94 protein-coding genes and 3 pseudogenes (1 of these 97 running past the window's edge) are annotated in these 115343 nt (G+C 63.2%); 62 read left to right on the forward strand and 35 right to left on the reverse strand.

Annotation, left to right across the window (positions count from 1 at the left end):
* From IPM84_15280 to IPM84_15325, 10 genes and pseudogenes are all read left to right on the forward strand, one after another.
* Window positions 1-145 (forward strand): ferrous iron transport protein A (locus IPM84_15280; GenBank protein ID MBK9094102.1); only part of this gene is annotated, 145 nt, incomplete at its 5' end.
* Window positions 145-2376, forward strand: a complete 2232-nt coding sequence (gene feoB / locus IPM84_15285; protein MBK9094103.1) for a ferrous iron transport protein B — start codon at window positions 145-147, stop codon at window positions 2374-2376. The genes IPM84_15280 and feoB, both read left to right, overlap by 1 nt.
* A complete protein-coding gene (locus IPM84_15290) occupies window positions 2376-2642 on the forward strand; it encodes a helix-turn-helix domain-containing protein (GenBank protein MBK9094104.1) in 267 nt (88 codons plus the stop codon). Before feoB ends, IPM84_15290 begins: the two co-directional genes overlap by 1 nt.
* Window positions 2643-2747: 105 nt before the next feature.
* On the forward strand, window positions 2748-3035 hold the full coding sequence (locus IPM84_15295; GenBank protein MBK9094105.1) for a BrnT family toxin: 288 nt from the start codon (window positions 2748-2750) through the stop codon (window positions 3033-3035).
* Window positions 3022-3288 (forward strand): hypothetical protein, encoded by a 267-nt coding sequence (locus IPM84_15300; protein MBK9094106.1) that lies wholly within the window; start codon window positions 3022-3024, stop codon window positions 3286-3288. Before IPM84_15295 ends, IPM84_15300 begins: the two co-directional genes overlap by 14 nt.
* A gap of 38 nt (window positions 3289-3326) precedes the next feature.
* Window positions 3327-3410, forward strand: a pseudogene (locus IPM84_15305) (type II toxin-antitoxin system RelE/ParE family toxin).
* A gap of 69 nt (window positions 3411-3479) precedes the next feature.
* Window positions 3480-3815: pseudogene (locus IPM84_15310) on the forward strand (DNA-binding protein).
* A gap of 202 nt (window positions 3816-4017) precedes the next feature.
* Window positions 4018-4425 (forward strand): hypothetical protein, encoded by a 408-nt coding sequence (locus IPM84_15315; GenBank protein MBK9094107.1) that lies wholly within the window; start codon window positions 4018-4020, stop codon window positions 4423-4425.
* A gap of 220 nt (window positions 4426-4645) precedes the next feature.
* On the forward strand, window positions 4646-5929 hold the full coding sequence (locus IPM84_15320) for an AAA family ATPase (GenBank protein MBK9094108.1): 1284 nt from the start codon (window positions 4646-4648) through the stop codon (window positions 5927-5929).
* A complete protein-coding gene (locus IPM84_15325; GenBank protein MBK9094109.1) occupies window positions 5916-6608 on the forward strand; it encodes an RloB domain-containing protein in 693 nt (230 codons plus the stop codon). Before IPM84_15320 ends, IPM84_15325 begins: the two co-directional genes overlap by 14 nt.
* A gap of 129 nt (window positions 6609-6737) precedes the next feature.
* Here the strand turns inward: IPM84_15325 and IPM84_15330 are convergent, their stop codons facing one another.
* From IPM84_15330 to IPM84_15360, 7 genes are all read right to left on the reverse strand, one after another.
* On the reverse strand, window positions 6738-7859 hold the full coding sequence (locus IPM84_15330) for a hypothetical protein (protein MBK9094110.1): 1122 nt from the start codon (window positions 7857-7859) through the stop codon (window positions 6738-6740).
* Between the two features lie 63 nt (window positions 7860-7922).
* Window positions 7923-8465: a DUF3090 domain-containing protein gene (locus IPM84_15335; GenBank protein MBK9094111.1), complete on the reverse strand. Its 543-nt coding sequence runs from the start codon at window positions 8463-8465 to the stop codon at window positions 7923-7925.
* A gap of 40 nt (window positions 8466-8505) precedes the next feature.
* Window positions 8506-9138, reverse strand: a complete 633-nt coding sequence (locus tag IPM84_15340) for an MSMEG_4193 family putative phosphomutase (protein MBK9094112.1) — start codon at window positions 9136-9138, stop codon at window positions 8506-8508.
* A 71-nt stretch (window positions 9139-9209) separates the two neighbouring features.
* The gene (locus tag IPM84_15345) at window positions 9210-10298 is read right to left on the reverse strand and encodes a 2-oxoacid:ferredoxin oxidoreductase subunit beta (protein ID MBK9094113.1); all 1089 of its coding nucleotides are present in this window, start codon (window positions 10296-10298) and stop codon (window positions 9210-9212) included.
* Window positions 10299-10302: 4 nt separating this feature from the next.
* A complete protein-coding gene (locus tag IPM84_15350; GenBank protein ID MBK9094114.1) occupies window positions 10303-12138 on the reverse strand; it encodes a 2-oxoacid:acceptor oxidoreductase subunit alpha in 1836 nt (611 codons plus the stop codon).
* Window positions 12139-12342: 204 nt separating this feature from the next.
* Window positions 12343-12849, reverse strand: a complete 507-nt coding sequence (locus tag IPM84_15355) for a hypothetical protein (GenBank protein ID MBK9094115.1) — start codon at window positions 12847-12849, stop codon at window positions 12343-12345.
* Window positions 12850-12883: 34 nt separating this feature from the next.
* Window positions 12884-14611, reverse strand: a complete 1728-nt coding sequence (locus tag IPM84_15360; GenBank protein ID MBK9094116.1) for a nodulation protein — start codon at window positions 14609-14611, stop codon at window positions 12884-12886.
* A 274-nt stretch (window positions 14612-14885) separates the two neighbouring features.
* Here IPM84_15360 and IPM84_15365 point away from each other — a divergent pair, with 274 nt between their 5' ends.
* The 23 genes from IPM84_15365 (at window position 14886) to IPM84_15475 (ending at window position 40296) form a co-directional block, all read left to right on the forward strand.
* A complete protein-coding gene (locus IPM84_15365; GenBank protein MBK9094117.1) occupies window positions 14886-15071 on the forward strand; it encodes a hypothetical protein in 186 nt (61 codons plus the stop codon).
* Between the two features lie 189 nt (window positions 15072-15260).
* On the forward strand, window positions 15261-16559 hold the full coding sequence (locus IPM84_15370; GenBank protein MBK9094118.1) for a hypothetical protein: 1299 nt from the start codon (window positions 15261-15263) through the stop codon (window positions 16557-16559).
* Entirely contained in the window at window positions 16556-17863 is a 1308-nt protein-coding gene (locus tag IPM84_15375; GenBank protein ID MBK9094119.1) for a glycosyltransferase family 4 protein, read from the forward strand. Before IPM84_15370 ends, IPM84_15375 begins: the two co-directional genes overlap by 4 nt.
* The gene (locus IPM84_15380; GenBank protein MBK9094120.1) at window positions 17860-19293 is read left to right on the forward strand and encodes an O-antigen ligase family protein; all 1434 of its coding nucleotides are present in this window, start codon (window positions 17860-17862) and stop codon (window positions 19291-19293) included. Before IPM84_15375 ends, IPM84_15380 begins: the two co-directional genes overlap by 4 nt.
* Window positions 19259-20449 carry a glycosyltransferase family 4 protein gene (locus IPM84_15385; GenBank protein ID MBK9094121.1) on the forward strand — a complete coding sequence of 397 codons (1191 nt, stop codon included), beginning with the start codon at window positions 19259-19261 and terminating at the stop codon, window positions 20447-20449. The genes IPM84_15380 and IPM84_15385 overlap by 35 nt, the downstream gene beginning before the upstream one ends.
* Window positions 20446-21606, forward strand: coding sequence for a glycosyltransferase family 4 protein (locus IPM84_15390; protein ID MBK9094122.1), 1161 nt, complete (start codon window positions 20446-20448; stop codon window positions 21604-21606). The genes IPM84_15385 and IPM84_15390 overlap by 4 nt, the downstream gene beginning before the upstream one ends.
* Window positions 21607-21615: 9 nt before the next feature.
* Window positions 21616-22554, forward strand: a complete 939-nt coding sequence (locus tag IPM84_15395; protein MBK9094123.1) for a glycosyltransferase — start codon at window positions 21616-21618, stop codon at window positions 22552-22554.
* The gene (locus IPM84_15400) at window positions 22551-23060 is read left to right on the forward strand and encodes a hypothetical protein (GenBank protein MBK9094124.1); all 510 of its coding nucleotides are present in this window, start codon (window positions 22551-22553) and stop codon (window positions 23058-23060) included. The genes IPM84_15395 and IPM84_15400 overlap by 4 nt, the downstream gene beginning before the upstream one ends.
* Window positions 23057-23596 (forward strand): hypothetical protein, encoded by a 540-nt coding sequence (locus IPM84_15405; GenBank protein MBK9094125.1) that lies wholly within the window; start codon window positions 23057-23059, stop codon window positions 23594-23596. The genes IPM84_15400 and IPM84_15405 overlap by 4 nt, the downstream gene beginning before the upstream one ends.
* A 194-nt stretch (window positions 23597-23790) precedes the next feature.
* On the forward strand, window positions 23791-24957 hold the full coding sequence (locus IPM84_15410) for a hypothetical protein (protein ID MBK9094126.1): 1167 nt from the start codon (window positions 23791-23793) through the stop codon (window positions 24955-24957).
* On the forward strand, window positions 24958-26295 hold the full coding sequence (locus IPM84_15415; protein ID MBK9094127.1) for a polysaccharide deacetylase family protein: 1338 nt from the start codon (window positions 24958-24960) through the stop codon (window positions 26293-26295).
* Between the two features lie 46 nt (window positions 26296-26341).
* Window positions 26342-27361, forward strand: coding sequence for a GNAT family N-acetyltransferase (locus IPM84_15420; GenBank protein ID MBK9094128.1), 1020 nt, complete (start codon window positions 26342-26344; stop codon window positions 27359-27361).
* Window positions 27358-27978 carry an N-acetyltransferase gene (locus IPM84_15425; protein MBK9094129.1) on the forward strand — a complete coding sequence of 207 codons (621 nt, stop codon included), beginning with the start codon at window positions 27358-27360 and terminating at the stop codon, window positions 27976-27978. Before IPM84_15420 ends, IPM84_15425 begins: the two co-directional genes overlap by 4 nt.
* The gene (locus tag IPM84_15430; GenBank protein ID MBK9094130.1) at window positions 27972-28970 is read left to right on the forward strand and encodes a Gfo/Idh/MocA family oxidoreductase; all 999 of its coding nucleotides are present in this window, start codon (window positions 27972-27974) and stop codon (window positions 28968-28970) included. Before IPM84_15425 ends, IPM84_15430 begins: the two co-directional genes overlap by 7 nt.
* 291 nt (window positions 28971-29261) lie before the next feature.
* On the forward strand, window positions 29262-29675 hold the full coding sequence (locus tag IPM84_15435) for a hypothetical protein (GenBank protein MBK9094131.1): 414 nt from the start codon (window positions 29262-29264) through the stop codon (window positions 29673-29675).
* On the forward strand, window positions 29573-29992 hold the full coding sequence (locus IPM84_15440; protein ID MBK9094132.1) for a hypothetical protein: 420 nt from the start codon (window positions 29573-29575) through the stop codon (window positions 29990-29992). The genes IPM84_15435 and IPM84_15440 overlap by 103 nt, the downstream gene beginning before the upstream one ends.
* A gap of 119 nt (window positions 29993-30111) precedes the next feature.
* Window positions 30112-32889 (forward strand): hypothetical protein, encoded by a 2778-nt coding sequence (locus tag IPM84_15445; protein ID MBK9094133.1) that lies wholly within the window; start codon window positions 30112-30114, stop codon window positions 32887-32889.
* Between the two features lie 2 nt (window positions 32890-32891).
* A complete protein-coding gene (locus IPM84_15450; GenBank protein MBK9094134.1) occupies window positions 32892-34190 on the forward strand; it encodes a DNRLRE domain-containing protein in 1299 nt (432 codons plus the stop codon).
* A gap of 25 nt (window positions 34191-34215) precedes the next feature.
* The gene (locus IPM84_15455) at window positions 34216-34980 is read left to right on the forward strand and encodes a sugar transferase (GenBank protein ID MBK9094135.1); all 765 of its coding nucleotides are present in this window, start codon (window positions 34216-34218) and stop codon (window positions 34978-34980) included.
* 106 nt (window positions 34981-35086) lie between these two features.
* The gene (locus IPM84_15460; protein ID MBK9094136.1) at window positions 35087-36055 is read left to right on the forward strand and encodes an NAD-dependent epimerase/dehydratase family protein; all 969 of its coding nucleotides are present in this window, start codon (window positions 35087-35089) and stop codon (window positions 36053-36055) included.
* A gap of 12 nt (window positions 36056-36067) precedes the next feature.
* Entirely contained in the window at window positions 36068-36895 is an 828-nt protein-coding gene (locus tag IPM84_15465; GenBank protein ID MBK9094137.1) for an MBL fold metallo-hydrolase, read from the forward strand.
* Window positions 36896-37013: 118 nt separating this feature from the next.
* Window positions 37014-39392 (forward strand): single-stranded-DNA-specific exonuclease RecJ, encoded by a 2379-nt coding sequence (recJ, locus tag IPM84_15470; GenBank protein MBK9094138.1) that lies wholly within the window; start codon window positions 37014-37016, stop codon window positions 39390-39392.
* 358 nt (window positions 39393-39750) lie between these two features.
* Window positions 39751-40296: a CDP-alcohol phosphatidyltransferase family protein gene (locus IPM84_15475; GenBank protein ID MBK9094139.1), complete on the forward strand. Its 546-nt coding sequence runs from the start codon at window positions 39751-39753 to the stop codon at window positions 40294-40296.
* A gap of 12 nt (window positions 40297-40308) precedes the next feature.
* Here IPM84_15475 and IPM84_15480 read toward each other — a convergent pair whose 3' ends face one another.
* The 8 genes from IPM84_15480 to IPM84_15515 form a co-directional block, all read right to left on the reverse strand.
* Window positions 40309-41349, reverse strand: coding sequence for an LLM class F420-dependent oxidoreductase (locus IPM84_15480; GenBank protein MBK9094140.1), 1041 nt, complete (start codon window positions 41347-41349; stop codon window positions 40309-40311).
* Window positions 41350-41439: 90 nt separating this feature from the next.
* Entirely contained in the window at window positions 41440-43512 is a 2073-nt protein-coding gene (uvrB, locus tag IPM84_15485; GenBank protein ID MBK9094141.1) for an excinuclease ABC subunit UvrB, read from the reverse strand.
* A 489-nt stretch (window positions 43513-44001) separates the two neighbouring features.
* A complete protein-coding gene (locus tag IPM84_15490) occupies window positions 44002-44850 on the reverse strand; it encodes a carbohydrate ABC transporter permease (protein ID MBK9094142.1) in 849 nt (282 codons plus the stop codon).
* A complete protein-coding gene (locus IPM84_15495) occupies window positions 44843-47053 on the reverse strand; it encodes an ABC transporter permease subunit (protein MBK9094143.1) in 2211 nt (736 codons plus the stop codon). The genes IPM84_15490 and IPM84_15495 overlap by 8 nt, the downstream gene beginning before the upstream one ends.
* A 1092-nt stretch (window positions 47054-48145) precedes the next feature.
* Window positions 48146-51934, reverse strand: coding sequence for a hypothetical protein (locus IPM84_15500; protein MBK9094144.1), 3789 nt, complete (start codon window positions 51932-51934; stop codon window positions 48146-48148).
* Between the two features lie 38 nt (window positions 51935-51972).
* Entirely contained in the window at window positions 51973-52890 is a 918-nt protein-coding gene (locus tag IPM84_15505; protein ID MBK9094145.1) for an endonuclease/exonuclease/phosphatase family protein, read from the reverse strand.
* Window positions 52891-53053: 163 nt separating this feature from the next.
* The gene (locus IPM84_15510; protein MBK9094146.1) at window positions 53054-53146 is read right to left on the reverse strand and encodes a type II toxin-antitoxin system HicA family toxin; all 93 of its coding nucleotides are present in this window, start codon (window positions 53144-53146) and stop codon (window positions 53054-53056) included.
* Window positions 53118-53324, reverse strand: coding sequence for a DUF1902 domain-containing protein (locus IPM84_15515; GenBank protein MBK9094147.1), 207 nt, complete (start codon window positions 53322-53324; stop codon window positions 53118-53120). Before IPM84_15515 ends, IPM84_15510 begins: the two co-directional genes overlap by 29 nt.
* Before the next feature lie 194 nt (window positions 53325-53518).
* Between IPM84_15515 and IPM84_15520 the strand changes: the two genes are divergently transcribed.
* The 15 genes from IPM84_15520 (at window position 53519) to IPM84_15590 (ending at window position 72694) form a co-directional block, all read left to right on the forward strand.
* Entirely contained in the window at window positions 53519-54151 is a 633-nt protein-coding gene (locus tag IPM84_15520) for a hypothetical protein (protein ID MBK9094148.1), read from the forward strand.
* Window positions 54152-54153: 2 nt separating this feature from the next.
* A complete protein-coding gene (locus IPM84_15525; GenBank protein ID MBK9094149.1) occupies window positions 54154-55437 on the forward strand; it encodes a caspase family protein in 1284 nt (427 codons plus the stop codon).
* Between the two features lie 116 nt (window positions 55438-55553).
* The gene (locus IPM84_15530) at window positions 55554-56765 is read left to right on the forward strand and encodes an ATP-binding protein (GenBank protein MBK9094150.1); all 1212 of its coding nucleotides are present in this window, start codon (window positions 55554-55556) and stop codon (window positions 56763-56765) included.
* 68 nt (window positions 56766-56833) lie between these two features.
* Window positions 56834-58165 (forward strand): hypothetical protein, encoded by a 1332-nt coding sequence (locus IPM84_15535; protein ID MBK9094151.1) that lies wholly within the window; start codon window positions 56834-56836, stop codon window positions 58163-58165.
* A complete protein-coding gene (locus IPM84_15540; GenBank protein MBK9094152.1) occupies window positions 58162-59862 on the forward strand; it encodes a hypothetical protein in 1701 nt (566 codons plus the stop codon). Before IPM84_15535 ends, IPM84_15540 begins: the two co-directional genes overlap by 4 nt.
* Before the next feature lie 32 nt (window positions 59863-59894).
* Window positions 59895-61535: a tetratricopeptide repeat protein gene (locus tag IPM84_15545; GenBank protein MBK9094153.1), complete on the forward strand. Its 1641-nt coding sequence runs from the start codon at window positions 59895-59897 to the stop codon at window positions 61533-61535.
* A 225-nt stretch (window positions 61536-61760) separates the two neighbouring features.
* On the forward strand, window positions 61761-62087 hold the full coding sequence (locus IPM84_15550; GenBank protein MBK9094154.1) for a hypothetical protein: 327 nt from the start codon (window positions 61761-61763) through the stop codon (window positions 62085-62087).
* Window positions 62088-62106: 19 nt separating this feature from the next.
* Window positions 62107-62994: a macro domain-containing protein gene (locus IPM84_15555; protein ID MBK9094155.1), complete on the forward strand. Its 888-nt coding sequence runs from the start codon at window positions 62107-62109 to the stop codon at window positions 62992-62994.
* A 25-nt stretch (window positions 62995-63019) separates the two neighbouring features.
* Window positions 63020-64165 carry a hypothetical protein gene (locus IPM84_15560; protein MBK9094156.1) on the forward strand — a complete coding sequence of 382 codons (1146 nt, stop codon included), beginning with the start codon at window positions 63020-63022 and terminating at the stop codon, window positions 64163-64165.
* A gap of 40 nt (window positions 64166-64205) precedes the next feature.
* Complete coding sequence (locus IPM84_15565; GenBank protein ID MBK9094157.1) at window positions 64206-65939, forward strand: tetratricopeptide repeat protein; 1734 nt, start codon at window positions 64206-64208, stop codon at window positions 65937-65939.
* A 9-nt stretch (window positions 65940-65948) separates the two neighbouring features.
* Window positions 65949-66914, forward strand: a complete 966-nt coding sequence (locus IPM84_15570) for a tetratricopeptide repeat protein (protein MBK9094158.1) — start codon at window positions 65949-65951, stop codon at window positions 66912-66914.
* A gap of 214 nt (window positions 66915-67128) precedes the next feature.
* Window positions 67129-67686, forward strand: coding sequence for a hypothetical protein (locus IPM84_15575; GenBank protein MBK9094159.1), 558 nt, complete (start codon window positions 67129-67131; stop codon window positions 67684-67686).
* A gap of 139 nt (window positions 67687-67825) precedes the next feature.
* Window positions 67826-68665 (forward strand): DUF4062 domain-containing protein, encoded by an 840-nt coding sequence (locus tag IPM84_15580; protein ID MBK9094160.1) that lies wholly within the window; start codon window positions 67826-67828, stop codon window positions 68663-68665.
* A gap of 15 nt (window positions 68666-68680) precedes the next feature.
* Complete coding sequence (locus tag IPM84_15585) at window positions 68681-72031, forward strand: HEAT repeat domain-containing protein (GenBank protein MBK9094161.1); 3351 nt, start codon at window positions 68681-68683, stop codon at window positions 72029-72031.
* Window positions 72032-72256: 225 nt separating this feature from the next.
* Window positions 72257-72694, forward strand: a complete 438-nt coding sequence (locus tag IPM84_15590) for a hypothetical protein (protein MBK9094162.1) — start codon at window positions 72257-72259, stop codon at window positions 72692-72694.
* Between the two features lie 359 nt (window positions 72695-73053).
* Here the strand turns inward: IPM84_15590 and IPM84_15595 are convergent, their stop codons facing one another.
* On the reverse strand, window positions 73054-73521 hold the full coding sequence (locus tag IPM84_15595) for a hypothetical protein (protein MBK9094163.1): 468 nt from the start codon (window positions 73519-73521) through the stop codon (window positions 73054-73056).
* 416 nt (window positions 73522-73937) lie between these two features.
* On the opposite strand from IPM84_15595, the gene IPM84_15600 reads away from it, so the two are divergent.
* Window positions 73938-75293, forward strand: a complete 1356-nt coding sequence (locus IPM84_15600) for a hypothetical protein (GenBank protein ID MBK9094164.1) — start codon at window positions 73938-73940, stop codon at window positions 75291-75293.
* Between the two features lie 266 nt (window positions 75294-75559).
* Here the strand turns inward: IPM84_15600 and IPM84_15605 are convergent, their stop codons facing one another.
* From IPM84_15605 to IPM84_15655, 11 genes are all read right to left on the reverse strand, one after another.
* On the reverse strand, window positions 75560-78205 hold the full coding sequence (locus IPM84_15605; protein MBK9094165.1) for a 5'-nucleotidase C-terminal domain-containing protein: 2646 nt from the start codon (window positions 78203-78205) through the stop codon (window positions 75560-75562).
* A 107-nt stretch (window positions 78206-78312) separates the two neighbouring features.
* Window positions 78313-78711, reverse strand: coding sequence for an alkaline phosphatase family protein (locus IPM84_15610; protein MBK9094166.1), 399 nt, complete (start codon window positions 78709-78711; stop codon window positions 78313-78315).
* 152 nt (window positions 78712-78863) lie between these two features.
* Window positions 78864-81800, reverse strand: a complete 2937-nt coding sequence (locus IPM84_15615; GenBank protein MBK9094167.1) for a TIGR02921 family PEP-CTERM protein — start codon at window positions 81798-81800, stop codon at window positions 78864-78866.
* A gap of 109 nt (window positions 81801-81909) precedes the next feature.
* Window positions 81910-83412, reverse strand: coding sequence for an exosortase O (gene xrtO, locus IPM84_15620; GenBank protein MBK9094168.1), 1503 nt, complete (start codon window positions 83410-83412; stop codon window positions 81910-81912).
* Between the two features lie 508 nt (window positions 83413-83920).
* On the reverse strand, window positions 83921-84550 hold the full coding sequence (locus tag IPM84_15625) for a response regulator transcription factor (protein MBK9094169.1): 630 nt from the start codon (window positions 84548-84550) through the stop codon (window positions 83921-83923).
* 59 nt (window positions 84551-84609) lie between these two features.
* Window positions 84610-85515: a hypothetical protein gene (locus IPM84_15630; GenBank protein MBK9094170.1), complete on the reverse strand. Its 906-nt coding sequence runs from the start codon at window positions 85513-85515 to the stop codon at window positions 84610-84612.
* Entirely contained in the window at window positions 85470-86084 is a 615-nt protein-coding gene (locus IPM84_15635; GenBank protein ID MBK9094171.1) for a hypothetical protein, read from the reverse strand. Before IPM84_15635 ends, IPM84_15630 begins: the two co-directional genes overlap by 46 nt.
* A complete protein-coding gene (locus tag IPM84_15640) occupies window positions 86081-87202 on the reverse strand; it encodes a hypothetical protein (protein MBK9094172.1) in 1122 nt (373 codons plus the stop codon). The genes IPM84_15635 and IPM84_15640 overlap by 4 nt, the downstream gene beginning before the upstream one ends.
* Complete coding sequence (locus tag IPM84_15645; GenBank protein MBK9094173.1) at window positions 87203-87712, reverse strand: hypothetical protein; 510 nt, start codon at window positions 87710-87712, stop codon at window positions 87203-87205. It lies immediately after the preceding gene.
* A 58-nt stretch (window positions 87713-87770) separates the two neighbouring features.
* Window positions 87771-88073, reverse strand: a complete 303-nt coding sequence (locus IPM84_15650) for a hypothetical protein (GenBank protein MBK9094174.1) — start codon at window positions 88071-88073, stop codon at window positions 87771-87773.
* Window positions 88074-88266: 193 nt separating this feature from the next.
* Window positions 88267-89283 (reverse strand): Gfo/Idh/MocA family oxidoreductase, encoded by a 1017-nt coding sequence (locus tag IPM84_15655; GenBank protein ID MBK9094175.1) that lies wholly within the window; start codon window positions 89281-89283, stop codon window positions 88267-88269.
* 485 nt (window positions 89284-89768) lie between these two features.
* Here IPM84_15655 and IPM84_15660 point away from each other — a divergent pair, with 485 nt between their 5' ends.
* The 10 genes and pseudogenes from IPM84_15660 to IPM84_15705 all read left to right on the forward strand — a co-directional run bounded on the left by IPM84_15660 (window position 89769) and on the right by IPM84_15705 (window position 102232).
* Window positions 89769-90788: a LacI family DNA-binding transcriptional regulator gene (locus tag IPM84_15660; protein ID MBK9094176.1), complete on the forward strand. Its 1020-nt coding sequence runs from the start codon at window positions 89769-89771 to the stop codon at window positions 90786-90788.
* A 321-nt stretch (window positions 90789-91109) separates the two neighbouring features.
* Window positions 91110-93746: an extracellular solute-binding protein gene (locus tag IPM84_15665; protein MBK9094177.1), complete on the forward strand. Its 2637-nt coding sequence runs from the start codon at window positions 91110-91112 to the stop codon at window positions 93744-93746.
* Between the two features lie 124 nt (window positions 93747-93870).
* Window positions 93871-95271, forward strand: a complete 1401-nt coding sequence (locus tag IPM84_15670; protein MBK9094178.1) for a sugar ABC transporter permease — start codon at window positions 93871-93873, stop codon at window positions 95269-95271.
* Between the two features lie 47 nt (window positions 95272-95318).
* Window positions 95319-96158 carry a carbohydrate ABC transporter permease gene (locus IPM84_15675; GenBank protein ID MBK9094179.1) on the forward strand — a complete coding sequence of 280 codons (840 nt, stop codon included), beginning with the start codon at window positions 95319-95321 and terminating at the stop codon, window positions 96156-96158.
* A gap of 18 nt (window positions 96159-96176) precedes the next feature.
* Window positions 96177-97271: an ABC transporter ATP-binding protein gene (locus IPM84_15680; protein MBK9094180.1), complete on the forward strand. Its 1095-nt coding sequence runs from the start codon at window positions 96177-96179 to the stop codon at window positions 97269-97271.
* 58 nt (window positions 97272-97329) lie between these two features.
* On the forward strand, window positions 97330-98607 hold the full coding sequence (locus IPM84_15685) for a glycosyltransferase family 4 protein (protein MBK9094181.1): 1278 nt from the start codon (window positions 97330-97332) through the stop codon (window positions 98605-98607).
* 43 nt (window positions 98608-98650) lie between these two features.
* Window positions 98651-100537 carry a sugar phosphorylase gene (locus IPM84_15690; GenBank protein ID MBK9094182.1) on the forward strand — a complete coding sequence of 629 codons (1887 nt, stop codon included), beginning with the start codon at window positions 98651-98653 and terminating at the stop codon, window positions 100535-100537.
* A gap of 152 nt (window positions 100538-100689) precedes the next feature.
* The gene (locus IPM84_15695; GenBank protein ID MBK9094183.1) at window positions 100690-101568 is read left to right on the forward strand and encodes an AAA family ATPase; all 879 of its coding nucleotides are present in this window, start codon (window positions 100690-100692) and stop codon (window positions 101566-101568) included.
* Entirely contained in the window at window positions 101540-101740 is a 201-nt protein-coding gene (locus tag IPM84_15700) for a DUF3696 domain-containing protein (GenBank protein ID MBK9094184.1), read from the forward strand. The genes IPM84_15695 and IPM84_15700 overlap by 29 nt, the downstream gene beginning before the upstream one ends.
* Window positions 101737-102232, forward strand: a pseudogene (locus IPM84_15705) (hypothetical protein). The gene IPM84_15700 and the pseudogene IPM84_15705 overlap by 4 nt, the downstream one beginning before the upstream one ends.
* Before the next feature lie 49 nt (window positions 102233-102281).
* On the opposite strand, the gene IPM84_15710 reads toward IPM84_15705, so the two are convergent.
* A complete protein-coding gene (locus IPM84_15710) occupies window positions 102282-104831 on the reverse strand; it encodes an SMC family ATPase (protein ID MBK9094185.1) in 2550 nt (849 codons plus the stop codon).
* Window positions 104832-104902: 71 nt separating this feature from the next.
* On the opposite strand from IPM84_15710, the gene IPM84_15715 reads away from it, so the two are divergent.
* Window positions 104903-105802, forward strand: coding sequence for a quinate 5-dehydrogenase (locus IPM84_15715; protein MBK9094186.1), 900 nt, complete (start codon window positions 104903-104905; stop codon window positions 105800-105802).
* Here IPM84_15715 and IPM84_15720 read toward each other — a convergent pair.
* Entirely contained in the window at window positions 105799-108810 is a 3012-nt protein-coding gene (locus IPM84_15720) for a glycine--tRNA ligase subunit beta (GenBank protein ID MBK9094187.1), read from the reverse strand. The two genes, IPM84_15715 and IPM84_15720, sit on opposite strands and share 4 nt — an antisense overlap.
* Before the next feature lie 359 nt (window positions 108811-109169).
* Here IPM84_15720 and IPM84_15725 point away from each other — a divergent pair, with 359 nt between their 5' ends.
* Entirely contained in the window at window positions 109170-109658 is a 489-nt protein-coding gene (locus IPM84_15725) for a ferritin (GenBank protein MBK9094188.1), read from the forward strand.
* A gap of 307 nt (window positions 109659-109965) precedes the next feature.
* Window positions 109966-110394 (forward strand): rhodanese-like domain-containing protein, encoded by a 429-nt coding sequence (locus tag IPM84_15730; protein MBK9094189.1) that lies wholly within the window; start codon window positions 109966-109968, stop codon window positions 110392-110394.
* A 185-nt stretch (window positions 110395-110579) separates the two neighbouring features.
* On the opposite strand, the gene IPM84_15735 is transcribed toward IPM84_15730, so the two are convergent.
* From IPM84_15735 to IPM84_15760, 6 genes are all read right to left on the reverse strand, one after another.
* Complete coding sequence (locus tag IPM84_15735; GenBank protein ID MBK9094190.1) at window positions 110580-110915, reverse strand: hypothetical protein; 336 nt, start codon at window positions 110913-110915, stop codon at window positions 110580-110582.
* 32 nt (window positions 110916-110947) lie between these two features.
* Complete coding sequence (locus IPM84_15740) at window positions 110948-111958, reverse strand: c-type cytochrome (GenBank protein MBK9094191.1); 1011 nt, start codon at window positions 111956-111958, stop codon at window positions 110948-110950.
* A 37-nt stretch (window positions 111959-111995) separates the two neighbouring features.
* Window positions 111996-113357: a 4Fe-4S binding protein gene (locus IPM84_15745; protein MBK9094192.1), complete on the reverse strand. Its 1362-nt coding sequence runs from the start codon at window positions 113355-113357 to the stop codon at window positions 111996-111998.
* Entirely contained in the window at window positions 113357-113842 is a 486-nt protein-coding gene (locus tag IPM84_15750; GenBank protein ID MBK9094193.1) for a cupredoxin domain-containing protein, read from the reverse strand. Before IPM84_15750 ends, IPM84_15745 begins: the two co-directional genes overlap by 1 nt.
* Before the next feature lie 11 nt (window positions 113843-113853).
* A complete protein-coding gene (locus IPM84_15755) occupies window positions 113854-114288 on the reverse strand; it encodes a hypothetical protein (GenBank protein ID MBK9094194.1) in 435 nt (144 codons plus the stop codon).
* A 448-nt stretch (window positions 114289-114736) separates the two neighbouring features.
* Window positions 114737-115343, reverse strand: partial view of a metal transporter gene (locus IPM84_15760; protein MBK9094195.1) — the 3' portion only. Its footprint extends 638 nt past the window's final position; 607 of the gene's 1245 nt are visible here — the last part of the coding sequence; the start codon falls outside the window, past its right edge; its stop codon occupies window positions 114737-114739.

Here is a 115343-nt window from a genome sequence, read left to right on the forward strand (position 1 = left end):
CGACATGGGCCTGCTGCCCGGCGAGGAAATCGCAGTTATTCGCCTGGCGCCGTTGGGCAGCCCGACAGAATACCGCATCAAGAACTATCACCTGGCGCTGCGGCCGCACGACGCCAGCTTTGTGGACGTGGAGATGCTGTCTTGATGGACATGGCAAGACCGCAAATCACGGTGGCGCTGGCGGGCAATCCCAACACCGGGAAGAGCACGGTGTTCAACGCGCTGACCGGATTGCAGCAGCATGTGGCAAACTGGCCGGGGAAAACCGTTGAGAAGAAAGAAGGAATCTGCACACGCGTCAGCGGCGCGCAGATGACGGTCGTTGACCTGCCGGGCACCTACAGCCTGTCTGCCTATTCGCCCGAAGAAGTCATTGCGCGTGACTACATCCTGCAGGAGCGTCCGCAGGTGGTCATCAACGTGGTGGATGCGTTCAACCTGGAACGCAACCTTTACCTGACCGTGCAACTGCTCGAACTGGGCGCGAACCTGGTCCTGGCGGTCAACATGGTGGATATGGCCGATGCCGCCGGCCTGCAGCTCGACTGTGCGCGGCTGTCTGCGCTGCTTGGGGGCATTGCGGTCGTGCCCATGGTCGCCCGGCGCGGCAGCGGCCTGGATGAGCTGCTGAGCAGCGTGCAGGCGGCCGCGCAGGCGCCGGAGGATTCGCGCCCTGCGTTTCGCCTCGATTATGGCCGTGAGATCGAGGCTGAAATTGCCCGCGTCGGCGCAGCCTATGCTCGCAGTCTGCCGGCGCCGGCGGCTGGTGTGGACGACCAGGCATCGCCGCTCACGCGCTGGGTCGCGCTCAAGCTGTTGGAGGGCGAGGGCGAGCTGCCGCTGGCGCTGATGCAGCCCGCCGCGGCGCTCGCCGCACCTGCGCCTGTGCTGCCGGCCGTGCAGGCCAGTCAACAGCGCCTGCGCCAGTTCTACGGCGATGAGGTGGACATCGCCATCACCGATCAGCGCTACGGCTTTGTGCGCGGCCTGGCGCGTCAGGTCATCCGCCAGGCCCGTCCGGCCCGCCTGGACCTGACCGACCGCATTGACGGCGTGGTCACGCACCGCTGGCTCGGCATCCCCTTCTTCCTGGGCATGATGTACCTGATCTTTCACGTGGTGCAAAATGTCTCCACCCCCTATCTCGATTGGGTGGATGGGGTCATCAACGGGCCGATTGCGCGTTGGCTCAGCGCGCTTTTGAGCCTGCTGCAGGCGCCGGCCTGGCTGCAATCGCTGCTGGTGGATGGCGTGGTGGCCGGCGTGGGCAGCGTGCTAGCCTTCGTGCCGGGCCTGCTGGTGCTCTATTTCTTCCTGTCACTGCTCGAGGACAGCGGCTACATGGCGCGCGCGGCCTTTGTGATGGACCGGGCTATGAGCTGGATGGGACTGCACGGCAAGTCGTTCGTGCCGATGATCCTGGGCTTCGGCTGCGCGGTGCCTGCCATTTACGCCACGCGCACCCTGGAAAACCGCCGCGACCGCGTGCTCACCGCGCTGCTGGTGCCGCTGATGTCCTGCTCGGCACGGCTGCCGGTCTACGTGGTGTTTGGGCTGGCCTTCTTTCGTGAGCAGTCCGGCACCCTGATCTGGGCGCTGTATGCCACCGGAATTGTGGTGGCCGCGCTGGCCGGTCTCCTTCTCAGCAACACGGTGCTGCGCCAGCAGGCGGACAGCGCGTTTGTGCTGGAGCTTCCGCCCTATCGTCTGCCCACCTGGCACAGCCTGCGCGTCCACATGTGGGCCAACGTCAGCGATTTTGTGCGCAAGGCTGGCAGCCTCATCCTGGTGGCCTCCCTGGTTATCTGGCTGCTGCTCAACCTGCCCTGGGGCGTACAGGATCAGCGGCACAGCCTTTTCGGCCAGATCAGCCAGGCAGTGGCGCCGCTGCTGGTCCCGGCCGGCTTCGGTCATTGGGACGCGGCCGGCGCGCTGGTCACCGGGCTGGCGGCCAAAGAGGTGGTGGTCAGCACCCTGGCGCAGATCTACGCGCCGCAGGCGCCCGCCGCGCCGGCGCTGTCCAACGCCAACGTGGGCGCGGAGCTGCTGGGCATCGTCACCGGTTTGGGCAAGGCGACCCTGCAGGCCGGCCGCACCCTGTTGAGCCTGCTGCCCGGATTGGGCAGGATCGCGCCGGCCGCGCCGGCCACCGACACGGCCCTGAGCAGCGCGCTGCGTCAGCATTTCACGCCGCTCAGCGGGCTTTCCTACCTGGTGTTCGTCCTGCTCTATGTGCCGTGCGCAGCCACCCTGGGCGCGATCAAGGCCGAGTTTGGGTGGCGCTGGGCCGCATTTTCAGCCGGCTATCAGACCGGCATGGCCTATCTGGCAGCGGTACTCGTCTTTCAGGTGGGTCGCCTGGCGGGGTTCGCCTGATGCTGCACGAGATTCTGGACGCCCTGGGGCAAAGCACGGGCGCGCTGTGCCTGGATGACCTGGCGCAGCGCCTGGACATCAACCAGGCGGCGCTCGCAGGCATGCTGCAAACGCTGGTGCAGCGGGGATACCTGGTGGAAGTCGCGGACGCGGCGTCGCCGTGCAGCGCGTGCGCGTGGCGCGGCGGCTGCGTCATCATGACGACGGCCCGGCGCCGTTACGCGCCGGCGCGCAGCGGGGGGACCGGTCACGATCGAGCTGTTTGACAACTCATGAGGATGGTTGTAGACTCAGGGTCGTGGAAGAACCGCGATCGGTTGCGCGCCCGCGACGAAACCGTGACTTTCAGGGCGAGATAGAGGTTGTGGAATATGCAGATTGTAGCCATCTTGTGTCCTGAACACATAGAAGAGAAACTTGAGGCCAAGCATGGCGTCACCGATCGTGAAGCCCGTCAGGTATTACTTGGTAGGTCCCGGATTCGCTTTGCGGAGAAGGGCCATACCGACGGAGAAAATGTGTATGTGAGTTTCGGACATACGATGGGAGGCCGCTATCTGGCTGTATTCTTCATCTATAAGCCAACTAGCCAGACGGCCGTTATTATCAGTGCGCGTGAGATGAGCGAGAGAGAGCGTAGAACCTATGGACGCAAGTAAATTTAGCAGCATTTCACAGGTAGATACCGATGAAGGCGTGGGTGAGTTCTGGGATACCCACGATTTCACCGAATTCGACAATCCTGGCCTGCCCGATGTGGAGTTTACTATGGCGTGTGCTGTGCCAATCGAGATTGAGTTGTTCATGGCGCTTGAAAAGCAGGCTCACCGACGCGGCGTGCAGGTCGAGACGTTAGCGAATTTATGGCTGCAACAGAAGCTTGTCGAGCACATGCAGTATGCGGTTGCCTGAACCAGATCATCGTGCCCAAGATTCGACAAGCTGCTGATATCCGCATCAATGACCAGTGGCGCATCTGCTTCCGTTGGCAGGAGGGTGACGCCTACGATGTCGAAGTGACGGACTATCATTGAGCGTGAGAGGCTGAGGACCATGACTACTAAGTTTGCACCGGTACATCCAGGAGAGATTCTAGTGGAACGATGAACACGGTCGTGCTTGAAGTTCGATCACTATCCGAGACGCTGGCTGACGCAGCGCACACCATGAATGCCGGTCGTGCAGAACACGAGGCGCACATCGGTTTCGCCACCCCCGAGTTGTTATGGCAGGTGCTTACCAGCAGACGATGGCAACTGCTCAAAGTCATGTGTGGCGCGGGACCCATTTCAATTCGCGAGGCGGCTCGCCGTGTCGGGCGTGACGTGAAGGCTGTTCACGGTGATATGACGGCTTTGCTCAATGCGGGTCTGATTGATCGCACGGTGGATGGTCGCGTTGAATTTCCCTTTGAAACCGTCAAAGTAGAGTTTATGCTGCACGTGGCGCCAATTGTGAGTGCTGCACCGCCGAGCAGGCCGATGCAATTGGCAGTCGGTGGTCATCGCTGAACTCCCGGCGGCGACTGAAGCGATGGCCGTTGGAGCGTTTAGCAACAGGCCCTGTCACGACTGCCTGACGAGCTGCGCCCTGCCTACAAGGCTGCGTACTATGACGATGGCTTCTGGGGGACGACACACGATGAATACGGGGCGATGGTGGAGAGCGCGGCGGGTCTGGTTTGTGGAGAAAGACCGCCAGGGCTGCTCGCATCTGTACCCGCTGCTGGACCATTACCGGATGGGATATATGAGCACAAAGGCGAACACAACGCTATCCGAATCAGAAATTGATCAGATTGTCATTGCACAGGCCGATGATGATGCGGCTTGGGAACCTCCGATTCAGGTCGAACGCAGCACACCTGCATTGTTGTCACTACCCGGCGATTTGGTGATGCGGGCGACGTTCCTGGCGCAATTGCATCGCACGAAAAGCGTTGAGGAATGGCTCACACGCGTCGTTCAGGAACGTATCGAACTCGAAGAATCGCTCTTTATTGGAATCAAACAACGCCTGAGTTACACCCACCTGATGTCAGCGCCTTGAGATAAGAATTGACACCACAGCAACCACAACCCGTACACACCGCGTTAGTGATTGACGCGATTCGACAGATTGTTGACAAAGAACTCTGAACACCAGAATACAATCTTAGAACACAAGAACACCTCAATTCTATTGACAAATTTGCGTATTTCTCGTATAATTAGGCACAGAATTGCATAATGTTTGCGAACTTGTTCTTTGTGCCTTAAGAAGGTGTTCTATGTTGATCGAGCTCAAAATCAAGAACTATCGCTCTTTTCGTGAAGAAACCACTCTCTCCCTGGTGTCCAGCGCCGATAAGACCCTTTCGGAAAACACCATGCCCGTTCCTGAGTTCGGCGGACGTAGTTTGCTGCGTAGTGCAGTGGTCTATGGCCCCAATGCCGCCGGGAAGTCGAATCTGATCGCAGCCGCTCATTTTGTTGACGACTTCGTCAATTCTTCGATGGATCGAAAACTGAACAGCCCCATTGCGGCGACACCATTCCTGTTGGTCGCGGAACCGAATACCGATCCCTCTGAGTTCGAGATCACGTTCATTGATGATCAGGATGTGCGCTACCAGTACGGCTTTCATGTGACAGCAAAGCAGGTGGTACGCGAGTGGTTGGTGGCCTACCCCAAGGGCCTGCCGCAAACCTGGTTCGAGCGGGAGCAGGCTGGGGGCAGTGCGCCGTCGTGGAACTTCGGGCGCAACCTGAAAGGTAAGAACAGCCAGGTGGCTGAGTTGACCCGGCCAGATGTCCTTTTTCTCTCGAATGCCGCGAAGCTGAATCATCACCAGTTGGGGCGCGTGTTCGAGTGGTTCCAGACAAGCCTGCGGGTCATTGGCGCAGATCAACTAAGCCCCTATCTGTACACCTATTCGGCCGCCCGCGCCAGAGAAGACCGTCAGACGCACGAGCGTCTCCGCCGCCTGATGATCGCGGCCGATTTTGGCATTTCGGATTTCGAAGTGCATGAGGAGACCTACACGGAAAAAGATCTGCCTGAAGAAATGCCTGTGGCGCTGCGTAACCAGTTGATCAACCAAAAACATCTGGATGTTTACATGCGCCATCCTGTCGGGGCCGAGGCTGAGGTAGTCATGCCGTTGCAAGAGGAATCGAACGGTACGCAGCGCCTGTTTGCCCTGGGCGGGCCGCTCGTAGAAGTGTTGGAAAAGGGTTGGACGCTGTTTGTGGATGAACTGGATGCCAGCCTGCACCCGCTGCTAGTGCGTTACCTGGTTGAAATGTTCCACAACCCGCAGATCAATCCTAAAGGCGCACAGTTGATCTTCAACACCCACGACACCACGCTGATGGACTGCAACCTCTTTCGGCGCGACCAGGTCTGGTTTGTGGAGAAAGACCGCCAGGGCTGCTCGCATCTGTACCCGCTGCTGGACTACAGCCCGCGCAGGGACGAAGCCCTGACCAAAGGCTATTTGCTTGGCCGCTATGGCGCGATCCCGTTCCTGGGCGAGCCACTGTGGGAAGAGGCGCAGCATGCCCAAGCGTAAACCGGATGACCGCAAACTGCGTCGTTACGAGCGGGCGATGAGTTCCTACGATCGCCGGCCAGGAAACCGTTCTCCTGGCCAGTGCATCCTGATCGTTTGCGAAGGTGAGAAAACCGAACCGAACTACTTCGCCAGCCTGCGGGATCATCTCAAGCTGTCCACCGTCAGCGTAAAGATAACGGAGCGCGCGGGCGCTCCAATTAGTTTAGTTAATGAGGCCTTGTCTCAACGCATGAAACGACAACAGGATATCCGGAGCGGGCGCATAAACCTGCCCAACTTCGAAGAAATTTGGTGCGTATTCGATGTTGAGAACCCACGTGACAATCAAACGTTTGGCCGAGCCGTACAGGTTGCCGATAAAAACGAATTTCAGTTGGCCGTCTCCAACCCGGCTTTTGAGTTTTGGTATATTTTGCACTTCGAACATACCACCCGCCCGTTTGCTGATGGCGATGAGATCAAAGAATACTTGCGACGCTACATTCCAGGTTATCACGCCGCCATGCCCGTCTTTGATAAGCTGCCACCGACTCGAACGGCGCTGCAGCATGCCAAGAAAATCCTGGAAAACCATCCTCAAGGTGAACAACGTTTCCCGAACCCATCTACGCTGGTGCATTTACTGGCAGAAAAAATGATTGAGATGAGCCCAAGCGGGCGTCAGCATGTGAAGTGACGCTGATCCATCGAAATGGACGACAATTCGCAGACAGTGCGCAGTGACTTGTGACAAAGGCAGGCTGCAGAGCAGATCTGCAAAACAAAGAAACCGGACTTTGCAAAGTCCGGTTTCTTTATCTGTCTTTCAAGCGGCCAGCGCCGCGGCCGGGACGTTGAGCATGGCCTGCGGTTGGGTGAAGAGGAAGTGATCGTGATAATAGTGCATCCAAAGGAAGGAGAGCACGGAGATGTAGTAGGCGCGATCAAAGGAGGCGCTAACGCTCATGGCGGCGCCGAAGCGCAGCACCACGAAGATGAGCGCGCCAACGGCCACGGTGCCCACGGTGAAGCCGACCATCAGGAGATAGTAGGAACGCGCCGCGCCCGCCTGCGAAACGCGCTTGACGATGGACAGGGCATGCATCTCCCCTTTCTCGATGCGAATGCGGTTGATGTACCACGTCAAGGCCAGGTACTGGAACGAATGCCAGGTGTTCATCCCCTGAAAGGCCGTGTCCAGGTTGCCCAGCGATGGCACGATGAACGACGTGATGGTGGTCACCAGGATGAAGACAGCTTTGGGCACATGCAGGCTGCCCTCGCGGTATTCCTTGATCGTCTTGGCGATGAAGAGGACGAAGGCCAGGCCAAACGTGGCGGCTGCCAGGTAGAAGAACAGGGGCTGCTTGAGGAACTCAGGGATGGACTTGCCCAGGTCATTGGTGCCGATCAACAGATCACGACTGATGGTCAGACGGTAGGCGGCGATGGGGTAGAGGCTGGTCAACACCACCGCGTAGTCAATGACCCGGCTGGGCAATGACAAGGTGTCCCGCCGCTTCTTGTCATACACGCCGATGATGAAAACGATCTGATGCAGCACGTGCAGTGATGCCCAGAAGAAAAAGACGGTCAGCAGCAGTTCCAGGTTGAAGAGGGCGAGGGTAATGACAATCAGCGGGATGGCGATGGTCGAGCGGGCGAACGCCGGGCGTTTTTCGATAAAGTCGCGATCCAACATGGTACGCGTGAAGGTGCAGTACATGTGCGGCCCGCCAACGGCCAGCGCGACCAGGCCATTGATGACGTTGCGGGTCAGGTCCGTGTTGAAGCCAAACGTGTTGAGCGCCAACCAGGCCAGGTAGGGAAAGGGGACCAGAATAACGCTGAGGGTAATGAAGGTCAAGTCCCAGCGCTGGCTGCGCAGCCAGAGGCCGGCCTCGGTCGGAAAAGCCAGCCGGCTCATTCTCATTGCAGATGCTGCCATAAATCCTCCTCTGCTAAACAAAATCAAGGTTTCGGCGTGACGAAAATGATGAGCAAGTCACACCTACTGGATCAACGAAGTGCTGTGTCCATTGCTGGGAGGGCAAAAATGCCCGCGTGGGTCAATGGGCTGACCGCATAGCGGGCAGGTGGGGCGCCCCGCCGCCACCAGGGCCAGGGCATGTTCGCTGAAGTCGCGCATCATCTCACGCCCGGCCACAAAGCGAGCCAGGGCCGCCTGACTGCTGCCTTCGGCATCCTCAACCACCAACTCCTGCGCAATGATGATCACCAGGGCGCGTGCCTCATCGTAGCCCAAGCCAATCTGCCCGATCATAAAGGCCGGATAGACCGGCTCCTCCAGGGTCATGCGCGGGTTGTTGACGTTGACCAAATCGGTGCGCAGTTGGGGGAGCACATCCCCAACCTGTTCGAGCAACTGGGAGATGCCGATCGCCAGCGCCTGTACCTGCTGTTTTTCAATTTTCAACGTCACCACGCGCAGGCCGCTACGCGCCTGCAAGTAGAAGTCGCGTTGGCCCGGCCGGCCAATGGCGCCAACGGTGATGCGAGATACCGGATCAAAATCGTAATCAAACTGCGGCATATCTGTTTCCTTTTTTACACAACTATTGGCGCAACGTCGTTTACGGAATTTTCTGCTGTTCTTCCACAAAACTGGGCAGCACGCCTGTGTCATTGAAATGTTCCAGGCGAGCGTGGCCAGGCGCTGCAAAACGCAGCACAGTGACGGACGCCGGGCTAATCACGAGTCGCTGAAACAGATCCAGATGCAGGCCGAGGTAATGGGCCACGGCCGCCTTGAGAATGTCAGCGTGCGACACGACCAGAATAGTATCATCTGGATGCGTTCTGCGCAAGCGTTCCAGCGCACCAATGACGCGCGTTTGCGCCTCCAGCAGACTCTCGCCATCAGGAAAGCGCGCCAGGCTGGGCGCGATCATCAGCAGCGGCCAGAGATCGGTCTCGCGCATCGCCTTGAGTGGCATGCCTGTCCATTGCCCATAGTACACTTCGCCCAGGTCAGGATCCTGTTCCACAGGCAAGCGCAGGCGGTCAGCCAGGGGCGCCGCGGTTTCCAGGGCGCGCTCCAGCGGGCTGCTGTAAATCGCTTTGATCGGAATGTGCGCCAGGCGCTCTGCTAACTCATGCGCCTGCTGCTGACCAGCCGCGTTGAGATGGACACCAGGTGTCCATCCGGCCAGGCGCTCACCAACCCAATCGTTGGTGGCATGTCGTACAAGAAGAAGAGTGGTCAAGCGCTTGCTCACTGCGTGTAGAAAAACGCACCTGCGGGCTTACGGCTCGCAGGTGCGTTTTGATGGACAGATTACGCCAATCCGCGCATCAGCGCGGCAAGTTGCGCACGCGAGGGGCGCAGCTTTTCGTTAGCCATCATCGCCAGCGGCTCCTGATCGGCGATATTCACCAGATCAGGCATCGTGGGCTGGTTCGGGTTGATGTGAATCAGGCCGGTGATGATCTGCCGCGTGGTCTCGGCCTCGCGTAGAACCTGCACCGCCTGCATCCAGTCGGTCGGGTCGTAGGCGGTGTCCAGTTTCTTCAGCCGGACGTGCGATCCGTCGTGCATTTCGACATCCACGGCCGTGCCCGGCTCGTAATCCACCGTGATTTCCTGATAGGCGGGAATGTACGTCACCTCGTGCAGCGGTTCTTCGTGCGTGCGACCATACGAGTAGCTCTTGGTTGACTCGTCATGATCGTTGAAGGTGACGCAAGGGCTGATGATGTCAATCACGGCCGTGCCGCGGTGGCTGAGTGCAGCCTTGAGCAGCTCGCGCACCTGCTTGGCATCACCGGCGAAGGAGCGCGCGACGAAGCCGCAGCCCACAATGAGCGCTTCCATGCACAGGTCAATCGGCCGGAATTCGTTGGTGCCCGCATATTTGAGCACCTGCCCGATGTCGGCCGTCGGCGAGAACTGGCCTTTGGTCAGGCCGTAGACGCCGTTATTTTCGATGATGTACACCATGGGCACGTTGCGGCGCACCAGGTGCTTGAACTGACCGATGCCGATGCTGCCGGTGTCGCCGTCGCCGCTGACGGCGATGGCGCGCAGGGTGTGGTTGGCCAGGCAGGCGCCGGTGGCAATCGAGGGCATACGGCCATGCAATGAGTTGAAGCCGTGCGACCGGTTCAAGAAATAGGCCGGCGATTTGCTGGAGCAGCCAATGCCGCTCAGCTTGATGACCTCGTGCGGCTTCAGCGCCATCTCATAGGCCACGCGCACGATCTGATTGGAAATTGAGTTGTGGCCGCAGCCGACACACAGGGTGGAAGGCGAACCGTCGTAATCCTTCAGTTCAAGCCCGACCAGGTTCAGCTTGAGATTGCCGTTCGTCCTGGTCTTGCCGTCCGAACCGGCGATGGTCGTGGTGGTTGGAAGTGGAGTTGCCATGATGTTATCGCTCCTGCTCCATGATGGACTCGGTGAGAAAACGCGCGGTCAGCGGCAGGCCGTCGCACTTGGTGAGCCTGCGCAGTTTGGGTGCATACTCGGGCAGTTCCATGCATAAAATCTCGGCCATCTGCCCTTCGAAGTTGAGTTCGATCACGTAGATGCGGTCATGCCGCGCCACGAACTCGCGTAGCGTCTCCTCGATGGGCAGCGCACGCACGCGCAGGTAGTTGGTTTCGATCCCCTGCTTGCGCAACCGGTCACGCGCCTCCAGCACAGCCGGGTCGGCCGAGCCATACGAGATGATGCCGATCTTAGTAGCCGCCGCGTCATCCACCACCGGTTTGGGAACCAGGGTGCGCGCGGTATCGTGCTTCTTGTACAGGCGGGCCAGGTTTTGCTCCCAGTCGTCTGGCCGCTCGCTGTACACCGCCTTGGCATTATGTCCGGTGCCGCGGGTGAAGTAGGCGGCGCGGTAATCTTTGGTGCCGGGCAGCGTGCGGTAGCCGATACCGTCGCCATCCACATCCTCGAAGCGCGCCCAACTGCCCAGGCGCTGGATGTCTTCCGCGGTCAACACCTTGCCACGATCGAGCGGTTTCTCAGGATAGTTGAAAGGGTCGCTCATCCACAGATTCATGCCAATGTCCAGGTCACTCAGCACGAAAACCGGCGTCTGCAGGCGCTCGGCCAGATCGAAGGCCTGGATACCAAAATCGAAACATTCGCTCACCGAACTGGGCAAGAGTACCACATGGCGGGTGTCGCCGTGACCCATCGTATAGGCCATCAGCACATCGCCCTGCGCCACGCGCGTCGGCAGGCCGGTGCTGGGGCCCATGCGCTGCACATCCCAGATGACCACCGGCACTTCGGCAAAGAAGCCCATGCCCGCGTATTCGGTCATCAGCGAGAGGCCAGGGCCGGAGGTGGAGGTCATGCTGCGCGCGCCGGCCCAACCGGCGCCAATCGCCGTGCCGATCGCGGCAATCTCATCTTCCGACTGCAGGACCGCAAAGGTGGGCTTGCCGTTTTCGTCCATGCGCAACTGCGGCAAATACTCGTTCAGCGCCTCGGCTACACTGGTGGCCGGGGTGATCGGGTACCAGGCCACCACCTGCACGCCACCAAAAACGGAGCCTAAGGCGGCCGCGATGTTGCCTTCGATCATGATCTTGCCCTGCGTCTTGTCCATAGGCTCGACGCGGAAGGGATCGGTCTTCGTCAGGTTGGCGCCCGACCAGTCGTAGGCCATCTTGACCACAGTCAAGTTCAGGTTGATCGGTTTGGTTTTGCCGCCGAACTGGGTGTGCAGGGCGCCCTTGACATCTTCCAGGTCAATGCCCAGGAGATAGGCCAGGGCGCCTACGTAGACCATGTTGGCGATGTAATTCTTGATCTTGTCTTCGGCGCCTGATGCCTTGACAAATTCTTTGACCGGAACCCCGTAGTAGGTCACATCGGTGCGACTGCGGGCAAATTTCCATTCGAGGGGATGGATGCAGATGCCGCCCGCCGGTAGGCTGGCCAGGTCCTGCTCCGCCGTCTTCTCATTGAAGGCGACGAGAATCTCAGTCCCTTCGCGGCGGGCAATGTAGCCGTCCTTGCTGATCCGAATGGTGTACCAGGTGGGCAGGCCCTGAATGTTGGATGGAAAGAGGTTCTTGCCGTTGACAGGAATGCCCATGCGAAAAATAGAGCGAATAATCGAAATGTTGGCCGTCTGGCTCCCGGAGCCATTGGGGGTCGCTACAACAATCGAGAAATCGTTGACGACGTCCGGCCTGGCCGGAGCCGCCGCGGGCGCCGGGTGATCTAGCACAGCCGTTGTGCTTGACATTGAGAGTCTCCTCCTGAAATAACCTTTGTGCCGATGAGATTGGGCAGGGCGTAAGACGCAATCGCCTTCTGGCCTGATTCACGTCGTACGTCGCGTCCGTTTCCATTTCAAGACAATTCTAAGGCGGTAGGCAATGGGCCGCTATGAAATGGATCATGAAATGGATCATTATTGTATCACAAAGTAGATGTGATTGCACGAAAATCAGAGGGCCTGCAACTCAACCAGCAGTTGCCCCCGTTCCACCACCTGACCGGCGGCACAGCGCACCGCGCGCACCTGGCCGGCAAAGGGAGCCACCATGCGCAGCTCCATCTTCATCGCTTCGAGCAGCAGCAGCGTCTGCCCACGCTCCACCGTGTCGCCCACATGCACCAGCACATCGAGCACCTGGCCTGGCATGGCCGCTTCCAGGCCACCGTCGGCTGCGCCCGGCGCGCGGCGCCGTTGTTTGGTGCGCGGGTCCGGTCGCCGCAAAATGTAGGTACGCGCGCCCGTCAGCGCCACATGCCGCTGCAGACCATCGTGCGCCACCCATGCGCGCGTCCGCCGGCCGTTCATGTTGAGCACGATGACCCCATGTTGCGGCCGCTGCGCCTCGACCGCATACGCCCGGCCGTCCACCGTCACCCGGTAGCGATCGCCATCCTGCTCGATCTTGACGACGCGCACCCCATCTTCATCACCGGTCGCATGATACCGAAATTCCATTATGCCCTTTATGCCCTTTATGCCCTTTATGCCCCTACTTTTCCAGCCAGAAATCGCCGATTGCCAGGCCGTCCAGGCCGCTGCCGTAGAAGGTGCGCACCGCGTCCTGCGGCGTGTTGACAATCGGCTCGCCCTTGACGTTGAAACTGGTGTTGAGAATCATCGGCACGCCGGTCAGCTTTTCGAACTCGTCAATCACCCGGTACCAGCGCGGCAGGTCCTCGGCGCGCACGGTCTGCGGACGCACGGTGTTGTCCACATGCACCACCGCGGCAATCTGATCGGCCACTTCCGGGCGCACGTCGAAGGTCAGGATCATGAACGGCGCCTCGATGGGATTCAGCACAAAATCGCCGATGCGCTCCGCCTTGATCGAGGGGGCGAACGGTCGCCACGGTTCGCGGTATTTGACCGCTTCGTTGATCCTGTCCTTGACCGCCGCGCCAATGGGCGAGGCGATGATGGAACGGCTGCCCAGCGCGCGCGGCCCGGCCTCCATGCGCCCCTGGAACCAGCCCACGATGCCGCCCTGCGCGATGCGCGCCGCGGCGCGGCGCTCCAGGCGGCCGTTGGGCAGATACTCGTACCTTAGCTTGTGTCCATCGAGCACCGCCTTGATCTCGGCGTTGCTGTAGTCTGGCCCGTAATGCACCAGGCGCTGCTCGAAGCGCGGGTCGTCGCCCATCTCCGCGGCCACCAACTGCGCCGCGCCCAGGGCCGAACCGGCATCGTTGCTCACCGGCTGGATGAAGAGCCGATCCACCGCGCCGCTGTCCAGGATGACGCGGTTCATCTTGCAGTTCAAGGCCACGCCGCCGGCCAGGCACAGCGTGCGGCAGCCGGTCCGCGCCACGGCACGGCGCGCCAGTCCTACCGCGATCTGCTCCAGGCGATCCTGCACCGCCCAGGCGATGTTCTGCTGACGCGGCGTGATGTCATCCCCGTACTTGAACGGCAGACCCAGCTCATGCACCAGCTTGTCGGTGTAGCGGTCGCCGTACGTGTGCGCGCCGAAGAAGAAGTAGCTCGGATCAATCCGATAGCTACCGTCCGGGGAGATGGGCGCAATGCGCTCGAAGAGTGCGGCGATCTCAGGATCGTACGCGCCGTAGCAGGCCAGCCCCATCACGCTGCCCTCGTCCGAGTAGGGCCGAAAACCCAGGAACTCGGTCAGGCCCGCGTACATCCAGCCCGTGGAATCAGGAATGTCGAAGCTCTCGACCTGCGTGATTTCCATGCCCTTGCCGTGCCAGATCACCGTACACTGCTCCTCGCCGCTGGCGTCAATCGTCAGGATGGTCGCCTCATCGAAGCCGGACGACCAGAAGGCCGCGGCCGCGTGGGTCTTGTGATGCCCCACATAGCGAACGGGCCGCATCTGGCCGCGGTCCGCACCCTTGATGAGACTGGCGGTGATGCGATGCTGCACGTAGTCCGGCTGGAAGCGCTGTAAAATCTGTTTTTCGCTGATGTAGGTCAGCCAACCTTTGTCGCCGTAGCGGCGCTCGACATCGTCATAGAAGCGAGGCATGAAATCGGTGTACTTGGCAACATCCCACGATACCGCAATCGCATCAATGTCACTCAGCTTCAGCCCACCGGCCTTCAGACAGTATTGGCTGGCGCGGCTGGGCAGCAGGCCCGGCGCCTGCTTGATGCGCACGAAACGCTCTTCTTCGGCCATCGCGATCAGCTTGCCGTCTATCAGTAAACAGGCCCCGGTTGACTGTGGGCCTTCGGTGCAAATTCCCAGGATATTCATGATACTCCGCGTGTAAATATAAATTATTGGTCATTCGTAGCCAGGCTCCATGATAGCACAGGGCCAAAAGTGCGTCAAAAGGCGTTGTGACCTCACCTCGACCGGGGAAGGGGAGAAGGGGAGAAGGGGAAGGGGAGAAGGGGAGATGGGGGGAAGGGCGACATTTGCACATCGGGGTCATGATTGGCGAGAAACCGTTTTTGCGGTAGAATTGAATCCCGAACCAGAAAGCCGAAGAATTCGAGTGAACAGAGGAGTGGACGAGAGAATACTCATGAATGACACCACGATCAATGCCTGCATCAACTGCGGCCGCGATGAAAACCAGGTGCCGGTGGCGGCCTGGCGCATGGCGGGCCGCACGTTCCATATCTGCCCCGACTGCCTGCCGATGCTCATCCATCACCGCGCCGAGGTGATGCCCAAGTGGGGACTGGGTGCGCAAAATCCTGGTCAGTAACACATGCCCCATGCTGCGCGGCCGGTCGAATGACAGCAAATCCAAATGTACCCGGAATCGAGGCTTCAGCCGGTCTGCCACAGGGTTCTCAAGTGCCCAATAACCGGCTAAAGCCTCCATTCCAGATGTCTTCAGCGACCACATTTGGAATTCCTGGTCGAATGACGAGCTGAGCATGGCGGAGTCGAGATGAATAACGAGTTCTTGAACAGCATCCATGTGGTGCGGCGCTGGGCCTGGCTGATTGGCCTGCTGATGCTCGTCACCGTCGCCACGATCTTGTACCTGGGCTACACCGCGCCCGCCAGTTATCAGGCCCGCGTGCGTCTGCGCGTGCTGGCCGTGGAAACCGAAGCGGTCAGCCTGTTCGCGCCATCCTCTGCGCTGCCCGGGCGCGAGCAGATCATCAACACGCGCGAGGAGTTCTTTTCGTTCTTGCGCGGCCGCAACATCGCCTGGCAAACCATCGGCGACCTGGGGCTGGCGCTGGACGCGGACACCCTGCAGCAGCGCATGATCTTCGAGGAGCAGGACGATTTCGTCAGTGTGGTCGCCACCGCAGAACGCCCCGACCTGGCCGAAAAAATCGCCACGACCTATGTCAACTTTGCGCTGCAGGCCTACCGGGAGTTTCGTCTCTCCCCGGTCAACCAGAGTGTGCAGTTCATCGAAGCGCAACTGGCCGCTGAGCGCCAGAAGCTGACCGCTGCGCAGGATGCCTTTCTCAAGTTCAGACTTGCCAACGGCATCGAATCGCTGCCCGCGGAAATCGCGACCCTGCAAACTGAGCTGCGGCGTCTGCGTCTGGATCGCGACCAGGCGGTGATCGAAGAGCAGCAGGCGCAGGCGACGCTTGATCTGTACCAGGCGGCCGCGGACCAGGCGCAGGCGCAGGTCATTGCCCTGCTGGCCCCCGTGCCGACGCCAAACCCGCGCACGCCGCGCCCCACACCCACGACGCCGGCGCCGGGCGCGACGGTGACGCCTGACTTCGGCGCTTCGTTGAGCGCCGATGCGCGCCAGCAGTGGGCGCGCACCTATCAGGACGAGACGCTGCGCTATCAAAACCTGGTCACCGAGCAGCGTGTGCGCAGTCAACAGGCGCGCGCCGCGCAGGCCCGCTATGACCAGATGATTGCCCAGCGCGCCACAGAGATGTCATCCCTCATCGGTCTGCACACCGAATATGACAACCTGGAGGCCGCGGTCGCACGGGCCAACGACGCGTTTACCTTCCTGGCCGACAAAGCGACCGAAGCTCGTCTCAAAGAAAACCAGGGCCTGGATTCCGGCTTCCTGCAGATCATCGAGCCGGCGCGCATCCCCACCGACCCCACCCCTTCGCAAACCACCCGCCTGGCTTTGGTCGGGGCCCTGTTGGCCCTACTGGCCGGCATCGTGCTGGCGTTCGTGCTCGAATTTGCGAAAAACCTGCGCCAGGACAGCGCCGCCAGCCGGCCGGCCCCCCGGCATGTACACACACCGTGAACGACCGTCCGCACACCATCGCCTTTGTTGACCTGGCCCCGCGCCCCGGCGGCTCGATCGTCAGCCTGCTGCTGCTGGCGCAGGGGCTGGCTGAACGTCGCCGCCTGGGAGATGACCCCGCGCCGCTCTACCGGCTGGCCGTGGTTCTCAACGCAGCCAACCCGGCCGTCGCCCGCTTTCGCGACAGCGGCTTCTTCGCTGGCGGCGTGCTCACCATCGGCTCGCGGCAGGGGCTGGGCGATGATTACCCCGCCCTGGTCGAGCGGGCGCGCAGCAGCGGCCCCCTGGCACGTCTGCGCCGGCTGCCGGCCTTCCTCGCGGCCTGGCAAGGCGCGGGCGCGCTGCGTCGCCTGCTGGCTGACACCTTGCCGCAGGCGCGGCGCCTGCGCAATCTGCTGGCCCCCGTGCAGCCTGACCTGGTGCATCTCAATGACATCGTGCCGGTCAGCCGGGCCGGTATCCTGGCCGCTTCCTGGCTGCAGCGCCCCATCGTCTGCCATGTGCGCGCCCTCGACCCGCTGACCTGGACCGACCGCTGGCTGACCCGGCGCGTAGACGGGTTCATCTACATCTCGCAGGCCGTGGCTGAGCAACAGCGCCAGGCAGGCGCGCAGGTGCGTCGCGGCCAGGTGGCGCCCAACGCCGTCAACCCCGACGATTTCCCGCCAACTTTACGCTCCGGCGCGGCGCGCCAGGAACTGGGCATTGCGCATGATGCCTTTGTGGTGGGCAGCCTGGGACGCCTGGTCACCTGGAAGGGCCATCACGTCGCCCTGACCGCGTTCGCCGCCTTCGCCCGCCAGTGCCCCACCGCGCACCTGCTCATCGTGGGCGCGCCGGACGTGGCCGAACCTGACCTGGAACAGAGCCTGCGCCGCCTGGCTGTGGAACTGGGCATCGCCGATCGCGTCACCTTCGCCGGGCAACGTGACGATGTGCCGCAGGTCATGGCGACGCTCGATGTCCTTTGCCACTGCGCCATCGAGCCGGAACCGTTCGGCCGCGTCGTCATCGAAGGCATGGCCAGCCGGCGCCCCGTCATCGCCAGTGCGGCCGGCGGCGTGCTGGAGATCATCGAGTCGGGTGTCAACGGGCTGCTGGTTCCCCCCGGCGATAGCGCCGCCCTGGCCGCGGCCTTGACCGACCTCTGGCAGCATCCCCTCGAAGCCGCTCGCCTGGCCGCGGCCGGCCGTGAGCGGGTCGAAACGCACTACACGCTCGCCCAACATGTGGCCGGCGTCGAAGCCATGTACGACGACATCTGGCGCGAGACTGGCCGCGCCTGGCCAGGTGGGACGCCATGAACGCACCTGCCCGCCCATTTTCACCCTGGTGGCCGTGGCTGCAACGGACGGCCCTGGCTGCCGGCATCGTGACCCTGGGCCTGGCGCTTGGCCTCACCCTGTGGGATGCGCAACGTCTGCCGTTGACGGTGGCGCTGGTGGCGGTGGCCTTTGCCCTCTTGCTCGTCACGCTTGACCCGCTGCTCGGCCTGGCCGCCTGGATCGCCATCTCACCGTTCGCACCCTTCTGGAATCTCGACATTCACCTGGGCGCGGGCATCCCCGACCTGGCGTTGGCACGGCTGGCCGCCGGCTGGGCGGTGATCCTGCTCTTGGCGCAGGCCGCGCGGCGGCGCCGGCGTCTGGCGCTCCCCAACCTGCTCGATGTGACGCTGCTGCTCTTTGGCGCCGCCATCGTGCTTAGCGGCCTGTCCTCGGTCTACGGCGCCAGCGCCGGGGTACAGGCCGCGTTCGATGCCTACCTGCTGCCGTTTCTGGCCTACGTGTTGGCGCGCAACCTGGTGCAGACGCCGGCCGCGGCCCGCCTCGTTCTGCTGACCCTGGTCATCATCGGCGCCTACCTCGCTTTTCTTGTGCTGCAAGAACAGGCGACCGGCCGCGTCCTCTTTGCCCTGGACACGGTGCAGTTCACCTACGGCACCGGCCTGCGCCGCGTGGTCAGCCTGCTCGGCAACCCGGTCTTCTTCGGCATCCCGCTCGCCTTCAGCGTGGTGGCCTGCCTGCTGCTCCTGACGACCGAGAAGCGACGCCTGGCGCAGGGCCTGATCGTCCTGCTCATGCTGGCCTTTGTCGTCGCCGCTTTCTACACCTACAACCGCGCCAGTTGGGCCGGCGTGGCCCTGGCCGTGGTGGTACTTTCCGCCTTTTTTGGCCGTCTGCGCCGCACCTTGCTGCCGGCGCTGGTCATGCTGACGCTGGTGGGCGTCTTGAGTTGGCCAATCCTCAGTCAGCAGCCGATCATCGAAGAACGCCTGGCCGACGAGGCCTCAGTCGAGGATCGTCTCAACAACGTGACGGTGTCGCTGGCCCTCTGGCGACAGGCCCCGCTCTTCGGCATCGGCTATGCCAGCTTCGGCCTGGCCGCGCTCGACCAGGGCCTGCTGCCGCGCATCGCCAAGTACGTCCCCGCGCCGCACAACTCCTACCTCTTCGTCCTGACCTCCGGCGGCCTGCTGGCGCTGACCCCCTATCTCTTGAGCTTTGCCGTCATCGCGTTCGATCTCTGGCGCTTCGGTCGCCGCGCCCCGCCTGGCGCAGCCGCCCCGCGCGTCCTGCACAGCATGATCGCCGGGGGCTGGGCCGTCCTGCTCATCATGCTCGGCACCTCGCTGACCTACGATGTCGCGACCGGCACCCTGACCAGCCTGATGTTCTACTTTTTCATGGGAGCCGTCTATGGCATGGCTGAACATGCCGCCGCCCGCGCCTGACGCCGCGCCCTGCCGCGTCGCCATGCTGGGCCAGTACCCGGCCGATCCCACGCGCATCGTCGGCGGCGTCGAAGCCGTCGTCGTCACCCTGGCGCGGGAACTGGCCAGCCTGCCGGGCATGGAAATCCATGTGCTGAGCGGCAGCCCGGCCGTCAGCCAGATCACGCAGGAGCAGCACGGCCGGGTCACGGTTCATCGCGTCCCGGAAATGCGCCTGGGCCGCCTGTTCCTGCTGCGCACCGATTGGTGGTGGCTGCGCAGGGCCATCCGCAGCGTCGCGCCCGACGTGGTTCATGCGCACAGCGCCGGCGCCAACGTGGACGCCGCGCTCTCCAGCGGCCTGCCCGCCGTCGTCACCATTCATGGCGTCGTGGCGCAGGAGGCGCGGTTGGCCAGCCAGGGCGGCAGCCTGGCCGGCCGGCTGCGCTGGACGTTCGACCGCGTCTACGAGCGCTACAGCCTGGCGCGGGCGCAGAACATCATCGTCATCAGCCCCTATCTGCTGCGTGAATTCCCCTGGCTGGCGCGGCGCGGCCGCATCACCGCCATCGAGAACCCGGTGGACGCCGCCTTCTTTGACATCGCGCGCACGCCCGCGCCGGCCACCCTCCTCTGCCCCGGCCGCATCATCAGCCGCAAGGGCATCCTGGACCTCATTCACGCCTTTGCGCAGGTTGCCGCAGCCGATGAGCGCGTCGAACTGCGCCTGGCCGGCGAGATGGGCGCAGAGCCGGCGTATGGCGCAGCCTGCGTGCAGGCCGTGCAGGCGCATGGCCTGCACGGCCGCGTGCATTTCCTGGGCAGCCTGTCCGCCGCGGCCATGCGCGCCGAACTGACGCGCTGCACCGCAGTCGCCCTGGCCGCGCATCAGGAGACCGCGCCCGTCACCATCGCCGAGGCCATGGCGGCCGGCTGCCCGGTCGTCGCCACGGCCGTGGGCGGCGTGCCCGACATGATCGAGCACGGGCGCACCGGTCTGCTCTCGCCGGCCGCGGACATCAACGGCCTGGCGACCAATCTGCGCCGCGTGCTGGATGACCCGGCGCTGGCGCTGCGCCTGGCCGCGGCCGCCCGCGCCGAAGCGGCCGGCCGCTTTCATCCGCTGGCCGTGGCCCTGCGCACGCGGGCCGTTTATCAACAGGTGAGGCAGCGATGAGCGCCGAGCGCTTGCGCCTGGCGCTGGCAACGTTCTACCCGGCCCGGCCGGACGAGGTGATCGGCGGCATTGACAGCGTCGCGGTCAACCTGGTGCAGGGCCTGGCCGCGCTCCCCGACCTGGAACTGCACGTAGTTTCCACGCGGCCCGAAGTCGTGCATGATGTCACCTACAGCGCAAACGGCGTCACCTTTCATGCCCTGGCCTCCCCGCCGCAGCGCCTGATCCCCAACCTATTCGCCAACATTGGCCGGGTCAGCCGTGTGCTGCGTGCCATTCAGCCCGATGTCGTGCATGCCCACAATGCCGACTACGCGGTGGCGGCCCTGCGCCTCGGCCTGCCCACCATCTACACCGTGCATGGGCTGGCCGGCCGCGAACTGCGCCAGCCCGCGCCGCCGCAGCAGCGCCTGGCTCTGATCCTCCTGCTGGCGTTGGAACGCCTGGCCCTGCGCCGCGCCCCGCACGTGGCCGCGCTCAGCGCCTTTGGCGAAGCCTATCTGCGGCCGCACACGGCCGGCCAGATTCACCGCGTGGACAATCCGGTCTCGACCGCTTTCTTTGCCCTGCCGCCCGCGGCGCAGAGCCATCGCCTGATCGCCATCGGCAGCATCGTGCCGCTCAAGGGCCAACTCACCCTGGTGGCCGCGCTCGCGCTGCTGCACCAACAGGAGCCGGCCGTCACCCTGCGCTGCCTGGGCAGCATTGCCGACCGCGGCTACCATGCGCAGGTGATGCAGGCCATTGCCCGGCACGGCCTGCAGGAGGTCATCAGCGTGACCGGGCTGGCGCCGCCCGCAGACGTGGTCGCCGCGTTGGGCGACAGCGCCGTGCTCCTCCATCCCTCGCGGCACGATCATGTGCCGATGGCCGTCGCCGAAGCGATGGCGGCCGGCCGGCCGGTGGTTGCCACCCGCGCGGGCGGCATTCCCGGCCTGGTCAGCGATGGCGTCACCGGCTACCTGGTCCCGGTGGGCGACGCCGCAGCCCTGGCCGGCCGCACCCTGGCGCTGCTGCGTGACGCCGACCTGCGCCAGACCCTGGGCGCGCAGGCGCGCCAGGTTGCGCTGGCGCGATTTTTGCCAACCGTGGTCGCTGCCAGGTATCATTCCCTCTACCGGCTCGCCGCCGGCAGTCCATCAGCCCCCGGTCGGTGAGTTTTTTCTATGCGCGTTCTTTTGGTGACCAACATGTACCCCTCGCCCCGCCGGCCCCACTTCGGCACCTTTGTGCATGACGAAGTGGAAGCCCTGCGCGGTCTGGGCGTGGAGATGGATGTCCTCTTCGCCGACGGCCAGCGCCACACCTCGAATTACGTGGCCGGCATGGCCGCCGTCTTAAGCCGCAGCCTGGGCCGCCAGCGCTATGACCTGGTGCATGCGCACTACGTCCTGAGCGGGGTGCTGGCGCGCTGTCAGCTCCGCTGGCCGCTGGTGTTGACCCTGCACGGCAGTGAAGTGGCCGTGGGCTGGACGCCGCCCCTCTCGCGCGCGCTGGCGCGTCTGGCTGACTGGGTTATCGTCACCTCCCCGCGGGTCCTCGATGATCTGCACATGAACCTGCCGCACGTGGCGGTCATTCCCTGCGGCATTGATCTCGATCTGTTCACGCCAGGCGAGCAGGCGGCTGCGCGCGCCGCCCTGGGCCTGCCGGCGGAGCGTCAACTGGTGGTCTTCGTCGGCGAGCCGCGGCCGGAGAAGCAGGTACATCTGCTCGAGGGCGCCGTGGCCCGCTTGCAGGCCGCCGGGCAGCCGGTTGACCTGGTGATCGCCAGCGGGCAGCCGCACGAACGGGTGCCGCTCTTCATGCAGGCGGCCGACGTGCTGGGCCTCACCTCCAGCTACGAAGGTTCGCCCATGGTCATCAAGGAGGCGATGGCCTGCAACCTGCCGATCGTCGCCACCGATGTGGGCGACGTGGCGGGGGTGATTCGCGACACGGCCGGCTGCTACCTGACCGCGCCGACGGTGGAGAGCGTGGCCGACAAGCTGGCGCTGGCGCTGGCCTTTGGCGGCCGCACCGACGGTCGCAGCCGCATCCGCCATCTATCGGGCGCGGCGGCCGCTCAGCAGGTGCTCGCGGTTTATCATGAGGTGCTGCGATGATTCACAATGATAGTCGCCCCCGGCGTGTCCTGGTCATCCTGGGTCAGGGCGGGCACACCGCGGAGATTCTGCGCCTGGTGGACATGCTGGCTGCGCACGGGGCGCCGTTCGTCTATCAGTATCTGATCACGCGTGAAGACAACGTCTCCGGCCAGCGCATCCGCATCCCCGGCGCCATCTTCTGGGTGAATCGCACGCGCTACAAATCGTATGCCCTCTGGCAGGAGATCTTACGCAGCCTGTTGGCGCTCGTGCAGTCCTTCTTCGTCATCCTGGCCGCGCGACCGCACGCGGTCATCACCTCTGGGCCGGCCGTGGCGGTGCCGGTGGCGCTGTGGGCCAGACTGTTCGGCGCGCGCGTGATCTTCATCGAATGCGGCGCGCGCGTCACCCGGCTGTCGTTGACCGGGCGGTTGATGAAGCGCCTGGCGCATCTCTTTTTTGTGCAATGGCCGGAGTTGCTGGACGATTATCCGCAGGCGATTTATGCAGGACGGTTGGTATGATCTTTGTCACCGTGGGCGCGGGCGATTTCAACTCATTGATTCAGGCCATGGATGAGCTGGCGCCGACGCTGATAGCGGCCGGCGAACAGGTGCTGCTGCAGATCGGGCATGGCGCGTTCGTACCCCAACATGCGGATCATTTCCGTTTCGCGCCGTCGCTCGAACCGTACTTCGACCAGGCCGACGTGATCGTATCGCACGGCGGCATCGGCGTCGTCACCGAGGTGCTGCGCAAGGGCAAGCGCCTGGTGGGCGTCAGCAATCATGACCGCTACGACGATCATCAGGACGACCTGCTGGCTGCCATGTCCGCCCGCGGCCATCTCGTCTGGTGCCAGGATTTGGCCCGCCTGCCCGAGGCCATCGCCCAGGCGCGCACGGCATCGTTCAACCCCTATCACGAAGAACCGGGCCAGCTCGTAGAGATCATCATGGACTTCATCCTCCATGGTCACAAATTCCGCCACATTGCTGCGACAGGCTGGTTGTGCTACAATTGCCTGTGGCGCCATGATGAACAACTTTGGAAGCCATGAAGGGTAATTCCGACCATGACACCAGCGGAACGTGGTCAAGCCGGCGTGTTGTCGGGGCGGGGGGGGGGGGGGGGGGGGGGGGGGGGGGGGGGGGGGGGGGGGGGGGGGGGGGGGGGGGGGGGGGGGGGGGGGGGGGGGGGGGGGGCGCGAGACGTGTTTGACCGATCTCATTACCTGACTATAATCCCTGGCACATGAAACGCGTCAACAGGCAACTTCGGTCCTCTCGTTACTTGCTGCTTCTGCTCCTGGTCACTGCGGGTATGATCTTCCTGTACGGCCAGATTCCCTATGGCCGCGAGCCGTATGCCTCCTGGGATTTGTACCACTACCGTCAGATCAGCGCGGCCGCCCCGGCCATCACCGATGCGGTGCAGCAGCCCTTCGCCTTTCGTCTGCTCGGTCCCTACCTGGCCGGACTGCTGCCGCTGCCCGACGCCGCGGCCTATTATCTGCTGACCGTGACCGCCGCGCTGGCGCTCGTCGGCCTGACCTACTTCTTCCTGCTGGCCTGGCCGCTCACCCCGCCGGTCGCGCTGCTGGCAACCCTGCTCTTCGTGTTCAACAAGCACCTCTTCGGGTTCAACGTCTGGGACTTCTTTGCCCTCAATGACCTGCTGTCGCTGATTTGCCTGGTCGTTCTTCTGTGGGCGCTAACACGCCTGCGCTGGCCGCTGTTCGCGCTGATCTTCGCCCTGGCCGCGGCCGGCCGTGAAACCGTACTCATCATGCTGCCCGTCACCCTGGCCTTCCTGATCGAGCGCCGGCTCCTGGCTGCGCACGGCCGCGCCGCGCTCCTGGCGATGCTGCCGGGCCTGGCCGTCTTCCTGGCGCTGCGCCTGCTCGTTGGTCACACCGGCGGTCTGGGCCTTCTGGAACAACTGGCGCGTGCCGCGCCCAAACTGCTCCTCCCGGAAACCTGGCTGCGGCTCCTGGGCAACGCGTTCTTGCCTGTCAGCCTGCTCCCCCTGGTCTTCTGGCGCAGTACCCTGGCCTTCTTCCGCGGCCAGCGCTACCTGCTCCTCTACCTGGCGCTGATCCTGGTCAGCACCTTTTTCGGCTTCGACAACGAGCGCCTGATGGCCCCGGCCTTCATCGTCGTCTATCTGCTCATCGCTGTCTTGATCGAAACCCACCTGGCCGCTCCGGTTGGCCTGCGCTGGCTGCTGGCAGGCGCCGGTTTTGCGGCCAGTTTTCAGCACCTCATCGGGCGCTTCCCGCTGCCCTCGCCGTGGCTCACCTACGCGCTCTCCCTGGGCGCAATGCTCTGCGTCACCCTGGCGGCCCTGTGGACCCTGCGCCGGTCGCCGCCTCTGACCCCCGCCACCCTCGCCCTGCATGTGCCCGGACTCAACCGGTAGGTGATACAACCGTTGGACGCTGGCGTACTTGCCCATCTGCTCCGATCCAAAGGCCTCTGGCATGTGCCGCGGCGCTTTGCCCTGCTGCTGGCGCGGCTGGGGCCAACCCCGGCCCGCTTCACCGCCGCGCTCGACGCGATCGTCGAGGTCCTGGCGCGGCACGGCGCGCCGGCCAGCTTTCCAACCACGGCCGTGGCCCTGGCGCGGCACCCGTTGCCTCTGCAGCGCCTGGCCGCGTTAGGGATCGAAGTGGCTGTCCACAGTTACCATCACGTGGATCTGAGCCAGCGGTCACCGGCCAGCCAGCGCGATCAGGTGATCAGAGCGCGCCAGGCCTTCGCACAGCATCACGTGCCGGCCGTCGGCTTCCGGGCGCCCTATCTGCGCTGGAACCACGATCTGCTGCGCCTGCTGTTTTCCCAGGGCTTCACCTACGACAGCAGCACCTGCGCCCTGTGGCCCGTCTTGTCGCCAGAACAGCTCGCAGCGCCGGTCATCCAGACCGTGCTCGATTTCTATTGCCCGCTGGACGCCGGCCGCGCGCCGGTTCTGCCCTATCTGCTGCCCGAAGGATTGGTGGAAATTCCCGTCTCGCTGCCCGATGACGAGATGCTGGTGGATCGGCTGGGTTTGGCCGCGGCCGACATGGCAGCCATCTGGCGCGCCATGTTGACGGCCAGCCATCAGGCCGGTGAACTGCTGGTGTTGCAACTGCACCCCGAACGCGGACGCGGGGGTGCGCCGGCGCTGGACGCCGTGCTGACCGCCGCGCGGGCCTTACAGCCGGCCGTTTGGATCACCACCCTGGCCGAGGTGGCAGAATGGTGGAAGATTCGCCCGCAGTGCCAGATTCACCTGCAGGGCCAGGGCGACGGTCGCTGGGAGGTCAGCATGAACGCGCCCGTCGCGGCGCGGGTGCTGGCGCAAGGGCCTTTGATCGTTGAAACCGTCGCGGGCAACATCCACGCTGCGCCGCTGACTTCCCGCTGGCCGCACGTCACGGACGTGACCGCGGAATCGTTCGTCGTACGCAGCGATTTGCGCCCATTTATCGGCCTGGCCCCTGGCAGCGCGCAGGAACTGCTGGGCTTCTTGCGCCAGCAAGGCTATGTCGTGGAGATCAGCCCGGAACGGGCGCTCTACCCGGTTTACTTCGACTGGGAAACCTTCGACCTGGCGACGCAGGCGCGGACGGCCGTGCAGAGGGTGGAGGCGCCAGATGTGCCGTTGCTGCGCTTCAGCCGCTGGCCGGACGCAGCCCGCAGTGCGCTGGTGGTCAGCGGAGATATTGATTCACTGACGTTTTGGGACTATTTGTGGCGCCTGTCCGAAAGCTGACAGGGGCCGGCGCGGCCGCAGCGGGCTGCTCGTGGGAGTAAGGGGTTTGACATTCATCATGACCGGGCAGCCCGAACGGGCGGCCTGGCAGCGCTTCGTGGCCGGCCATCCCGACGGCAACATCTTTCACACCCCGGCCTTCGACGATGTGGCGGCGGGTACAGAGGGCTGGGCCTCGCGACCGTTGGCCGCGGTGGACCGTGCCAGCGGCGAACTCATGGCCCTGTGGCCTGCCGTCCACACCACGGTGTTGGGCGGCCTCCTGCGGCCGCTGACCACGCGCGCGGTGCTTTTTGGCGGCATGTTGGTTGCACCTGAACCTGCGGGGCAAGACGCCCTGGACGCCTTGCTGGCGGTGGTCAACCGCCGGGCCTGGGGGCGCTCCCTCTTCACCGAGCTGCGACATCAGGCGGATGTGATGGCCTGGCAGGCGCGGCTGGAGGCGGCCCATTTTCGCTGGGAGCCGCACCTGAACTTCCTGATTGACCTGCGGCAGTCGGAAGAGGCGCTGTGGAACGGACTGAGCAGCAGCGCGCGGCGCAATGTGCGCACCGCGCAGAAAAAAGGCGTCAGCGCGCTGACGGTCAGCGACCAGGCGGGGGTCGAGACATTCTACGGCCTGCTGCGCAAGGTGTATGGACATGCTGGCGTGTATCTGACCGATCTTTCGCTCTTTCGGCGGGCGTTCGAGGTGCTCGGCCCGTTGGGTCAGTTCCAGATTGTGCTGGCGATGGCTGACGGTGTCGCCATCGGTGGGCGGGCATCATTGCTTTACAAGGGCCGTCTGCTCGATTGGTATGCCGGCGCCGACCGTGAGGCTGCGCGCCTCTACCCGAACGATTTTCTGGTCTGGCATCTCCTGCAATGGGGCCACGCGCAGGGGTTCAGCGTTTTTGATTTTGGCGGCGCCGGGCATCCCGATAAGCCGTATGGCGTGCGTGATTTCAAGGAACGCTTCGGCGGTCAGTTGGTGAATTATGGACGCAGTGTCAAGATTCATGCGCCCTGGTACGGCCTGGCGGTCAAGGCCTATGAGATTTATCGGAAATGGATCATCCAAGCATGACACAGGCAAGCAGCCACGATGCGCCCCTGCCGGCGCCATTCATTCACCCCACGGCCCAGGTGTCGCCCCAGGCCACCCTGGGCGCAGGCACCACCGTGTGGAACTGGGTGCAGATACGTGAGGGCGCGCGGCTGGGCGAGCAGTGCATCATCGCCAAAGGGGTCTATATTGACTACGGCGTGCAGATCGGCAGCCGCGTCAAGATTCAGAACCAGGTGTCAGTCTATCACGGCGTCACCCTGGAAGATGGCGTTTTTGTGGGGCCGCATGTCTGCTTCACCAACGACCGCCTGCCGCGGGCCATCAACGCGGATGGGACGTTGAAACGTGACAGCGACTGGGCCGTGACACCGACCCTGGTGCGCAGCGGGGCTTCGCTGGGCGCCAACAGCGTCATCTTGCCGGGCGTTACCGTGGGGCGCTGGGCGCTGGTCGGCGCCGGCGCGGTCGTCACCCATGACGTGCCCGATCATGGGCTGGTGCTGGGCAATCCGGCCCGCCTGGTCGGCTATGTTTGCCACTGCGCCAACCGTCTGACCGTCGCCAATTCCGTCGGAGTGTGCCCGGCGTGCGGCCGGGAAATTGAACTCCCCGATTGGCAGGAGAATCTATGCTGAAAGTTGCCGTCGTAGGGGTGGGCGCCATGGGGCGCAATCACGCGCGTATCTTTGCCGAAATGCCGCAAACTCACCTGGCGGCCGTGGCCGATCTCGATGCCGAAGCGGCGGCGCAGGTAGCGCGGACGTACAAGGCGGAGGCTTACGCCGACTTCGAAGAGATGTTGACCATCGAACGACCTGATGTCGTGTCGGTGGCAGTGCCCACGCGGCTCCATCGGCCGGTGGCCGTGGCCGCGTTGGAGGCTGGTAGCCATGTGTTCGTGGAAAAGCCGCTGGCGCTCTCGGTCACTGATGGCCAGGCGATTTTGGATGCCGCGCGTCGCACCGGCCGCAAGCTGGCGGTGGGCCACATCGAACGCTTCAACCCGGCCGTCGTCGAGCTGAAGCGCCTGTTGGACGAAGGACAACTGGGCCGCATGTTTCAGTTGCGTTCGCGGCGCGTCGGCCCCTTCCCACCGCGCGTCGAAGATGTGGGCGTGGTGTTCGATCTGGCGACGCATGAAGTCAACATCCTGGAGTATCTGACCCAGGCCCGCATCACATCGCTGTATGCGGAAACGCAGCGCGAGATTCACGCCGCGCATGAAGACCTGCTGTCCGGTGTCCTGAAATTCAGTAATGGCGCGGTCGGTGTTTTAGACATCAACTGGCTGACGCCCAAGAAGTTCCGTGAGCTGACCATCATCGGGGAGCGCGGCATGTTTGTCGTCAACTACCTGACGCAGGAGCTGCAATTTTTCGAGAACAGCAGCGCCAGTAACGGCCAGTGGGAAGGGTTGACCGCCCTGATGGGGGTGAGCGAAGGTCGTGTGGTGAAATATGAGTTGAAGCGCAAGGAGCCGCTGCGTGCCGAACTTGAGGCGTTCATCAGCGCCGTGGTCGAAGATCATACGCCGCTGATTGATGGCGCTGAGGGCTTGCGCGCGGTCCTGCTGGCCGAGAAAATCATCGAATCAGGCCGCACGCACCAGATCATCCGATTGACCTGACAACGCGTGATCCCCTAACCCGGAATTTTGATTTGCCAAAGGTTTTGGGCTGTGTTAAGATTGCCCGGTTCTTGGCGCCTTCCTCGCAGCGACGCGTTGGAGGGTGATTTTTTGTTTACGGGATTTTATCTCTGGCCCTACATGATACGGGTCATAGTCGTCTTGGTGAACAAAATGTCATCATCCCCCGGCCTGTTGTTCATCTAAATCTCATCTGTCTGTCATAGAATAGCGGCAGACAAAGAAGTTTTCAGCTAAAAATTCGCATTCCAACCTGGAGTCAAACAACGCTTGTCTGCAGCCCAGATAGATCATGAATATCACCCTGACTGGCTCAACACCGTCGCCCTGGGGCAATACCTGGATACGGTAGAACGTCAGTTTATCTTGTCAACCCTGGCACGTGATCCCTCCGTGCATCGTCTCGTGGATTTATCGGGCGGTTCAGGGCGCATCGCCATTCCCCTGGTGCAGCACGGCTTCGATGTGACGGTGACTGATGTCTCGATCATCCCGCTGCGCCGCTTACGTCAAAAAGATCGCTCGATTCGAGCGGAGTTGGTAGACCCTGCCGCGTCCATGCTTCCCTGGCCGACGCCAGTGTGGACGCCGCTCTTTGCATCCAGGTTCCTTTCTACGTGGAAGATGGTCGTAACTGGTTCTTTCGTGAAGTACACCGGATTATTCGCCCTGGAGGTTGGCTGATTATGACCTCCACCAACCGCCTGTCGTACAAAGGATGGCTCCGGCGCCTGTTACTCGTTCTAGGGCGTATGGAACCACAGTCGTGGCACCGCTTCGAATATGTCTCGACACCCGTTGACCTGGAGACACGGCTGCACACGGCAGGCTTTACGGTTGAGCGCCATCTCGGCTACAACTGGGCGCCGACGCTCCGGTTTTCGGATACCGGACTGTTACCGGTGTACGCAGCCATCGAACGACTCGTGGGCCTGGATCGCATGCCGGCGCTCAGCCCCTGGGTCATCACCAGTGCTCGTCGCACAACGCTTGACGCCTGACCGCCCACGGGCGCAAGCGAGAGGTAAAAAATACATGGACGGTATGCTTCGCTTGAAAAAACCATTGTTGCCCACCGCTGGCTGCCGTTCTCCCAGACTGCACGCGGGAGTGATTTAACATGACACAGCGTACGTTGACTCAATGGGCTTTGGCCCTGATTTGTTTGGCCGCGCTCTTGCTGGCCCCGACGGCCGGCGCCACCACGGCCCAGGATGCGCCCGTCCCTGCGGGTACACCTGAGGGGGCGCCGCCGGCCGCGCCTGGCCTGCCGGCCACGCGTCCTGGCATCTATTTCAAGGACGATGCATCGTTCTGGTACGGCACGGCCGATACCAACCGTTACCACCTGGACGGCACCGTGATGAACTGGTCGTGGGCTTACCTGGAGTCTGGCTATGGCAGCTATCGCCCTGACCGCGTCAACGCGCTTGTAAGTCAATCAGCGGCCAAAGGCAAGAAGGGCGCCTTTGCTATCAGCCCTTACGGCGGCGGCCGCTCGTATGAAACGGGCGTGCGCGATCTGCCTGTCTACATGTGGGACACAGCGAGCTATCCGGTTTCGGACGTAGATCAGTACACGTTCGAGATTTGTAAGTTTTCTGGCCCGGCCTGTGCGGACCCGGGCGCGGATCACCGGCGCTTGCCCATGTACTGGCGCCCAGCCTTCCTGCAGCGTTACCAGGCACTCGCCCAATACTACGGCGATCGTTACATCAACGATACGCGGCTTGAGTTCATCGCCATGGGCTTTGGCACCTACGGCGAAGGGCACATGGTCAACTCAAGCGAAGACAAATACATTATGGAACTGGCCATGCATGCCGATGGCATTACCAATTATTCGGGCGCCTGGCGTGATTACACGGCGGAGGTTGTAGATGCCTTCTACGATGCCTTTAGCGTGTACGATGCCGGCCAGGGGCGTCGGGTGCTAAAGAAGCAACTGCTGGTGCAGATCGCTTCCTTCACCTACCAGGTCAGCGAGCGCCGCGACATAGGTGATTATGCCGCCAGTTTGGGCATCGGCATCTCACTCAACGGCCTGACCCCCGACTTTAATTTTGCTGAAGTCGGCGACGGCCTGTCCGGCTGTCAGAACTGCGGCATGTACGATGTGCTCAACCTGCACTACAACCAGGTGCCGACGGTGTTCGAGACCTATTGGTACATGCTGCAAAGCCCGCGTTCGTTTTACTGGGGCTTGCTGAGCGGACTGGACAAGCACGCGTACTATCTGCGCCTGGATCAGTCGCTCTTTGTAGAAGACAATTCGAATCCTTACCCCGCCCCGCCCCCCAACAATGATCGCACCGAGTACCTTAACATCATCCAGCGCTGGCGGCCCTACGTAGGCGCCAACCTGGGCAATACCCCAAGCGTGTGGGTAGTGATGCGCGACCACCGCAACCCCATCTACTACGACTACGCGTTCGAGGAATCGTCGTTCTTCCCGCAGTTGGGCAACTTCGAGTTCTGGCTCTATCAGAATGACAACGTCCTCGGTGGCCGCACCGTGCCGGAGTCCAACGACCCGTACATCAGCCCGGACCCGGCCATCAACCCGGCGGCCGGCTGGTCAACGAACTGTGGGGGCATTCCTTGTTTTTCCACGTCGTATGTCTACGGCCTGGGCAACTGCGGTGCGCCGGCCGGCGCCGGCCCTGCCTACTGCAATACCAACGCCTATAACACCAACCTGCCCAGCGGCATGGAAGGCTGGGTGGCGCGGCGCACCGATCAGGAGTCCGGCAACCCGTACATGTGGTTCCGCGTGCATCCCGACTACATTACGGTGGGCAAAAACACGGTTGACATCAAGGTGACGTACGCCGACATCGGCACCGACACCTGGGCGCTTGACTATGAGGCCATTGGCGGCGTCATGCGCGCGGCCACACCCACCGGTGCGGGCAACGCCTATGTGGCCAAGACCAACAGCCGCACCTGGAAGACGGCGACCTTCCATATCACCGATGCGCGCATGGGCAAGGGCCTGCGCGCGGACGATGGCAGCCTGGCTGAAAGCGATTTTCGCATCAACTCCCGCGGCGACGGCAACGACTGGGTTCACCTGGTGGATGTCAAGCTGCTGCTGCACGAGATCGAACCGACTCCATCGCCCACGCCCACGGCTACCCGGACACCGACCGTCACCCCCACCTTGACGCCAACGCCGACGCGGACTCCCACCCCTACCCACACACCGACCAAAACCCCGACGCCAACGATTACGCCGACGGCGACGCCGAGCGTAGGCTCGATCCAGGGCGTGGTGTTCGAGGACTTGAACCAGAACTGGACGCTCGATCCCGGTGAGCAGTCCCTGGCCGGCGCCATCATCACGCTGCGTCGTGGCAGCACCGACCTCAGCCATGTCACAACCGGGACCAATGGCGCGTATTCATTCACAACCTTGACGCCCGGCCAATACCAGGTGATCGAGACCGACCCCATTGGCTACACCTCCACCAGCCCCAACAGTTGGCTGCTGGTGGTGCAGGCGGGGGTGGTGCTCACGCAAAACTTCGGTGACACACCCAAGGCACATCTGCAGGGTCTGGTATTCCTGGATGTCAATCGTAACAGTCAGCCGGACGCGGGTGAGCCAGGGCTGCAGGGCGCTGACATTCGGCTGTATCGTGATGCCAATCAAAACGGCCAACTGGACGCTGCCGACGTTCAACTGGCAACCGTAGCCAGCAATAGCAGCGGTTATTATCAGTTCATGTCACTCGACTCCGGCGCTTACCTGGTGCAGGAAGCGATCGTGCCCGGCGGCTATGCGATGATCGGTAATGCGGTCAGCGCGTTTAACATTGCGAATACAGAAACAGTCACGGCCCATTTTGCCCATGCGCGCTTTTTACAGTGGTACCTCCCGGTGATAGGTCGCTGAGCATGGCAGGAGCAGGCTGGCGCAAGTCGGGCTGGCCACGGCCGCCCGGTTTCTCTGCCGTTGGCGTCGTCCTGTGCGTGTTGGCGGTGCTGATGGTCACCGGGGCGCACGCCGCTGGGGGAACACCCACGGCTGAGCGCTTACTCACCCCGGTGCCCACGGTGGACATCAGCCAGGCGCCAGAGGTCTTCTGCGGTAGCAGCCTGCGGGCCGACACACGCGGGCAGCCGTCCAACGTGGCGACCTACGCCTGCCGCAGCGACTGGAACGAAAGCGGGCCGGAAGCGGTTTTCCAATTTCATTTCCTGGAGCCGCAAGCGGTGACCATCAGCCTGGCGTCGCTCGTGCCGGCGGTTGACCTGGATCTCTTCCTGCTGGCTTCGACTGATCCGGCCACGTGCCTGGCGGCTGGCGACAACAGCTTACAACTGCTGAATCTGCCAGCCGGACAGGATTACGTGCTGGTGGTGGACGGGTATCAGGGCAGCGCAGGGGCATTCAACCTGGCGATTCAGTGCCCAATTGGCCCCCAGGCCACGGCCACCCCCACACCAACCGGCACACCGACGCCAACCGCCACCCGCACGCCAACCGCGACGGCAACCGCGACCCCGACGATGACCCCCACGCCGACACCTGGCCCCCGGCGCCTCCCCCTGGTGGGATGGCGCATGGCGCCGACGCCCACGCCGCCGGTGCAGACGCTGGTGTTGCAGATGGGGCTGAATGGATTCAGCGACCAGCAAGACACGACGCTGGATAGTTGGAACCCAACAACGGCGCAGGGCAGCGCAGCCATGTTGCTGGCGCGCTGGAACCGCAGCGCCCAAGTGGATGAGAAGACACCGCTCCTGCGCTTTGGTCTGGCGCCCCTGCCCACCACGGCCCAGGTGGTGTCGGTCAGCCTGGCAGTTTACGTCGTGGAGCGCAGCCTGCCGACTGACCTGGTTTTGCAGGCCTACGGCCTGCAGCGAGCCTGGTCAGAAGCGACGGCGACCTGGGAACAGGCCACGGCATCCACCCGCTGGGCGGCGCCGGGCGCCAATGCCCCCGGACAGGATCGTGATTACGGCCCGACCGCCGCAACGCCCATCAATGCGGTTGGTCGCTGGTATTCTGTAGATGTGACGCACGTGCTGCGGCGTTGGCAAGTCAACCGTCAGACCAACTACGGCCTGACTCTGAAAGCCACTGCCGGCAGCGAAAATGCAAATGTAGAGTTTGCCATGGCCAGCGCCCAATTCGCCGTGGCCGCCCAGCGGCCCAAATTGACGATACACTATTGGGTGCCGGCGTTCTAAAGATGTTCACAAGGAGGGGTATTCCATGATCGGGGGAGGCATTCGAAGAAGGGGGAGCCAACGTATCGGCTGGCTGGAACTGCTCGATCTGACGGATGATGAGCAGGCCGCACAGCGGAGGCGGGTGCAGAAGATGATGAACAAACGGGTCTATCTGGCCATCAAGCGTACCTTTGACATTGTCGTGGCGTCGCTTTTGTTGATCCTTTTGTCGCCGTTGTTTCTCATCATTGCGCTGGCTGTCAAGCTGGACTCGCCCGGGCCGATGATTTTTGTCAGCCCGCGCGCGGGCAAGAACGGAAAATCATTTTCTTTCTTCAAGTTCCGTTCGATGTACAATGGCGTCAATCATCTGGCCGCGCACCAGGAGTTCGTCAAGCAATACCTGAATGGCGACACTGAGAACGGCGCCAGCGACCACAACGGCCAGCACATCTTCAAGCCAGCTATCATCAAACAGGGCGTTACGCCGGTTGGACGCATTCTGCGCAAGACCAGCCTGGACGAACTGCCGCAACTGATCAACGTTCTGCGCGGCGAGATGTCCCTGGTGGGGCCGCGGCCGCCGATGCCCTACGAACTAGCCTACTACAAAGAGTGGCACATGCGCCGCCTTGACGTGACTCCCGGGCTGACCAGCCTGGCGCAAGTCAACGGTCGCAGCAGCCTGCCCTTCGATCGCAGCGCCAGCCTGGACATCGAGTACATCGAAAACCGTACCTTCTGGCTCGATCTGCGGATTCTCTTGGCCACTGTTCCAGTCATCCTGACGATGCGGGACGCCGGCTAAGCCTGCGCGGCCGATAGATACTTTCACGGGAACTCCCACAGAGCCGATGATCCGTCGTCTCGTCGCGCCATCTGCTTCAGTGCGCCAACCACAGGGAGACTTGCCCATGATCGTACTCGTGACTGGCGGCACCGGCTTTCTCGGTCAACACACCGCACGCAGACTTCTGGCCCAGGGGCACCAGGTGTACCTGCTCGGTCGCGACTTCGCCACAGCGACCGACCTGCTGACGCAAGGGGCCGTGCCGGTTGTGGCTGATTTGCGCACCGCCGCGGCAGTCAGCGCCGCCTGCGCCGGGGTGGATGCGGTCATTCACGCCGGCGCCCTGTCTGCAGCCTGGGGGCAACCGGCCGATTTCCACGCCATCAATGTCGGCGGCACCGAGGCGGTCATTGCCGCTTGCCAGCAGCACGGTGTCAGCCGCCTGGTCTACGTCTCTTCGCCGAGCGTCATCTTCGACGGCCGCAGCCATGTCAATGCGACCGAAGAGGCGCCCTTTCCCCGCCGCTTTCAATCGGTCTACGCGCTGACGAAAAAACTGGGTGAGGATCGCGTGCGTGCGGCGGCACAAGAGGGCCTGCCCACGGTCATCATCCGCCCCAAGGCCATCTTTGGCCCTGGCGATCGCTCCCTGCTGCCCAACCTGGTTGCGGTGGCGCGGCGCGGGCGCCTGCCTCAGATCGGCCGCGGGCACAACCTGGTTGACCTGACCTACGTAGAAAACGTGGCGCACGCGCTGACGCTGGCGCTGCAGGCTCCGGCCGCGATTGGCCGCACCTATCACATCACCAACGATGAGCATCTCCTGCTCTGGGATGTCATCCGCTATGTGCTGTCGCGGCTTGGCCTGCGCTTGCGCCGGCGCTCGCTGCCGCTGCCGCTGGTGCGGTTGGCGGCCGCGTTGATGGAAACGCAGGCCCGATTCAGTGGCCGCGACCCGCTGCTGACGCGCTACACCGCGGGCATTCTGGCCTGTACGCAGACCTACGACATCCGCGCGGCCCGGCAGGACCTGGGGTACCGCCCGCTGGTCTCCGTGGCCGCGGGCATCGAAGAGACGCTGCGTCATATGTAGCCGGGGGACGCCGTGACCGAACCGCTCGCTTGCTTCATTCTCGATACCGGCCATTGCCTGGCCTCTGAGCACCACCTCATCGAGGGTGGAGCGCGCCAGCAAATGGCCTGCCATTCCCTCGTCGCGCTGCTGCGCCATCCGCAGCACGGCTGGTTTCTGTGGGACGCCGGTTATGCCCCGGCCATGCTGGAGGCGACGCGGCGTTTCCCCTATCTGCTCTACCGCCTGGCCACGCCGCTGCGCCTGCGACCGGAGCTGGCTGTTGCGGCACAGCTTCCCCGCTTCGGCCTCGCCCCCGCGGACATCGGTCAGGTCATCATCTCGCACTTTCACGCCGATCACATCGCCGGCCTGCGCGACTTTGCCGCGGCGCGCTTCGTCGCCCTGACCGAAGCCTATCAGGCCGTGGCCCCACTGAGCGGATTGGCTGCCCTGCGCCGGGCCTTCATTCCAGCCCTCTTGCCGGCCGATTTTGCCCGCCGCGTTCACCTACTGCCCGCGTTCAATGGCCCACCGCTGGCGGGTCTCGGCCCCACCCACGATCTGTTCAACGACGGCAGTGCCCTGTTGGTGCGCCTGCCTGGTCATGCCCGCGGCCAGGTTGGCCTGCTGGCGCACACCACCCGCGGCCGCCTCTTCTTCGTGGCCGACAGTTGCTGGCTGACGCGTTCCATTGTCGAGCGGCGTCCGCCATCCTCCTTTGTGAACTTCATTGCCGATGACCCTCGCAGCCTGCGTGATACCATCAACCGCCTGCACGGCTTCACCGCAGCCAACCCCGACATCCAAATCGTGCCCAGCCACTGCCCGGATGCGCTGGCACGCCTGTTGGAACTCTGAACGCCCCCCCCCCCCCCCCCCCCTCCTCCCCTCCTCCCTCCTCCCTCCTCCCTCCTCCCTCCTCTCCCTTTATGCGCCCGCTCCTGTCCGTGTTACAATAACAGAGGAGGCGGCTGATATGACGCAACGACATTGGATCGAACCTTCGGCGGTCACGGCGCCTGCGGCGCTGCGCACGGCCGTTGGCGGGCACCCGTTGGTGGCCGACATCCTGACGCGCCGGGGGCTGGCCGATCCCGCGGCGGCCGTTGCCTTTTTGGATTGGCAGCGCTATGTCCCCGCGCCGCCGGAAGATCTGCCTGGCGTGACGCCAGCCGCTGATCTGCTCTGGCAGGCCATCCGCCAGCGCAAACGCCTGGCCGTATGGGGCGACTTCGACGTGGATGGGCAGACGGCCACAACTCTCCTGGTAGACGCCTTGCGTGAACTGGGCGCGCAGCCGCTCTATGTCATTCCTCATCGTTTAAGCGACGGTCATGGCATCAAGCTACCAACGCTGGAGAAGCTGCTGGCCCAGGGCGTTGATCTCCTGCTGACCTGCGATACCGGTGTGGCGGAGCATGAGGCCATCGCCCTGGCACGGGCGCGTGGGGTCCAGGTCATTGTCACCGATCATCATGACCTGCCGCCCGACCTGCCGCGCGTCGAAGCCCTGGTTGAGCCAAAGCTGCTGGCAAGGGCACATCCGCTGCGCGAACTGCCCGGCGTCGGCGTGGCCTTCATCCTCATGCAGGCGCTCTACAGCCGCGCAGGACGTCCCGGCGCTGAGGCACGCCTGCTAGACCTGGTCGCGCTGGGGATCGTGGCTGACGTGGCGCGGCAGGTAGGCGATACGCGCTACTTGCTGCAGCGCGGCCTGCTGCAACTGCGCCAATCGCCGCGCCTCGGCCTGCAGGCGCTCATGGCGCAGGCCAATCTCGACCCCCTGCGCGTGGATGCCGAGACAATCGGCTTTCAGCTTGGCCCGCGGCTCAACGCGCTGGGCCGTCTTGCGGACGCCACCCAGGCTGTTGAACTGCTGACCACCACGGATGCGACCACGGCGCGCATCCTGGCTGCTCAACTGGAAGGGCTGAACAACGAACGCAAGCTGCTGTGCGATCAAGTGGAAGCGGCCGCGCAGGAGATGTTGGCGCGCGAGCCGTCGCTGTTGGATGGGCAGGTGCTGGTTCTGTTGAATCCGCACTGGCACCCCGGCGTGCTTGGTATCGTCGCCAACCGCCTGGCCGAGCAGTACCGGCGCCCGGCGCTGCTGTTGACGCAGGCTCCGGATGGGCTGGCGCGTGGCTCGGCGCGCTCGGTGCCCGGCGTTGACCTGGGCGCGACGATTGCCGCCAATGCACACCTGATCGAACGTTTCGGCGGCCATGCTGGCGCGGCCGGCTTGACCGTGCGACCGGAGCGCGTGCCTGAGCTGCGTCGGGCGCTGTCGAACACCATCGCCACCATGCGCACCACACCGGAAGATGCTTACGCGCTGGCGCTCGATGCCGTTCTGCCACTGCAGGATTTGTCCCTGCCACTGGTGCAAGAATTGAATCGCCTGGCGCCCTTTGGCGAAGGCAATCCGCCGGTCACGCTGGCCACCTTCGAGGTGACAGTGAAGGGACATCGCCTGATCGGCCGCAACCGTCGCCATCGCAAGCTGACGATTGCCGACGCGCAAGGCCATATGCAGGATGTGGTATGGTGGGGAGGGGCGGACGCCGACCTGCCGGAAGGCACGCTGGATGTAGCCTACACCCTGGCGCAGAACGAATACCGGGGCGATACCACCTTGCAACTGGTCATGCGCGCCGTGCGCCTGCGCCGGCCCGCTGCCGTGGAGGTGACGGCTGCGCCTGCCGCGATACCGATTACCGATCTGCGCGGGCTGCCTGATCCGTTGGCTGAGGTGCGCCGCCTGTTGAACAGCGGCGAACCCTGGCAGATTTGGGGCGAGGGTCATGTGGCGCTGGAGGGGCCGGTGCGCGACCGACGCAGTTTGGACGCCGGTCGGCCGTTGATCATCTGGAGCGCGCCGCCGGGTCGGGCCGAATTGGAGCGAGTGCTGGAGCGCGTGGCGCCCCCGCAACTCGCGTTGGTCAATCTGGCAACGGCCGAGGACCGGCTGGAACTGTTCTTACGCAACTTGCTCGGCATGGCCAAGTATGCCATCACCCGACGCGGGGGCGAACTGCACGTGCCGGCGGTGGCAGCCGGCCTGGGTCAACGGGAACTGGCCGTGCGCCGCGGCCTGGCCTGGCTTGAACTGTTTGGACGCCTGCAGGTGGTGAGCTGGCAGACCGGCGACCGGGTCCGCCTGGCTCCGGCCATGGAAGCTGTGGAAGCTGTGAAGGCTGTGGATCGCAGCCTGTCCACGGACGGAGCAGCACAGGAAACCACACGCACCATTGCGCAGGCCGAACTGCAGGCCCTGCTGGCGGAGGCGGCCGCATTTCGGGCTTTTTGCCGGCGTGCCCCCATCGAAGCCTGGATGGGCGAGCGACCAGGGTAGGGCCGTCAACGGGATGTGTCGCACCGGCGAACTCAGTTTGCCAGCGCAGTACACATCAAGACAGTCATGATCAAACACACGACAAGCATAGTAAACATGATGTGAACCTCCGTAACGGTCGGGTCGTTCATCGGCACACGGGACACGATGATCTCTGTGACAAACAGCGCCAAATCGTACTGACGGGCTGATTATGACAGATCATCCGCGTCACAACCGCACAGGACTTTGTCAGACAGCCCGCAGTCACCTGACAGGTTGCCTCCATGAACACGCACCTCTGATCTGCCGGGAGTTTTCCGGGGACAGGGTGACATTCAGGGTCTTCGTCTCCTCAATGAACTGATGGTGAACAGGTATGATGAATTGGATTCCAGACCTTCTCACTGCAAGTCGTCTTCTGTTGGCGGCCCTCATCGTTGCGCTAGGTGTGGCGCGGGGGCGGGATGCTGTCGCGATGGCGCTCATCCTGGCCATGGTCGCGTGGATCAGCGACAATCTGGATGGCTTCATGGCCCGACGCATTCCCAACCGCCAGCCATCCTGGCTGGGGCGTCACGAGTTTGCGGTGGATGTGGTGTTTACCTGGGCCACGCTGGCTTTCATCCTGCTGGCGGGGTTCCTGCCGTGGTGGCTTGGCATTGCTTACACCTTGCTGGCGCTGATCGTGGCGGCCCTGGTACAGCGCAAGCCCATCACCATCATTTTCCTGCGCGTCATTGACGTGACTGCGGTGCTGTTAGTTCTGTGGTTTTACCGGGAGTTGGGGCTGCTGCTGATTGCCTTCTTGCTCACGCTGGCTGCCGTGCAGTGGCCGCGACTATCGCGCGACAGCGTCACCTGGGCCAGAACGGTGTGGGGGCTGGTGAGGGACTTCTTGCGTGGGCGTAATTCGGTGCCGTAGCCGTAGCCCTTGTCAGAGCAGCAGTTCAGCCATGACGCGCAAGCCCTCGATGGTCAGGGTGGCGATGTTGAGTGTGGTGATGGGGCTGTTGCGCCAAAGCTCCAGGCGCTCGGCGATGCGTTCTTTTGGCCCACAGAGCGCCACATCATCCACCAGATCATCCGGCACCGCGGCCATGGCTTCCCATTTCTTGCCCGCCAGGTACAGGTCCTGAATCTGATTGGCCGCGTCGGTGTAGCCGTAGCGGCAGGCCAGGTCGTGATAGAAGTTCTTGCCCTTCGCACCCATGCCGCCGATGTACAGCGCCAGGAACGGCTTGACCAGGTTGCGCGCGTTGTTCACATCCTTGCCGACCGATACCGGCACCGAAGGGGCAATGTCAAAGTTCGCCAGGCTCTTGCCTCCGCCCGCTTTGGCAAAGCCGGCTTCGATCTGAGGTTGGTAGGTCTGCGCGTAATGGCGCGGTGAGAAGAAGATGGGCAACCAGCCATCGGCAATTTCAGCCGCCATCTCGACATTCTTGGGGCCGATGGCCGCCAGGTAGATGGGCAGATCCGGCCGGCCATGCAGGATGCTCTTCAACGGCTTGCCCAGCCCGGTGGCGTCCGCGCCCAGGTAGGGAATCTGGTAGAATTCGCCGTCATGTACCAGCGGCGCCTCACGCCTGAAGATGTCACGTACAATGCTGACATACTCGCGTGTCTTGCCCAGTGGCTTGCCGTAGGCCAGGCCGTGCCAGCCCTCGACGACCTGCGGGCCGGAAAGCCCCAGGCCGAGCAGAAAGCGTCCGCTGCTCAGTTGGTCGAGCGTCATCGCGGTCATCGCCGTGTTGGCGGGGGTGCGGGCCGGCATCTGCATGATGGCCGTGCCCAGGTGAATCTGGCGGGTCAGCGCGCCCAGCCAGGCCAGGGGCGTGACAGCATCGGAGCCGTAGGACTCCGCCGTCCACACCACGTAGGCGCCCAAGCGGTCGGCCTCCTGAATCATTTCCAGCGGGAGTTCGATCTTGGCGCCGGAGTAACCGACATTCAGTCCGAGTCGGAGTGATGGCATGTGATTTCCTCGCAATCCAGGTATGGGCACACGGTCATCATAACACGACGCGCGGCCTGCGGTCAAAAAAAACCAGGCGAAAGACCCGAGCTACTTCCCGCCCTTCTCGAATTTACGAATCTTCTCCCACAGAGGCGAATTGTCCAGGTCTTCCATGGCCCGGCGCAGTTCGATGATCTGATCGCGCAGTTGCGCGGCCTTCTCGAACTCCAGCGACTGTGCGGCGGTCTTCATCTCCTTTTCCAACTGCTTGATGATGCGCGCCGCTTCATCTTTGGGCAGCGCGGCCAGAGACAGTGCCCTGGTCGGCGCGCCATCCTCACCGCCCACCTGGTAGACCGGCCGTGCTTCGGCCACCATCCTGGCGCCGGCCACACGCTGCGTCAAGTCACGCACCGACTTGCTAATGCTGCGCGGCTCGATACCGTGCGCCTTGTTGTGCGCGATTTGAATGTCACGGCGCCGGCTTGTCTCATCCATCGCCCTCTGCATCGAATTGGTCACCCGGTCAGCGTAGAAGATGGCCGTGCCGTTGATATGGCGCGCCGCGCGCCCCACCGTCTGGATGAGCGCCGATTCCGAGCGCAGGAATCCTTCTTTGTCCGCGTCCAGCACCGCCACCAGGGAAACCTCCGGCAGGTCGAGTCCTTCACGCAGCAGGTTGATGCCAACCACCACATCATGCACGCCCAGGCGCAGGTCACGCAGAATCTCGATCCGCTCCAGGGTGTCAATGTCCGAGTGCAGGTAGTGTACCTTGACGTTGACCTCGCGTAGATACTCAGCCAGGTCCTCGGCCATGCGCTTGGTCAAGGTAGTGACCAGGACGCGCTCGCCCCGCGCGGTGCGCAGGCGAATCTCCCGGATCAAATCGTCAATCTGCCCCTTGGTCGGCCGCACGATGACCTGCGGGTCCACCAGACCGGTGGGGCGGATGATCTGCTCGACGATCTGGCTGGAATGGCTGCGTTCGTACGGGCCAGGCGTGGCGCTGGTGTAGATCGCCTGCTTGAGCAACGACTCGAACTCCTCGAAGGTCAGCGGGCGATTGTCGAGCGCGCTGGGCAGGCGGAAGCCGTACTGCACCAGCACCTCCTTGCGGCTGCGGTCGCTGCGGTACATGCCGGCAATCTGCGGGATCGTCATGTGGCTCTCATCCGCCACCAGCAGCCAATCGGCCGGGAAGTAATCGAGCAGGGTCCAGGGACGCGCGCCGGCCGGACGCCGGGCCAGGGGCCGGCTGTAATTTTCGATGCCGGAACAAAAGCCCACCTCGCGCATCATCTCCAGGTCATAGCGGGTGCGCTGTTCCAGGCGCTGCGCTTCCAGCAGCTTATCCTCGGCCCGGAACTGTTTGAGTTGGGCTTCCAACTCTGCTTCGATCTCCTGCATCGCCTCCACCAGCTTATCTTGCGGCGTGATGAAGTGCTTGGCCGGGTAGATGTCCACGGACTGATGCTCCTGCAACACCTCACCGGTCAACGCGTCCACCTCGGTGATGCGCTCGATCTGATCGCCCCAGAACTCGATGCGATAAGCCTGCTCGCCATACGCCGGCAGGACTTCCAACGTATCGCCGCGCACCCGGAACTTGCCGCGCTGCAGCGTGCCATCGTTACGGTCGTAATAGATGCTGACCAACTCGCGCAGCACCGTGTCGCGGCGAATGGTGTTGCCCATGCGCAAATTGACCACTGCGCGACCGTAATCCTCCGGACTGCCCAGGCCGTAGATGGCCGACACCGAAGCCACGATCACGACATCGCGGCGACTCAGGAGGGCCGAGGTCGCGGCCAGGCGCAGGCGGTCAATCTCCTCGTTGATTTGGGAGTCTTTCTCGATGTAGGTGTCGGTTTTGGGCGCGTAGGCTTCGGGTTGGTAGTAATCGTAGTAAGAGACGAAGTACTCGACCGCATTCTGCGGCAGCAGTTCTTTCAACTCGCTGTAGAGCTGCGCGGCCAGCGTCTTGTTGTGCGCCATGATCAGCGCAGGCCGCTGCACCTGTTCGATCACCCAGGCCATCACGGCCGTCTTGCCCGTACCCGTCGCGCCCAGCAGCGTCTGGTGCTGAAAGCCCTCGCGCAGCCCCTTCACCAATTGCTCGATAGCCTTCGGCTGATCGCCGGTCGGTTGGAAATCAGAGACGACTTTGAAATCAGGCATAGTCCCCACCAATCAGAGTGCAGAGTGCAGAGTGCAGAGTGCAAAGCGCAGAGTGCAGAGTGCAAAGCGCAGAGTGCAGAGTGCAGAATGCAGAGTGCAGAGTGCAGAGCGAACACTTGTTTTGTTGGGATGTATTATAGCGCAAGGGCAGAAGCTGTCCAAGTACACGGACAAAGCGCAATACGGCAGAGGCAGGCCGATTTTCGATTTTCGATTTTCGATCTCCGGTCTCGCACACGAATCTCCGGTCTCGCACACGAATCTCCGGTCTCGCACACGAATCTCCGGTCTCGCACACGAATCTCCGGTCTCGCACACGAATCTCCGGTCTCGCACACGAATCTCCGGTCTCGCACACGAATCTCCGGTCTCGCACACGAATCTCCGGTCTCGCACACGAATCTCCGGTCTCGCACACGAATCTCCGGTCTCGCACACGAATCTCCGGTCTCGCACACGAATCTCCAATCTCTGATCTCCGTTCTCCGTTCAGCTTTCCACCGGCCCCAGCAGCAGCCGATTGATCAGATAGCGTTGGGCGGCAAGGAAAATGACGACGACCGGCAGGCTCATCATGAGTGCCAACGCCGCCAGGTTGGCCCACGAATCGAGGTAAGACGACTGGACCATACCCGAGATCGCCATCGCCAGTGTCACGTTTTGCGCTTTGTCCACGAAGAGCCAGCCCATGGCGAACTCTGAATAGCCAATCAGGAAGGCGATCAGCCCGGCGACGGCGATGGCTGGCAAAGCCAACGGCAGGGTGATGCGCCAGAACGTAACCCACGGCGAGGCGCCGTCCAGGAAGGCCGATTCCTCCAGCTCGAGCGCGACCGCCTGAAACGCGGCGCGCATGTTCCAGATACAAAACGGCATGGCGAACGACGTGTAGACCAGGGTCAGCCCGAAGAGGGTCGTGCGGATGCCCAGGGCTGAAAGAAGCAGGTAGAGCGGCACCATCAGCGCAACCGGGGGCAGCAGCACGCCCAGCAGCAGCCCGAACAACCCCAGCCGCCGGCCAGGGAAGCGATAGCGGGCGAACGCATACGCCATGCTGGCGCCCAAAGCGACCGATAGCAGCGCCGCGCCGGCCGACACGATCAGGCTGTTACGCAGCAGCGCCAGGAATGGCATGCCCTGCGCCGGCTTCTCCCACATCCGCACAAACACGTCCATCGTGAACTGTTCCGGCCATACCCGGAAGGTGGTCGGCCAGCCTTTGACGCCCCCATCGAACGCCAGGTAAACGATTCCCCACAGCGGGATCAGTACGAACAGGCCAATCAGGGTCAGGCCCGCCTGGTAACGCACCTGCTGCCACCAGGTCAGTCTATACATAGGTCACCTCTTCCGTCGCTGCGCCGCGCGTCAGTCGGGCCAGCCACAAGATCAGCCCAAGCAGCACCAGAACCGTGAAAATGTTGATCGCGGCCGAGACGGCAAACTGGCCGCCGAAATTGCCGGTGGGTGCGAACAGGTAGTAGGATGCCGTGGCCAGCGTGATGGTGGGCGGCTCCACGCGCATCGTGTAGAACAGGTAGAACTGGTTGAAGGCGAAGATGCCGCGCACGAAGAGCGCGGGGGCCAGCAACGGCCGCATCAGGGGCCAGGTAATCCAACGGAAGCGCTGCCAGCCCACGGCGCCGTCAATCGCGCCCGCATCGTAGACCTCGTCTGGCGTCAGCTTCAAGGAGGCCGTGGCGGCCAGCATGATCAAGGGGAAGCCATACCAGGTGGCGGCCACGAGCAACTGCACCAGGGTCGCGTCCGGGCCTGCGACAGATTGGGCGCGCAGCGCGTCTGCGGGAACAGCCAGCGCCAGCCAGCCGAAGCCCGGCTCAAGGATGCGCAGCCAGATGAGCGCGCCGATGAACTCGGGGATGGCCCAGGGCAGGATGAAAATCGTCTGCCAGAAATTACGCCAACGCACGCCGCGCCGATGAAGCATCAACGCGGCCGCCACCCCCAACACGGCCTGCAGCAACATGGACAGAACCACCCACAGGAGGTTGAAGGCCAGCAGGTCGGGCGCAGCGCCTCCCAGGAGTTGACCCAGCACCGTGGGGCCGGCCCAATGGACTTCCTTTGTCCGAGTCATGCTGTCGAAGAGGGCCACCGTTACCGGTTGCGCCTGCCCTGTCAGTCCTTGCCACACCGCCCGCCACACCCCACCCTGAATCCCATCCCGGATCGAGATGGCGTTGAAGTCGGTCAACGCCACGGCCGCCTGGTAGATCAGTGGAAAGAGCGCAAGCAGGCTCAGCGCGATGATCCCCGGCACGAGCCAGGGCAAGGCGCGCCTTGAATCGCGCCGGGCAATGCGCTGGTCTCCCGCCGTGCGCAGCGCCGGGCCGTCCGGCGCCTTGCGGCGCTGAAGTGAACGCAGTAGCGGCTCCCAGAGCGCGCCCTGCATGCCCAGTCCAGCCGCCAACGAGAGCGGCGCCGTGATCGTCAGGATGTACTGCGGCCACTTCGTCGGCCAGATCAGCAGGAAACCCAACCCGATGGCCAGCCACAACGCGCAGACCCGGTATTCCCGCCACAGCCGGCCCAGTCCCAGGCCCGCCAGAACCGTGATGAAGATGTCCAGCATGACAACGAAGACACCTGGATGCCAGGGTACCGGTCCCAGCAAATAGACCAACGGCTGCCAGAAGGGAAAGTTGAACTGACGCACGTGGGCGCTCTGCGCGTAATCGCCGTGGTACAGCAACGATTGCGCCAGGCGCCCGAACGGGTCCGACCACAGGCGTGGGTTGGTTGCAAAAAAGATGGCAATCGCAATCAGGCCCCACGGGAGCAGATCGAAGATGACAGCGCGCAGATGGTGATTGGGCGCGCCTGCATCGTCACGCGGCGTCCTGGCAGCGAGCGCAAGCCAAACGGCATCGGCCACGATCGCAAGTCCCACGATGCAGTACGTATACTTCGACGAGGCTGTCAAGCCCAATGCCATCGCCGATAGAATTGACCAGCCGGTGGCAGCCGGAATTCTGCCGGAGCTGCGGCTACGGCGAAATTTGACATAAAACAGCACGGTCAGCAGGCTGGTCAGCGCCGGCAACGGTTCCAGCATCACCTGGCTGGTGTACTTGATCGTCCACGTATGGACGGCGAGCAACAGCCCGGCCAACGGCTGCAGGACCGCCAGCGCCAGCACCTCCAGCGTGCCCATCACGGCCGACACTGTGCGGGCAATCCGAAAATGGGGCTGTGGCAGGGACTTGGCTGGCGGCAGGGTCGAGGACTGCTCAGGTAAGAGCGGCGCCGGCGGCACCGGCAAAATCGCCACACCGTAAACCAACTTGGTCAGCGGGGGGTGTTCATAGTTGTAGGCATAATCCACCAGACCCTGCACATCACCCGTTGCCATGAACTGGGCATAGCGTTGGGCTGCGCCGAGGTAGTCATCCTCGTCGTAGTCAATGGGGAGCAATTGCGTCGCGCGCAGCCGCAGCCCAAGAGCCACGGCGCCAATCAGCAGCACGGCCAGGATGGTAGCAAGCTGGCGCCAGATAGTCAGCGATTGTCGGTTCATCATGTCCTCTTGAGGTCAAGCCATCCCACGCCCAGGGTCCACTGGCAGGCTGTGCCCTCGTCGTTCAACCCTCTTGATTGATACCAGTCATGAGTCTTGATTCGTTTTTTGGGCATGGTTCACTTTGAGGCATCAACCGGGCCTCAGCACCTTTACAAATTGCTCGCGACCGACCTTGTGCAGGACAGCCGGTCAGAACCGCAGCCGCGCCGTACAAAGGCGCGCCGCGGTGTCGTGTCGTGTCGTGTCGGGGCCGATCGCCCTCAGGCGGCAGGATAGCCGAGCAGGGTTAGCCAGTCGTCGGTGCCAGGGGTGATATTCGCCCACTGGAAGGGACTATGGCCGGCGCGCTTGCCGCGCTGAAAGCTGCGCATGTTGTGCCAGAGCACGAGCATTGAGGATGGCGGGCCGTCCCGGATTCGAGCCGCCGTCGGGTCCGCACCAGTTGGCGTGGCGGGCTGGTCGGCGACCGCGGGGGGGCACGCCCGGGCCCCCCCCCCGGGCGGCCGGGACGGGGGGGACCCCCCTCCGAGCAGGCTTGGGCGGCGGGTGCGAGGCGGCCAGGGCCGGGCTCGCACCCCGGGGGGCGCCCCCTCGGCGGATCTTTGCAACGCCGGGCGCGCTCGCCAGCCCTGGAAAAACGTTTCATCGGCGAGTCCCGCCCCAGGGGCCGATAATCCAGGCTGGCTAACACGCGACCCGCCTGCTGACCGGCGCTCGTCAGCAATTCGCTGATGACCACCGGGCGCGGGGGGCCGCACCGCCGCGCGGCCGAGGAGCCGCGTGCCCGGGAAAGGCCGGCGCCAGGAAACGCCCCGTTGATCCGACGTTCGGCGACGGGGGGGGGCGGGGCGTTCTGGGTTGCCGCCGCCGGTGCGCGGGAGCGGCGCCCCCCCCCCCCGGGCCCGAGCCCGCGGCGGGGGGGCGCGGGGGGAACCGCAAAACCGGGGGGGGGGGGGGGGGAAAAAAAGCCCGGGGGGCAAAGAGGCGGCCGGGGGGGGGGGCCGCCGGGGGGGGGGGGGGAAGGGCCGGGGGGAAAACCCGGGGGGGGGAGGGCACCCCCGGCCCGGCGGTGAACCATGCCGTTTTTTGGTTTCAAGGGGCGCCCATGGTCAATTGATCGAAGGTGAAGCTGACCGGGGCTTGCTCATCGTAGTTATCGGCAATCAGTCCAAAGGAGCCGCCTTGATAGCGGTCGTCGCTGAAACGGGCCACCTGTCGCCCGTTGATGTACAGGCGATACGCGCCGCCATCACCGGCCACGGTCAGCGTGTTGATAGCCTGTTCTGCTGTCAGAATCAAATCCGACGGCGTCCAGTCAATCAAGGTCGTCACGGTTTCCGCGTCATCAATGCGATCCAGGCCAAAGAAGCCATCGCCCGAGATCTGGAAGCTGTAGAACTGCTCGCTATCGGTGACCTGGAAGATCAGGCCATAGCCGTTGTTGGCGGCGCCGCTGAAGCTGGTCGCGGCTTGGAGAACAAAGCTGGCGGGCAGGGTTTCAGCGGGGTAGTAGTCATACAGGGGGCCGCCATAGGGGTTCAAGCTCACGGCGTATTGACCCGCCGCAGAATAACCAGCCGCGCCCCAATCACCGCTGTCATCCGTTAGGCCGCTGTCATCGGTGTTGAAGGTGTCTTGCCACAAGACGCGCTGGATGTTGGGCGCGGGCGATCCCAACGGCTCCTTGCTGAGGCCCGTCAGCATGATGTCGAAGCTGGCAAGTAGGGGCTGGAAGGTGGCCTGCATGGCCGTGAAATCGGCCGCCGCGCTCAACAGGAGAACGGTGAATGTCGCATTGCGCGTGGGCGAAGAGACGACGGCCAGCGCCTGCAGCGGCTCGCCATCCAGGGTAAACGTGACGCCGCGCTGCATGGCTGGGTACGCGCCCAGTAACACCGATTCTGCTTGGGGTGCGACGACCACGTTCTTCAGTTCGCTGTCGGCCGTAAACAAGGCCAGCGCGTCGGCCAACCCCTGAGCGTTGGCGGCGTCTGCGCTGTCGGCGTCGGGGTAGCTATCGCGCACGACAAGAACCAACGCGCCGTTCTCATCGTCGGTAAACGAGACCATGTCGTTGGCCGCGTCCTCTTCCACACTCCAGGCTGCGGGGTAGAGCAGGGCAATGGCGAGGGCGGAGTTGGTGTAGGGTTTGAAACCATTCACCGCGACAGCCTGCGCATTTTCCACAAAGACTGTGTCGAACTGCGCGCTGCGTTGACCATCCAGGTCCTCGGCAATCACACCAATCACGTAGCTGCCGGCCGGCGCCGGCCTTTCGACCACAGTCCATGCCGTGTCGCCAAAGGTGAGCGTGCCGCCTTCACGCGTGAAGGTGCTGCCCTGCTCGCTGCCGGCATCGAACGGATCCATGGCGGTGCTGGCAACCTTGCGCATTTGCTGCAGCACGGTGAACGTATCGCCACGCGCCGGGGTGATGATGCGCGGCGCGCCCAGGTTGCTCAGCCGCGGATAGCCGAGCACCTGGGTCAGGCGTCCGTCGCGAAAGGAGATGCGCGCAAAACGCTCCGAGCTGCCATCGGCGAAGCGATAGATACCTTCAACCGCGTAAGTTGGGGTGTCGCCGTACGCCGCCGGCATCAAGAGCGCCGGCACCGCGGCGACGCCATCACTGATACTGAACAGCACCGGTTCCCAGTCCAGGTCTACTGCCACATCCTCCGCCGGCCAGGCTGGATAGGCGACGCCGTCAATCTCCTGCGTATCAGTGGCCTGGACATAGGCGATGTCCTCGATCAGAATGGCCTGCTCTTCAGGCAGTGTGCGGCCGATGAAGTGGTAGACAAAGCCCAAGTTCCGACCGCTGATCGTGGTTTGCAGATTGATGGGCCGGCCGGCTGCAGCCGTGGTCGCGGACAAGCGCAGTGGCTCGATCTGGATCGGCTTGCTCAGCGCCGCGAAGCGGGTAACGGTGCGTTTGGGCGCCGCATCGCTGCGCCGGCTGCCATAATGCGCAGCCAAAAAATCATCCCAACCAGAAACTTGCGCAAAACGGCTGGCAATGCGCGTATACTGCCAATTATCTTGTGTGCGGTAGAGCGTACGGCTGGGGAAATAGATCGAGATACCGGTCGCGCCGGGGCGCTCCGGCCCGTGGCGTTGAGTGACAACGGCTTGTCCCATCGCCGCCAGCACGGCGTCCGCCGCCTGCTTGACCGCAGCGCTGCCACTCTGCGAGCGCAGCAATTTCACAAAGTGTCCCAGGTCAATGTAGGGAGACGCAGAGCTTTCGTCAAAAGCGTTCTCAAAGCCCTGCGCGTTGGCGCGGGCGCTGGTAATCTTGCTGCGCTCCAGGCCTGCCAGTTGGGTGCTGAGGCGATTCACGGCTTGGTTGAGCGTGGGGATGGCGTTCAGGTCAACCGTGGCCAGGGTGACATCCACGCTGAACTCTTTGACCACGCTAGGAGAATCCAGGCTCTCGTCCATGTCATTTTCTTTGAGCAACTGGCGTCGCGCGGTGGCATCAAGGATTCGTTGATCCTGCGCGATGTAGCTGTTGACGATGGTGCGCCCCAGGTCGGCGCCATTCATCGCCGGGTTGGCGATCAACTGGCTGAGGAAGCCGGCATAGGCCCAGCCCAGCGCCGGTTCCACTTCTTCCGAAGCCACGGCATAACGGGCATGGGGGGTCAGGGTGGTGTAGACCTCCAACATGCCCATCAGGCAGGCGTCGAATCCGATCAATTCGAACTTGTCCAGGCCGGTTTTCTGGCGCGCGGCGCCAAGCGCTGTGTCCAGCTCCATCAGCCACAGGTTGTCATCCATCTCTTCTGCCAGCGCCAACTTGTCCCGCCCCTGACCGCCAGGCGCCGGGTCGCTGAAGCCGCCCGGCCAACCGGAGCCGTGATCGGACAGAATCAACGCGTGTTTGCGCGCCGGATAGTTGACCAGGGCCCAGGTGATGAAGTCGCTGAGGGTCTGGCCGTCAGCCATATTCAGTTCCCCCAGGTCGGCCAACTCTGGTGAATTGAGTTTGCCCAGGTCGTCATCTTTGGTGATGTAGAAGCGCTTGGTGGATGTCCAGTTGCCCATGCCACTGAACGCCCCCTTGTAGCGATCCACTTGGGCCACGATATGCACCTGGTCGCTGGAGCCGACGCGTTCGACCTCATTGAGATCAACCATCATGTCACGTTCGAGGATGTTGTCGTCGGCGTCCACGTAGAGCATGATGAGCCATTCGGCCTCTGCGCTACGTTCCGTTGGCGGTTTACTGACTGGGTTGGAGGGACCAACCACGACGCCGCTGATGTGCAGGGTTTGCAGCATCGAATCGAAGATGCTGACCTCATCGCGATAGGTAGCCTGTGGCGCTTCGAAGTTCAAGAGATAGGTCTGGCCGTCGTCGGTAGTCACGGCAATGAAGATGCCCTGTTGCGGTATTTTGTTGCTGGCTACGTAGCTGAAGTCCAAGCTCAGGCCATCGAGGCCGCCGGCGCGGTAGGCCGTGGGTTCGTTTTGATACACAACCTGGCTGATGCCTGGTCGTGAGTTCACGCCTTTGAGATAGGCGATGCCGGCGCGATTGGCCGCGTCTGCGGCGCCGCCGAATTCCTGACGCTGCACCCACAGCGAGGTGTCACGGTCGCTCACGTAGAAGATCACGCCGTCGCTGCTGGCGTTCTTATCCGACACGCGCCAATCGTTGGGGTAATCCAGGCTGAAGGCCAGGTCAGGGCTATGGTAGCTGCGGTTGCCCGGCGACAGCGGGGTCTTGGGGTTGCCCTGTACACCTGTGGCCGGTGGTGGCGTGGCCGTCGCGGCCGGCCTGTCGGGCGGCTCGTCATTGCATGCAGCCAGCAGTGGCAGCAGCAAGGAGATCAACAGTATGAGTACACTCTGACGAATTCGATGGTTGGACATGGTGAGTCCTTTCTCCGGTCTCGCACACGAATCTCCGGTCAGCGTTCCAGCACCAGCCATAGTCCGATATGATCTGATGCCCAGATGCGACCAGCGGGGGTGAGTTGGGGGGCGGTGAAGAGGCGTTGGCTGGCGCGCACACGCCAGGCGGAGGCTGGCCCCGGCTTCAGAAAGAGATAGTCAATGCGCTCCTCCAGCGGCTCGTCCGGCGGCGCGGTCAAGTCATCCACGCAACAGGTCAAGCCGGGATCATCGGGCCGCACCGCGGCAAAGCTATCCACCCACGCTGGCTGCAGGGCGCGGATCGCGGCGCTGTCCGCCGTGGCGTTGAAGTCGCCGCCGATGATGATTGGCCCTGGCTGGGCGGCGACAAAGTGGGCTAAGGCCGACGCCTGCTCCTGGTTGACGGCGGGATTTTGATTCGCCAGGTGCGTGCTGACGACGCGCAGCGGCCCCAACGCCGTGTCCACGACCGCGCTCAAGGCCACGCGGTGCTGGAAGGGCGCTTCGCGTGGCCGCAGTTCAGTAAACCTCACGTCGCGCAGGGGAAATCGGCTCAGGATAGCCTCACCTTCTTCGAAGAGAATGGCCCAGCGGTTGCCGTTGGCGCGCAGATAGGCGTGGTTCAGCCCGCTGGCCTGCCCCAGGTAGGCCGCACCAAGCCCGCCGCGCCAGGTCCACGGCACTTCCTGCAACAGCACGATGTCGGCATCCAGACGCCGGATTTCGGCCGCGATCAGATCGAGGCGCTGCGGCAGAAAGGCGAAGCGCGGAAAATCGTGCAGGACATTGAGCGAAACGATGCGCACGCTGCCATCGTCCGGCCGCGTGGCCGTGGCGCAGCCGGCCAGGCACCCCTCGACCGCGGCGCCGGGCTGGCTGGCGTTCATCATCCACAGCGCCAGCGCGGCCAGCGCGATCAGTAGCCAGGCCAGGCGGTTGTTCTTGCGGTTCATGTTCGTGTCCTTTCAGTGGAGGGGAGCAGGGGGTACGCGGATTGACACAGATTGACACGGATTCCTTTGCTGAGGAGCACCGCCAGGAGCTGGCGGCGGAGGAAATAGCGCAGATCGTGAAGATGTTGTGGTTTTGAGATGCGGGTCTGGGAGCAGATCTGCCTCAGGCGTTGTCGAACTCGTCTCGGTCAATGCCCAGTTGTTTCAGGATCGCGTTGAGCGTCCCTTTAGGAATGTCTCCAGGATGATGCGGAATGACAGAGAGAAGATTCCTGCATGACCTGGATCAAGTCGGCGGCGATGTCTGGCGCCAGGCGAATGACCTCTTCCGCTGTCTCAGCCTGCACGATCAGGCCCGGCAGATCGGGACTCGTTCCCAAATACGGACCTTCGGGCAGATGCTCGATCTCCAGTGTGATTTTGTACGTTGCCATTGGATTCCTCCGAGCCGTATTATAGCATACAAGGCCGGATCAGAAAATAGACGCCAAAGAGAGCGTCACAGGCTGGGAGCGCGGGCGCTTATCACCGCTGCCATTGCTATCAACCGAGCGCGTCGCGGCTCGATTGACGCGCTGCCGGAGTTGTGCTATTCTGTGGCTCGATCTGTCAGCAAAGGAGCGACCCTGTGACCACACGGTACAACACGGCTGCGCTGCGTGACCTGATCAGCGCGGCCCTCAGCGGGGACGAGTTCACAGCCCTGGCGTTCGATCACTTCCGGCCGGTTTACGATCAATTCGCCGCGGGGCAGACGCGCCATCAGCGCGTGCAGCTCCTGCTCGAACACACCGCGCGCAGCGGGCAGATGGCGCGGCTGGCCGCGCTGATCCAGGAGATCAACCCGGCGCGCTACCGGGAATTTGCCGGCCGGCTGCTGGCGCCGGACGCAGATGCAGCGCCGGCGCGTCCTCAGACCAACATTTCCTATCAAGCAACCCTCACCGGCTCTGGCGCCATCGCCCAGGGCGCCGGCGCGCAGGCCGCCAGCGGCGACAACATCGTCACAGGCGGCCGCGGGCCGGCGAGCGGGTCCATCGCGCGGCGTCATCCGCAGCAGCAGTTGGCCGAATGGCAGCGTCGCTACGAGACGCTCTCCAAGCGCATCGCCGCGCTGGACAAGGACCTGGGGCGAACGCTGGACAGCGAAACGAAGCTGGTACTGGAGGAACGCCGGCAGGAGCTGGCGGCGGCGCGGGAGCAGGCGGCGGAGGGGATAGCGCAGATCGAGGAACGCCTGCGCATGAGCGAGGGAGGTTGATGATGGCCAGTCGTCCAAAGACCAACGAGTTTTCTCACGGCTATGCTCTCTTGATCGGCGTGGGCGAATGCGCGTACCCCAGGCTTTCGCTGCCGGTGACGGTCAAAGACATGCACGCGTTGCGGGCGGTCCTGACCGACCCCGCCTTGTGCGGTTACCCTGGCGACGACGCACACATTCGCCTGCTGCACGATGCGGGCGCCACCAGGCAGGCAATCCTCGACGGCCTGACCTGGCTGGCCCGGCAGACCGCGGCCGACAGCGACGTCACCGCGGTGGTCTTCTACTCCGGCCACGGCTGGGTGGCGGATGACTCTGGCAAGTATTACCTCCTGCCGCACGATGTCGAACCGTTCGACCTGGCCGGCAGCGCGCTCCCGGCTGAAGACTTCACCGCCGCGCTCCGGCAGGTCGGGGCGAAGCGACTGCTGGTCTTTGTGGATAGCTGCCATGCCGCCGGGATGGCCAGCGCCAAGGACCAGCCGGCCATGAAGCTGCCGTCGGGGTTCACGCAGACCGCCCTGCCGAAGGGATTGGTCGAAGAACTGAAGCAAGGCGCAGGACGGGCGGTCTTCAGCTCCTCCACCGGCAGCCAGCAATCGTGGGTGCGACCCGACGGCAGCCTGAGCCTCTACACCTATCACCTGATCGAGGCGCTGCGGGGCGCGGGCAACCAGCCCGGCGATACCACGGTGCGCGTTTCCAACCTGATGAGCCACCTGGGCAAGGCGGTGCCAGAGAGCGCCCGTGCCCTCTGCCAGGCCGAGCAGACCCCCTTTTTCGATACGGCAACCGAGGACTTCGCAGTGGCGCTGTTGCTGGGTGGCAAGGGGTTGGGCGGCGCCGGCTTCTCGCCTGCCCAAGGAGCCGCGGCGGTACACAAGCCATCTATCGATGCCAGCGGCAAGCGCAGCGTGGCCGCCGGGACCATCAGCGACAGCACCATTGTTACGGGTGATCGCAACGTGGTGCAGCAAGGGAAGTACAACATTCACATCGGCAGCGCGCAGGGGCTGGTGATCGGGGATCAGGCGCAGGTGACGCAGGTGTTCGGCGGTGAGCCATCCTCGCGCCCCGGCCAGGGAGATACGCCAGGCCGGCAACCGCTGAGCGGAGACGCCGCCAGGCGGCATTTGCGGCAGCAGTTGGTCGAATTGCAAGGGCGGTACGAGACGCTCTCCAAGCGCATCGCGGCGCTGGATACAGACCTGGGCCGAACGCTGGACGGCGAGCACAGGTTGACACTGCAGGAACGGCGGCAGGACCTTGTCACGGAGAGAGACTAGGTTGCCAAACAAATGGCGCAGATCGAGCAGCAACTTTCCTCTTGATAGAACCCGGAAAACGCCAGAACAGATGAGCAGTCAACCAAGGAAGGCATCCACAGCAGGCGAGGTACGACATGGCTGAAATCGACTCCACGGCAAGCAAGTATGCCACGACCATCAGAGATGCCCGTGGCACGGTGATCGGCGAGAACAATACGATCTATCAGATCTTCCTGAACAACCAATACGCGCCGCTGGCGCACAAGCTGATCACCTTCACCACTTTGATCGAGGAGAAGACCCGGGGCTTCGTGGGCAGGCGCTTTGTCTTCGACGCGCTGAACCAATTCCGAGCCAAGGCTCCATCCGGCTACTTCATCATTAAAGGCGAAGCCGGCATCGGCAAGAGCGCCCTGATGGCGCATCTGGTGCAAGCCGGCCAGTACGTGCATCATTTCGTGGTCAGCACGCAGGGTATCAACCGAGCCGACCAGTTCCTGGAGAACATATGCGCCCAGTTGATCGCCAGGTACAAACTCGACCGCCCCGCCTGGCTACCGCCGGAAGCCTCGCGCGACAGCGCTTTTCTGAGCGCGCTGCTGCAAGAGGTGAGCGAGGGATTGGCGGCGGGCGAGCAGGTGCTTATCCTGGTAGACGCGTTGGACGAAGTCGACTGGCGCGGACGGACGGGGGAGAACGTGCTTTTGCTGCCGCCCGCACTTCCCCCAGGCGTATTCGTCGCAGTAACCATGCGACGAAAGGAGGGGCTGCCGCTGCAAGTGGACAGGTCGCAGATCTTCTACCTTGATCCGGACTCGGATGCCAACCGCGAGGACGTGCGCGCCTACATCAGGCAGTTTGCCCAGCGGGAGGTCATGCAGCCCAGTCTAAGCGCCTGGGGTACGACGGTCGAGGCCTTCGTGAAGACGATGCTAGCCAAAAGCGAGGGCAACTTCATGTACCTCCGCTACGTGTTGCCGGCCATCGAGCGAGGTGAGTTTCGACATGGAACGCTGGCCGAGCTACCTCAGGGCCTCAAGGACTACTACGAGCGCCACTGGCGGCAGATCCGAGCCATCGACGAGGACAGGTGGGTCGATTATCGGCAGCCGGTGATCTGCTTTCTGGCCATGGCGCAGGAGCCGGTGACTGTGTGGCAGATCGCATCGTGGGCAAAGTTGAAGCCGGCTCGGGTATTGTCAGCAATCAGAGACTGGCGGGAGTTTCTCGACGAGGATCCGGTGGCAGGCGTGATGCGATATCGGATCTACCATCAAAGCTTTCAAGATTTCCTGGCGGCCAAGGATGAAGCGCGGGATCTCAGTGAAGCGGAGAGCCCGCAATGACCCGGTCCCAGAGAATAGTCTGGCGAACGTTGAAAGAGCAATGGGTCACGGACACCAGAGGTGTATGAATGTCGCAAGTAGCGCAGTCGGCCAAAACACATGGTGAGACGTTCGACAAGATCGATCTGCTGCGATTTCGGAGGAAGATCGCCGATGACCTACTGCGGCAGTGGCAGATCATGCATGCACACCTGAAAGGTGCAGTAGGCGCGTCGCGGCAATTCGCTGAGATAGACTATGTGCTGGGTTTGCAGCAACTGGAGGTCATGATCAAGAAAAGGAAGCCGGAGCTGCAGGATAGATTTTGCATCTTGGAGAAACGGCTGCTGGTGGCAAATGACAAGGATGATCCGACGGGGATTGCAGCGGCAATACTTTTGCTCAATGAACTTGCGACTCAGGTAGGGGTAGAACTTGGTTTTGAGTCGTTATGTAGCATGGATTCTGGTACCGTCGTGCTATCTCAAATCGCCGCTCTGGACGAGTCCTATATGTATCGGAATCTTGCGAAGCATCTGGCCGGCGCGGGGCGATGGGACGAGTTGCACGAGCTGGTGGGAGAGGGAGATGGCGATCACCAGCAGCCATGGGCACAGGCGAAGTTGCGGGCTGAGGGCAGTTATGCCAGGTATGTGGCGGATGTAGTGGTGGCGTGGCAGGAGGCATATCGACGCGTGCAGGTGCCGAAGTCTGACGGCCGTCAGGAAGCGGTGCTAGCGCAGTGCATACGGTATTCACTGATCGTCACCAGCGTAAACTCGCAAGCAGGGAACTACGAGCCGGCGCTGGTAGGGCGGGCAGTGAAGACAGGGCTGTGGACAGCGGCGCAGGCATTGGCGGTGGCGGCGCAGGTGCCTGAAGCCGAGAAGCGAGCGAGCATGTATCGGGCGATCTTGTCCGCGGGCGGACTGACGACTGAGAAACGACGCGAAGCTGAGGAGGGAAGTCTGGCGGCGGTGAAGGCGATTGGGGATAGGTGGTCGCGTGCGGATGCGTTGGCCGCGCTAGCGCCGCAACTGACGGGCGAAGTACGAAATGAGGCAGTGGCAGAAGGCTTGGCGGCGGCAGAGGCCATAGAGGCTGAGTGGTACCGTGCGCGTGTGCTGGCTAAATTGGCACCGCAGCTGACGGGCGAGCTGGTAATGCAGGGTCTGGCAGCGGCGCAGGCGATTGGGGATGAGGAATCGCGTGGGCAAGTCTTAGCTGCATTGGCGCCGCAGCTGACGGGTGAACTGGTGACGCAGGGGTTGGCATCGGCACAGGGCATTTTGGATGAGGAATCTCGTACGCTAGTTCTGGCAGCATTGGCGCCGCAACTATCAGGTGAGCCGCGGCGGAGGTTCTTGCGGAAGCTGAAGGCACTGAGGATGAAGATTCTCGCGCTCTGGCGCCGCAGATGACGGGAGAACTGCTGGCCCAGAGGCTAGCCGCGGCGCAGGCAATCACGGGCGCGTGGCCTCGTGTGGAAGCGTTGGCAGCATTGGCGCCGCACCTAACGGGCGAACTGTTGGAAGAGGGTCTGGCTATGGCGCGCGCAATCGAGTACGAGGAGCCTCGCGCTCATGCACTGGCTGCGCTGGCGCCGTACCTAGTAGGCGAGATGGTGGCACAGGGGCTTGCGGCGACGTTGGCCATCGAGTACGGGGATTATCGTGAAATTGCGCTGGCGGCGCTGGCGTCGAGGCTGACGGACGAGCTGTTGGCTAAGGGACTCGAGGGACTCGAGACGCTGGCGATCGGAGACGCGGAGTCTCGTGTGGACGTGCTGGCGACCTTGGCGCCGTACCTAACGGCCGCGCAGCGAGACGAGGCATTGACACATGGACTGGCGGCATCACAGGCCATCGAGAACGAGTTGCGTCGCGCAGAAATGCTTGCGGCGCTGGCGCCGAACCTGACGGGCCATCTGCGGGAGCAAGCTTTGACCCAGGGGCTTGAGGCAGTACAGGCTATCGAGCATGAAGAAGCCCGGCCGAATGCACTGGCGGCGCTGGCGCCGGACTTGATGGGCGAGTTTCTCATGCAAGGGCTTGCGGCGGCGTTGGCTATCGAGGCCGAGTGGCATCGTGCGGCTGCGCTGGCGGCGCTGGCACCGCAATTGACGGGCGAGCTGCTAGAGGAAGGGCTTGAAGCGGCGGCAGCTATCGAAGACGAAGGACATCGCGCGGACGTGCTAGTCGCGCTCGCGCCAAACTTGACTGGCAGGGAGCTGAAAGAGGGCTTGACGGCGGCTCTTGTCATGGAGGACGAGGAGTCTCGCGCTGCTGTGCTAACGGCGCTGGCGCCGAAGCTGACGGGTGAGCTGCTAGCACAAGGTTTTGAGGCGGCCAGGGCCATCGAGGACGAGCGGTCTCGTGCGCAAGTCTTGGCTGCCTTGGCACCACAGCTCACAGGCAAGTTGCGAAAAGAAGCAGTAACGGAATGCCTAGCGGCGGCGGCGGCCGTTTGGGACGAGGGGGATCGTGCGGAATTGCTGGCCGCGCTGGCGCCGCAGTTAACCGGTGAGTTGCTGGCGCGGGGGCTGGCCGAGGCACGGGCCATTGAGGACAAGTGGTATCGTGTGCGAGCGCTGGTAGCCCTGGCGCCGCGGTTAACGGGAAAGTCGCGGATGCGTGTCCTTGCCCAAGGGTTAGTGGCGGCCAAGACCATCGACGACGAGGAGTCTCGCGCACGAGTTCTGGCGATGCTGGCGCCGCAACTGTCAGGCGAGTTGTTGGCGGATGGCCTGACGGTAACAAATGCTATAGGGGATGAATGGTCCCGCGTCCGAGCGCTGGAGGCGCTGGCGCCGCAATTGACGAGTGGGCTGCTGGCGGAAGGTCTAGTGGCGGCGCAGTCGATCGAGGACGATCTTGCTCGTATCCGTGCGCTGGCTGCGATGGCCCCGCAATGCGCGCCTGAAGTACAGCAAGTTACATATTGCCACATTCGCGATGCCCTGAACACTCATTTGTGGAACCACTTTCAGAAGGGACCACGAGGTGAAGTTCTTTCGTTCAGCAAGGAACATCGAATGATTGTGCCGCCGGTCATGGATTCACGTGCGGTCTGGGAAGTGGCGAGAGCGGTGATGGACGTGGGGCAGTGGTGGCCGTGAGCCGTGGAGCCAGAACCTCTGTTGAGCTGCGCATGACCCGCTACTACCTCGCCTACGCCCGCCAGCACAAGGATGACTGGCAAGCGCTGGACGGTGACCAATTCGCGCAGATCCGGCGCGGGTGGACGGTGGCGAGCGAAGGCAGCGCGGGGTTGACGGCCGACGAGCAGGTCAATCTGATCTTCGGCTACCTCAACGCACTGGATAGCTACCTGGAGCGACGCGGGCTGTGGGCCGATCTGCTGACCTGGAATGGGCGGGCGCTGACGGCCGCGCAGAGCATCGGCAACGAGGCGCTGGTCGGTGGATTGCTCAACGACATCGGACTGTGCCATCGGCACCTGGGACAATATGAAGAAGCCAGGGAGATGTTCGAGCAAGCCCTGGCAGTGCGCCGCCGGGTCGGGCCGGTTGCCGGCGAGGCGGTGACCCTGAACAACCTTGGATTGGTGCATGACGATCTGAGCGAGTATGCCCAGGCCATCGCGTTCTATGAGCAGGCTTTTCCGCTCCGCCAGGCGGCCGGAGACCGGGCAGGTGAAGGGATCACACTGCAGAACCTGGCAACGACATTGATGCAGATTGGCCGGTGGGGCGAAGCCGCCGAACGCTTCGAACAGGCGTTGGTCATCGAACGGGAGGCCGGCGACCGGATGGGCGAGGCCGGCACCCTGAGCAACCTGGGGCAGCTCTACTTGCAGATGAGTCGCCGGGATGAAGCGGAAGCGGCGTTGACGCAGGCGCTGGCGCTCATGCGAGCGATCGGCGACCGGGGCCATGAGACGGCCGTCTTGAATAACCTGGGGTTGCTGGCGCGGGCGCGCGGTCAACCGCGACGGGCGCTGGCGCTGTTCGAGGAGGCGCTGGCGGTACAACGCCAAGCCGGTGTGACAGGCACAGAAGCGCCCCTACTCAACAACCTGGGTACGACCTACCAGGCGCTAGGCGACTGGCGTCGCGCGTTGGCGTACTTTCAGCAAGCGCTGGCGCGCCACCAAGCCACCGGCGACCGGGCGGGTCAGGCTACGGCGCTGGCCAACATCGGCGGGTTGCATCTGGAGCGTGACGCCCTTGCCGAGGCCAGAGTTGCTTACGAGCAGGCGCTGGCGCTCGTCCAGGCCAGCGGCGACCGGGACAGTGAGGCCACGCTGCTGAACAACCTGGCCGCAGTGTTACGCGCCCAAGGCGAACTCGACCGAGCTGCTGAGCATCTGGCGACCGCCCTGGCCACTGCCCGCGAGGTCGGCAACCGGGAGATGGAAGCCACTGCTTTAAGCAACCTGGCCGCAACCCGTTTCGACCGCGGCGACTTGCCTGGCGCACGGGCGGCCCTGGAGGCTGCGCTGGCCCTGCGCCCCGAAACAGGCGACCTCCTGGCTGCCGGCGCCACACTGAACAACCTGGCCGCAGTGAGCAGCGCGCAGGGCGATCCTGCCGCAGCGGTGGACTATTACGAACGAGCGTTGGCGGTGCGCCGCCAGATCGAAGATGTGGCCGGCCAGGCGCACACGCTGTACAACCTGGGCATCCTCTGCACTGATCTGGGTGACTTTAGCCGGGCCGAAATCGCGCTGGCCGAGGCGGTAACGCTCGACGAGCAGTGTGACCTACCCCAGATATCTCGCGACCGGAAAGCATTACTGGAGATCCGAAGTCGGCGAAAACGAACTTGAGACGCCGGCCCAACACATATAAACGGAGGTTCACCATGGATATCGCAACGCTGGCCAAAGATGTAGCCCTGTTCCTTTCCCCCTTCCTGCCCTACCTGCTCAAAGCAGGAGAAAAGGCCGCCGAGGAGGCCGGCAAGAAGCTGGGCGGCGACGCGTGGGAGCGCTAAAGGGCTGTGGAGCAGGCTGCGGCCGAAAGTCGAGGCCAAGTCGGCCGCCCAGGAAGCCGTGGCCGACGCCGTCACTGAGCCGGAAAATGAAGATGCCCAGGCGGCCCTACGCCAGCAACTGCGCAAGCTGCTGGCCGAGGATGATGATCTGGCGAGAGAGATCGGGCAGCAGTGGGCTGCCGCGCAGGCGGCAGGCGTGACGATCATCGCGTCAGGCGACCGCGCCGTGGCCGCGCAAAATATCACTGGCAGCACGATCGTCACCGGCGACCGCAACACGGTGCAGAGCGGCAAGTACAACATCAAGATTGACAAGGCATCGGGCCTGGCCATCGGTGACGGTGCCCGCGTCGAACAGCATGGCGATCCAGGGGAGGCCCAATGACAGCAAGCTCGTGGAGGACATGATGAGTACTCAACCAAGTAGTTTTGTGCAACTCGGGCGCGTCGAGATCTTCGTGCATGCAGGACGTATAGACGGCGATATCACACGGTGTGGCGCTGAGGTCCTGGTGAGCTCGGCCGGCACGGATGGCTCGATGCAAAGCGGCGTCTCGGCCGCCATCAGGGTGACCGGTGGAGACGAAATCGCCGCACAACTTCAGAAGCACAAGCCTCTGATCCCGGGTACGGTCGTCGTTACCGATGCTGGGAAGCTGGCCGGGGCAAAGTACATCTACCACGCAGTAATCGTCGGCTGGGGTCAGGAGCGCCGAGTACTTCAGGCTGATGTTTGGCGTGCCGTCACTACCTGCATGGACATCGCACGTCTGACAGGCATGTCAAGCATTGCATTTCCGTCCCTGGGTACTCTGCACGGTGGCGCCGACAAATTCGAAACGCACTCGACAATGGCAGCAGCCTGCTTGCAGGCTTTGGGTCAAGGCAGCAGGCTGCGGCAGGTTCACTTTTGCTTCAACTACCCCCCAACGGCGGAAGTGTTCAAGAGAGCATTCCTGCAGCAGCAGTTGATGAGAAACATCCAGGCGCTGGAAAAGGGGCAGTGGCACGATCAGCAGCTTGAGACCGATCTGGCCAAACTCTGGCCCTTACTTACAGATGTCAGGTTCGGCCTGAGGCACTTGAAGGAGTTGGTCAGCACACTTGAGCGCACCCCGAATGCTCAAGAAGCCCGTACACTTATCCACGATGTCTCGAATAGTATTGTTGTGATCGGCGACCGCAACACGGTGCAAAGCGGCAAGTACAGCATCAAGATTGACAAGGCGTCGGGTCTGGCCATCGGTGATGGCGCGCGCGTGGAGCGATCAGGCGACGACGTAGAGAGATGAACATCTCAGCGAAGGAGGCGGGCCCATGACCGAAGCTGCCAAGTACCAGGTCACCATACACGGGAACGTTTACGACCTCGCCATCGGCGACGGTGCGCAGGTGATCTCGACCGGCCCGCGCGAACGAGCAGCCCCACCGTTCATGGCGCCGCCGCCGCCGCCGCAAGGAATTCTGGGCCGCGATGACGATCTGACGCGCGTCTTCGATCTGCTGCAACTGGGTGACACGGAAGCTGCCGATGTTCCGCCGGTTGCCTTGCGCGGGTTGGGCGGCATCGGCAAGACGACCCTGGCCGCAGCGTTGGGCCGACTGGCGATCATGCCCGAACGCTTCCCCGATGGCGTGCTATGGGCAGCGCTCGGACCGCAACCGACCCTGCGCATCCTGCTGGATGGCTGGGGCCGCGCGCTGGGCGTGGACCTGCTGCCGGAACGCGACGAGACCGCCTGCCGAGACCGCTTGCGGGCGGTGCTCTATCGCAAACGTACCCTGCTCATCGTGGATGATGTGTGGGAGGCCGCGCACGGCAGTTACTTCACGGTGGCCGGCCCGCACTGCCGCACGCTGATCACCACGCGTGAGCCGCCGGTCGCCTACGCCCTGGCCACCCGTGACCGCACACTACGCGTGGACGTGCTCAAGCCGGAGGCTGCACTGGCGTTGCTGCGTCGCCTTGCCCCAGAAGCCGTGATCGCCGACGAGCGCAGCGCGCAGCGGTTGTGCGAGCGGCTGGAGTATCTGCCGCTGGCCCTCACCCTGGCCGGTCGGCTCCTGGCGGTCGAGGCCGACGTGCCGGCGCGCATGACACGGCTGCTCGGCGAGTTGATCGAGCAGCGGGATGCCCGTCTGACGCTGCTCCAGGCCGAAGGGCGGTTAGAATTGACGGAGGATGAGCCGGTTTCGCTGCAAGCCATCCTCGGCATGAGCGTCGCCCGGCTGGATGGGACCGACCAGGAGCGCTTCGCCATGGCCTCGGTCTTCGGCGGCGACCCGCTGACCTGGGAGATCAACGCGGCGGCTTACGTGTGGGAATGTCCGGTGGAGGAGGCCGAAGCCACAATCTCCCGCTTCATCCAGCGCGGCCTGGTTGAACGCCGCGGGGCGCGTTATTGGATGCACGCCCTGCTGGCGGATTACGCGGCGGAGATGATGGAGGGGATGGGGTTGTGAGGTGATGAGTGCAGCTTGGCGCAGGCATCTGGACTACATCTTGATGAACATGCAAGCTCGCCGCGGCGACCCGGCCTGGTTTGAGTCCGAATGGCCGCAGATCGAGCGTGCATGGAAGGCCGGTCAAGACTTGGGTGATGCGAGCACTCTGCTCGTCTATCTCAACGCGGCGCTGCCCTCGATGGCGCCGCTGGGACTGTGGACGACGGTCATCGCCTGGATCACGCAGGGTTTGCCCTGGGTGCAGGAAGCCGGCAACAAGCTTCGCGAAGGCGTGTTGCTGGAGAATCTGGGCTACTCCCATTTCTTGCGTGGTGACAGAGAGAAGGCATTGGCGATCTATGAGGAGGCACTGGCACTCGCGGAAGCATTTTCCGGCCAGGTCTACACAGGCGCTCTTCTCGGCCGCGTAGGCGAGCTGTATGCGGCAATTGGCCAACCCCAACGCGCGCTGACCTATTTGCAGCGGGCCGTGACCATCGCCGATCAGGCCGGCAATCGCAAGGACGCAAGCCAATGGCTGGACCGCTTGGGGCGGGTGTATGCGGCGTTGGGCCAGAATCAGAAAGCTGCCGACTGTCTCGAGGAGGCGCTTCAACTGGCGCGTACCATCGGCCACCAGGGCCTCGTAGGTTCCGCACTCGGCAACCTGGCTAACCTCTATCTGGACGCTGGCGATCTCGACCGGGCTGTCCCACGCCTGGAAGAGGTGCTCCAGATCGCGCGAGAAAGCGCGGATCGGCACGCCGAGGCAACGGCGCTGATCAACCTGGCACTGGCACGTGGGATGGCTGGCGATATCCGCGCTTGCATCGAGGCCTACGAACAGGCGCTCGATATAGCCCGACGAATCGGAGACCGCGACAATGAGAGCACATGCCTGGGTGGATTGGCTGGAGCATATCGGATAATGGGTCGAGTCTCGACAGCCATGCACTATGTTGAGCAAGCTTTGAGGTTGGCCCAGATGATTGGCGATGCGGACGGCGAGATGTCGTGGCTGAGCGAGTTAGGAACTCTGTGTGGGCTGGTCGGTGAGAATGATCAGGCGCTTGCTCGCTTTCAGCAAGCGCTGGCGCTGGCGAGAGGCGCTGCGAGCAGCCCTTGGCACCAGGAGACGATCCTGGGCAACCTCGGTAACTTCTACCTCACCCTTGGTCAGATCGCCGAAGCGCGTAAGTGCTTCGAAGAGGCGCTGCCCCTGGCCCAAGAGATCCAAGATCGTGCCGGCCAATGTGCTTTGACCGAGGGGTTGGCCACGACCTATGCGGAAACCGGTGACCGGTTGCGTGCCGCTGAACTCTATCAACAGGCGCTGGTGCTCGCTCGCCAGATTCCAGACCGCAGACGAGAAGCGAGCCTCTTGAGCAATCTTGGAACAATCCTTCTCGCGATGAGCGATCTGGAAGGCGCCATAGCTAACCAAGAGCAGGCTCTGACGATTTTCACAAATCTCGACGATCTACGGTCAGCCAGCATGGTACTCAGCGCATTGGGCAACGCGTATCTCGCCGGTGGTGACCTCGAACAGGCATTAACCCTCTATCGCCGGGCCGTTGATGTCGCGCGAGAGTCAGAAGATTGGCGCTCAGAAGCAACCGGCAGTTGGAATCTCGGTATGCTGCTTGGTCAACAGGGTAACTTCCAGGACGCGGTTGGTTTTCTGCGGCGTGCCGTAGCGCTGGAGCAAATCCACGGGCACTCGAATGCTCCTGTCCATGCCGCTGTGCTCAACCAGGTGGAGGCTCTGTTGGAAGAATCAAACGAGGCCTGACGGATTACCATGACATCCAGTTCAGCGCCAGGCAGCGCTCACCAGATCGAGTTCTTCCGGCTCGCCATCGCCCAGAACGAGCACGACGGCGCCTATCGCTGGGCCGATCGTTTTGTGCATGCCTGGATGGACAATGCAGTCGCTGAATGCAGGTTGCTCCTGTCCGGCATCAAGGGCAGCGGAATCCAGCTTTCACCGCACAGTCAGGCTATTGCGCTGCGCTGCCAGGCGCTGTTGGAGCTGCTCGTCGAAGATTACGATCGCAGTCATGCCGACTTCCTGCGCAGCCTGGCGCTCTTCGATCAGACCGGCGACGACTTCAACGCCAGCCGGGTGCTCAACGACCTGGGCACCCTGCACCAGGCACGCGGCGAGCTGCCCACAGCCGTCGCGCGCTACCGGCAGGCGTTGGCGCGCCTCTTGCCCGGCTGGACCGGCACTAGCGAAGAGGCGATGATACACAACAATCTGGGCCTGGCACTGATCAGCTTGGGTGACGATGCGGCCGGCGCCGCTGAGTTGGAGCAGGCCAGGGCGCTCTACGACCAACTGGGCCAGCCGCAAGGCGCAGCGCGGGCGCAGATCAACCTGGGCCAGGTCTATCGCCGGCGCGGTGAGCTGCCGCGGGCGTCGGCGGCTTATGAAGAGGCCCTCCAGGTATTGCACAGCTTCGGCGAGCAGCGGCCGGTCGTCGACCTGCTCAACAGCCTGGGCCTGCTGGCCCGGCATCAGGGGCAGCTCGACCAGGCCATCGACTACTACACCCAGAGCCTGGCGGCAGCCCAGCAGGTGCAGCACCTGGGCGGCCAGGCGCAGGCGCTCGGCAACCTGGGCGCGGTATGCCAGCTGCAGGGGAAGCTTGACCGGGCGCGTCCGTACTACCAGGAGGCATTGGCCCTGTACGAGATGCTAGCCGATCTGCGGGGCCAAGCGCTGATGCTGGGGTGTTCAACGACAACTATAATTACTCATTGACGACAATTAGAACTGCCCACTAGGAAGCAGCAGGCAGGTCAGGTAAACTTCCTCTGATCATGAAGGAGAGGGAGGATAAGATGACTTGTACCGATGCTCAAGTGAGGCTAGCAATGCGTGAACGAGCGAAAGGCCGTACCCAAGAACAATCGGCCGAGAGCAGCAAGACCTGCACGTACAAGACACAGCGCTGGGCGCGCTAGGCACGCTGCGCATGAGGCAAGAGCGCTGGGCAGAGGCTGACGTCCTGCTGCAGGAAGCCCTGACCTTGCAGCGCCAGCGGCAAGATACCCACGCCCAGGTGGAGACCATCTACAAGCTGGCGATGATCGCCAAGGCCCAAGGACGATCCGAGGAGCAGCTTGTCGAGATCCTGCGTCCAGCGTGGGAGCTGGCCCAGGAGCACGGCTACGGCCGGTGGTTGGTGAACATGGCCTGGCTTCTGGGTGACGCGGTATTTGAGCAAGGGGCCTCTGGTGCGTACAATTACTATGCCACGGCCGCGGTGATCGCCCGGCAATATGAAGACGAAGAGCGCTACTTGGAGAGCATCAAAATGCTGGCTGAACGCATCGCCGAGCTTGTTTCACACGGACAGGATCACAATGCCCACTTTCTTTGCCAGTACTTGATCGACTACCGGCGGGAGAACGGCTGGGAGGAATGGGTCGAGGATGCTATTGACACATTGATCCAATTGGCCGCAACGATCCAAGCCGGCGAATCTGTGTCAGTCCCTTCAAGTGTTATGGGTGCCAACGCTGTGGATTAACTGGCCGAACCGCCAAGTTTGAAACACAAAGAAGTCAGCCGAACTGAAGAATGTGTCCACCGTCCACGTGACCGTTACGACAGTCTCAACATTCATCAGTCGGAGATGGACGAGTTTATTACTCAAACACAGGAGCAAAATGATGGGAAAGCCGCCCCGCGTTTTTCTTAGTTCTACCTGGCTTGACCTGGAATCCGAGCGCGAGGCCGTTGAGAAGGCATTGTACCGTATGCAAGACACCGCCTTCGCCGGCATGGAATACTTTGGCAGCCGACCTGAGACACCCAAGGATGTCAGCTTGGCCGAAGTAGATCGCAGCGACGTCTACATTGGCATCTTCGCCCACCGCTACGGTTCCGGTATCACCGAAGCCGAGTACCGCCGAGCGCGATATCGAGACATTCCCTGTCTGGTCTACCTTAAAGACGAGAGTGTGCCGGTCGTGCCGTTTCACATGGAGATAGAGCCAGAGAATGTCGCTAAACTGGAAGGACTCAAACGCGAATTAAAGGCACACCACACGGTCTCGTCCTTCCAAAACCCCGATCATCTCGCTACCCAGGTCGTCGCCGACTTGCACAAGCTATTCAACCGCATGCCGACTGCGAAAGACCAACAATCAACCGAACCAAAATCCAAATATGAGATCCACATTGGTGAAGGTCAAGGTATCGTCATTGGTGATCAACTGCAAGTAACACAATGCTTTGGAAGTGGTGGGGGAGAAGATACGATGTCAACAGCAGAGGCATCTGTCGATACAGATGCATTTGCCCAACAACTCTATCAGCTACTGATTGGCCATTTCGATCTGGAGGAACTGCGCACCCTCTGCTTCGATTTGGGCGTTGAATACGATGATCTGCGAGGTGAGGGTCGATCCGCAAAGAGCCGGGAGTTGGTTAGGCTGATGCAACGTCGTGGCCAATTGAATCGTTTCCATACGATCATCCAAAGGTCGCAGGGAATATTGTCTTAAGGAGAGGACAGGCACGTGATTGCTGATGATCTAGCTGTCCTTCGCAGACAACTATGTGAACGCTTCGACTTAGAAGAGTTGCGAACTCTTTGCGCGGACTTGGGCGTAGACTTCGATGATTTGCGGGGTGAAGGCAAGACAGCCAAAGCGCGCGAATTCGTGGCACTGATGCAGCGTCGAGGTCAGCTTGGTCGCCTCAAGCAAGTCGTGGAACAGCGTGGATCCATTCTAGAGTTAATCGATGGACGATACGTGGCTTTTCTGCGGCGGCAATACGGACACGTGCCATTGGGGGGTATTGCTCCTCGGGTGCAGGGTCGCGCACTTAGTATTCCGCTCGATGAACTCTTCGTTCCCTTGCGGGCGGAACTGGATGCACCTCTCCAGACCCAATTTGTGATGAGTGGCGTACGCGGCTTTCAGGCCATTCACTCGCCGGATCCGCGCCTGGTAGGGCTAGACGGAATCACAGCTCAACCGCATGTTGTGATTCTGGGCGAACCTGGGGCTGGCAAAAGCACACTGCTGCGCTGGATGATAGCCCAAACTCTAAGGTCAACTGGTAATCCGAAAGAGCACAGTCTAGCAGTCAATGTGTTGCCTATTTTCATACGCCTCACTAACTTCGCCACCGTGCTCGAGCGGCAACCGGGTATTGGCCTAGCCCAGTATATCCGAGAATGGCATCTTCCCGAATATCGGGCACTATTTGAGCGGTTGCTGGCGAATGACCAGGGCTGGCTCCTTCTCGATGGCCTCGATGAAGTGGCCGATTCACGTAGGAGACGCGAGGTACGTAATGCTATCGAGGCATTTGCCGCTCAGTTCTCCGATTTTCATATCATAGTGACTAGTCGGATTGTTGGCTATCGTAGCGCACAGATAGCCACCGGTTTCCGCCATTTCACTTTGCAGCCATTTGGACCGGAGGAGATCGCACATTTTGTGCGAAACTGGTATAGAGCGGTTTATCGGCTGGTAGAAGGGGTGTCCGACGATTTCGAGTTGGAACGACGGGCCAACCGTCTGTTAGAAGGACTGATGGATAAGTACCAGGTCTTCCAACTGGCAGGCACCCCATTGCTGCTGGCGATCATTGCCTTAATGGACTGGAAAGGCAAGGAGATTCCAAAGCGACGGGTCGAGTTGTATGAGGTTGCAGCTGAGACCTTGTTGGAAGATTGGCCAGCGGAACACGGACGGCCTATCGAAGACAGACTGGATATGAGCGAAATGTTGGAGGTGCTTGCGCCACTGGCGCAGCACATGGTCGAAATGGGGCTAACCGAGGCGATTCGTCTAGATGAACTCAAACCACGTGTCGTCAATCTGATACAGGGAGCAAGCGGTTGCTCCGAGCAAGAAGCACGTGACCTTGGTGGCGCCTGGTTGGATTTCCTCAGTGAGCACAGTGGCCTACTAATCGATGTGGGTGTCGATGAGTTCCATCGACCCATCTACGCCTTCCTGCATCTCAGCTTTGCAGAGTATTTCAGTGGACGAGCATTAGCCAAGCAATGGCACGAAGGCTCAATCGACCTGAGTCGCTACGTGAACGATCCGCGCTGGCGCGAGGTGGTGCTACTCATGGCAAGCCATGTCGCGATGCAATCGGTGGCCGATGGCACTCGTTTGGTCGATGAGTTATACAGTCTTAAGCCACCACATCACGATGTGCTACACCAGTCGCTTGTACTGGCCGCTGCTTGTTTGGCAGATGATGTGTCAGTTGCATCCAGTCTTCGAGCTAAGATTCTGGATGAGTTGATACCGTTATGGTATAGTGGCACCTTTGGGCTGCTGCACTCAAAGTTGTTCAGGATTCTAGCAGCTATGCGCGGCACCGACAGTGCACCTCATGTGGTCGAGCGCATCATATCACTGCTGGACGATGATCACGCATGGGTGCGTAGCAGCGTTCTTGAGTTGCTGGGAAAACTAGGCCGATCATCCGAGCCGGCACTGAAAGCCCGGTTATTGAATGCTCTACGAGACCCCAGTGTTGATGTACAGCGCGCAGCCATACGCTCGTTGGACGCACTTGGGCTTGTCCGTGACTCGGATGTGGGCGCTGCCCTTCTACAAGCTTTGTATCATCCGAACGGTGGAATTCGTGCCCGCGCTGCCCTCGCGCTGAGTCCCATTGTCGAATACGAGCGCGATGTACAAATCACATTACTGAACCTCTTAGCCCAAGATGATGACATTGCCGTTCGTCAGCTGGCAGCTCGCATTCTCGGCACACTGCGTCAACCTGGCGACGAAGTGGTCGGTGGAATGCTTGCTGCGTCTCAGGACCCTAATGGAGCTGTGCGCAAGGAAGCAGCCACAGGTTTCATCCACTGGGGGGAGGATAGCCGTCAGCGGTTGATTGCTGCACTCCGCAAGACGTTGAACGACGTAGACACAGACGAACGCCGTCGTGCTGTCAAGGTGATTGTCGATGTCGGAGCGGTCTTTCCCGTCGAGACTACGGAGCTCCTACTCGAAGCCGCTGAAGGCGATAACAACCTGTCTGTCAAGGCTGCTATCATTCGTTCGTTGGGAAGCCTTCCCACCACTGACAATCGAGTGATTGATTTGCTAGTTGGAGCATTGGCAGACAGGAATCGTGCTGTACGACGCAATGCCGCCTTGGCACTCAAGCAATTGTCGATCCGTAGTTCAATGATCAGTCTCGGTCTCGCCCAAGCACTGAAGGATTCGGATGTGTCCGTGCGAAAGTTTGCAACCGAGGCACTGGTCGAGTGTGGAACGCCTGAACTTGATGTTGTTGGTGCACTTGAAGAGGCGCTTGACGACGCTAATCAGTTTGTTAGGTTATCTGCCGCGTGTGCCCTCCTCGAAATAGGAGCGAAGTCAGTGAAGGCCTATGAGACCCTGTTTGTCCTGCTCCGATCAGCGAACAGCGAGATTCGTCGCCGAACAGCTCGCCGTGTGCGTGAAACCATACAGTACATAGATTCTTCTGTAACCCGAATCTTGATCGATCTGGTAAGCGATGATAGCCGTGATGTGCAGGAAGAGGCTCTGCTAGCACTAGCCGAACTCGGATATCGAGCTACTCCTACGGTCGTAGCCGCGTGCCGCATGGCAATGCATGACAAATATCATCTGATCCGCATGTGCGCTGCCAATGCTCTAGGAAAGCTGCGGCAGTCAGATGAAGCAACCATCAACGACCTACTAAGCGCACTGACAGACTCTGATACTCGCGTACGGCTAGCCGCCTCTGAGGCCCTGATTGCACTAGGTGAGGGACCTGCCCGAGCAGCGATCATCGAAAGCGTGCGCACCTTTCTCGATGAGCATACACGCTCTGAAGATGCTTTGAACACTTTGTGGGGACTAGTGGTTGGCGAGTAGACGCAACGAGTCACGAACTGGCCGATCTAGCACGCAATGTGGTTGGCTGACAGGAATAATCTGGAGATGCGAGCATGGCACCAATCAAGCAATTCATCGTCGGCCGCCAGACCGAGGTCGAGCTCTTCGACGACCTCGTCGCCTGCCGCACGGCGTATCATTTGCTCAACATCTACGGCCCCGGGGGCATCGGCAAGACGATGGTGGGTCAGAAGCTGGCTGTGCATGCTGGTCAACGAGAAGGGCGTGGTGGCGCGCTGGTTCGACCCCGAGACGGTCAAGGTGATCCTCGAAGTCAACCTCGCGGACGCGCGCAGGATCTACGATCTGCTCCGTCGGCACTCCTTCGTCGAGCGCCACCCGTATGGCCTGAAGTTCCACGACAAGATCCGGGAACTCCTGTTGGAGCGGCTCAAGTTCACCAGCCAGGGCGAGTACGACCGGCTGACCAAGCGGCTAATGGCATACTACGCGGAGAAGGCAGGGCTTGCACCCGAGGAGCCGGATCAGCCAGTCAAACCCATCGAGCCATCCGGTGCATCTAAATACGAGATCCACATCCACGGCCCGACTCAAGGACTGACGATCGGTGATAATGCCCAGGTGCAGCAGCATCTCACAGAAAATGGACCAGAAGATGAACGGACAGAGCAAGGAGGCTGACTACGAGATCGAGCTGATCGCGACGGGGCTGGCGGCACAGGCGCCAAGCGCATCGACGCGCGGGCAGGAGACGTTTGCGGCTGCGCGCGGAAGATGGCTACGTGGGGGAGACGACTTGGTTTTGCGATAGCATGATCTCCATTTGGCAAGAGCTAGGTTATGCCGAGCACTTCCCCGCGTTACCCAAGACATTCGGGCAACTCTGGGCGCGCTGGGCGAAGCAGCCTCAGGACGGCAACGGTGGGTGAGCCGGCAAATCAACCTGACCTTGACGCTGCAAAGTGCCGAACGAAGCTGTTAATCTCCCTGGTGCCGAGCATTCCAAGAACTAGCCGCAAGCGTCGTCCTTGAATACGGACCTACGCCTCCGTATACGCAATCTCGTTCCGCTCCAGCCACCCCCTGGCGATCGCTGCCAGGGCCGCATCACGGAAGCGCTGCCAGGCATCTTCGATGCCGCGGTAATGGATCGTATCCTTGAAGTGCCGGAATGCACCTTTGCCGTGGACGGCGTCAAGTAGTTCGTTGCGCAGCCGCTCATCGTCCACGGTGTCGGAGAAATCTCGCATGATCTCCCACTCGTGGATGTCGTACGTAGTTGGCAGTTCCAGCCAGTCTTCGGAGTTGAGGATCTCGTCAGCCTGACGAATGTCGTCGTGCTGCCAATCTGGATACTCCTCCAGGTCACGATCTCCCTCGACCGCGCGGATTTCCTCGCCGGCGAGTGTACACAGCTCGCCGGTGACCCGGTTCAAGAAGGCGAGACACTCGTCGTTCATCACTTGCATCTCGCTCATGACGTCACGCAGGTGGACAACTTTAGTCATCAGTTGCTTCTCCGTTAAAACTCCAGTACAATGCCGGCCGGCCTTTGTAGCCGCCTGCCGGGCAGCGTTCAGCACACAGGTTGTCTTGCCGGCGGCCGCCGGCGTGAGGCAGTGGGCTGTGAACATGGCTCCTTCACTGTGCAATAGAGTTTATGCACAATAGGGCTTTTCCCCACTGACATCAAGAAATGTGCGTCGAAATGGCGTGTACGCCCCACCAGTTGGGATGATTCAGGGGCGGCGGAGGGATGTCGTTACACGGCTTCTTATTGTACATAAACTCTAATGCGCCCGTATCGTAGCGCGGGAACGGGTTGCTGTCAATCAGAAATAGCCGGCTTTTTGATTGACACCACCCATGAACTGTGATATTCTGTTTGTGGTCAGCTTGAACTGCAGTTACCAAAGGAGTATTCATGAGCCTCTCGATTTCCCAAACCGTCGCCGAGGTGTTGCGCCTCGCGGAGCGGGCACTTACATTGACCGAAATCCTGGCGCGCGTGCGCCTGCTGCGACCGGTAGATACCGCCAAGCCAGAGGTAACGATCCGCAACACGCTGGGCAACTTACCCCTGGCGATCAGCCTGGGCGGCCGGCCGGCGCACTACGTGTGGTGGCCGCATAGCCTGGCCGCAAACTGTTTCCGCCAGCCGTTGACCGACCTGGATCTGGCGTCCGGCCAGGTAATCCTCCACGAGGAGGACTTGCTGGCGTTTTGGCCAACCTTCTTTGCCGATGTCCTTGCGCGACCCCACGAGGTAACGCTCGTCGCGGGCGATGGCTTCACGATCCCAGCCCAGATCGATCATCTGCGGCTTGGCCAGCGCGCCTGGGGTTTCCTACCAAACCCTACGTTGGCGGACTGGCTCCGCCAGCAGGGCGCCACAACCGACGACGCCCTGATCGTGCGCGTGCTCGACGTGACAGAACGACGCTATGCCATCGAACTGGCGCGTCAGGACACACGCGATGAGTCCGCCATGGCGGCGCGTAACCAGGCGCTGACCGATGCAGCCGTCGAGGTCTTGCGTGAAGCGCGCGACGGCCTGCCCGACTACTACCTGATCCCCCGTTTGGTCGTGCGGGGCGCCTATAGCGACCCGCTGCCTCCTGACCCGCTGGAGGTCGTTCTGCGCGGCGACCTCGGCTTTATCGTCGGGGAGCACAGCATCTGGCTGGCCGAGAAGACTGTGGATAGCCTCGAACGCACGATGGAGGTGCGGCCTGACCCTCACGCTTCCCCGCGTCCTCCACGTGATTATCGGCCGGCGCTTCTAGATGACGACGAGGCGATGCGTCGAGCCTGGGGTGAGTACCTGTTCGACCGCGGCATGGATCACCGCTGGGTCAAGTGGAACGTCGCAGCCGAGGCATACTACCGGGAGGCGTTGCGTCTGGATCCGGGTCACGCCGACGCCTGGGTGCACCTGGGCATCCTGCGCTTCGAGGAGAATCGGGTGGAAGACGCGCTGACCTGTTACGAGCGCGGCGAGGCGGCCGCCCTGGCGCGCACGATTGGCGATCCGAAGACGTACGAAGGGCCGTTCTGGCTGGACCTGGACTCGCGACCCTATATGCGGGCGCTGCACGGCAAGGGGCTTTGTCTCTGGCGTCTGGGCCAGACGCACGCGGCGCATCAGGTGTTCGCCCTGATGTTGCGGCTCAATCCCAACGACAACCAGGGCGTCCGCTTCCTGATACCGGACCTGGATGCCGGCCTGACGTGGGAGGAGAGCATGGCGCGAGACGAGCAGGCCAGGGCTTCAAGCTGATTCTTGCGTGGCGACTTCTATGACTCCCGGTCCAGCTTCTCTGAGACCACGGACCTACGCCTCCGTATACGCAATCTCGTTATGCTCCGACCACCCCCTGGCGATCGCTGCCAGGGCCGCATCACGGAAGCGCTGCCATAGGCGCATCAACAACACCGGGCTTTCGATCAGATCGGCAGCCCGGTGCCTTGTTTGATTCTTCCGTCTCTATGCCTGTGCCAATCTCATGCAGGCAGGATGTGTTCCCACGCCCCGCCTTGATTGCTTCACGGCGCCTGGTAGATCAGTTTGAGCTGCGGTCGTACAAAGGTCACGACGTACTCGGACGCGGTGAACTCCAGTTCGGAGTTGGTCGCGCCGCTGCCCATGATGACGATGCCGTTGTTGCTGCCCGGATCACCGACCCACATCTGGGCCGAGCTGGTCACGTCGAACCAGACCCAACGCCCGCCGCCGCCAAAGGAGACGCGGTCGCTGAACGTCGCGGCGTGATCGCTGGGGCCCATCGCCCCCGGCATTTCCCACGGCATCCCGGCCGCGGCGTCCATCCAGCTTGCGCTGTCTTCCGCCCAAACCCTGGTGACTTCGTAGGCTTCCATGGTGACGGCGTTGCCGCTGCCATAGGTGACGTAAAGACCGATCTGGGCCTGGCTGACCTGCGCCATCGCGGTGACGCTCGATAGGTCGAACTTGACCAGCGCGGTCTTGATGCCCGGCTGGCGGATGTAGAAGTTACTCCCCGCGCCGTAGGTCGTTGTGGACATCCAGGCATCGAGGTAGGTGTCATCGGTGCCGCTGTAGCCATTGGCGCCGTTCTGGAATGTCATCTCATAGGCGTTGAGCGCCGGCACGCTGAGCGTGGTCGTGGCCGAGCCCACTTCGGTGTTCAGCACGTAGGATTTCACGGTGAGGTTGACACCGGCGCCCGCGGCGCCTGGCAGAACCTTGAGCTGGAAGTCAAACGCCACGGTCTGATCAGGCGCCTGATTGCCAACCCAGGCCACAGCAACCACGCCGCTGGTCTCAGGTGCAGCCGCCTTGAGGGCCGCGGCGCCGCCATTCTTCAGCAGGTTCATCGCCACGTTCAGGGGTACGCGCACCGGGAAGGCGCCGTTCGTGGCGCTGCCTTCCACGTACTCAACCTGGTTCGCATCGAAGGGGACGATGTGCATGATACCATTCACGCCACCGGTGTTGCTGGTGCTCACGCTAACGGTAGCCGTCTCGCCCACCATCGCGGTGGTTGGGACGACCTGGATGGCATCGGTGACGGTGACTTGGGTGATACGTCCTTCAATCATGGGCGTAATGGGCGACATGACGGTGACGTAGTCCATCACGGCATCTTCAAGCCCCGGCCCAAAGTCGTACGGGTTGATGGCGTTGGTCAAGAAGACCGTATAGCCGTCACCGCCGAGGCGCATGAAGTTGTTGCTGGCCACGTTGTAGACGCGATCCGGCTCGATGGGCTGGTAGCTTGTGCCATCCCAGACTTCCACCTCGCTCACGCGGGAGCCAACCGGGAACTTCAGATTGAACTTGAAGCGGATGCCACTGACCTGCGGGAAGCGGCCATTGCTGCCGAGGCCCACACGGCTGACGCCGTTTTCCAGGGCAGCCACGACATCGCTGCCGCGCAAGCCAAACGTAGCAATGGTGTTGCCGAAGGGCAGCACTTCAAAGACTTCGCCAATGCTGATCGGCCCGACGTCAATCGGTGCACGCAGACCGCCGCCATTGGTGATGGCAAAGTCATAGTGCATATTCGGGTCAATCATGTTGACGCGGCGCAGCATGGCGTCCGTCACCAGGTTGCCCATCAGACACTCACCGGCGCGGCAGATCTGCTGACCACCCACAATGATGGGCAGCTCGACCGTGGTTTCGCCAATGAAGGTGTTGCGCAGCACGTCCACTTCGGCGCGATAGGAATCTACCAGGGCCTGCACGGTCGGGTCCTGCGCCACTGCGGCGCCCATGTAGATGGGATCGCCGCCCCAGGCCGTCGCCACGCCGGTCTCGTCAAAGGTGACATCCAGATGACCGAGGTAGCGGCTCCACTGGAAGGCGGTGACCACGAGCACGGGGTTGCCGTCGGTGCCATTGGCGACCGTCGGATACGGGCCAACCGGTATGTCACCGTTGACAGGCGCCGTCTCTGGTGTATAGATGAAGGTGTGACTGTGGCCGCCGACGATGATGTCCACACCATGCACGGCCTGCGCCAGCGCGACGTCTTCAACATAGCCGATGTGCGTCAGCACCACAACCTTGTTAATGCCCTGGGCCGTGAGCTGATCCACAGCCGCCTGTACCGCCGCCACTTCGTCCGAGAAGTGGACGTTGGGGCCAGGGCTGGACAGGATGGGTGTTTCCTGCGTGGTGACACCCACCACGCCGATCTGCTCGCCATTGATTGTGACGACCGCCGAAGGCGCAATGAGTCCGGCGAGGAGCGGCTCTTCGCTGGCGTCAATGTTGGCGCTGACCACAGGGAAGTTGACGCCGTTGATGAGGCGAGCCAGTTGGCCGGGGCCATCGTCAAACTCGTGATTGCCGATGGTCATCGCGTCGTAACCAAGCAGGTTCATGGTTTGGGTGATGATGTCGGCCTTGAACAAACGATAGAACAGTGTACCCTGGAACTGGTCACCGGCATCTACCAACATGACATTGTTGTTGGCGGCGCGGAACTCGTTGATGGTGGTTGCCAGGCGGGCCGAGCCGCCGATTCCGCTCTGCCCGTCCACGCGGGCATGGGTGTCATTGGTGTGCAGCAGGGTGAGGTTGAACGTGTCCGCAGGGCCTGCGGCCGTGGACACGGCGGTCGTATTGGCCAGCGCAGCAGAGCCAAGTAGCGCTGCCAGCAGGACGAGGGCCGCAATGATGGTGAGAAAACGCAATTGCTTCATCAAATCCTCCTTGATTGAATCGAAACGGTGCATTGATGGGAAGTGATCCAGGGGCTTGTATTGTAACCCAAACTCCCGCGAAACGACAAATCACAGTCGCCAATCTCTCATATCTCGATCATCAACAGGGGGATTTCCATCTCCTCCCGCGTATAGTAGAACCATTCGTAGACGCCGCTGGCCGCGACAGGCAGGCCGCTGTGGATGGTGGTGACGTGCGCGGCAGTTGTGGAGGGGAACTGCGCGGTGATCTTCTCCGCCCGGCCGTGCTGCACGAAACGCTGCAGGGCCGGATAATCGGGCGCCGCCTGCTCGAAGAAGCGCCAGCCGAAGCTGTCAATGAACATGAAGATGATCGTGTCGTAGCGGTCGGCCAGCCCGGCCATGATCTCCGGCGCCAGCGCCGCGCGGCCTGCGCCGGTCAACAGGTACTGAATCGTGGAGGGCAGGTCGGCAAAGCAGCGGCCGCCGTACTGCGGCTTGATGAAGGATGAGCCGGCGGTCAACGGACGATTTCCTGTCCGCTGACCGCCGGTGTAATCGGTTTTGACATGAGCGCCTCCCGCAATTGTGCTGGTTGCTGGCGGCGCGCATTGTAACAAGACCAGCGCGACCTGTCAAGAGTCGCTCAGACTGTGTTAATCCGTGTACCCCATCTTTACTGGACCGCGGCGTCCAGGCGAGTCTCTCTCCGTTTCGATCGGCCGTACCAAACCAGCAGTCCGGCCATCAGGCTGATCAGCAGCCACTCCTCTGGCTCCGGCACGGCAGCCACGGGCGGCGCGGCAATCGTCTCGCCCACATCCTCATGCTCGCGCTGGAAGCGATCGTCCTGCGCCTCCAGTTTGTCCAGCAGAAGCTCCTGCGGCGCGTTGACCAGCACGATCATCGAAGACAGCGGCGTCACGATGCTGTCGTTGACCGCCACCGCGTGCAGGCGGTCGAGCAGGGCCAGGTCGGTGATCCGGCTGCGCCCGGCCTGCATCTCGGCCAGGATCAGCCGCCGCGCGGCGAAGGGCGCAAACTGCCTGGCGTCGGCCAGCGCCTCAGGGCCAACCGAACTCAGCGCGTTCGCCATCTCCGTGGACAGGGTCAGCCATTCGTAGCCATCCACGATGTCGGTGATGACCCCTTCGGCCTGGCCGCTCAGCCCGATGGCAAGCCGGGTCAACGCCTCATCCACGCTGGCCGCGGCGCCGCCGCCGCTGGCCTGCACCGCATCCAGGGTCGGATCATCGTAGCCGAGCGGGAAGCCGCCCAGGTGAACGAGCCAGACCGGCGCCGGCGATGGGGCCACGGTCACGTCGCCCTCGCCGAGGGCATAGCCAGAGCCGTCTGTCAGCACCAGCACCGCGTCATAAGTTCGGTCGCGACGCAGATCGGTGTACTGCGCCAGCAGCTCGGCCGCGTTCTGCCCGCCGAAGGTCAGGATGGAGCGGGCGTCGAAGTCCTCCAGGCGCACCAGCGAGGGCGCTTCGCCGCGGAACGACGATGCGGTCAGGTAGACATCAACCTGCGCGCCTGTGCTGAGGAGCGCCCGCAGGCGTTCGAACGACGCCTCGAGCGCGGCCTGCTGATCGGCCATGCTGCGCGAGCGATCGAGCACCACGGCCAGGCGCACCTTGTCCGGCAGGCCGGGCTGCACGGCTGCGCTGAGCGGGCGGGCGATGACCGTGCGGTTGCCGGGGAAATCAACCCGGTGCGTCGCCGGCGCGCCGGCATTGGCGGCCGGGGCGCTGGCCGGCAGCCAGATTTCGTCGGCCGCAGCGCCCAGCGCCAGCGGCTGACCGTTGAGCAGGCGCACGGTGGCGTCATCCCAATAGACGTTGAGTTTTTCGCTCATCTGCGGCAGCGGCCAGGCGCCTTCGACGGCCAGGGTGCGGTAGGTGAGCCACATGTAGAGCGGTTCGCCTTCCTGGATCGTGCCGCGCAGGCTGTTCGGTTCGTATTCGATCTGCTGCGGATCAATGGGGAAGATGCGCAGGCGATACTGCCGCGGGCCGATCTGCTCCACCAGCGCGGGGTCAATCTGGCGGCGCACCTCGTTGCGGTACACGGCCTGGGCCGCGCCGCGCGGGGAAATGCGATAGGCGAAGCGATGTTCGCGGTCCGCGCTGGGGCCTAACCACAGCCCGGTGACCACGGCCGACTCCGGCAGGCTGAAGTAGTAGACCACCTCCTGCCGCAGCGCGGTGACGTTCTGGTAGACCTCGATCAGCTCGATCTCGGCCCAATCGCCCTGTGGGGTGACAGTCACCTCCTGGCGCAGGAGACGCACCTCGCGATCATCCACCGCCTGCCAGGCACTCATGGCCGCGTCTACGTTCCAGGTGGCACGCACCGCGGCCACCACGGCCGGGCGTTCCGCTTCGACCAGCGGCCGGTCGAAGAACGATTCGTACAGTTCGGCGGCTTGCGCCGGTTCACGCTGCAGGGCCTGGTTGTCCCAACCGGCATTGGGCTGAATCGGCTCGACCGGTTGATAGAGCAGCGGCTGCGCCACCGATTCATACAGGGCCTGCACACGCCCGGCCTGATCGGAAGGGATGTGGAAGGCTTCTGCGTACAGATCGCGCACATGGCGCACCTCGCCCACCGCGCTGATGTAGCGCTGAGGGGCCAGGTAGGCGTTGAGCAGGCCGGCGCGAATCTCGTCCTGGCGGTTGAGCAGGGCCTGGGCCTCGATGGGGGAGGCGGGCGGTTGCGCCAGCAGAGCAAACGCCTTGCCCTGCGGCTGACGGTTGAGCAGCAGCAGCAGACCGCCGCCCAGCAGGAGCACCGCGACCGGTACGAGCGCAGCCAGGGGTCGGCCCAGGCGGGCGCGGGCCGTTGCCAGGCCGGCCAGCCAGGCGCGGGCGTAGATCACCGTTACCGCGATGGGCAGGGCCACCAACAGGGTGCCAGAATAGGCTGCCAGCAGGCCGCCAAACACCATCAGCGGCAGCAGTTGCCAGTTGAGCAGCAGGTCGCGCCAGAAGGTTGGGCTGGTCAGCGCCTGGTAAAGCTCGCGCAGATGTTGGGACATCTCGCCCAGGAAACGCAGCAGGCTTTCCACAACCAGGGTTGTGAGGGGAACGACATAGAAGGCGAGCCACACGGCCGCGTACACGCCCAGGATCAGCATCAGGGTCAGGCCGGCCAGGCGCAGCGCAGACGCCCACGGCCCGCGCTCGTTGATCTTGCGGTCGAGGAGCTGCCAGAGCAGGGTGAGCAGGCCGAGACCGGCCAGGGCGAGCGTCAGCGAAATCGCGGCCGTGGCCTGGCGCACGACGAAGAAGCGCGCCAGGAGCAGCAGCAAGAGCGGGCCTTCGACGCCGTAGCCGAGCACCAGCAGCTTGCGCGGCTCACGGCGCAGGGTGGTCAGTCCCAGCACGACGGCGGCCAGCGGGATGAGCGTCATCAACAGCGCGTAGAGCAGGAACTCCGGCGGCGCCTGGGTCGTGCGCACGCTGTTGATGAGGTTGGGCAACAGTTGAGGGGCGAATCCGAAGGCCATGAAGGCCAGGAAGATGAGGTTCCACGACCAAAACAGGCCGTAACCCCAGAACGAGGCCGTGACGAAACGGCGAAATTTAGAAGGCGATGTGTCTGTCATTGATCAATCTCCTTAGTAGTGCATTGCGTCCACGCAGGTGGACGCCCGGCGGTACGCCCGTCAGGCGCGATTTCAATCGCTCACCTGGGCCGCCGCGCAGCCGGAACAATTACGAATCCACCAAATTCTGTGCAACGGCCTGCTGCAGGCCGCGGTAGAGCGCGGCAACATCCACGGCAGATGGGTCAACCACGCTATCGAAAAGAATGGACACCAGCACCCAGCGCGTGCGCTGCGTTGACAGATCAGACCAGATGCGCGCGCCGTAGTCATCGGTGGTGGCCGTGGTGGATTGAAACCAGTAGCTGGCGCTGAGCACGCTGTGATGGTCGCCATCGCCCAGGGCCACGAAGCGCAGGGGGAAGTCGCTGTCAACCAGATGCGTGCGCGAATCGTCCAGCGACAGGCCGTAGACCTCGAAGCAGCGCTCCGGCTGATGATGGGCGCGCCAGGTGCGGCTGGTGACGATGATGAAGGAGCCGCGCAGGCCGCGCCAGTCGAAGCGCCAGCGTTCGGCCGCCTCCGCGCCGTCGCGCATGAGCCAGTCGCGCTCTGCGGCGGTCAACGGCAGCGGTTGGATGGACAGTTCCGCAGGGAACTGCCAGTGGGTGATGGCGGCGCCGGCGCTGTCCGCGGGCCGCGGGGTGTAGAGCCAGGCCAGGGCCGCGACCGCGATGATGAGCGCGGGCGTCAGCCAGGCGGGTTGACGGGCGCTGCGCGCAACCGCCGACGGCGCTGTGCTCACCACCCAGCGATCGAGCAGGGCCACGGCCGCGGCGCAGGCGGCCGCGAAGCCGAGCACGCCCAGCGGCAGGTGCAGCATCTCGGCCAGCAGCGGCCAGCCGGCCACCGGGCCAACGACAACCAGGGCGGCGACGCGGGCCAGGTTGGCGGCGAACAGCAGCCCGCCAAACACGCCGGCCACCAGCAGCCAGCGCAGGTTGATCGGTTTGTGACGAATCCAGGTGGCGGCCAGGAGGAACATCATGCCAGACCAGAGGCTCTTGACGCCGCTGCACGGGATGTCAACCTGGGAAATGCCGTTTTCGAAGACGAGGATGGTGTCAACGCCCACGGTGTGAACGCCGACCGCGGCCAGCCCGTCACGCACGATGGCGGCGGTGACGATACGCATGGGGTAGCCGATGAACGTCTGCAGATGATCGCCAAAGGGCAGCACGCCGATGAGCAGGAGGGCGACGGGCAGGCTGCGGCGCCAGGCCGGCAGCGGCATCCACAAGCCGAGCAGGCCGTAGGTGGCGAGGCCGGCCAGGACGGCGGAGAAGCTGTTGACGTCGAGGAAGCGTTCGACGATCAGGAAGCCGAGCGCGGCGCCGAGCGCCAGCAGCAGGGGCGGCCAGTGCAGCCGCGGCGGCGCGTCCAGGCGCAAACGCAGCGGACGACCGACCATCTGCTGCACGGCCAGGACGAGGATGCCGATCAGCATGATCTGGTTGGTGTGGTAGTGCTCGTGACTGAGGATCATCAGCAGGTAGTCACCCACGGGACGGAAGAGCGCCAGCCAGAGGCCGGCCAGCGCGAGCTGCGCGCCCACTTGGAGCCAGTTCGTATCGGCGATGCGCCAGGGGTGTGTGTCGGCGGTGCGAAGCATGGGTTAGTCCTTGGGGAGAGATTGGAGATCAGAGATCAGAGATCGGAGATCAGGGAGGGGGGATTTGTAGGGGAAGGGGGGTGATGCCGGTGGGGGGAACGCGTGAAACAGGTGCGGGTGAGGAGAGTATCGCGCGGGGGGCGGTGTGAGGACAACGGGCAGGACGACAGGAAGAAGTTGCCAGTTTTGGCAGGATGAAAGTCCAACCCAAACAGGTTGGGACCAAATGGCTCACACCGGGGTAACTGCTGGGTCTGCCTGGAATTCAGACAAGATTCACAGGATTGACAGGATATTCGAACTCTCGTGCCGATAGTTTTGCACACCACAGAGCAAGAATCCTGTTCATCCTGTTCATCCTGTCCAAATCAACTTGCAGGGTGAGCAGTTACATAGATGTTCAGATAATCTTCTGGACTTGAGGCTTTAGCCGGTGGCTCTCGTAGCCCAGAATAACCGGCTGAAGCCTCGAGTCCGGATCGTGAACCCCAAATTTTTATCTGACAAACTATAGTTTGTGATTGACAGCCCAAACGACGGCTTCGGCGCGGGTGTGGGCGCCGATCTTGTCGTAGATGTTGCGCAGGTGGAAGCGCACGGTGCGTTCGCTGATGTGCAGCTCGGCGCCGATGCGCTGATTGTCCCAGCCGCGGCCGAGCCGGCGCAGCACGTCGCGCTCACGCTCCGTCAGTTCAGCTGCCGGCGGCGGGCGCACGGCCCAGGCCGCCAGTTTAGTCACCACGGCGGCGCTCCAGCGCCCTTCACCGCGGGACGCGGCACGCACCGCCGCGACAATGACCGCCGGCGCCTCGTCCTTCAACACGTAGCCGAGCGCGCCCGCCTGGATCATGCTCTGCACCACCTGGTCATCGCTGTACGCGCTCAGCGCCAGGATATGCACCGGCAGGCCCAGGCCGCGCACCTGGGCGGCGACCTCCATGCCGCTGATGCCAGGCAGTTGGCAGTCCAGCACCACCACATCCGGCTGCAGGGCTTCGATGCAGGCCAGGGCTTCCGCGCCGCTGCCCGCCTCCGCCACCACCCGGATGTCGGTCGCCTGCTCCAGCATGATGCGCAGTCCCATCCGCAGCGCGGGATGATCGTCAACCAGAACCACACGAATCATTGGGTTTGTCATCGCTTGCTCATCCCAAAAATCTGTCAGGGTCAACTTGGGGGCCGGAGTTTTCGAGTGCGTTACGGCGTCGAATTGCCCCGCAGCAGCGCATCGAACTCAGCGGCGGCCGCGGCCAGTTGACCGGGCTGCCGGGTCAGGCTGAAGAGGTCCCAACGCGGGTCGCCAGAGCGGTCCTCGTCCAGGAACCAGCACAGCGCCTGCACCTGCGGCTCCCGGCTGATCTCCGCCAGCGCGGCCGTCAGCCAGCCGGTCGGGTAGTTCTGGGCCGGCGGCACGCCTTCATCGGCCACAAACGTATTGGTGGCGGTGATGTAGACCGGCAGCCCGCGCGTGGTCGCGTAGGCGTTGATGATGTCGAGCCAGTCGCGATAGACGCGAAAGCCAGCCTGCGCGCCGTTCCAATCGGCCCGGCGCTGATCGGTGGACGGCTCGGCTGCGCCCAGTTCACCGACACGCCCCGCGACATGCAGGGCGAATCCGTCCGGCGCGACCAGCGCATAGCCAGCCGCCAGTTTGGCTTGCGCGCCTTCGTCCAGGGCTGCCACCAGGGCGTTCATCGTGTTGAGCCAGGGGGCGTCAATGGCGGCGCGCCGGTCGCTGTCCTGATCGGTGCTCCAGGGACGCACCGGCCCCACCAGCACGCGTACTCCTGGGTGCTCGGCACGTATGATTTGGACGGCGTTGTCTGTGTGACTGGGGTCCTCGCCATAGCCATCGAGGAGGCGTGCAACCCACGCCGGCGTCACCGGGCGCCCGTTGGCCTGCGCATTGCTGCTCGCTTGATTGAAGCCGCTGCCCAGGACATAGCCATAGACGCCGGCCAGCCGTGCGTCGCGCGCCAGGCGCCGCAGGTAGTCCAAATACCCGGTCAGCGCCGCCTGATCGCCGGTCGCGGGCAGGGTTTGCTCCTGGTCATAATCTACCCGCACCAGCACGTGCAGCCCGTTGGCCGTCGCCTGCTGCACACGCCAGGCCAGATCGTCAATGCCCCAAAGCGCTCCTCGGCCAGGCGGGCGTAGGTCAACTCGACATCCCAACCGCTGCGGCCGTGCCAATCACGCGTGGGACTGGCCGCCACGGCGCACAGCTTGCTCGCCCGCAGATCGGCCGCCGGCGCGATCGCGTTCGACGGCTTGCCCAGCCTCAGCGTGCTGCGTTCCTGGCAGCCGCTGTCGCAGTGACTGTAGAAGACGATCTCCAGCGCATCATCCGCCGGCGCCGGAAAAACAAAGGCCCACGTGAAGCGGCCCAGGCGGCCATCTCCCCAGGGTTGCACCGAAATCGGGCGGCCGTTGACCGTTGCCAGCACGTTGGGCCAGGCCACCAGGTCGGTAACCTGGACGGTCAAGGCTTCGCCCGCCTGCGGCGTGGACGGGTTCACGCGCCAGCGGGGCCAGGGTTCATCCCACGGGCCGGTTTGCGACGAGAAAGTCACCTGACCACGGATGGGAATGAGCCAGTAGCCGATCGCCAGGGCCAGCAGGCCCAGCGCCCATCCCAGGCGCAGGAGCCAGGTTCGTCGTTTTCCGTTCATGGTTGCCCATCCTCAAGGGTCATGGCCCGCAGGACAAAGCTGACGCAGGTGCCGGTGGCATCCCCTTGTGTGCGACTCTCGATGTACAGTGTGCTGTCGTGGCGGCGCAGGATCTCTGCGACCAGGGCCAACCCCAGGCCGCTGCCCGCCTGCTCCGGCGCATGGGCGCGATAGAAGCGGCGCGTGACGAAGGGCAGGTGTTGGGCTGCAATTCCAGGGCCGGTGTCACAGACGGCACAGCGCACGCCTGGCGGTTCGCGGCGCAGCGCCAGCGTGGCTTTGTCACCAGGCCGGCTAAATTTCACGGCGTTGTCGAGCAGGTTGAGGAAAACGCGCAGCAGTTGGTCGGCGTCGCCCGCTGTGGCCGGCAGAGGCGTACCAGCCTCGAGCGAAAGATGCATGGCGCGGGCTTCGGCCTGGGGCATCATCTGCTGCACCGCGGCCTCGGCCACGGCCAGCAGATCAACCGGTCGCGACGTCAGCTCACCGCCGGTTTCCAGGCGGCCCAGTTCCAGCATCCCGTTGACCAATCGCGCCGCGCGCTGTGCCTCCTCGCGCAGCAGGCCCAGCGATTCCTGGCGCGTCACCTCCGGCAGGTTCGCCAGTCCTTGCACCTCCACGTGGGTCAGGATGGTGGCCAGCGGCGTGCGCAGCTCGTGCGACAGGTCGTTGAACAACTGGCGCGCGGCCTGTTCGGCCCGCTGCTGCTCGGTGGCGTCGAAGAGGAAGATCAGTTTGCCGCCGGCGCCGGCCCACCAGCGCAGCAGGCGGTTCGGCGGCAGCGGCACGATGCGATAGCGGCCGGCGATCGCGGGGTCATGCCGCGCCGCGTCGGCATCGGCGAGCAGCTGATCCGCCCATTCGGCCTCCGGCAATGTCCCCGTTGCCGCGGTCAGCCCCAGCAGGCGCTGCGCGGCCGGGTTGGCAAACGGGATGGCGCCGGTCTCGGTCAGCCAGAACACAGCAAAGGGCGCCTCGTTCAGCGCAGGGAGGGAAAGATCAAAACCGGGGTGGCGCCGGCCGCGTCGCCGCCGGTCAAGCCAAACCGTTCCGCCGGCGACCAGCGCCAGCAGGACGATTAGCCCAAAGAGCAGCGGTTGCAGATCGAACGCGACCACCTACAGATAACCCACTGTCCTGAACCAGGTCAGCGCGTCGCCCACCGTTTCTTCCAGGGGACGCGGCGCCAGGCCCAGTTCGCGCACCGCTTTGGCATTGTCGAACGGCTGCCAGAGGCGCATGGTGCGCAGATGTCCCAGCCCGCGGATGGGAAATACCTGGCCGACGGCCACGATGGCGTCGAGCAGGCGCGGGTGCAGCCTGAGGCGCGGCGGGGCCACATGAGCCAGGCGCGCGGTCAACGCCAGGCTATCCAACAGGGTGACATTGTGGCCGCCCAGCAGGTAGCGCTCGCCCGGCCGCCCCTGCTCGGCCGCGGCGATGTGCGCCAGCGCCACGTCGCGGCTATCCACGATGTTGAAGGTGGCATCTACATAGACCGGGATGCGTCCCTTGGCCGCCAGCAGCAGAATTTGGCTGACGGAAAGATGCACATCACCCGGCCCAAAGACGGCCGTGGGGCAGAGCGCCACGACCGGCAGGCCAGACTGGAGCGCGGCGACTTCCATGGCCCATTTGGCCTCGTGATAGGCTTCCTGCGCGGAGCCGGGTAGGTAGGGATCGCGTTCATCGGCCAGGCGCCCCGGCTGCGTTCGGCGGGCCGAGGGTGGTGAAGGAGCTGGTGTAGACCAGGCGACCGGCGCCGGCAGCGTCGAACGCCTGCAACACGGTGCGCACCTGGCTTTCTGCCGCGTTGATCTCCTGCGCCAGGTTGGCCGCGCCATGCGGATAGGCGCCGGCCGCGTGAAACACCACCTCCGCCGCGCTGGCCAGGTCGCGGTCAAGCCGGGGCGGTCGGCCAGATCCCGGTGACCACCATTCAACCGGCACATCGCCAGATCGCGCCGACCGCCGCAATTTGTCCGCCAATGAAACCAGTAGCGCCGATCACTAAGCATGTTGTCATGGTTCACATCCACACGGATCAGAGTTGGTTATACGCCTTTGTCATACTGCAAATCGCGTGCATTGTCAATTCTCGCCTGGCGCCAGCAGGTTTTGATCTGCTGACGCGCACCGCGCCTGGCACAGCACGCGTTCGGGCTGGCGCCGCCTGCTCGATCTACTCTGCCTGTGAGGGCCTTGCTATCGTCACGACGCTGCGCGTCTCCGCAGACTGCCTGGCGGCCAGGGCCAGGTCGAGCGACAGCGCGCCCTCGCGGATCGGCGTGACCGGGGGGCGGTCTTCGACAATGGCGGCGTGTAGATCGAGCAGCTCCTGCAGATGGTAGGGCACGTCTGCAGAAACGATCTCGGTGTGCAGCAGCGGACCGGCCGTGTAGGTGAAGTTCGCATGGTTAGCGTCGGTGAAGTCGGCCGTCACGTTCTGCGCCACGATGCGATAATCGTTGATCCAGCGGCCGGGAATCGCGCCGTTGCTGGCGTAGACCACGCCGATGCCGCCGTTCTCGAAGCCGATGACCGTACCCGAACCATCTTCGATCGTGTAATCGGGCATGTGACGGTGGAACATGTTGTTCTGCAAGCTGTAAACCGTCGCCGGCTCGCCCATCACGTAGCGCATCAGGTCGAGCAGGTGAATGACCTGCTCCACCAACTGGCCGCCGGACTTGTCGCGATCACGCCACCACGGCGCGTGCAGTTGGTTGCAGAAGTAGCGGGCGCTCATCAAGCCCACCGGACCGGTCTCGCCCGCATCGAGCATCTGCTTGAAGCGCGCGATGGCCGCGCCAAAACGGGTCATGAAGCCCACCTGGGTCTTGATTCCCGCTCGTTCCGCAGCCGCGACCATGCGCCATGCCTGCTCTGAGCTGAGCGCGATCGGCTTCTCCAGCAGCAGGTGAACCCCGCGCGCCGCGGCCGCTTCCACCTCGTCGCTGTGACCGTAGGGCGGCAGGCAGACCACGCACAGGTCCAACGCCGCGGCCGCCAACAGCGCATGATGATCGCTGAAGACCGCGGCCCGTCCGTCCGTGTATCGAGCGGAGAGAGCCTGCGCCCGCTCTGGATGGCGGTCGCAGAAGGCAACAATCTCGAATTTGCTGGCCTGGCCCACCAGGTTCGCAGCATGGCGATGCGCAAACCCGCCGCAGCCGAGGATGGCCGTCCTGAGTCTCATCGTTCTTCCTCCCAAATCGTAACCGTTCAGAGATTGGGCGGTCTCCTGTCCGAACAGTGACCCCCAATGGGTCGTTGGCCGGTCGGGGTATTCCTCGTAACCGATCACAGCGGGGGCTTCGAGCACGATGACTTTTCCCATGCGCCTCCTCACCATCAGGCGAACGCCGAGCGGGCGGCCAAGAAGTATCTTCTCAATTTGTAGGGGCGCACCCTTGCGGTCGCCCACGCGGGCAGGCGCAAGGCCATGCCCACTATAGCATGACCGGCCTGGGGTGTCAATGAACCATTCTGGCGAAAAATTGCCAAACCTCTTGACAACCAAAACGTTTTGGTGTATGATACGAACCATCCGAAACGTTTTGGTTCTCCTCTGCGCTGGCCTTGTCTCGTTGGGTTCAGGTTGATTCAGACTGGTTCGATTTGGCTTGGATGGGTTTGGGTGGTTTTGGGTAGTTTTGGGTAGTTTTGGATGAAGGAACGGCGATGTCCGCTACGCTCAAGGAAATTGCGCAACGCACCGGCAGGTCCATTACGACCGTTTCCCGCGCTCTGGCCGATTACGACGACGTCAGCCCTGAGACGAAGTCGCTGGTGCGCCGCGTGGCCGGCGAACTGGGCTACACCCCCAACCTGCTGGCGCAGCGCCTGCAGAAGCGCCGCTCCGACACCATTGGCCTGATTCTGCCCACCTTTGGCCCGCGCTTTGCCGACCCCTTCTTCAGCGAGTTCCTGGCCGGCGTCGGCAACATGGCGGCCGAGCACGGCTATGACCTGCTCGTTTCGACCCAGGCGCCGGGCGACCGCGAGATGCAGGTTTACCGCCAGAAGGTGCAGAGCCGCCAGGTGGATGGTTTCGTCATCGTGCGCACCCGGCGCCAAGACACGCGCATCAGTTACCTGGAGGAGACCGGCTTTCCCTTCGTGGCCTTTGGCCGCACCGAGAACGACCTGAATTTTCCCTTTGTGGATGTGGACAGCATCCAGGGGATGCGCCTGCTCGCGGAGCACCTGATCGGCCTGGGCCATTGCCGCTTGGCGTGCCTGGCGCCCCCGTCCGATCTGCTCTTTGCCGAACAGCGCCTGAACGGCCTGCGTCAGGCGCTGACCGATCACGGCCTGGCGCTGCCTGAAGCGCTGGTTGTGTTGGGTGATCTGACCCAGAAGGGCGGTTACCAGGCAGCCGCTCGCCTGCTCGATAGTTCTCAGCTGCCAACTGCCGTAGTCGCCTGTAACGACCTGATGGCCCTGGGCGCGATGAGCGCCATCCAGGAACGGGGGTTGGTCATCGGTCGCGACATCGCCGTCACCGGCTTCGACGACATCCCGATGGCCGAACACTCGCACCCGCCGCTGACCACCGTCCACCAGCCGATCTACCGCATCGGCAAGATGGTGTGTGAGATGCTCATCCAGCTCATTCAGGGGGAAGACCTGTCCCCTTCCCAGGTCATCCTGGAGCCAGCGCTGGTCGTGCGCCAATCGTGCGGCAGCGTGGGTCATTGAGTCCCGGCGAGTCAGGTTCTCCCCGCTTTTCCATCAGATTCCCGCGCTTGTCCATCAGATTCCGCCCGCTTGTCCGTCAGATTTCCCCCGCTTGTCCAGAGGAGGTGAGCCACCGCAACAGCCAGACCTGAAGAACCCTCGTTTGGAGAGATAGTCATTTGCATTTCAGGAGTTATCTATGAGCCACGGCTCACCGCTGCTGACGAAATGGCTCATGGATATACTGCAAGCATGCACGAATTGCGCCTGTTTTCGTAGGCGGAAAAGTGAAGTCTATTCCCGCTTGCAGCATAGCAAACCCATTTTCCAGGGAGGAGAATCATGAAAAAACATGCAACCCCATCGAGGGCATTACTCAGTCTGACGGCGCTGCTTGTGATTGCGCTGCTCTTGGCCGCGTGCGGCGGTTCCACGCCAACCCCTGCGCCCACCGCCGCTCCCACCCCCACCACGGCGCCTCCGCCGACTGCGGCGCCTGAGGTCAAGCCGACCGAAGCACCAAAGGTAGATCTGTCCAGCCTGGTGTTCTTCTCGACCCAGTTTGCGCCGGTGGAAGAGCAGGAGAAGTTCCGCGCCATCCTCAAAGAGGGCGGGTTCGACTTCACCAGCTCGGAGGAAGGCCCCCTGCTGGACATGGTGACAGCCGGAGCGCAGACCGGCAAGGGCACGGTTGACCTGGTCGGCGCGCTGCACGGCAGCTTCCCGCCGCTGCAAAAAGTGAACGCGATGGCAAACCTGGCCGACCTGGCCGAGGACCTCGCGACCAGCCGCAGCTTTGCCCCGGCCTTCCTGGAAACCGGCCTGCTGGCTTCCGAGGACTATCTGTACTACGTGCCGTGGATGCAGGCCACCTATGTCATGGCCGCGCACAAGGACGCCATCAAGTACCTGCCGTCCGGCGCGGACATCAACGCCCTGACCTGGCAGCAGTTCGCCGGCTGGTGCAAGGCCATCTACGACGGCGCCGGCAAGCCGCTGTGCGGCCTGCCCCATGCCGGCCTGTTCCAGCGCTTCCTGGAAGGCTACATGTGGCCTTCGTTCACCGGCGGCATGGTCAGCAATTTCCAGAGCAACGAGGCCGCGTCCATGCTGACCTGGATGCGCGATGAGCTGTGGCCGTATGTCAACCCGCAGTCCATCACCTACAGCTTCATGCAGGAACCGCTGCTGGCCGGCGAGGTGTGGGTGGCCTTCGACCACACCGCGCGCCTGATCAAAGCCTTCAACGAGAAACCGAACGACTTCGTGGCCTTCCCCGCGCCCGCCGGCCCGGCCGGCCGCGGCTTCATGCCCGTTGTCGTTGGCCTGGGCATCCCCAAGACCGCACCCAACCCCGCCGCGGCCATGAAGGCCATCGAGTATCTGACCTCCCCGGCGGTGCAGGGCCGCATCCTCAAAGACCTGGGCTTCTTCCCGGTGGTGGGCGGCGTCTCCACCACTGACCTGCCGGCCGGCACCGCCATCGAACTGGCTGCGGTCAGTGCGCAGGCCAATTCGGCCGACGCGCTGCCGGCCCTGCTGCCGGTGGGCCTGGGCGCGCGCGGCGGCGAGATCAACCAGATCTTCCGCAATGCCTTCGACCGCGTGGTGCTCAACGGCGAGCAGATCGCCAATGTGCTCCCCGAAGAGGCCGCCAACCTGCAGAAGTTGATGAACGAAACCGGCGCCGCCTGCTGGGCGCCCGATCCAGCTTCGGATGGCCCCTGCCAGGTGAAAGCGCCGGCCTCGGCCCTGGTGGCCGAACCGGTCAAAGTCACCTTCTTCTCGACTCAGTTCGTGCCGGTGGAGGAGCAGGAGAAATTCCGCGCCATCCTCAAGAAGGCCGGATTCGATGTGACCGGCTCGGAGGAAGGGCCGCTGCTGGACCTGGTGAACGCCGAGGCGCAGGCCGGCAAGGGCACGATTGATGTGGTGGGCGCGCTGCATGGCAGTTTCCCGCCGCTGCAAAAGACCAACGCCATGGTCAACATGATTGACCTGGCCGAGGACCTTTCGACCAGCCGCAGCTTTGCCCCGGCCTTCATGGAGACAGGTCTGCTCGGCTCGGAGGACTATCTGTACTACGTGCCGTGGATGCAGGCCACCTACATCATGGCTGCGCACAAGGACGCCATGAAGTACCTGCCGGCTGGCGCGGATGTCAATGCCCTGACCTGGCAGCAGCTCGGCGCCTGGTGCAAGGCCATCTTCGATGGCGAGGGCAAAGCGCTGTGCGGTCTGCCCCACGCCGGTCTGTTCCACCGTTTCCTGGAAGGCTACATGTGGCCTTCATTCACGGGCGGCATGGTCAGCAACTTCCAGAGCCAGGCGGCCGAGGAAATGCTCACCTGGCTGCACGATGACCTGTGGCCCTACGTCCACGCCGAATCCATCAACTACAGCTTCATGCAGGAACCGCTGTTGGCCGGCGACGTATGGGTGGCTTTCGATCATACAGCCCGCCTGCTGAACGCGTTCAACGAGAAACCGGACGACTTCGTGGCCTTCCCTGCGCCCTCCGGCCCGGCCGGCCGCGGCTTCATGCCGGTCGTCGTCGGCCTGGGCATCCCCAAGACTGCGCCCAACCCGGACAACGCCAAAGCCCTGATTGACTACCTCACCCGGCCCGGCGTGCAGGAGCAGATCCTGCGCGAGCTGGGCTTCTTCCCGGTGGTGGGCGGCGTCAGCACAACTAAGCTACCCAAGGGCGTGGCCATCGAACTGGGCGCGGTGACGGCCCAGGCCAATTCGGCCGATGCGCTGCCGGCCCTGCTGCCGGTGGGCCTGGGCGCGCGCGGCGGCGAGATCAACCAGATCTTCCGCAACGCCTTCGACCGGGTGGTGCTCAACGGTGAGGCGGCCGGCAAGGTGCTGGCTGAAGAGGCCGCCGGTCTGCAGGCGCTGATGAACGAGACCGGCGCAGCCTGCTGGGCGCCCGATCCACCTTCCACCGGCCCCTGCCAGGTGAAAGCGCGCTAATCGTAAGAATCGCTTGCGGCCGGTTGCTGACCGGCCGCAAGCCAGGGATCGGTCCATCCTTCTGGCCCCTGGCGGAGCGCAAACCCGCCAGGGGTCCGAAGAAGCATGACCAGGGAGCAGGACAATGACCACCGAACCTGCCGCGCCGGCCAGAACGCGCCGGACGCAGCGCCAATGGGCGCCCTATCTGCTGATCCTGCCGTCGCTGATCTACCTGGCGATCTTCTTCGCCTGGCCGATGGTGCGAGCCATCCGGCTGGCAGTGTGGGACGAGCGAGCGCTGCTGACCCTGCGCGCAGAGGCTTCTACCGGCAGCAGCACAACCGGCGCCTTGCCCCAGGGCAGCCAGGTGATCCTGCTCGATCGCCAGAGCATCATGGCCGCGGCCGCCGACCTGACCGGCGGAGAGACGCTGACCGAGGTGTGGTTTCGCATCGAGGGCAACGACCCCGCCGGCAACCGCGTCGAGGGATGGACGCCCGAAAGCCGCATCCGCGTGCGCGTGACCGATGAGCAGGGCGCGCCGGTCGAAGGCACGGTGCGGCCCAAACTGGGCGCCGCCGCAGACCCCCTCACCAGCCTGTATGTTGACCCCAACGAGACGAGCGCCGTGCGCGGTAAACTGGCCGGCGGCGCGGTGGTGCGCATCTCGGAGCAGGCCACCCTGGAGATCTGGTTTCAGGTGCAGGGTCAGCGCGACGAACGAACGCTGACCGGCTGGGCGCCGTCACGGCTGCTGCAAGTCTACGGCGACGGCGTCAGCGGCCGGGTTGACCAGGGCGACACCGGCCAGTTCACCACCACCTACATCGAGCGCATGCTCAACGACCGTTTCTTCCGGCCGGCGCTGAGCACTACCTTGCTGCTGATGGTCATCATCATCCCGGTGCAGTTCATCCTCGCCATCATCATGGCGCTGGTGATCCAGGCCCGCCTGAAGTTCAACACCGTCTTCCTCTCCATTTTTGCGATCCCCCTGGCCGCGTCCGACCTGGCCGTGGGCATCGTCTGGTATTCCATCTTCACCCAGAGCGGCTACCTCAACAGCATCCTGCAAGGCCTGGGTCTGATCAGCGCTTCGCAGCCCTATCTCACCGCGGACACCCGCCATTGGATCATCATCGCCGTCTGGCTGGCCGAGGTGTGGCGGGCCACCGCCATCGTCATGGTCATCGTGGTCTCCGGCCTGCAGGCTATCTCGCAAGAGGTGCTGGAGGCCGCTGAGGTGTTCGGCGCCACTCTGTGGCAGCGCGTGCGCTATGTCATCCTGCCGCTGCTCAAGCCCAGCCTCCAGGTCGCCTTGATTCTGCGCACCATCCTCGCCTTGCAGGTCTTCGCGGTGGTGATTGCACTCTCCGGCGGCGAGGTGGTCACGGTGTTGGCGAACGAGACCTATCGCCAGTATTACACGCTGCGCAACATGAACGTCGCCGCCGCGTACGCCGCCCTGATCCTGTTGATTTCCATGTTTACCGCTGTTTTCTACCTGCGCATGGTGCGCAGCCAAGAGGAGGCCGGCCCATGACAACCGCTCACCCTCCCGCTCCTTCCGGCGCCCAGGTTTCGGCTGAGATGGCACGCGTGCGCGGCCAGGCCCGGCGTCGTCTGCTTCTGGGGCGCGCCTTCACCTACCTGGTGGGCATCCTGCTGGCGCTGTGGGTGCTGGCGCCGATCTGGTTGATCGCCTCGATGGCGCTGACCACGCCCGAAACGGTGCGCAGCTATCCCAAAGGCGTGCTGCCCTTCATCCCCTTCTCGTTCGACACCATGTCGTTCTTCCTGGGATCGTATGGCATCGTGCCCGGCCTCATCAACAGCGTGGTGGTCGCGCTCATCACGCTGACGCTCTCGACGCTGATCGCCGCGCCGGCCGGCTACGCCACATCCCGCTACCTCTTCCGCGGTCGCGACGCGTTTCGCCTCGCCATCCTGGCCGTGCGCGCTTTCCCGGTGGTCATCCTCTCCATCCCCCTGGCCGTGACCTTCATCAGCCTGGGCATCTACGATCAGGTCTACAGCCTGGCGCTGATGCATACCGCCCTGACCTTGCCCACCACCATCCTGGTGATCGGCAGCGTCTTCGCCAGCATCCCCTACGAACTGGAGGAGGCGGCCCAGGTGTTCGGCTGCACACCGCTCCAGGCCTTTCGACGCGTGGTGCTGCCGCTGGTGCTGCCGGGCATTGCGGCCGCAGCCGTCTTCACCTTCGTCATGTCGTGGAACGAGGTTTTCGCAGCCACAGTGCTGACCGTGCAGAACCGCACCCTGCCCGCCCAGGTGCTGGTCTCGCTGCGGCAGTCCGGGGAGGCCTACAAGTTTGCCGGCGGGTTTTTCATGCTGCTGCCCTCGGTGATCTTCATCTTCGCGATCCGCAAGTATCTGTTCAACATGTGGGGACAGATCAGCAAATAGCCTGACAGGTGTACGAGCATGTCTGAGATCAGAATCGAGAATGTCACCAAGCGGTTCGGCAAGTTCCTGGCAGTGAACGATATTTCGCTCACCGTGGCGGACCGCGAGTTCATGGTGCTGCTTGGCCCCAGCGGCTGCGGCAAGACCACCCTGCTGCGCGCCATTGCGGGGCTGGGCATGGCCGACGAAGGGCGCATCAGCATCGGCGGCCGCGATGTGACCTACCTGCCCGCGCGTGAGCGGGGCATCTCCATGGTATTCCAGAGCTACGCCATCTTCCCGCACATGAATGTGTTCGACAACATCGCCTTTGGCCTAAAGATGCAAAAGCTGGACAAGGCCGAAATCGAAAACCGTGTGCGCCGCGCGGCCGGACTGCTGCACATCGAGGGGATGCTCGATCGCTTTCCCTCCAAGATGAGCGGCGGCCAGCGCCAGCGCGTCGCGGTGGCGCGCGCCATTGCCATGCAGTCGCAGGTGCTGCTGATGGACGAGCCGCTGAGCAACCTGGACGCGCTGCTGCGCCTGGAGATGCGGGCCGAACTGAAGCGGCTGCTGGCCGAACTGGGCGCCACCACCATCTACGTCACCCACGACCAGATCGAGGCGATGAGCATGGGAGATCGCATCGCGGTCATGCGTGACGGCATCATCGAGCAGGTGGACTTTCCCACCACCGTGTACGACCGTCCGGCGAACCAGTTCATCGGCGGTTTCATCGGCACGCCGCCCATGAACTTCCTGACGGGCCAGGTGCAACGCCAGGACGGCCGCACCGTGGTGCGCATCGGCGACTTCAGCCTGACCTGCAGCCCGGCCATGGCGCCAATCCTCTCCGCCTACGACGGCAAGCCGATCCTGGCGGGAATCCGCGCGGAGAACATGGAGACGCGAGCCAGCCCGGCCGAAGATGCGCTGCGGGCCACCGTCCTGGTCGTAGAACCATTGGGTTCCCAGAACCTGCTGACCGTCGCCTTTGGCGGGCATCGCATCAAGGTGTCCACCCATCCGAGCTTCCAAACGCACGCCGACGCCGAAGTCTGGCTGCGCTTCCCGACCGACAACATCCGCTGGATTGACCCGGAAACGAAAAGGGCACTGTACCCGAAATAAGCGCTTGCGCGAAGGATGTGCCTATTTGCGCATCACGCATCAGACCGGAAACACTGCTATGAACATCGCCTTCATCTCGACCCGCATCGCCGGAACCGACGGCGTCTCGCTGGAAATCGCCAAGCTGGCGACGATTCTGCGGCGCCTGGGGCACGACTACTGCTTCTGCGCGGGTGAGCTGGACGCCGACGCCGCGCCCGGACAGCTCGTGCCAGAAATGCACTTTGCCCATCCGGAGGCGCGCTGGATTCACGATCACAGCTTTGGCGCAACCGAGGCCGCGCCTGGCCTCGAAGAGCGCATCGCGGCCCAGGCGGCCCGGCTGACCGCGGCCCTGGCGCGCTTCGTCGAAGAACAGCGCGTGGACATGCTGTTCGTGCAGAACGCGCTCGCCATCCCCATGCACGTGGCGCTGGGCGTCGCGCTGACCGATTTCATCGCCGCAACCGGCATCCCCACCCTGGCCCACAACCACGACCTGGCCTGGGAACGACCGCGTTTCACCGTCAACTGCATCCCCGGCATCCTGGCGCGCTGCTTCCCCCCGGTTCTGCCCTCGCTGCGGCACCTGGTCATCAACTCGCTGGCGCAGCAGGCCCTGGCCGCACGCAAGGGCGTCGAGGCTGTGCTGCTGCCCAACATCTTCGACTTCGAAACCGCCGCGCCGGCCATGACGCCGGCCAACGCCGACCTGCGCGCCACGCTCGGCCTGGGCAGCGACCACCTGCTGATCCTGCAGCCCACGCGCGTCATCAGCCGCAAGGGCATCGAGCTGGCGATCGAACTGGTGCGGCGGCTGCGCGCAACGCAGCCGCGCTCGCGGCTGTTGGGCAAAGAGCCGGTGCTGGTCATCAGTCACCACGCGGGCGATGAGGGTTTCGGCTACCTGGAGCAACTGCGGGCGCAGGCGGCGCGGGCCGGCGTGCCCATGATCTACGCCGCGCAGCACTTCTCACCCCAGGCAGAGGCGACCGCTGGCCGCTTCACCTTGTGGGATGCCTACGTCCATGCCAATTTCGTCACCTACCCCAGCCTGATCGAAGGCTTCGGCAATGCCCTGCTCGAAACGCTCTACTTCCGCCTGCCGGCCCTGGTCAACCGCTACCCGGTCTACGCAGCCGACATCGCGCCCCTGGGCTTCGACCTGGTGGAAATTGATGCGGCCGCTGACCCCGCCAACCTGGCGGCCATCACCTCCGAGACGGTGGAGGCTGTCGTCGAGGCCATCATGGATCCCGTGCGGCGGCGGCGTATGGTAGAATGGAACTATCACCTGGCCCGCCAGCACTTTTCCTTCGAGGCCGTAACCCCGCTGCTGGCGTCGCTGATCCGGTGAGTCAGGAAAAAAATGTGAGCACCACACGATCATGAATCATGACATGAGCGATCCCAACATCCGCATCGTCCGTTGGCTCTCCCTTCTCTACGGCGAGGAAACCGCGGCCCAGGTCTGGCCGGCATTGGCCGGCCGCATGGACGAGTTCCGTCGGCAGCGCAGCCAGCGTCCGGCGCGCAGCCAGGCGCCGCTGACCGAGCGCGACGCCATCCTTATCACCTACGCGGACCAGTTTCGTGAAGCGGACCGCCCTCCTCTGCAGACGCTGGCCGCCTTTCTCTCTGACCACCTGGCCGGCGCCATCAGCGGGGTGCATCTCCTGCCCTGCTTTCCCTCGTCGTCCGATGACGGCTTCTCCGTGGTTGACTACCGGCAGATTGCGCCTGAGCTGGGCGACTGGGACGATGTGACCGCCATCGGTGAACGCGGCCGCCTGATGTTCGATTTCGTCGCCAATCACATCTCGCAGCACAGCGCCTGGTTTCAGGCCTACCGGCGGGGCGAGGCGCCCTACCGCGACTTCTTCATCGAGGCCGACCCCGCGGCCGATTTGTCCCAGGTCGTGCGGCCGCGCGCACTGCCGCTGCTGACGCCGGTCACAGGTGAGACCAGGCCCCAACCCGCCCTGGCGCCCGCCGTTGTCACGCGCCACGTCTGGACCACCTTCAGCGCGGATCAGATTGACCTCAACTACGCCAACCCGCAGGTGCTGCTGGAGATGACCGACGTGCTCCTGCACTACGTGGCGCACGGCGCGGAGATCATCCGCCTGGATGCCATCGCCTACCTTTGGAAAACGATCGGCGCCCCCTGCATCCACCTGCCGCAGACGCATGCCGTGGTCAAGCTGTGGCGGGCCGTGCTGGACGCGGTCGCGCCGGGCGTCCTGTTGATCACCGAAACCAACGTGCCGCACGCGGACAACATCAGCTACTTCGGCGCGCCCCTGGCCGGGACGGCCGCGACCGATGAGGCGCAGATGGTCTACAATTTTTCACTGGCGCCGCTGACGCTGCACGCCCTGCAAACCGGCGACGCCGGCCGCCTGTCGCACTGGGCGGCCACGCTGAAACCCCCTGCGCCGGGCGCCGCCTTCTTCAATTTCATCGCCTCCCATGATGGCATCGGCGTGCTGCCCGCGCGCGGCATCCTGGGCGACGCCGAGGTGCAGGGGCTGGTGGCGCGCACCCTGGCTCACGGCGGCCGCGCCTCGGTCAAGGCCAACCCGGACGGCTCGACCAGCGTGTACGAACTGAACATCACGCTGTACGACTTCCTGAACGACCCTGCGGCGCCGGATGCGCATCTCGACGCGCCGCGCTTCCTGGCCTCACAAGCCATCCTGCTGTCGCTGGCCGGCGTACCTGGGATTTACGCCCACAGCCTCTTCGGCTCCCGCAACTGCCATGACTGCTTTGCCGAAACCGGCCGGGCGCGCTCCCTCAACCGCCGCAAGTTCGACCGGCCTGCCCTGGAAGCCATCCTGGCCGATCCTGCCCGGCATGAGCGCCGCGTCTTCGACGGCCTGCGCCGGCTGCTGCGGCTGCGCCGGGCCGAGCCGGCCTTTCACCCGGCCGCAGACCAACAGGTACACGACCTGGGACCGGCGGTCTTCGCAGTGCTGCGCACACCGCCTGGCGCGGGCAGGCCGGTGCTGTGCCTGGTCAACGTCTCCTCTCAGCCGCAGACTATTCCTGCGCCGCGAGCCATCCCCGGTCTGCACCGCGCCGGGGCCATTCACGACTTGATCGAGGAGACCGCGCCAGGGCGCAGCAGTTATCGAACTAGCGGCCTACCAGGCCCGCTGGTTGGTTGCCAGCCTCGACTGAAAACACAAACAGAGTCACACCTGGGCCACATCATGACCCGCCTCGCAGGCTCCTGGCCCTGGTGGATGCGCCGTCCGCGCCAGATTTCGACGAGGCGCTGATGGTGCATGCGCCAGCGGGTTGTGTGGTATACTGCAATCGGGCACGAATTGCGCCTGTTTCCGTAGGCGGAAAAGTGAAGTCTATTCCCGCTTGCAGTATAAAATACGTGCAGCGGTAGCTTGGCTATCTCATCGTCAGCATTGCTTGGGCTATGAGGTATAATATATGCGGTGGCCAGCAAGGCGAGGCGGGTTTGGGTTCTGTCAGATCACTTCCCTGCATTCAATTTCAAGTCCTGGGCCGACACGGGGGAGATGCGCTTGGCGCCGATCACCGGCTTGTTCGGGGCCAACAGTTCAGGCAAGACCAGTATCCTGCAATTCTTGCTCCTGCTCAAGCAGACTGTGGACAGCAAGGATCGGCAGCGTGTGCTCCATCTAGGCGACGAGCGGTCATTGATCAGCCTGGGCTCATTCCACGAAAGGGGGGGTTCGCCATTGGCCGGCGTCCCTTCGGCATGCGCTTGCCGGGGCTATCCGCCCAGCCATCTCCGCGCAAGGTACAGGCAACCGCTCCCACCGACGAACTCAGCTTCAGCGCTGCCATTCGCTCGGTTCGCGCTGGAGAACTCGACGTGATGCATGTCGAACGTTTTGCCTATCGCTTTCGCGAGCGCGCCTTGGGCCTTGTTCCGGGTTATTGCCTGGTTGCCGAGGGGTATCCGAACCAGGAAGAACTGCAAGCGCCCGGTAATCTGCCTGCGCCGGATCGTTTCTATGGTTTTCCCGGGGGGGGGGGGCGGCCCGCTGGCCGGTGTTCGATTTCCCTCCCTCGCCCCGGGCGGTCGGCAGGGGCGCCGGGGTTGATCACCGATGTCGGTTTTGGAGTATCACAAGTCCTGCCAGTGCTTGTGCTGTGCTACTATGCGCCAGAAGGCTCTATCCTTCTGCTGGAACAGCCGGAGATCCATCTACATCCGGCCGTGCAAGCTGGCCTGGCTGATGTTTTCGTAGAAGTAATGAAGGAACGGCGCATTCAGATCATCCTCGAGGCCACGCGGCATCTCTGGGCTGCAGAGACTACGCCCTGAACGGCGTCTACTTCACCACTGGGGACGGCGCATCCAGACGGAGGGCGACGGGTTCGGCAACATCACCAACTGGCCGCAGGACTTCTTTGGGGATGAGTTTGGCGAGTTGGCCGCGATGGCAGAAGCCGAGATGCGACGCCAGCAGGCAGAAGAGGCCACGCAAACGGCATGAAGGTCATCGTAGATACCAATGTCCCGATCGCAGCCAATAAGATGTCGTCTCAAGCCACACCGGGCTGCATCGAGACATGCATTCGCGAGTTGAAAGAGATCGAACGCCGGCACACATTGGTGTTGGACGACGGTTGGCGCATCCTGCGTGAATACCAGCGCCACCTCAAATCATCGGGACAGCCTGGCGTCGGCGATCGCTTTCTGAAATGGGCTTTGATCAATCGCCACAATCCCCAGCGTTGCGAACAGGTTCACATCACAGCATCGCTGGCGTCAGAGGAAGATCAGGAATTCGCCGAATTCCCTCAAGACTTGCGTCTGGCTGGCTTCGACCGCTCCGACCGCAAGTTCGTAGCGGTTGCTTTGGCTCACCCGGAACGGCCGCCGATCCTCAACGCGCTCGATACCGATTGGTGGTACTTCCGAGAACCACGAGCAGCACGATGTTCGGGTGGTATTCTTGTGCCCGGAGACCATGCCCGACGGGTGATGCCGGTGCAGAGGACGCTTTTCTAACGCCAAGACGCCAATGCCCGGCCTCAGCTAATCGAAAAGCTCGACCCTCCCGGCCCTTTGACGACGTTGATGCGCACGGGGAACTGGTCTTTCAGCTCTTCGATGTGGGTGACGACGAGGATGCGCTCGAAGTCCTGTTGGATGGAGGTGATGGCCTCCACCAGGCGCTCGCGGCCGGCGGTGTCCTGGGTGCCAAAGCCTTCGTCAATGATCAGCGTTTGCAGCCGCGCGCCGGCGCGCCGGGCCAGCAGTTTGCTCAGGGCGATGCGAATCGCCAGGTTGGTGCGGAAAGCCTCGCCGCCGCTGTACATCTCATAGGGCCGCACGCCCAGTTCATCCCTGATGATGATGTCCAGGGTTTCGATGGTGTCGCCCTTCTTGGTGTCGCGCTGCGACTGGAACTGAACGCTCATGCGTTGATCGGTCATGCGGCCCAGCAGGCGATTGGCCTCCTCTTCGATCTCAGGAATGGCCGCCTCGATGATCATCGCGGGCACGCCCTTCTTGCCAAAGGCCAGCTTCAATTCGTCGTAAATGGCCCGCTCTTCGTTCAGCTTTTGGCGACGCTCGGTCAGCTCAACCTGGCGCACGGCCTGGCGCCGGCAGGTTTCGATCTGCTGACGCGCCGCGCCCAGGTTCTGCTGCGCGCGCTCCAACTGGCTCTCCAACGCTTTGATCTCCGCGCCCTGCTGCCGCAACTGCGCGTGGATGCCCGGCAGCTCAGCCACGGCCTCGCGCAGCGCGTCTGCCCGTTCCTGATCGGCCGCGGCCGCGGCCTGCCAGCGCGCCAGGCGCTGTTCCAACTCGCCCACCTGGGCGGCCAGGCCGGCATGTTCCTCCCGCGCCCGCGCCAGCTCACGCCAGCGCGGTTCCCAGCCCGCCAGCGCGGCCACCTGTTGGGTGGTCGCCGCGTGGCTGGCCGCATCGTAAACGACCGCGGCCATCTCCGCCTGAAGTGCGGCCAGCTCAACCTGGCTGGCGCTGGCGTAGTCGCGCTGCGTCAGTTGTTGGGCGAGTTGAGCCAGCGTCTGCTCCTGCTGTACCGCCTCAGCCTGGGCCTGGGTCGCTTCGGCGATGGTGGTTTCAGCCTGCGCCTTCTGCCGTTCCCACGCCGGCCGCTGCCGCAGCGCGATGTCCAGGCGCGCAACCTGCTCTTGCAACTGGCGTTGCCGTTCGTGCAGGGTCTTACTGCTGTTCACGTTGGCCCGATGCTGGTCGCCCAACGCCAGGCCCTGCGTCCGGAATTCGGCCAGCACGCGCTGGTGATCGTGGCTGCTCAAGGGCTGGCGGCAGAGTGGGCAGTTGGCCTCGGCCTTTTCCAGGTCATCCAGGCGCTCCTTGAGCGCATCCATCTCCTGCTTGAGCTGTTTGTTGACCTGCTCCAGGCGGGCGCGCTCCTCGCCGGCTTCACGCTGGGCTGCCTCGGCCGCGGCACGTTCTACCTGCAGACCATCCAGCCGCGCCAAATCGGCCTGCGCCTGCTGCAGCATCTGCTGGGCGCTGGCTGCCCGTTCGCGGCGCGTCTGCAAGTCTGCCAGGCGCGCCTGGGCCACGCGCTGGCGCGACTCGATTTCGCCGCGCGCCCGGGCAATCGTCGCTTCCAGCTCACTGCTGGCCGCGCGGCGCCGGGCATGATCCAAAGCCCGCTGCTGCCAGCCCGCCTCCGCCTGGCGCGCAGCCTGTAGCGCCGCATAGCCCTGCTCGATCTCCTCCGGCTGGGCCAGCAGGCGCTCGAACGCATCCAGGCGGCCGCGCCGGCCGGCGAGGTCGCGCTGCGTGCCGTCCATGTCCTGCTTCACCTGGGCCAGGCGCCGCGCCAGATCGTCCAGCTCACGCTGCGCACTGACGCGCACCTGGCGCTGTTCCTCCGTGGCGCGCTGCATAGCCTCGGCCGTGCGCAGCCTGAGCGCCAGATCGGCCACCTGGCCCTGCGCGGTCTGCGCCAACGCCTCGATCTCTGGCAGCCGGGCCAGCTCGCGCTCGATTTCGCCCAACTGCGCCTGCGCCGCATCGGCCTGGCGCTCGGCATCCTTGAGAAGCTCCTTGGCCCGCGCCTCGAACTCCTCATACGCATCCAGCCCCAGGATCTGCGCCAGGATCGCCTTGCGACTGGCCGGCGGCATGGTGGTGAACACATCGGCCTTGCCCTGCTGCAAATAGGCCGAGTTGACGAACGTCTCGTAATCCATGCGCAGAAGCTGCACGATACGCGCCTCCGTCGCGCGCACCGAGGTCTCTGTCAGCACACGGAAGCCATCGGCCGCGCGCACCTGCAGTTCGAGCACAGTGCGCCCGGCGCCCTTGCCGCTGCGTTTACGCAGCACACGGTAGAGATTGCTGTACAGCTCGAACTCGATTTCGACCTCCATCTCGCCTTCACCCTGACGAATGAGGTCGTTGTCGTTGCGGGCACGCGCCTTGCCCCACAGCGCCCAGGTGATCGCGTCGAGCAGGGCGGATTTGCCGTGACCGTTTTCACCGGCCAGGCAGGCCAGGTGAATGCCCCGCAGATCGAGCGCAGGGGCGTCGGCGTAGGACATGAAGTTGTGCAAACGAAGTTTGGTTGGGATCATAGTTGTCCTGTGTTATAATGATGATAGATGAACCTTCAGAATTATACCATACAGGGCAAAGGAGCGAATGGATGAAACACGCGGTTTCGATCAGTCTGGGCAGTTCAACACGGGATAAAACGGTTGAGATCGAGCTGTTGGGCGAGCAGGTGCGCATCGAGCGCCGCGGCTGTGACGGCGATGAGCGTAAGGCGCAGCGCCTCTTCACCGAACTCGACGGCAAGGTGGACGCGTTTGGCGTCGGCGGCGTCGAGCTTTACCTGCGCCTGGAAGATCGAGAGTACCCGCTGCGCTCTGGCCTGAGCCTGATCAGGAATGTGCATAAGACCCCAGCCGTAGACGGTCGCGGCCTCAAGCATACGATGGAGAAGCGCGTCATGCAGATGGCCGAGCCGCTGCTGGAGACGCCCATCCTCGACCGCCGCGCGTTCATGACGCTGGCGGTGGATCGCTACGGCATGGCGCAGTCGCTGGCCAGCGCCGGTTTCGAGGTGGTTTTCGGCGATCTGATGTTCGGCGTCGGGCTGCCCATCCCGGTGCGCGGCCTGCCCGCGCTGCGCCGCCTGGCGCGGGTGCTGATGCCGATCATGGGCCTGCTGCCGATCAGTGTACTTTATCCGACCGGCAGTTCGCAAGAAAAGATCACGCCCAAATTCGAGTCGTGGTATCAATGGGGCAGCGTGGTGGCCGGCGATTTTCTGTACATCAAGCGCCACCTGCCGGAGCGCCTGCCGGGCAAGATCATCGTTACCAACACCACGACCGCGGCCGACGTGGAACTGCTGCGCCAGCGCGGCATCGCCTATTTGATCACCAGCACCCCGCGCATCGAAGGCCGCTCTTTTGGCACCAACATGATGGAAGCCGCGCTGACCGCCGTAGCCGGCAAGGGGCGTGTCCTCACCACGGCCGAACTGGAGGACATGATCGCCGCCGCCGGCTGGCAGCCAAGTGTGCAGAAAATAAATTAAAACCCCTGCACCTTGCTCAAATCCACAATCCCATCCGCCAGCGCGGCGATGGACTGCAGCAGACCCAGGTTGGCGCGGCGCTGCGCAGGGTCGTCGGCCATGACCATCACCTGCTCGAAGAAGCGGTTGATGGGCGCCGTCAGGCCGATCAGCGCGTTGACCAGCACGTCCGCATCGCTGTCCGGCGAAATCTGCGCCTGCGCCACCAGGTAGCTCTCATAGAGCTGCCGGCTGACATCCGCGGTCAATGCGTCCGGCGCCAGCGGGTAGCGCTCCGTCAGCGGGCGCACGATGCGTTTACAGCGCGCGTACGCGGTCAGCGCGGCCGGCCAGGCCGGGGTCCGAAGCGCGTCTTGCAGCGCCGTCACCGTGCGGAAGGTCCGGTACGGATCATCGGCCCGCACGGCCAGGACGGCATCCACCAGATCGAAGCGCAAACCCTGATCCTTGAGCATCTGCTCCAGGCGCCGCGCCACGAAGACGGCGGCATCCTCACCGGCCTGCGCCGAGACCGGCGCCGGCAATTGCTGCGCGGTTAGCGCCAGGCCGCCACGCACCGAGAAGAAGGCCTGGTGTTCGATCAGATTGGCGACGATGCCCAGGGCCGCGCGGCGCAGCCCGAACGGATCGGCCGAACCGGTAGGCGCCAGGCCCACGCTGAAAAGGCCGAGCAGACTGTCCAGCCGGTCCGCCAGGCCGACGACCAGGCCCGGTTTGGCGCGGGGCAGACGGTCGCCGGCAAAGCGCGGCAGATAGGCCTCGAAGATGGCCGTTGCCACTGCCTCTGATTCTCCACTCTCACGCGCATACTCGCGGCCCATGATGCCTTGCAGCGAGGTCATCTCAGTCACCATCTGGGTACCCAGGTCGGCCTTGCTGAGCTGCGCGGCGCGCACGGCGGTCGCGGTCTCATCTGCGCTCAGGCCCAGGCGTTCAGCCAGGACCGGTGTCATCCCTTCCAGGCGCTGCGCCTTGTCGAGCATGGAGCCGAGCTTTTCCTGGAAGGTCATGGTCGCCAGGCGGGGATTGTAGGCCGCCAGCGGCTTTTTGCGGTCCTCACGCACGAAGTAGGCTGCGTCCGCGTAGCGCGCCCGGATCACCCCTTCGTTGCCATGCCGCACCACGTCTGGATCGCGGGGCGCGCCGTTGGCCACGGTGATGAAATAGGGCAGCATCTGCTCCGATCCTGCCCGCATGACCGGGAAGTAGCGCTGGTGCTTCTTCATGACGGTGATGAGCACCTCGCGCGGCAGGCTCAAATAGGCCGGGTCGAAGGAGCCGAGCAGCGCGCACGGCGCCTCCACCAGGTCGGTCACTTCATCGAGCAGCGCGGCATCGTGCGGAATTTCGCCGCCCACCGTCGCGGCCAGCTCGGCCAGTTGCTGCGTGATCAGGGCGCGGCGCTGCGTCCGTTCGACCACTACGCCCGCGCCGGCCATGGCCTGGTCATAGTCGGCCGCCTGCGCGATGTCAATGGCCGGCGAGTTGTCCGGCCGCAGGCCGCGGCTGGTGCGGCCGCTGCTGGCGTTGCCGTAGGTGAAGGGAATGACCTGGCCGCCGAACAGGGCCACGAACCAGCGGATGGGCCGCGTGAAGGCGACGCCGTTGGAGTTCCAGCGCATGGGCTTGCCAAAGCTCAGGCTGGACACCAGGGCCGGCAGCAGGTCTCGCAGCACCTGCGGCGCCGGCCGGCCAGGAATGGTCTGTACCGCGTACAGGTATTCGCCGCTGGCATCGCTGCGGCGCACCAAGTCGGCCACGGCCAGGCCGTACTTGCGTGCAAAGCCCTCCGCAGCCTTAGTCGGTTGGCCCTGCGCATCGAACGCGGCTTTGAGCGGCGGCCCCTTGACCACCTGTTCGTCGTCGGCCTGCCGCGGGGCCAGCCCTTGTACCTGCAGTACCAGGCGCCGCGGCGCGCCTGTGGTCGTCAGCGCAGTAAAGCTCAGGCGAGCCTCGCTCAGGCGCTGGCGGGCCAGCGTTTCTAACTGAGCGCTGCCCAAGACCACATCATCCACGGGCAGCTCTTCCACGCCGATCTCGAAGAGCAGGTCTTGCGCGGTCCCCGCCGGGGCCGGGGATTCAGCGGCCTGACCGGCGGAGACGGCAGCGGCGGCGGCTGTGCTGCTTTCGGCCAGCCACGGATACTCCAGGCGCTGGCGCTGCTGCCGGTATTCGTCTGAAACCTGCCGCGCGAGGTCGCGCATGCGGGCGAAGTAGCTGGCGCGCTCGGTCACACCGACAGCCCCGCGGGCATCGAGGATGTTGAAGGTATTGGAGCAGCGCAGCACGTTGTCGTGTGCAGGGATCACCAGGTGATGGCGCAGGGCGTTCTTGGCTTCGGCCTCGAACAGGTTGTACATCTGGCGCAGGTTGTCCACATCAGCCACGTCGAAGTTGTACTGGCAGTGCTCGATCTCCGGTTGCAGGAGCACATCGCCGTAGGTGCGGCGGCCGTCCCAGTCAATCTTCCACACCTCGCGCACATCTTGCAGGAACATGACGATGCGCTCCAGGCCGTAGGTGATCTCCACGCTGATGGGATCGAGCGGCACGCCGCCGGCCTGCTGGAAGTAGGTGAACTGCGTGATCTCCAGCCCGTCCAGCCAGACTTCCCAGCCCAGGCCCCATGCGCCCAGCGCGGGGCTGGCCCAGTTGTCTTCGACGAAACGGATGTCGTGCTTACGGCGTTCGATGCCGATGGCTTCCAGGCTTTGCAGGTAAAGTTCCTGCGGATTGCCCGGATCAGGCTTGAGGATGACCTGGAATTGGGTGTGCATCTGCATGCGGTTGGGGTTTTCGCCGTAGCGCCCATCGTCCGCACGGTAGGACGGCTCGGCATACGCCACGTTCCACGGTTCTGGCCCCAGCACGCGCAGCACGGTGGCCGGGTTCATCGTGCCCGCGCCCACCTTTTCGCTGTAGGGCTGCCAGATCAGGCAGCCCTGCTCGGCCCAGAAGTGCTGCAGGCGCATGATAACATCTTGAAAGGCGAATTGATTTGCGCTCATAAAAAATACTCGATTTCTGTTCTTTCTTGATTCTTCTGTCAGATCGAAACGATTCTACCAGATGCTCAACTACACTGCAAGCGGCAATGGACCCGAAACTTCACTTTCCGCCCAAGAAACAGGCGATTTGCCAGGTTGAACAGACATCACCAAATTTGCCCCCTGGAAGGCCAAAACTGATGGCACGTCCTGGGGCACAGCCTGTCAATCCTGGGCATCGCAGTCTGAATTGCAGCAGGCTAGCAGTCGCCGGGCGGTTGCATTTGGTGTCCAAATGTGAGACAATGCCGTCATACCATCAGCGTTGCTGCACTGCAGGACGCAATGGAACGTATCTAAAAATCAGGGAGAAATCTATTATGTTAAGCAAAACGATGCAGGACGCCATCAATCAGCAGGTCAACAAAGAGCTGTACTCGTCCTACGTGTACCTGTCCATGGCAGCCTATTTCGAGAACCAGAATCTGCCGGGCGCGGCCCAATGGATGCGCAAGCAGAGCGCGGAAGAGACCGAGCACGGGATGAAGTTCTTCGAGTTCTTGATCGAGCGCGGCGGGGCCGTGCTGCTGCAGGCGATTGCGCAGCCGCCCACCGCCTTTGGCTCGCCGCTGCTGGCGTTCGAGGAAGTCCTGGCCCACGAGCAGAAGGTGACGAAGTCCATCCATGACCTGTATGCCCTGGCTGTGAAAGAGGCTGACTATCCGACGCAGGTCTTGTTACACTGGTTCATCAACGAGCAGGTTGAAGAAGAGAAGAATGCCACCGGCGTTGTGGAGCAACTGAAGATGGTTGGCGATTCACCGGCCGCCCTCTTCATGATTGACCGCCAACTGGCCGCGCGCAACTAAGCCTGTTTTCGACATAGAACAGATGTTTCTACACAACAGCTTGTGGTCATTGGCAAATCGCACACAACCTGTAGGAACAGTCCTGTTTTCGCTCAAACGTTCTACGCGACGGCTTGTGGCAAGTGCCTGATGACCCACTACCCATTGGGGTGTCGAAAACAGGCTAAGAAACGGAAGTTGCGCCACCAGCCTGATTTTCGGCCACGAATTTCACAAACTGGCACGAAAAGCCCCCCGAACTTCGCGCTCGTTCGTGTCATTCGTGGCCGTTGTTGTCAGCACTGCGTGAGTTCTGTGAGGGAATATGATGAAAAAGCACTCTGTCTTTCTTCTATCGTTGCTGGCAGCCGTGATCCTGGGCGCCTGCGCCTCGGCGCCTCCGGCGCCGCAGTCTGTGGCGCCGGAGGCTGCATCGTCTGGCGCTCTCACCCGCATCAACGTAGATCAATTGGCCCAAATGCTGGCGGATACGAAGGACTTCACCCTGGTGAACGTCCATGTTCCGTTCGAGGGTGATCTGCCGGAAACCGACCTTTCGATTCCGTTCGATCAGATTGATCAACACCTGGCGGAGCTGCCCGGCCGGGATGACAAAATTGTTCTCTACTGCCGCAGCGGCCGCATGAGCGATATTGCCGCGCGGCGCCTGGTTGAACTGGGGTACACAAACGTCTACGACGTAACTGGCGGCATGGTCGCATGGGAGGCCGGCGGCCGTTCCCTGGTTCGACCCTGACCAGGTTACGTTCCCCAATCGGAAAGCACGACCAGTTCCATTTCCGGCTTCACCGGGTCATTGGTTTTCACCTTCACCCGGAAGTCGTGCAGACCCTCCATCCCCTTGTGCATCATGAATTCCATCGAAAGCTGCGTGCTCTGCCCTGGCTGGATGGTCGTCGAACCGACGACCGCTTTGGGCGGTCAGCAGCCCTGCTTGACTTCGACGACCGGCTGGCTCACGATCTGCAGGGGCTGGTCGCCGACGTTGCTAAGCTTGAAAGTGGCCTTGACCGGTATGTCAAGGGGCACCTTACCGAAATCAATCTGCTCCCGATCGACAACGAGGCTTGGCCTGCCGGTAACCTGTGCCGGAACGCTCGTACCGGACGAGCCGCGCCCGGCGCTCGCCAACAGCACGACGCCGACGACAATGACGAGCAACGCGCCGCCGGCCACATAGAGCGGCAGGCTGCTGCGCTTTGGGGGCGGGGTCTTGACCTTGCGGCCCTGTGGGACTTGATTGGCCTTCGTAGACATCTTTATCCTCCTTAGTAATCTCAGTTGGGGTCTTATTTCGCGAACAGAAACGTTCGGAGATAAGCGATCATCGCCCACTGTTCTTCGTCCGTATACAGCGAGCCGAACTCCGGCATGCCGGTGCCCATGCCCCCGCGCAGCAGCTTACCCTGGAGCAGCACATCGCTGGCCGCCAGCATGTGCGCAGGGTCGGTGAAGTCGGCCGGCCCTGACGGCATGGCGGGGTCCATTTTCTGCATGCCCGGCAGATTGAGGCCGGCCGGGCCTTTCCCCTTGCCATCCGGGCCGTGGCAGGCCGCGCAATCGCGGGCGTAGAGCGTCGCGGCGCGCGCGAGCGCGGTGGGCGAAACATCCTTCATCCACGCCCACGCCACCAGGTTCCAAACATCGGCATCGCTCAGCGCGGCGTTGGCGGGATCGGCCCGCAGGTTATCGAACGCGCCGGCGGGCGCAAGCGTACGGCGTGTGGCCGGGTCGGTCAGATCCTGCGGCAGCGCCACATTCAGCGCCGCGCCCACACTGATTGAGGGTGTGGCGTTGGGCGTGGCATGCGCCTCGTGCGGCATGGCGTCAAGGTCAATGCCGAGCTGCTGGAACAGGGGCGGCTCTGTGGTCGCTATCACCGGCGGCGAACCTCCCGTGACCTCGATGACCCCGCGCATGCGCCAGTGATCCACACTGCACCAGCGGGTGCAGGCGAAGGCATAACGCCCCGGCTTGTCCGGCGTCACGTCCACCTCAACCACCTTGCCGGGGTAGATATCATTGACATTGACGCCCAGGCCAGGGATGGTCAACCCATGCACCACGTCCGGCGAGCTGATGCGCAGCCTGACAGTCTCACCTACCCGGAGGCTCAACCGGTCCGGGCTGAACCCGCCCTGCTCCGGCGCGCGGGCCACGATCTCCACAATCTTGACGCCAGCCGAGGCCGTCCGCCACGCCTGGTAGCCAAAGATGCCGGCCGGGAAGGCCACCAGCACGACCAGGACGACCCCCAGGGCGAACAACTCCTCCTTGATTCGTGATCGGACGTGTTTCATCGCTTTCTTTGTTCCCCTGATTTCCCGTTCTCGATTCTCAGGCCAGGTACAAGCCCAAGAGCCCCAGCGTCGCAGCGGTACAGAAGACCGTCACGGGCGCTGCGGCCCACGGCGTTTGGCCGTGTTGGCGGGCCGTGCGCAGCGCGAGCGCGATCGCCGCGGTGAGGCCGATCAGCAGCACCGGCACTTGCAGGTAGGGTATGAGACCTGGGATGTAGGGCGTCCATTTCAGGCCCACCGTGCCCAGCAGGTTCCACCCCCAGCCCAGCGGATCGGACAGCACCGACCAGGCATACGAGAAGTTCACCAGGACGAACGACAGCGAGAACGCAATCCAGGCGGTCAGCCCCAATGGCACCAGGGTGGCCGCGTAATCGGAGAAGAGCTTGCGCATGGTCGTCTGCGCGGGTTGGCTGATCCACTGCCCACCGCGCACGGCCAGCCAGAACAAACCGGGCAGGATCGCCAGGTTCAGCGCCAGGAAGATGCCGGCGTAGGCGAACCAGCCCGGCGTGCCCACCGCCCGCGCGGTCTCTTTCAGCACGCCCCATGGCCCGATCAGCACCGTGGAGTAGATGAAGGCGCAGGCCAGCATGATCAGACCCTTGTAGGCCTCATCGAGCTTGTGGCCGGTGGTCTTGAGGAGGTCGGCGCCTGGTTGGCGCACGAAGAGAGCGATGTTGTCGCGCGTGCAGGTCTTCAGGCATTCGGTGCATAGCCCGCAGGACATATTGTTCGTCAGGCCGCCGGGGAAGACCAGCCAGGGGCAGCCATAGCCTTCATCGCTGCCGGTATAGCAGGTCTTTTCGGTGTGGCCGGCGCAGATCGCGGTGTCCTTCACCCGCAGTTCGATTGGTGCGATCTGGCTGTAAAGCCCGATGAAACCGCCGACCGGGCAGAGGTAGCGGCAGAAAGTGCGCCGTTCGAAGACCAGGCTGGTGCCGATGGCGACGATCATGAAACCAAGCAGCACCAGCGCGGTGGCCAGAGGCGTCGTCAGGATGACAGTGGAGAAGAGCGCGACGCCCAGGAAGCCCACGTTTTGCAGCCAGATGTTGCGCAAGGCTCGCGGCCACTGCTTGCCGAGGGTGTAAAGCTTACCCCCCGGCCGCGGCTGCACCAGTGCGCGCCGCTGCAGCCATTCGCCCGGCGCGGGGATGGGGCAGACGCCGCACCACAGCCGGCCCGCGAACGGCAGTAACAGGAGGATCAACAGCGCCCACCAGACGATCCAGACGAAGACGATGCCGAAGTTGCGGTTGCCGGCCGGCGTGCCGACCAGCCCCGCGATGATGGCCAGCACGAAGAAGAGCAGCGTGAGCGCAGTCAGACTCCACTGCAGCCAGCGCGAGCGAAGCATACGCTTGATGATGGGGACGTCCGAAATGGCGTAGCGCATCAGCGTTTCCAGAAGGCGGTCATCGCGCCGACCGCCGTGATCAGCGTGGCTGCGATCGCTCGCAGCCAGGTCAGGTTCGGGCCGACCACCAGCTTGCCGATCATGAATGGGTGCAGGTTGCCGCACGCCACATTGCAGCGAAAACGGAAGGCCCCGCTGCGGTCGGCGACAAAGGTGAGCTGACCTGGCCGGCCTGGCTCGGCCTGGGTCGCGAGACCATAGCCATCCACATACAATCCATGCACCACGTCGGTGGACTCCAGGTTGATGATCAGCGTATCGCCTCGGTTCACCCGCACCGTCCCCGGTTCGAACGCAAAACTACGAGCCGAGATCGTGATGTGGCGCTCCTGCGGCGCCGCGCCTATCACCGGCAGAGGCGCCAGTAAAGTCAACAACACGAGCGACATGGTGACTCCAGCCGCCCACCAGCGCGTCCTGGGGACGCTCGGCAAGCCCACCGCGCGGCCTCTGCTATCTGCCATTGGCCCTCTGCTCACTGGTTGGCCGGCCCGAACTTGCTGTAGGTGTCCACGATCTGCTGGCGGATAGCGGCCGGCGACTTACCATCGCCGGTCATCTTCATCACGTCGGTGGCGATGTCCACGCAGATGCTGCAACCCATGGCATGATCGTCGAAAACCGGCTTGCCGTCCGCGCCGAACTCCTTGATGTAGCAAGCCAGGTTGCTCTTGTGCCCGATGGCCCCGCAGCCACAGTAGCACGGCACGTTCTGCAAGGCGTCAGGGTTGGTGATCGCGAATTGGTAGGCCGTGCGCACAGCAACCGGCGCATCCTGCATCTGTTTAGGCAGGCTTGAAACGGACGCCAGTTTAACCTGACTATTCTGTTGCCCACCCGCGGTACAGGCTGCCAGCAGAAAGCTGCCGATGATGAGGCCCGGTAGTAGAAAGAAGAGTCGTTTTGACAAGGTGTTGCTCCGCGGAAGTCCTTTTGTTGTGAAGAATGGTGCTAACATCAACAAGCAACGGTAGTATACTTGCCTGGCATCATGGCCGTAAGCGCCGTCCGGCGCAAGGAGAGTGCGCCATTTGGCGCGACAACCACGCCAGCAGCCACCGCAGATTTGGAGCTCGCCTCGTGCTGTGGCACAGGGATGTGCCACAGCACGACCGCATGACCTGTTTCCCGCTACAGCCTTGTACTCTAAGCCTGTTTTCGACATAGAACAGATGTTTTTATACAACAGCTTGTGGTCATTGGCAAATCGCACACAACCTGTAGGAACAGTCCTGTTTTCGCTCAAACGTTCTACGCGACGACTTGTGGCAAGTGCCTGATGACCTACTACCCATTGGGGTGTCGAAAACAGGCTAAGTTATCTCATCGGAGTCACTGAGGGTAGCGCCTAACTGTGCTTAGTTTACCAAGAGCGCAGTGAAATACATGATGAGTAGACCTACCAGGAAGCCGCCGACGTTGGCCCATGAGTAAAGCGAAGCGCCTTCACGCTCGGCGTAGCCCTTGAGCAGCGCCGTTACTTCTACAACGACCTGCCAGATGGCGCCGACCCCCATGCCCAGGAACAGACTGGCCAGCAGCGGCGAGAAGGCGAAGCCGCCGATCCAGGCGCCGAGAATCGCGGGGGATCCGGCCAGCAGCGCCAGTCCCAGGAAGGTCAACAAAGCCGGACCTTCGGGAGCTGCTGCGGTGGTTGCCTCGCCTGTCTGCTTTCCAGACACCAGCGGCGCCGCAATCCCGATGCCTTCGGTGATGTTGTGCAGCGTGAAGCCGATCACCAGGAAGGATCCGAGCGCGGCTTCACCGAGCGCAAACGCCGCGCCGATAGCGAGGCCTTCGCCCAGATTGTGCAGGCCGATGCTGAAGGCGATCAGGGTTGCCAAGTAGACCCCGCGGCGAGCGGGAGATGAAGCGTCTGTCCTATTGCGCCGGCCCGAACCGATCGCCAGCAGCACCAGCCAGGTCAGCAGGGCGGCGAAGAGCACCAGCGGAATCCCCTGGAAT

The sequence above is a fragment of the Candidatus Amarolinea dominans genome (assembly GCA_016719785.1).
GTDB classification, from domain to species: Bacteria; Chloroflexota; Anaerolineae; order SSC4; family Amarolineaceae; genus Amarolinea; species Amarolinea dominans.

Excerpts from the sequence above, each read along its gene's own strand:
- IPM84_15425 (MBK9094129.1), top strand. The coding sequence starts at position 27,358 with ATGACACAGGCAAGCAGCCACGATGCGCCCCTGCCGGCGCCATTCATT.
- IPM84_15350 (MBK9094114.1), bottom strand. The coding sequence starts at position 12,138 with ATGTCAAGCACAACGGCTGTGCTAGATCACCCGGCGCCCGCGGCGGCT.
- IPM84_15580 (MBK9094160.1), top strand. The coding sequence starts at position 67,826 with ATGATGGGAAAGCCGCCCCGCGTTTTTCTTAGTTCTACCTGGCTTGAC.
- IPM84_15660 (MBK9094176.1), top strand. The coding sequence starts at position 89,769 with ATGTCCGCTACGCTCAAGGAAATTGCGCAACGCACCGGCAGGTCCATT.
- IPM84_15290 (MBK9094104.1), top strand. The coding sequence starts at position 2,376 with ATGCTGCACGAGATTCTGGACGCCCTGGGGCAAAGCACGGGCGCGCTG.
- IPM84_15685 (MBK9094181.1), top strand. The coding sequence starts at position 97,330 with ATGAACATCGCCTTCATCTCGACCCGCATCGCCGGAACCGACGGCGTC.
- IPM84_15475 (MBK9094139.1), top strand. The coding sequence starts at position 39,751 with ATGATGAATTGGATTCCAGACCTTCTCACTGCAAGTCGTCTTCTGTTG.
- IPM84_15595 (MBK9094163.1), bottom strand. The coding sequence starts at position 73,521 with ATGACTAAAGTTGTCCACCTGCGTGACGTCATGAGCGAGATGCAAGTG.
- IPM84_15385 (MBK9094121.1), top strand. The coding sequence starts at position 19,259 with ATGGCATGGCTGAACATGCCGCCGCCCGCGCCTGACGCCGCGCCCTGC.
- IPM84_15380 (MBK9094120.1), top strand. The coding sequence starts at position 17,860 with ATGAACGCACCTGCCCGCCCATTTTCACCCTGGTGGCCGTGGCTGCAA.
- IPM84_15570 (MBK9094158.1), top strand. The coding sequence starts at position 65,949 with ATGACATCCAGTTCAGCGCCAGGCAGCGCTCACCAGATCGAGTTCTTC.
- IPM84_15390 (MBK9094122.1), top strand. The coding sequence starts at position 20,446 with ATGAGCGCCGAGCGCTTGCGCCTGGCGCTGGCAACGTTCTACCCGGCC.
- IPM84_15500 (MBK9094144.1), bottom strand. The coding sequence starts at position 51,934 with ATGTCCAACCATCGAATTCGTCAGAGTGTACTCATACTGTTGATCTCC.
- IPM84_15535 (MBK9094151.1), top strand. The coding sequence starts at position 56,834 with ATGTCGCAAGTAGCGCAGTCGGCCAAAACACATGGTGAGACGTTCGAC.
- uvrB (MBK9094141.1), bottom strand. The coding sequence starts at position 43,512 with ATGCCTGATTTCAAAGTCGTCTCTGATTTCCAACCGACCGGCGATCAG.
- IPM84_15400 (MBK9094124.1), top strand. The coding sequence starts at position 22,551 with ATGATTCACAATGATAGTCGCCCCCGGCGTGTCCTGGTCATCCTGGGT.
- IPM84_15430 (MBK9094130.1), top strand. The coding sequence starts at position 27,972 with ATGCTGAAAGTTGCCGTCGTAGGGGTGGGCGCCATGGGGCGCAATCAC.
- IPM84_15575 (MBK9094159.1), top strand. The coding sequence starts at position 67,129 with ATGAGGCAAGAGCGCTGGGCAGAGGCTGACGTCCTGCTGCAGGAAGCC.
- IPM84_15730 (MBK9094189.1), top strand. The coding sequence starts at position 109,966 with ATGAAAAAGCACTCTGTCTTTCTTCTATCGTTGCTGGCAGCCGTGATC.
- IPM84_15590 (MBK9094162.1), top strand. The coding sequence starts at position 72,257 with ATGCTGGTCAACGAGAAGGGCGTGGTGGCGCGCTGGTTCGACCCCGAG.
- IPM84_15545 (MBK9094153.1), top strand. The coding sequence starts at position 59,895 with ATGACCCGCTACTACCTCGCCTACGCCCGCCAGCACAAGGATGACTGG.
- IPM84_15495 (MBK9094143.1), bottom strand. The coding sequence starts at position 47,053 with ATGATGAACCGACAATCGCTGACTATCTGGCGCCAGCTTGCTACCATC.
- IPM84_15405 (MBK9094125.1), top strand. The coding sequence starts at position 23,057 with ATGATCTTTGTCACCGTGGGCGCGGGCGATTTCAACTCATTGATTCAG.
- IPM84_15455 (MBK9094135.1), top strand. The coding sequence starts at position 34,216 with ATGATCGGGGGAGGCATTCGAAGAAGGGGGAGCCAACGTATCGGCTGG.
- IPM84_15515 (MBK9094147.1), bottom strand. The coding sequence starts at position 53,324 with ATGGCAACGTACAAAATCACACTGGAGATCGAGCATCTGCCCGAAGGT.
- IPM84_15450 (MBK9094134.1), top strand. The coding sequence starts at position 32,892 with ATGGCAGGAGCAGGCTGGCGCAAGTCGGGCTGGCCACGGCCGCCCGGT.
- IPM84_15750 (MBK9094193.1), bottom strand. The coding sequence starts at position 113,842 with ATGGCAGATAGCAGAGGCCGCGCGGTGGGCTTGCCGAGCGTCCCCAGG.
- IPM84_15670 (MBK9094178.1), top strand. The coding sequence starts at position 93,871 with ATGACCACCGAACCTGCCGCGCCGGCCAGAACGCGCCGGACGCAGCGC.
- IPM84_15555 (MBK9094155.1), top strand. The coding sequence starts at position 62,107 with ATGATGAGTACTCAACCAAGTAGTTTTGTGCAACTCGGGCGCGTCGAG.
- xrtO (MBK9094168.1), bottom strand. The coding sequence starts at position 83,412 with ATGCTTCGCACCGCCGACACACACCCCTGGCGCATCGCCGATACGAAC.
- IPM84_15360 (MBK9094116.1), bottom strand. The coding sequence starts at position 14,611 with ATGAATATCCTGGGAATTTGCACCGAAGGCCCACAGTCAACCGGGGCC.
- IPM84_15540 (MBK9094152.1), top strand. The coding sequence starts at position 58,162 with ATGACGGGAGAACTGCTGGCCCAGAGGCTAGCCGCGGCGCAGGCAATC.
- IPM84_15300 (MBK9094106.1), top strand. The coding sequence starts at position 3,022 with ATGGACGCAAGTAAATTTAGCAGCATTTCACAGGTAGATACCGATGAA.
- IPM84_15675 (MBK9094179.1), top strand. The coding sequence starts at position 95,319 with ATGGCACGCGTGCGCGGCCAGGCCCGGCGTCGTCTGCTTCTGGGGCGC.
- recJ (MBK9094138.1), top strand. The coding sequence starts at position 37,014 with ATGACGCAACGACATTGGATCGAACCTTCGGCGGTCACGGCGCCTGCG.
- IPM84_15525 (MBK9094149.1), top strand. The coding sequence starts at position 54,154 with ATGGCCAGTCGTCCAAAGACCAACGAGTTTTCTCACGGCTATGCTCTC.
- IPM84_15745 (MBK9094192.1), bottom strand. The coding sequence starts at position 113,357 with ATGCGCTACGCCATTTCGGACGTCCCCATCATCAAGCGTATGCTTCGC.
- IPM84_15615 (MBK9094167.1), bottom strand. The coding sequence starts at position 81,800 with ATGACAGACACATCGCCTTCTAAATTTCGCCGTTTCGTCACGGCCTCG.
- IPM84_15320 (MBK9094108.1), top strand. The coding sequence starts at position 4,646 with ATGTTGATCGAGCTCAAAATCAAGAACTATCGCTCTTTTCGTGAAGAA.
- IPM84_15490 (MBK9094142.1), bottom strand. The coding sequence starts at position 44,850 with ATGTATAGACTGACCTGGTGGCAGCAGGTGCGTTACCAGGCGGGCCTG.
- IPM84_15695 (MBK9094183.1), top strand. The coding sequence starts at position 100,690 with ATGAGGTATAATATATGCGGTGGCCAGCAAGGCGAGGCGGGTTTGGGT.
- IPM84_15725 (MBK9094188.1), top strand. The coding sequence starts at position 109,170 with ATGTTAAGCAAAACGATGCAGGACGCCATCAATCAGCAGGTCAACAAA.
- IPM84_15460 (MBK9094136.1), top strand. The coding sequence starts at position 35,087 with ATGATCGTACTCGTGACTGGCGGCACCGGCTTTCTCGGTCAACACACC.
- IPM84_15365 (MBK9094117.1), top strand. The coding sequence starts at position 14,886 with ATGAATGACACCACGATCAATGCCTGCATCAACTGCGGCCGCGATGAA.
- IPM84_15625 (MBK9094169.1), bottom strand. The coding sequence starts at position 84,550 with ATGACAAACCCAATGATTCGTGTGGTTCTGGTTGACGATCATCCCGCG.
- IPM84_15370 (MBK9094118.1), top strand. The coding sequence starts at position 15,261 with ATGAATAACGAGTTCTTGAACAGCATCCATGTGGTGCGGCGCTGGGCC.
- IPM84_15645 (MBK9094173.1), bottom strand. The coding sequence starts at position 87,712 with ATGGAAGTCGCCGCGCTCCAGTCTGGCCTGCCGGTCGTGGCGCTCTGC.
- IPM84_15715 (MBK9094186.1), top strand. The coding sequence starts at position 104,903 with ATGAAACACGCGGTTTCGATCAGTCTGGGCAGTTCAACACGGGATAAA.
- IPM84_15330 (MBK9094110.1), bottom strand. The coding sequence starts at position 7,859 with ATGGCAGCATCTGCAATGAGAATGAGCCGGCTGGCTTTTCCGACCGAG.
- IPM84_15665 (MBK9094177.1), top strand. The coding sequence starts at position 91,110 with ATGAAAAAACATGCAACCCCATCGAGGGCATTACTCAGTCTGACGGCG.
- IPM84_15335 (MBK9094111.1), bottom strand. The coding sequence starts at position 8,465 with ATGCCGCAGTTTGATTACGATTTTGATCCGGTATCTCGCATCACCGTT.
- IPM84_15680 (MBK9094180.1), top strand. The coding sequence starts at position 96,177 with ATGTCTGAGATCAGAATCGAGAATGTCACCAAGCGGTTCGGCAAGTTC.
- IPM84_15395 (MBK9094123.1), top strand. The coding sequence starts at position 21,616 with ATGCGCGTTCTTTTGGTGACCAACATGTACCCCTCGCCCCGCCGGCCC.
- IPM84_15505 (MBK9094145.1), bottom strand. The coding sequence starts at position 52,890 with ATGAACCGCAAGAACAACCGCCTGGCCTGGCTACTGATCGCGCTGGCC.
- IPM84_15560 (MBK9094156.1), top strand. The coding sequence starts at position 63,020 with ATGACCGAAGCTGCCAAGTACCAGGTCACCATACACGGGAACGTTTAC.
- IPM84_15655 (MBK9094175.1), bottom strand. The coding sequence starts at position 89,283 with ATGAGACTCAGGACGGCCATCCTCGGCTGCGGCGGGTTTGCGCATCGC.
- IPM84_15735 (MBK9094190.1), bottom strand. The coding sequence starts at position 110,915 with ATGTCTACGAAGGCCAATCAAGTCCCACAGGGCCGCAAGGTCAAGACC.
- IPM84_15605 (MBK9094165.1), bottom strand. The coding sequence starts at position 78,205 with ATGAAGCAATTGCGTTTTCTCACCATCATTGCGGCCCTCGTCCTGCTG.
- IPM84_15315 (MBK9094107.1), top strand. The coding sequence starts at position 4,018 with ATGAATACGGGGCGATGGTGGAGAGCGCGGCGGGTCTGGTTTGTGGAG.
- IPM84_15325 (MBK9094109.1), top strand. The coding sequence starts at position 5,916 with ATGCCCAAGCGTAAACCGGATGACCGCAAACTGCGTCGTTACGAGCGG.
- IPM84_15410 (MBK9094126.1), top strand. The coding sequence starts at position 23,791 with ATGAAACGCGTCAACAGGCAACTTCGGTCCTCTCGTTACTTGCTGCTT.
- IPM84_15445 (MBK9094133.1), top strand. The coding sequence starts at position 30,112 with ATGACACAGCGTACGTTGACTCAATGGGCTTTGGCCCTGATTTGTTTG.
- IPM84_15295 (MBK9094105.1), top strand. The coding sequence starts at position 2,748 with ATGCAGATTGTAGCCATCTTGTGTCCTGAACACATAGAAGAGAAACTT.
- feoB (MBK9094103.1), top strand. The coding sequence starts at position 145 with ATGGACATGGCAAGACCGCAAATCACGGTGGCGCTGGCGGGCAATCCC.
- IPM84_15710 (MBK9094185.1), bottom strand. The coding sequence starts at position 104,831 with ATGATCCCAACCAAACTTCGTTTGCACAACTTCATGTCCTACGCCGAC.
- IPM84_15530 (MBK9094150.1), top strand. The coding sequence starts at position 55,554 with ATGGCTGAAATCGACTCCACGGCAAGCAAGTATGCCACGACCATCAGA.
- IPM84_15635 (MBK9094171.1), bottom strand. The coding sequence starts at position 86,084 with ATGAACGGAAAACGACGAACCTGGCTCCTGCGCCTGGGATGGGCGCTG.
- IPM84_15345 (MBK9094113.1), bottom strand. The coding sequence starts at position 10,298 with ATGGCAACTCCACTTCCAACCACCACGACCATCGCCGGTTCGGACGGC.
- IPM84_15600 (MBK9094164.1), top strand. The coding sequence starts at position 73,938 with ATGAGCCTCTCGATTTCCCAAACCGTCGCCGAGGTGTTGCGCCTCGCG.
- IPM84_15690 (MBK9094182.1), top strand. The coding sequence starts at position 98,651 with ATGAGCGATCCCAACATCCGCATCGTCCGTTGGCTCTCCCTTCTCTAC.
- IPM84_15355 (MBK9094115.1), bottom strand. The coding sequence starts at position 12,849 with ATGGAATTTCGGTATCATGCGACCGGTGATGAAGATGGGGTGCGCGTC.
- IPM84_15740 (MBK9094191.1), bottom strand. The coding sequence starts at position 111,958 with ATGAAACACGTCCGATCACGAATCAAGGAGGAGTTGTTCGCCCTGGGG.
- IPM84_15720 (MBK9094187.1), bottom strand. The coding sequence starts at position 108,810 with ATGAGCGCAAATCAATTCGCCTTTCAAGATGTTATCATGCGCCTGCAG.
- IPM84_15480 (MBK9094140.1), bottom strand. The coding sequence starts at position 41,349 with ATGCCATCACTCCGACTCGGACTGAATGTCGGTTACTCCGGCGCCAAG.